Origin of the sequence: uncultured Martelella sp. (genome assembly GCF_963677965.2) — a bacterium.
Taxonomy (GTDB): Bacteria; Pseudomonadota; Alphaproteobacteria; order Rhizobiales; family Rhizobiaceae; genus Martelella; species Martelella mangrovi.
Genome location: NZ_CAXXFM010000001.1, coordinates 3,562,734 through 3,676,531, shown reverse-complemented (window position 1 = coordinate 3,676,531; position 113,798 = coordinate 3,562,734). Strand labels below are relative to the sequence as shown.

General features: G+C 59.5%; 113 protein-coding genes and 2 tRNA genes (2 of these 115 cut by a window edge). 69 read left to right on the top strand and 46 right to left on the bottom strand.

The genetic code is table 11. The annotated features are described in order from the left end of the window. The 3 genes from ilvC to ACHZCU_RS17125 form a co-directional block, all read right to left on the bottom strand. On the bottom strand, window positions 1-128 hold the 5' end (the start) of the coding sequence (gene ilvC, locus ACHZCU_RS17135; protein ID WP_106301040.1) for a ketol-acid reductoisomerase. The gene continues 892 nt to the left of window position 1, outside the view; 128 of the gene's 1,020 nt are visible here — the first part of the coding sequence; its start codon is at window positions 126-128; the stop codon falls past the left edge of the window. Window positions 129-182: 54 nt separating this feature from the next. Next, on the bottom strand, window positions 183-806 hold the full coding sequence (locus ACHZCU_RS17130; protein ID WP_394706085.1) for a TetR/AcrR family transcriptional regulator: 624 nt from the start codon (window positions 804-806) through the stop codon (window positions 183-185). Window positions 807-1,518: 712 nt separating this feature from the next. After that, the gene (locus ACHZCU_RS17125) at window positions 1,519-1,920 is read right to left on the bottom strand and encodes a helix-turn-helix domain-containing protein (protein WP_106301045.1); all 402 of its coding nucleotides are present in this window, start codon (window positions 1,918-1,920) and stop codon (window positions 1,519-1,521) included. 131 nt (window positions 1,921-2,051) lie between these two features. On the opposite strand from ACHZCU_RS17125, the gene ACHZCU_RS17120 reads away from it, so the two are divergent. Further along, window positions 2,052-2,933: an SDR family oxidoreductase gene (locus ACHZCU_RS17120; protein WP_319519705.1), complete on the top strand. Its 882-nt coding sequence runs from the start codon at window positions 2,052-2,054 to the stop codon at window positions 2,931-2,933. A gap of 57 nt (window positions 2,934-2,990) precedes the next feature. Here the strand turns inward: ACHZCU_RS17120 and ACHZCU_RS17115 are convergent, their stop codons facing one another. After that, window positions 2,991-3,743 (bottom strand): pyridoxine 5'-phosphate synthase, encoded by a 753-nt coding sequence (locus tag ACHZCU_RS17115; RefSeq protein ID WP_319519704.1) that lies wholly within the window; start codon window positions 3,741-3,743, stop codon window positions 2,991-2,993. 350 nt (window positions 3,744-4,093) lie between these two features. After that, a complete protein-coding gene (locus ACHZCU_RS17110; protein WP_319519703.1) occupies window positions 4,094-5,053 on the bottom strand; it encodes an AraC family transcriptional regulator in 960 nt (319 codons plus the stop codon). Between the two features lie 194 nt (window positions 5,054-5,247). Between ACHZCU_RS17110 and ACHZCU_RS17105 the strand changes: the two genes are divergently transcribed. The 6 genes from ACHZCU_RS17105 to ACHZCU_RS17080 all read left to right on the top strand — a co-directional run bounded on the left by ACHZCU_RS17105 (window position 5,248) and on the right by ACHZCU_RS17080 (window position 14,345). Next, window positions 5,248-6,720, top strand: coding sequence for an alpha-glucosidase/alpha-galactosidase (locus tag ACHZCU_RS17105; RefSeq protein WP_319519702.1), 1,473 nt, complete (start codon window positions 5,248-5,250; stop codon window positions 6,718-6,720). A 143-nt stretch (window positions 6,721-6,863) separates the two neighbouring features. After that, a complete protein-coding gene (locus tag ACHZCU_RS17100; protein WP_319519701.1) occupies window positions 6,864-8,960 on the top strand; it encodes an ABC transporter substrate-binding protein in 2,097 nt (698 codons plus the stop codon). A gap of 190 nt (window positions 8,961-9,150) precedes the next feature. Next, window positions 9,151-10,164, top strand: a complete 1,014-nt coding sequence (locus ACHZCU_RS17095; protein ID WP_106301062.1) for an ABC transporter permease — start codon at window positions 9,151-9,153, stop codon at window positions 10,162-10,164. Further along, entirely contained in the window at window positions 10,161-11,285 is a 1,125-nt protein-coding gene (locus ACHZCU_RS17090; RefSeq protein ID WP_319519700.1) for an ABC transporter permease, read from the top strand. Before ACHZCU_RS17095 ends, ACHZCU_RS17090 begins: the two co-directional genes overlap by 4 nt. 16 nt (window positions 11,286-11,301) lie before the next feature. Beyond that, entirely contained in the window at window positions 11,302-12,972 is a 1,671-nt protein-coding gene (locus tag ACHZCU_RS17085; protein WP_319519699.1) for an ABC transporter ATP-binding protein, read from the top strand. 17 nt (window positions 12,973-12,989) lie between these two features. Further along, on the top strand, window positions 12,990-14,345 hold the full coding sequence (locus tag ACHZCU_RS17080; RefSeq protein WP_319519698.1) for an alpha-glucosidase/alpha-galactosidase: 1,356 nt from the start codon (window positions 12,990-12,992) through the stop codon (window positions 14,343-14,345). A 301-nt stretch (window positions 14,346-14,646) separates the two neighbouring features. On the opposite strand, the gene ACHZCU_RS17075 is transcribed toward ACHZCU_RS17080, so the two are convergent. Next, window positions 14,647-15,861, bottom strand: coding sequence for an acetate/propionate family kinase (locus tag ACHZCU_RS17075; RefSeq protein WP_106301074.1), 1,215 nt, complete (start codon window positions 15,859-15,861; stop codon window positions 14,647-14,649). 69 nt (window positions 15,862-15,930) lie between these two features. Continuing rightward, complete coding sequence (locus ACHZCU_RS17070; RefSeq protein ID WP_319519697.1) at window positions 15,931-18,330, bottom strand: phosphoketolase family protein; 2,400 nt, start codon at window positions 18,328-18,330, stop codon at window positions 15,931-15,933. A 440-nt stretch (window positions 18,331-18,770) separates the two neighbouring features. Here ACHZCU_RS17070 and trmFO point away from each other — a divergent pair, with 440 nt between their 5' ends. Beyond that, the gene (gene trmFO / locus ACHZCU_RS17065; protein ID WP_319519696.1) at window positions 18,771-20,183 is read left to right on the top strand and encodes a methylenetetrahydrofolate--tRNA-(uracil(54)-C(5))-methyltransferase (FADH(2)-oxidizing) TrmFO; all 1,413 of its coding nucleotides are present in this window, start codon (window positions 18,771-18,773) and stop codon (window positions 20,181-20,183) included. Window positions 20,184-20,200: 17 nt separating this feature from the next. Here the strand turns inward: trmFO and ACHZCU_RS17060 are convergent, their stop codons facing one another. The 5 genes from ACHZCU_RS17060 to yajC form a co-directional block, all read right to left on the bottom strand. After that, window positions 20,201-20,623 (bottom strand): hypothetical protein, encoded by a 423-nt coding sequence (locus ACHZCU_RS17060; RefSeq protein WP_106301084.1) that lies wholly within the window; start codon window positions 20,621-20,623, stop codon window positions 20,201-20,203. 128 nt (window positions 20,624-20,751) lie between these two features. Further along, window positions 20,752-21,603: a phytoene/squalene synthase family protein gene (locus ACHZCU_RS17055; protein ID WP_319519695.1), complete on the bottom strand. Its 852-nt coding sequence runs from the start codon at window positions 21,601-21,603 to the stop codon at window positions 20,752-20,754. A 51-nt stretch (window positions 21,604-21,654) separates the two neighbouring features. Next, on the bottom strand, window positions 21,655-22,041 hold the full coding sequence (locus tag ACHZCU_RS17050; protein WP_106301090.1) for an Mth938-like domain-containing protein: 387 nt from the start codon (window positions 22,039-22,041) through the stop codon (window positions 21,655-21,657). Between the two features lie 4 nt (window positions 22,042-22,045). Continuing rightward, complete coding sequence (gene secDF / locus ACHZCU_RS17045; RefSeq protein WP_319519694.1) at window positions 22,046-24,610, bottom strand: protein translocase subunit SecDF; 2,565 nt, start codon at window positions 24,608-24,610, stop codon at window positions 22,046-22,048. Window positions 24,611-24,780: 170 nt separating this feature from the next. After that, a complete protein-coding gene (yajC, locus tag ACHZCU_RS17040) occupies window positions 24,781-25,131 on the bottom strand; it encodes a preprotein translocase subunit YajC (RefSeq protein ID WP_106302072.1) in 351 nt (116 codons plus the stop codon). Between the two features lie 219 nt (window positions 25,132-25,350). On the opposite strand from yajC, the gene ACHZCU_RS17035 reads away from it, so the two are divergent. Beyond that, a complete protein-coding gene (locus ACHZCU_RS17035) occupies window positions 25,351-26,220 on the top strand; it encodes an ATP-binding protein (protein WP_319519693.1) in 870 nt (289 codons plus the stop codon). A gap of 343 nt (window positions 26,221-26,563) precedes the next feature. Here the strand turns inward: ACHZCU_RS17035 and ACHZCU_RS17030 are convergent, their stop codons facing one another. The 14 genes from ACHZCU_RS17030 to ACHZCU_RS16965 form a co-directional block, all read right to left on the bottom strand. Continuing rightward, window positions 26,564-28,069 (bottom strand): peptidoglycan DD-metalloendopeptidase family protein, encoded by a 1,506-nt coding sequence (locus ACHZCU_RS17030; protein ID WP_319519692.1) that lies wholly within the window; start codon window positions 28,067-28,069, stop codon window positions 26,564-26,566. Window positions 28,070-28,235: 166 nt separating this feature from the next. Further along, on the bottom strand, window positions 28,236-28,889 hold the full coding sequence (locus ACHZCU_RS17025) for a protein-L-isoaspartate(D-aspartate) O-methyltransferase (RefSeq protein WP_106301099.1): 654 nt from the start codon (window positions 28,887-28,889) through the stop codon (window positions 28,236-28,238). A 16-nt stretch (window positions 28,890-28,905) separates the two neighbouring features. Beyond that, window positions 28,906-29,661: a 5'/3'-nucleotidase SurE gene (surE, locus tag ACHZCU_RS17020; RefSeq protein ID WP_319519691.1), complete on the bottom strand. Its 756-nt coding sequence runs from the start codon at window positions 29,659-29,661 to the stop codon at window positions 28,906-28,908. 9 nt (window positions 29,662-29,670) lie between these two features. After that, window positions 29,671-30,954: a serine--tRNA ligase gene (gene serS, locus ACHZCU_RS17015; RefSeq protein ID WP_319519690.1), complete on the bottom strand. Its 1,284-nt coding sequence runs from the start codon at window positions 30,952-30,954 to the stop codon at window positions 29,671-29,673. 107 nt (window positions 30,955-31,061) lie between these two features. Further along, window positions 31,062-31,886, bottom strand: a complete 825-nt coding sequence (gene tatC, locus ACHZCU_RS17010; RefSeq protein ID WP_319519689.1) for a twin-arginine translocase subunit TatC — start codon at window positions 31,884-31,886, stop codon at window positions 31,062-31,064. After that, entirely contained in the window at window positions 31,883-32,443 is a 561-nt protein-coding gene (gene tatB / locus ACHZCU_RS17005; RefSeq protein ID WP_106301111.1) for a Sec-independent protein translocase protein TatB, read from the bottom strand. The genes tatC and tatB overlap by 4 nt, the downstream gene beginning before the upstream one ends. A 44-nt stretch (window positions 32,444-32,487) precedes the next feature. Beyond that, a complete protein-coding gene (locus tag ACHZCU_RS17000; RefSeq protein ID WP_106301114.1) occupies window positions 32,488-32,697 on the bottom strand; it encodes a twin-arginine translocase TatA/TatE family subunit in 210 nt (69 codons plus the stop codon). A 43-nt stretch (window positions 32,698-32,740) separates the two neighbouring features. Next, window positions 32,741-33,826 (bottom strand): ABC transporter ATP-binding protein, encoded by a 1,086-nt coding sequence (locus ACHZCU_RS16995; RefSeq protein ID WP_106301117.1) that lies wholly within the window; start codon window positions 33,824-33,826, stop codon window positions 32,741-32,743. 52 nt (window positions 33,827-33,878) lie between these two features. Then, window positions 33,879-34,586 carry an SMC-Scp complex subunit ScpB gene (gene scpB / locus ACHZCU_RS16990; protein WP_319519688.1) on the bottom strand — a complete coding sequence of 236 codons (708 nt, stop codon included), beginning with the start codon at window positions 34,584-34,586 and terminating at the stop codon, window positions 33,879-33,881. Beyond that, entirely contained in the window at window positions 34,583-35,413 is an 831-nt protein-coding gene (locus ACHZCU_RS16985) for a ScpA family protein (protein WP_106301123.1), read from the bottom strand. The genes scpB and ACHZCU_RS16985 overlap by 4 nt, the downstream gene beginning before the upstream one ends. Before the next feature lie 3 nt (window positions 35,414-35,416). Continuing rightward, the gene (gene nagZ, locus ACHZCU_RS16980; protein WP_319519687.1) at window positions 35,417-36,436 is read right to left on the bottom strand and encodes a beta-N-acetylhexosaminidase; all 1,020 of its coding nucleotides are present in this window, start codon (window positions 36,434-36,436) and stop codon (window positions 35,417-35,419) included. A 105-nt stretch (window positions 36,437-36,541) separates the two neighbouring features. Then, window positions 36,542-38,830 (bottom strand): SPOR domain-containing protein, encoded by a 2,289-nt coding sequence (locus ACHZCU_RS16975; RefSeq protein WP_319519686.1) that lies wholly within the window; start codon window positions 38,828-38,830, stop codon window positions 36,542-36,544. Between the two features lie 64 nt (window positions 38,831-38,894). Then, entirely contained in the window at window positions 38,895-40,655 is a 1,761-nt protein-coding gene (gene argS / locus ACHZCU_RS16970; protein WP_319519685.1) for an arginine--tRNA ligase, read from the bottom strand. Window positions 40,656-40,709: 54 nt separating this feature from the next. Then, on the bottom strand, window positions 40,710-41,927 hold the full coding sequence (locus ACHZCU_RS16965; RefSeq protein WP_319519684.1) for a deoxyguanosinetriphosphate triphosphohydrolase: 1,218 nt from the start codon (window positions 41,925-41,927) through the stop codon (window positions 40,710-40,712). 215 nt (window positions 41,928-42,142) lie between these two features. Between ACHZCU_RS16965 and erpA the strand changes: the two genes are divergently transcribed. Then, window positions 42,143-42,475, top strand: coding sequence for an iron-sulfur cluster insertion protein ErpA (erpA, locus tag ACHZCU_RS16960; protein WP_106301134.1), 333 nt, complete (start codon window positions 42,143-42,145; stop codon window positions 42,473-42,475). Between the two features lie 75 nt (window positions 42,476-42,550). Here erpA and ACHZCU_RS16955 read toward each other — a convergent pair whose 3' ends face one another. Then, window positions 42,551-43,918: a uracil-xanthine permease family protein gene (locus ACHZCU_RS16955; protein ID WP_106302081.1), complete on the bottom strand. Its 1,368-nt coding sequence runs from the start codon at window positions 43,916-43,918 to the stop codon at window positions 42,551-42,553. A gap of 206 nt (window positions 43,919-44,124) precedes the next feature. Here ACHZCU_RS16955 and xth point away from each other — a divergent pair, with 206 nt between their 5' ends. Further along, entirely contained in the window at window positions 44,125-44,916 is a 792-nt protein-coding gene (gene xth, locus ACHZCU_RS16950; protein ID WP_319519683.1) for an exodeoxyribonuclease III, read from the top strand. A 138-nt stretch (window positions 44,917-45,054) separates the two neighbouring features. Here xth and ACHZCU_RS16945 read toward each other — a convergent pair whose 3' ends face one another. Continuing rightward, the gene (locus ACHZCU_RS16945; RefSeq protein ID WP_181190656.1) at window positions 45,055-45,813 is read right to left on the bottom strand and encodes an SEL1-like repeat protein; all 759 of its coding nucleotides are present in this window, start codon (window positions 45,811-45,813) and stop codon (window positions 45,055-45,057) included. Window positions 45,814-46,252: 439 nt separating this feature from the next. Here ACHZCU_RS16945 and ACHZCU_RS16940 point away from each other — a divergent pair. Beyond that, window positions 46,253-46,340: transfer RNA gene (locus ACHZCU_RS16940), tRNA-Leu, on the top strand. 142 nt (window positions 46,341-46,482) lie between these two features. On the opposite strand, the gene ACHZCU_RS16935 is transcribed toward ACHZCU_RS16940, so the two are convergent. Next, window positions 46,483-47,604, bottom strand: a complete 1,122-nt coding sequence (locus ACHZCU_RS16935; RefSeq protein ID WP_319519682.1) for a porin — start codon at window positions 47,602-47,604, stop codon at window positions 46,483-46,485. A 129-nt stretch (window positions 47,605-47,733) separates the two neighbouring features. Between ACHZCU_RS16935 and ACHZCU_RS16930 the strand changes: the two genes are divergently transcribed. Continuing rightward, a complete protein-coding gene (locus tag ACHZCU_RS16930) occupies window positions 47,734-48,015 on the top strand; it encodes a hypothetical protein (protein ID WP_319519681.1) in 282 nt (93 codons plus the stop codon). Between the two features lie 31 nt (window positions 48,016-48,046). On the opposite strand, the gene dnaE is transcribed toward ACHZCU_RS16930, so the two are convergent. Together dnaE and ACHZCU_RS16920 are read right to left on the bottom strand one after the other, a co-directional pair. Continuing rightward, the gene (gene dnaE / locus ACHZCU_RS16925) at window positions 48,047-51,538 is read right to left on the bottom strand and encodes a DNA polymerase III subunit alpha (protein WP_319519817.1); all 3,492 of its coding nucleotides are present in this window, start codon (window positions 51,536-51,538) and stop codon (window positions 48,047-48,049) included. 672 nt (window positions 51,539-52,210) lie between these two features. After that, window positions 52,211-52,987, bottom strand: a complete 777-nt coding sequence (locus ACHZCU_RS16920) for an IclR family transcriptional regulator (protein ID WP_319519680.1) — start codon at window positions 52,985-52,987, stop codon at window positions 52,211-52,213. 111 nt (window positions 52,988-53,098) lie between these two features. Between ACHZCU_RS16920 and ACHZCU_RS16915 the strand changes: the two genes are divergently transcribed. The 9 genes from ACHZCU_RS16915 to ACHZCU_RS16875 all read left to right on the top strand — a co-directional run bounded on the left by ACHZCU_RS16915 (window position 53,099) and on the right by ACHZCU_RS16875 (window position 62,235). After that, a complete protein-coding gene (locus tag ACHZCU_RS16915; RefSeq protein WP_319519679.1) occupies window positions 53,099-54,070 on the top strand; it encodes a mannonate dehydratase in 972 nt (323 codons plus the stop codon). 5 nt (window positions 54,071-54,075) lie between these two features. Beyond that, entirely contained in the window at window positions 54,076-55,008 is a 933-nt protein-coding gene (locus ACHZCU_RS16910; RefSeq protein ID WP_319519678.1) for a sugar ABC transporter permease, read from the top strand. Between the two features lie 12 nt (window positions 55,009-55,020). After that, window positions 55,021-55,863, top strand: coding sequence for a carbohydrate ABC transporter permease (locus ACHZCU_RS16905; protein ID WP_319519677.1), 843 nt, complete (start codon window positions 55,021-55,023; stop codon window positions 55,861-55,863). A 35-nt stretch (window positions 55,864-55,898) separates the two neighbouring features. Next, window positions 55,899-57,173, top strand: a complete 1,275-nt coding sequence (locus ACHZCU_RS16900) for a sugar ABC transporter substrate-binding protein (protein ID WP_319519676.1) — start codon at window positions 55,899-55,901, stop codon at window positions 57,171-57,173. A gap of 123 nt (window positions 57,174-57,296) precedes the next feature. Next, window positions 57,297-58,049 carry a ribonuclease activity regulator RraA gene (locus ACHZCU_RS16895; protein ID WP_106301155.1) on the top strand — a complete coding sequence of 251 codons (753 nt, stop codon included), beginning with the start codon at window positions 57,297-57,299 and terminating at the stop codon, window positions 58,047-58,049. Window positions 58,050-58,088: 39 nt separating this feature from the next. After that, on the top strand, window positions 58,089-59,201 hold the full coding sequence (locus ACHZCU_RS16890; protein ID WP_319519675.1) for an ABC transporter ATP-binding protein: 1,113 nt from the start codon (window positions 58,089-58,091) through the stop codon (window positions 59,199-59,201). A gap of 49 nt (window positions 59,202-59,250) precedes the next feature. Then, window positions 59,251-60,237, top strand: coding sequence for a Gfo/Idh/MocA family oxidoreductase (locus tag ACHZCU_RS16885; RefSeq protein ID WP_319519674.1), 987 nt, complete (start codon window positions 59,251-59,253; stop codon window positions 60,235-60,237). A gap of 242 nt (window positions 60,238-60,479) precedes the next feature. Beyond that, window positions 60,480-61,283, top strand: a complete 804-nt coding sequence (locus ACHZCU_RS16880; protein ID WP_319519673.1) for a DNA adenine methylase — start codon at window positions 60,480-60,482, stop codon at window positions 61,281-61,283. A 73-nt stretch (window positions 61,284-61,356) separates the two neighbouring features. Continuing rightward, window positions 61,357-62,235, top strand: a complete 879-nt coding sequence (locus ACHZCU_RS16875; RefSeq protein ID WP_319519672.1) for an alpha/beta hydrolase — start codon at window positions 61,357-61,359, stop codon at window positions 62,233-62,235. 571 nt (window positions 62,236-62,806) lie between these two features. Here ACHZCU_RS16875 and ACHZCU_RS16870 read toward each other — a convergent pair. The 4 genes from ACHZCU_RS16870 to ACHZCU_RS16855 form a co-directional block, all read right to left on the bottom strand. Beyond that, on the bottom strand, window positions 62,807-63,256 hold the full coding sequence (locus ACHZCU_RS16870) for an ASCH domain-containing protein (RefSeq protein ID WP_319519671.1): 450 nt from the start codon (window positions 63,254-63,256) through the stop codon (window positions 62,807-62,809). Continuing rightward, window positions 63,240-65,387 (bottom strand): GNAT family N-acetyltransferase, encoded by a 2,148-nt coding sequence (locus ACHZCU_RS16865; protein WP_319519670.1) that lies wholly within the window; start codon window positions 65,385-65,387, stop codon window positions 63,240-63,242. Before ACHZCU_RS16865 ends, ACHZCU_RS16870 begins: the two co-directional genes overlap by 17 nt. Window positions 65,388-65,597: 210 nt before the next feature. Continuing rightward, window positions 65,598-67,334 carry an ATP-binding protein gene (locus ACHZCU_RS16860; protein WP_319519669.1) on the bottom strand — a complete coding sequence of 579 codons (1,737 nt, stop codon included), beginning with the start codon at window positions 67,332-67,334 and terminating at the stop codon, window positions 65,598-65,600. A gap of 69 nt (window positions 67,335-67,403) precedes the next feature. Continuing rightward, window positions 67,404-68,087 carry a S24 family peptidase gene (locus ACHZCU_RS16855; protein WP_319519668.1) on the bottom strand — a complete coding sequence of 228 codons (684 nt, stop codon included), beginning with the start codon at window positions 68,085-68,087 and terminating at the stop codon, window positions 67,404-67,406. Between the two features lie 143 nt (window positions 68,088-68,230). Here ACHZCU_RS16855 and ACHZCU_RS16850 point away from each other — a divergent pair, with 143 nt between their 5' ends. From ACHZCU_RS16850 to ACHZCU_RS16810, 9 genes are all read left to right on the top strand, one after another. Next, the gene (locus ACHZCU_RS16850; protein ID WP_319519667.1) at window positions 68,231-68,518 is read left to right on the top strand and encodes a helix-turn-helix transcriptional regulator; all 288 of its coding nucleotides are present in this window, start codon (window positions 68,231-68,233) and stop codon (window positions 68,516-68,518) included. Between the two features lie 213 nt (window positions 68,519-68,731). Then, a complete protein-coding gene (locus ACHZCU_RS16845; protein ID WP_319519666.1) occupies window positions 68,732-69,085 on the top strand; it encodes a hypothetical protein in 354 nt (117 codons plus the stop codon). After that, entirely contained in the window at window positions 69,085-69,894 is an 810-nt protein-coding gene (locus ACHZCU_RS16840) for a ParB/RepB/Spo0J family partition protein (RefSeq protein ID WP_319519665.1), read from the top strand. Before ACHZCU_RS16845 ends, ACHZCU_RS16840 begins: the two co-directional genes overlap by 1 nt. Next, on the top strand, window positions 69,891-70,349 hold the full coding sequence (locus tag ACHZCU_RS16835) for a hypothetical protein (protein ID WP_319519664.1): 459 nt from the start codon (window positions 69,891-69,893) through the stop codon (window positions 70,347-70,349). Before ACHZCU_RS16840 ends, ACHZCU_RS16835 begins: the two co-directional genes overlap by 4 nt. After that, window positions 70,346-72,304: a transposase domain-containing protein gene (locus tag ACHZCU_RS16830; RefSeq protein WP_319519663.1), complete on the top strand. Its 1,959-nt coding sequence runs from the start codon at window positions 70,346-70,348 to the stop codon at window positions 72,302-72,304. Before ACHZCU_RS16835 ends, ACHZCU_RS16830 begins: the two co-directional genes overlap by 4 nt. Window positions 72,305-72,398: 94 nt before the next feature. Then, the gene (locus ACHZCU_RS16825; protein ID WP_319519662.1) at window positions 72,399-73,430 is read left to right on the top strand and encodes an AAA family ATPase; all 1,032 of its coding nucleotides are present in this window, start codon (window positions 72,399-72,401) and stop codon (window positions 73,428-73,430) included. Then, window positions 73,427-73,729, top strand: coding sequence for a hypothetical protein (locus ACHZCU_RS16820; RefSeq protein ID WP_319519661.1), 303 nt, complete (start codon window positions 73,427-73,429; stop codon window positions 73,727-73,729). Before ACHZCU_RS16825 ends, ACHZCU_RS16820 begins: the two co-directional genes overlap by 4 nt. Beyond that, window positions 73,726-73,965 (top strand): hypothetical protein, encoded by a 240-nt coding sequence (locus ACHZCU_RS16815; RefSeq protein ID WP_319519660.1) that lies wholly within the window; start codon window positions 73,726-73,728, stop codon window positions 73,963-73,965. The genes ACHZCU_RS16820 and ACHZCU_RS16815 overlap by 4 nt, the downstream gene beginning before the upstream one ends. Window positions 73,966-74,138: 173 nt before the next feature. Continuing rightward, on the top strand, window positions 74,139-74,732 hold the full coding sequence (locus ACHZCU_RS16810) for a DUF3164 family protein (RefSeq protein ID WP_319519816.1): 594 nt from the start codon (window positions 74,139-74,141) through the stop codon (window positions 74,730-74,732). A gap of 2 nt (window positions 74,733-74,734) precedes the next feature. Here the strand turns inward: ACHZCU_RS16810 and ACHZCU_RS16805 are convergent, their stop codons facing one another. Continuing rightward, complete coding sequence (locus ACHZCU_RS16805) at window positions 74,735-75,208, bottom strand: hypothetical protein (protein WP_319519659.1); 474 nt, start codon at window positions 75,206-75,208, stop codon at window positions 74,735-74,737. A gap of 89 nt (window positions 75,209-75,297) precedes the next feature. Here ACHZCU_RS16805 and ACHZCU_RS16800 point away from each other — a divergent pair, with 89 nt between their 5' ends. The 36 genes from ACHZCU_RS16800 to ACHZCU_RS16625 all read left to right on the top strand — a co-directional run bounded on the left by ACHZCU_RS16800 (window position 75,298) and on the right by ACHZCU_RS16625 (window position 101,204). Then, window positions 75,298-75,921: a regulatory protein GemA gene (locus ACHZCU_RS16800; protein ID WP_319519658.1), complete on the top strand. Its 624-nt coding sequence runs from the start codon at window positions 75,298-75,300 to the stop codon at window positions 75,919-75,921. Continuing rightward, the gene (locus ACHZCU_RS16795) at window positions 75,918-76,193 is read left to right on the top strand and encodes a hypothetical protein (protein ID WP_319519657.1); all 276 of its coding nucleotides are present in this window, start codon (window positions 75,918-75,920) and stop codon (window positions 76,191-76,193) included. Before ACHZCU_RS16800 ends, ACHZCU_RS16795 begins: the two co-directional genes overlap by 4 nt. Continuing rightward, window positions 76,190-76,402 (top strand): hypothetical protein, encoded by a 213-nt coding sequence (locus ACHZCU_RS16790; RefSeq protein ID WP_319519656.1) that lies wholly within the window; start codon window positions 76,190-76,192, stop codon window positions 76,400-76,402. The genes ACHZCU_RS16795 and ACHZCU_RS16790 overlap by 4 nt, the downstream gene beginning before the upstream one ends. Then, the gene (locus ACHZCU_RS16785) at window positions 76,395-76,766 is read left to right on the top strand and encodes a sigma factor-like helix-turn-helix DNA-binding protein (protein ID WP_319519655.1); all 372 of its coding nucleotides are present in this window, start codon (window positions 76,395-76,397) and stop codon (window positions 76,764-76,766) included. The genes ACHZCU_RS16790 and ACHZCU_RS16785 overlap by 8 nt, the downstream gene beginning before the upstream one ends. Window positions 76,767-76,837: 71 nt before the next feature. Then, window positions 76,838-77,539: an N-acetylmuramoyl-L-alanine amidase gene (locus ACHZCU_RS16780; protein WP_319519654.1), complete on the top strand. Its 702-nt coding sequence runs from the start codon at window positions 76,838-76,840 to the stop codon at window positions 77,537-77,539. An 8-nt stretch (window positions 77,540-77,547) separates the two neighbouring features. After that, complete coding sequence (locus ACHZCU_RS16775) at window positions 77,548-77,799, top strand: NAD(P)+ transhydrogenase beta chain (protein ID WP_319519653.1); 252 nt, start codon at window positions 77,548-77,550, stop codon at window positions 77,797-77,799. Next, the gene (locus ACHZCU_RS16770) at window positions 77,799-78,161 is read left to right on the top strand and encodes a hypothetical protein (RefSeq protein ID WP_319519652.1); all 363 of its coding nucleotides are present in this window, start codon (window positions 77,799-77,801) and stop codon (window positions 78,159-78,161) included. The genes ACHZCU_RS16775 and ACHZCU_RS16770 overlap by 1 nt, the downstream gene beginning before the upstream one ends. After that, window positions 78,094-78,390, top strand: coding sequence for a hypothetical protein (locus tag ACHZCU_RS16765; protein ID WP_319519651.1), 297 nt, complete (start codon window positions 78,094-78,096; stop codon window positions 78,388-78,390). Before ACHZCU_RS16770 ends, ACHZCU_RS16765 begins: the two co-directional genes overlap by 68 nt. Further along, the gene (locus ACHZCU_RS16760; RefSeq protein WP_319519650.1) at window positions 78,380-78,718 is read left to right on the top strand and encodes a DUF2730 family protein; all 339 of its coding nucleotides are present in this window, start codon (window positions 78,380-78,382) and stop codon (window positions 78,716-78,718) included. Before ACHZCU_RS16765 ends, ACHZCU_RS16760 begins: the two co-directional genes overlap by 11 nt. Continuing rightward, complete coding sequence (locus ACHZCU_RS16755; protein ID WP_319519649.1) at window positions 78,715-79,014, top strand: hypothetical protein; 300 nt, start codon at window positions 78,715-78,717, stop codon at window positions 79,012-79,014. Before ACHZCU_RS16760 ends, ACHZCU_RS16755 begins: the two co-directional genes overlap by 4 nt. 2 nt (window positions 79,015-79,016) lie before the next feature. Continuing rightward, entirely contained in the window at window positions 79,017-79,613 is a 597-nt protein-coding gene (locus ACHZCU_RS16750; RefSeq protein ID WP_319519648.1) for a DUF3486 family protein, read from the top strand. Beyond that, complete coding sequence (locus ACHZCU_RS16745; protein ID WP_319519647.1) at window positions 79,610-80,965, top strand: terminase large subunit domain-containing protein; 1,356 nt, start codon at window positions 79,610-79,612, stop codon at window positions 80,963-80,965. Before ACHZCU_RS16750 ends, ACHZCU_RS16745 begins: the two co-directional genes overlap by 4 nt. Window positions 80,966-80,967: 2 nt before the next feature. After that, complete coding sequence (locus tag ACHZCU_RS16740) at window positions 80,968-82,533, top strand: DUF935 domain-containing protein (RefSeq protein ID WP_319519646.1); 1,566 nt, start codon at window positions 80,968-80,970, stop codon at window positions 82,531-82,533. Further along, window positions 82,517-83,725: a phage minor head protein gene (locus ACHZCU_RS16735; RefSeq protein WP_319519645.1), complete on the top strand. Its 1,209-nt coding sequence runs from the start codon at window positions 82,517-82,519 to the stop codon at window positions 83,723-83,725. Before ACHZCU_RS16740 ends, ACHZCU_RS16735 begins: the two co-directional genes overlap by 17 nt. A 114-nt stretch (window positions 83,726-83,839) precedes the next feature. Beyond that, window positions 83,840-84,346, top strand: a complete 507-nt coding sequence (locus ACHZCU_RS16730) for a phage virion morphogenesis protein (RefSeq protein ID WP_319519644.1) — start codon at window positions 83,840-83,842, stop codon at window positions 84,344-84,346. Between the two features lie 61 nt (window positions 84,347-84,407). Continuing rightward, on the top strand, window positions 84,408-85,439 hold the full coding sequence (locus ACHZCU_RS16725; protein WP_319519643.1) for a phage protease: 1,032 nt from the start codon (window positions 84,408-84,410) through the stop codon (window positions 85,437-85,439). Next, a complete protein-coding gene (locus ACHZCU_RS16720; RefSeq protein WP_319519642.1) occupies window positions 85,440-85,832 on the top strand; it encodes a hypothetical protein in 393 nt (130 codons plus the stop codon). It begins immediately after the preceding gene. A 23-nt stretch (window positions 85,833-85,855) separates the two neighbouring features. Further along, complete coding sequence (locus ACHZCU_RS16715) at window positions 85,856-86,749, top strand: Mu-like prophage major head subunit gpT family protein (RefSeq protein WP_319519641.1); 894 nt, start codon at window positions 85,856-85,858, stop codon at window positions 86,747-86,749. A gap of 12 nt (window positions 86,750-86,761) precedes the next feature. Then, entirely contained in the window at window positions 86,762-87,211 is a 450-nt protein-coding gene (locus ACHZCU_RS16710) for a hypothetical protein (protein ID WP_319519640.1), read from the top strand. Window positions 87,212-87,277: 66 nt separating this feature from the next. Further along, window positions 87,278-87,715 carry a DUF1320 domain-containing protein gene (locus ACHZCU_RS16705; protein WP_319519639.1) on the top strand — a complete coding sequence of 146 codons (438 nt, stop codon included), beginning with the start codon at window positions 87,278-87,280 and terminating at the stop codon, window positions 87,713-87,715. Next, entirely contained in the window at window positions 87,715-88,290 is a 576-nt protein-coding gene (locus ACHZCU_RS16700) for a hypothetical protein (protein WP_319519638.1), read from the top strand. The genes ACHZCU_RS16705 and ACHZCU_RS16700 overlap by 1 nt, the downstream gene beginning before the upstream one ends. Before the next feature lie 3 nt (window positions 88,291-88,293). Continuing rightward, window positions 88,294-88,485 carry a DUF2635 domain-containing protein gene (locus tag ACHZCU_RS16695; protein WP_319519637.1) on the top strand — a complete coding sequence of 64 codons (192 nt, stop codon included), beginning with the start codon at window positions 88,294-88,296 and terminating at the stop codon, window positions 88,483-88,485. Window positions 88,486-88,488: 3 nt separating this feature from the next. Further along, on the top strand, window positions 88,489-89,973 hold the full coding sequence (locus ACHZCU_RS16690; protein ID WP_319519636.1) for a phage tail sheath subtilisin-like domain-containing protein: 1,485 nt from the start codon (window positions 88,489-88,491) through the stop codon (window positions 89,971-89,973). Between the two features lie 15 nt (window positions 89,974-89,988). Beyond that, entirely contained in the window at window positions 89,989-90,351 is a 363-nt protein-coding gene (locus ACHZCU_RS16685; protein WP_319519635.1) for a phage tail tube protein, read from the top strand. After that, window positions 90,348-90,839 (top strand): hypothetical protein, encoded by a 492-nt coding sequence (locus ACHZCU_RS16680; RefSeq protein ID WP_319519634.1) that lies wholly within the window; start codon window positions 90,348-90,350, stop codon window positions 90,837-90,839. The genes ACHZCU_RS16685 and ACHZCU_RS16680 overlap by 4 nt, the downstream gene beginning before the upstream one ends. A 123-nt stretch (window positions 90,840-90,962) precedes the next feature. Then, entirely contained in the window at window positions 90,963-93,287 is a 2,325-nt protein-coding gene (locus tag ACHZCU_RS16675) for a phage tail tape measure protein (protein ID WP_319519633.1), read from the top strand. Further along, window positions 93,287-94,519, top strand: coding sequence for a DNA circularization N-terminal domain-containing protein (locus ACHZCU_RS16670; protein ID WP_319519632.1), 1,233 nt, complete (start codon window positions 93,287-93,289; stop codon window positions 94,517-94,519). Before ACHZCU_RS16675 ends, ACHZCU_RS16670 begins: the two co-directional genes overlap by 1 nt. Next, window positions 94,516-95,703, top strand: a complete 1,188-nt coding sequence (locus ACHZCU_RS16665; protein ID WP_319519631.1) for a phage baseplate assembly protein — start codon at window positions 94,516-94,518, stop codon at window positions 95,701-95,703. Before ACHZCU_RS16670 ends, ACHZCU_RS16665 begins: the two co-directional genes overlap by 4 nt. Before the next feature lie 57 nt (window positions 95,704-95,760). Then, a complete protein-coding gene (locus ACHZCU_RS16660; RefSeq protein ID WP_319519630.1) occupies window positions 95,761-96,282 on the top strand; it encodes a phage baseplate assembly protein V in 522 nt (173 codons plus the stop codon). 132 nt (window positions 96,283-96,414) lie between these two features. After that, a complete protein-coding gene (locus ACHZCU_RS16655) occupies window positions 96,415-96,804 on the top strand; it encodes a phage GP46 family protein (protein ID WP_319519629.1) in 390 nt (129 codons plus the stop codon). Beyond that, window positions 96,801-97,955 (top strand): baseplate J/gp47 family protein, encoded by a 1,155-nt coding sequence (locus tag ACHZCU_RS16650; protein WP_319519628.1) that lies wholly within the window; start codon window positions 96,801-96,803, stop codon window positions 97,953-97,955. Before ACHZCU_RS16655 ends, ACHZCU_RS16650 begins: the two co-directional genes overlap by 4 nt. Window positions 97,956-97,974: 19 nt before the next feature. Beyond that, window positions 97,975-98,568 (top strand): putative phage tail protein, encoded by a 594-nt coding sequence (locus tag ACHZCU_RS16645; protein ID WP_319519627.1) that lies wholly within the window; start codon window positions 97,975-97,977, stop codon window positions 98,566-98,568. Window positions 98,569-98,571: 3 nt separating this feature from the next. Next, window positions 98,572-99,306, top strand: coding sequence for a hypothetical protein (locus tag ACHZCU_RS16640; RefSeq protein ID WP_319519626.1), 735 nt, complete (start codon window positions 98,572-98,574; stop codon window positions 99,304-99,306). Beyond that, complete coding sequence (locus tag ACHZCU_RS16635; RefSeq protein ID WP_319519625.1) at window positions 99,306-99,869, top strand: hypothetical protein; 564 nt, start codon at window positions 99,306-99,308, stop codon at window positions 99,867-99,869. Before ACHZCU_RS16640 ends, ACHZCU_RS16635 begins: the two co-directional genes overlap by 1 nt. Window positions 99,870-100,055: 186 nt before the next feature. Beyond that, window positions 100,056-100,877, top strand: coding sequence for a DNA adenine methylase (locus ACHZCU_RS16630; protein WP_319519624.1), 822 nt, complete (start codon window positions 100,056-100,058; stop codon window positions 100,875-100,877). Between the two features lie 108 nt (window positions 100,878-100,985). Then, window positions 100,986-101,204, top strand: a complete 219-nt coding sequence (locus ACHZCU_RS16625) for a hypothetical protein (RefSeq protein WP_319519623.1) — start codon at window positions 100,986-100,988, stop codon at window positions 101,202-101,204. 42 nt (window positions 101,205-101,246) lie between these two features. Here the strand turns inward: ACHZCU_RS16625 and ACHZCU_RS16620 are convergent, their stop codons facing one another. The 6 genes from ACHZCU_RS16620 to proS form a co-directional block, all read right to left on the bottom strand. Continuing rightward, a complete protein-coding gene (locus ACHZCU_RS16620; protein ID WP_319519622.1) occupies window positions 101,247-103,115 on the bottom strand; it encodes a DUF4209 domain-containing protein in 1,869 nt (622 codons plus the stop codon). 219 nt (window positions 103,116-103,334) lie between these two features. After that, window positions 103,335-103,419: transfer RNA gene (locus ACHZCU_RS16615), tRNA-Leu, on the bottom strand. Between the two features lie 364 nt (window positions 103,420-103,783). Further along, on the bottom strand, window positions 103,784-104,092 hold the full coding sequence (locus ACHZCU_RS16610; RefSeq protein ID WP_319519621.1) for a hypothetical protein: 309 nt from the start codon (window positions 104,090-104,092) through the stop codon (window positions 103,784-103,786). 520 nt (window positions 104,093-104,612) lie between these two features. After that, complete coding sequence (locus tag ACHZCU_RS16605) at window positions 104,613-105,317, bottom strand: ABC transporter ATP-binding protein (protein ID WP_319519815.1); 705 nt, start codon at window positions 105,315-105,317, stop codon at window positions 104,613-104,615. A gap of 10 nt (window positions 105,318-105,327) precedes the next feature. Then, window positions 105,328-106,623 carry a lipoprotein-releasing ABC transporter permease subunit gene (locus tag ACHZCU_RS16600; RefSeq protein WP_106301177.1) on the bottom strand — a complete coding sequence of 432 codons (1,296 nt, stop codon included), beginning with the start codon at window positions 106,621-106,623 and terminating at the stop codon, window positions 105,328-105,330. A gap of 13 nt (window positions 106,624-106,636) precedes the next feature. Next, window positions 106,637-107,965, bottom strand: a complete 1,329-nt coding sequence (gene proS / locus ACHZCU_RS16595; RefSeq protein WP_319519620.1) for a proline--tRNA ligase — start codon at window positions 107,963-107,965, stop codon at window positions 106,637-106,639. A 568-nt stretch (window positions 107,966-108,533) separates the two neighbouring features. Here proS and ACHZCU_RS16590 point away from each other — a divergent pair. Beyond that, window positions 108,534-109,154, top strand: coding sequence for a hypothetical protein (locus ACHZCU_RS16590; protein WP_319519619.1), 621 nt, complete (start codon window positions 108,534-108,536; stop codon window positions 109,152-109,154). A gap of 32 nt (window positions 109,155-109,186) precedes the next feature. Here ACHZCU_RS16590 and ACHZCU_RS16585 read toward each other — a convergent pair whose 3' ends face one another. Beyond that, window positions 109,187-109,453 carry a DUF1467 family protein gene (locus ACHZCU_RS16585; protein ID WP_106301184.1) on the bottom strand — a complete coding sequence of 89 codons (267 nt, stop codon included), beginning with the start codon at window positions 109,451-109,453 and terminating at the stop codon, window positions 109,187-109,189. Window positions 109,454-109,611: 158 nt separating this feature from the next. On the opposite strand from ACHZCU_RS16585, the gene ACHZCU_RS16580 reads away from it, so the two are divergent. Then, a complete protein-coding gene (locus ACHZCU_RS16580) occupies window positions 109,612-110,271 on the top strand; it encodes a hypothetical protein (protein WP_319519618.1) in 660 nt (219 codons plus the stop codon). 271 nt (window positions 110,272-110,542) lie between these two features. Here the strand turns inward: ACHZCU_RS16580 and ACHZCU_RS16575 are convergent, their stop codons facing one another. The 3 genes from ACHZCU_RS16575 to ACHZCU_RS16565 all read right to left on the bottom strand — a co-directional run. Further along, window positions 110,543-111,688 carry an iron-containing alcohol dehydrogenase gene (locus ACHZCU_RS16575; protein ID WP_319519617.1) on the bottom strand — a complete coding sequence of 382 codons (1,146 nt, stop codon included), beginning with the start codon at window positions 111,686-111,688 and terminating at the stop codon, window positions 110,543-110,545. Beyond that, window positions 111,685-113,070, bottom strand: coding sequence for an aldehyde dehydrogenase family protein (locus ACHZCU_RS16570; RefSeq protein WP_319519616.1), 1,386 nt, complete (start codon window positions 113,068-113,070; stop codon window positions 111,685-111,687). The genes ACHZCU_RS16575 and ACHZCU_RS16570 overlap by 4 nt, the downstream gene beginning before the upstream one ends. Window positions 113,071-113,145: 75 nt before the next feature. Continuing rightward, a protein-coding gene (locus ACHZCU_RS16565; RefSeq protein WP_319519615.1) for a glutamine synthetase family protein crosses the window boundary here: on the bottom strand, window positions 113,146-113,798 show its end. 721 nt of this gene lie beyond the right edge of the window; only the last 653 of its 1,374 coding nucleotides appear in the window; the start codon falls outside the window, past its right edge; the stop codon is at window positions 113,146-113,148.

The following is a 113,798-nucleotide window of genomic DNA, read 5'->3' as shown; positions in this document are numbered from 1 at the left end:
ACATTCTTCGCACCGCTGTCCTTCAGGTTCAGCGCATGGGCGCGGCCCTGCGAGCCGTAGCCGATGATGGCCACATTCCGGCCGTTGACGAGATTGATATCCGCATCCTGATCGTAATAAACACGCATTGTCTTTCCTTCCCTTGACAAAAGCTTCACCTCACCGCGCTTGCGGCAGGCAATTCAGGTGGCCGCATAAAGCGTCCAGAATCTTTCCACAGCCCGTTCAGCACGCCGCTGGAACAGGCCGCGATCGGCGACCTCCCCGAGCAACAGGCGAACATGACTGTCACCGACGATGAGCCCGTACAACACCCGGTAGGCCTCGTCGCCATTGTCGAACACCAAAAGCCCCGAGCGCCGTCCGTCTTCCAGAAGCGCCCTCGCCCGCTGGTCGATCTGGCCGCGGCCACGCTCCAGAAGCATGCGGCCGAGCTTCTGCCCGTCCTTGGTAACACGCCCGATCGCAAGCCGGTTAAGCGCCAGCGACACGTCGCCGGCCAGCACCTCGAGAAGATCGTGGCCAAAAGCGCTGAGATGATGTTTCAGTTCATCGCCATCCAGCCGGTGCCCCGCACTTTCGAATGTGCGCACCTTGCTGGCCTGATAGGCGATCATGGCGGAAAGCAGGCCGTCACGGTCGCCGAACCATTTGTAGAGGCTTTCCTTCGAACAGCTTGCCGCGCGCGCAATGCCGGCCGTCGTGACAGACTTCTCGCCACCTTCGACCAGCAGCCGAAGCGCCTGTTCGAGAACCGCCTGCTGGCGGGGTGTAAAGTGAAGTTCGACCTCGACGTCTTCGATCAAGATGCAGCTCTCGCGTTCTGGTACTGTACGGTACGGTACCTTTTGCAGCAGTTTCCCGCCCCCGTCAAGCGTCTTGCAGCGGCGGACACAAATTTCCCGCCCACCGGCGCTCCATTGTTGACGACCGTCAGGACAGCGCAGTCGCGCGATTGTGAACGGCCTGAAACCGGCGGTCGTCCAGACGACCCGGAATGGCCCGATTTGTTCAATAGAAATGCAGATGAAACGCCTTAGTTGAGAGCGTAACGGCGCTGCAGCAGAAAATCTGCCAATATGATGTAATTTTTTTAATCAATCGATTGACTATCGGAAATCAAATCGCTAATTTCAACTCAACAACGCGGGTGATTTCTTTTTACCCGCCAGCCTTCATCGTGATGCGGCTCCTGTAAGGCACGTCTCTGCCCCATCAGATCAGCACGTTTACGATGACCTCCGGAAACACCCCGACAGAACCCTGCGTCGGGGTGTTTCTCGTTTATCCCTTATGATTTCTCGGAAAACCTGCTTTCGCGCTCGTGCTGCACCTGTCGGCACCGTCGCAATCGGATGCGTACCGGCGTGCCGCTGCTACGCGATGGTCCGATAAAAGCTTAGGGAAAAATTAACACTATCGCGGAACAGGAAGCCCGCTGTCGCCGTTATGGCGGTATATCTTCACAAGACCTCCAGCAGGCACCCCGGCATTTCCCCGCGCCGGGGTGTTTGTGTTTTAGCGGTCCTGACCTTCTTCGCTGTCGAAGCGCTGGCGAGCCTCGTGGACAAGGTGCCGATTATCCCTGGCCCAGACCACAACTCCATGCCAGGCTTCCAGGAATGAGTGCCCCGCTTCCGTCAGCGCATATTCAACCTGCGGCGGCTGTGTCGGGTAGACCGTGCGTGTGATGTAGCCGTCGCGCCTGAGGTCGGTCAGCGACTTGGTCAGCATGCGCTGCGAGATATCGGGCGCAAAGCGCTTCAATTCCGAAAACCGCCGCGGACCATCGCTGAGCGCCAGCAGAAGCAGCGTGCTCCATTTGCCCGACACCCGGCTCAGGACATCGCGGACCGGACATGATTCAATGTCGCGCGCACCCAGCAATGTTTCCATCCTGTCTTGAAAGAGCTTGTCCATGGTCATGCCTTCCCCGGTTACACGCGTGTAACCGCGCCACAAAAGAGTGCCTTCTTTACAATCGCTCCGGTATCCATACATGAAGGAAAGTCTCATTTCGAGACCATATCTCGGACGGGAAAGGATAGATCATGACAGACACGACAGTTCTGGTTACAGGCGCCTCCGGCAAGCTTGGCCGCAAAACACTCGATTTTCTGCTTGCTTCCGGCAAGCCGGCAGACCAGATTATCGCGACCACGCGCACCGTAGAAAAACTTGCCGACTATGCAGCAAAGGGCGTGACGGTCCGCAAGGCGGATTTCAACGCCCCCGACACGCTTGCCGAGGCCTTTGCCGGCGCCGAGCGGATAGCCATCATCTCGACGGATGCGATCGATCCCGGTTCCGACCGCACGGAGCAGCACGGCAACGCGGTCGCAGCCGCCGCGCGCGCAGGTGCGCGTCACCTCGTCTATACATCCCTGCCCGATCCCGAAAATTCGAAGATCAGCTTTGCCCCCGATCACCTGGGATCGGAGAAAGCCGTCATTGCCAGCGGCATTGCCTATACCATTCTGCGCAACAGCTGGTATCAGGAGAACCTGTTGATGAGCCTGCCGGACGCCTTTGCAAAAGGCGTGTGGTCAAGTGCCGCCGGGACCGGAAAACAGGCCTTCATCGGGCATGACGACTGCGCCCGCGCGGTGGCAGCGGCACTGCTTTCCGACAGTGACGAAAGCAGGATCCTGACGCTGACGGACGGCGAAAGCCGCACCGTGGACGAGATCGCAGCGCTTGCGAGCGAAGTGACCGGCAAACCGCTCAAGGTCGAACACATCGAGATCGAAACCCTGCGCACCGGCCTCGGTTCAGCCGGCCTGCCCTCCTTCGTGGTCGACCTCATGGTCAGCACCGACGCGAATGTCCGCGCCGGCGGCTTCGACATTGTCAATGACGATTTCGAGCAGTTGACCGGCCGCAAGCCCCGTTCGCTGCGGGCCTTCTTCGAGGAAAACAAGGCCGCATTCTAGGCGGCATGCTTGGCAAGGCCTGCTGCTGATCGCACCGGTTCCGGCCAAAGGGCCGGATCAGATGTGCTCGCCGCAGGCCCTGCGGAACCGGCGAACGCTTTCGGCCATGCCGTATTCCAGGGCATCGGCCGTCAGCCCGTGGCCGATGGAAACTTCGCAAAGATCGGGAATATGGCGGGTCAGAAGCGGCAGATTGCCAACCGTCAGGTCGTGCCCGGCATTGACGCCAAGCCCCAGTTCAGACGCGATCGCGGCCGTCTCGCCAAGCTGGGCGGCCATTGCCTTCTGCTGGTCCGGCGCATCATAGGCACCGCCATAGGGACCGGTGTAGAGCTCGATCCGGTCGGCCCCGACGGACTGCGCAGCCACGAGCTGCTCCCGGCTTGCATCGCCATCCGCAAACAGCGAAATGCGGACATTCTTCTTTTTCAGGCGTGAAATCGTGCGCTTCAAAAGGTCGAGATTTCCGATAAAATCCCAGCCGTGATCGGAGGTCGACTGGGCAGGATCGTCAGGCACCAGGGTCACCTGCTCCGGCTCGCTTTCGAGACACAGACCGATGAAGTGATCGCTCGGATATCCTTCGATATTGAATTCGGCCTCGGGAAATTCATCGTCGATCAGCGCCCGGATGACCGGCAGGTCGGAAAACCGGATATGGCGCTGGTCCGGCCGCGGATGAACCGTCAGGCCATAGGCGCCGGCCTCCAGCGCAATCCGGCCAAGACGGCGCACGCTCGGCCATGGCAGGTCGCGCCGATTGCGAAGCTGCGCGATTGCATTCAGATTAACGGAAAGTCTCGCGACCATTTTTCCCTCCGCAGGTCAGAGGTTCCGCGGATACATAATCGGCGTCCTCAACGAAATAGCATATTTCGAAACACTCGCTCATGCAATTTGCACATCGGCGAACGTTCCGAACCGAAAATCGATCCAACATTGAGCGTTTTAAACAGACATTTCAATAAGATAAATGTAAAAAACTGTGAACAAACTTGAAGCGCTCAATCACCCGCACAGCGGCACGCCTCGCCGTTTCAGCGGCCCCGCCACAAGCCGCGACGTGCAGGAATCGAACCGTCACATACGCGCGCTGAGAACTTCAGAAACAGCTAAAGCACGAATTAGCGCTGACAATGCAAGATGATACGCGGACGACTTCACGGATTTTCAGTGTCTTCACCCGAATAGGTCACCGGCTCTTTCTGCAGGCCGGGCGCGGGTGTTTCGGTGTTCATCGTCATGATGCTGGCGGCGAGACCAATCTTTCTGAACTCCGTCGGGCTGACCCGGAAATAGCGCCGGAACACTTTCGCGAAGTAATTCGGATCGGCAAAACCGGCCATGCCCGAGACCTCCTTGATCGTGTGGTCGCCGCTTGCCAGAAGCCGGGTCGCCTGCCTGAGACGGCGCAACAGCACATATTCGGCAGGCGGCATACCTTCCGACTGCGCGAACAGCCGCGAGAAATGCGCGCGGCTGAAGCCCGAGACTTCCGCCAGCCGGTCGACCGGCAGCGGCTTGTCCAGATTGGCGTCGATATAATGGGTAACGCGCTGCATTGCCCGGCTTTCCACCGGCGGCATCGCATGCGCACCGAAGACGTCGTCATAAAGCAGCATCGTCGCCTCATAGGCAACGGCAGAGGCGCGCGCCGGGGTGTCGGTTTCCGACGAGAGCAAACGGCCGAGGCAGTTGGCAAGCTCATCGACGGTTTTGTCTTTCAGCTTCAGCACCGGCCCGGACGTCGCCAGCACCGCCCTTTGGATGCGCATAGCTTCCTCGCCGTTCAGGGAAATCCAGAAGAACTCCCAATAGCCGCCCTCCTCCAGCCAGTAGCGGTGGTTGTGCGGGATCAGCGTGAGCATGGTTTCACCCGGCCGGATACGATAGGTCTGGTTTTCAAAACGCAGGTTTCCTTCACCGGCGATCGTGTACTGGATCACCGAAAACGGGCTTTGCCCGCGCCGCCTGCCATCCCACTGATAATCCGGCCGCGTTCTGACTTCATACCCGGCGCTCACCGGCATGGCATGCAGGTCCTGATGGCCGCGTGGTAGCGAAATCAGTCGCCCGATTGGCGCTTTTTTACGCAGTTCCTGCAGCACAAAATTACCCATGAAAGCACAATCCCTCTCTGTGATGTCCCCATGACTGCTGCATAATGGATATCGGGAGTTTGAAACACAAGCGCTACAGGCAGAACATATCCATCGGGACCGACCTTGACCTGTCGCCCCCCAGTGGATGAATTGATCGCGTCTGCAGCATTGGATTTTACCCTTTTGTTGGTTCTTGTTTCAGGGAGGCGGCTATGAGCGCTTTCAAAATAGCCATTATCGGCGCAGGCAGCGTCGGTTTCACCAAGACACTTTTCAAGGATATCCTGTGCGTTCCGGAGTTCGCGGATATCGAAGTGGCGCTGACGGATGTCAGTGAAAAAAATCTGACGATGGTCAAAACCATCCTCGACAAGATCGTGGAGGCAAACGGACTGCCGACCACCGTCACCGCAACCACCGACCGCCGCAAGGCAATCGAGGGTGCGCGCTATGTGATTTCCTGCGTGCGCGTCGGTGGACTTGAAGCCTATGCGGACGATATCCGCATTCCGCTGAAATACGGTGTCGACCAGTGCGTCGGCGATACGATCTGCGCCGGCGGCATTCTATACGGCCAGCGCAACATTCCGGTGATTCTGGATTTCTGCAAGGATATCCGCAAGCTTGCCGAGCCCGGCGCCCGGTTCCTCAATTATGCCAACCCGATGGCGATGAACACCTGGGCGGCGAATGAATACGGCAAGGTCGATACGATCGGTCTTTGCCACGGTGTCCAGCACGGCGCCGAGCAGATTACCGAGGTTCTCGGCGCGAAACCGGGTGAACTCGATTATGTCTGCTCGGGCATCAACCATCAGACCTGGTTCACCGATCTGCGCGTCAATGGCCGCAAAATCGAAAAGGATGAACTGATTGCCGCTTTCGAGGCGCATCCGGTCTTCTCGAAGCAGGAAAAGGTCCGCATCGATGTGCTGAAGCGCTTCGGCGTCTATTCGACCGAGAGCAACGGTCACCTTTCCGAATACCTGCCCTGGTACCGCAAGCGCCCGGAGGAAATCACCCGCTGGATCGACATGTCGGAATGGATCCACGGCGAAACCGGCGGTTATCTGCGTCACACCGCGGAAAACCGCAACTGGTTCGAAACCGAGTATGACGGTTTTCTCAAGGATGCGGCCAAGCCCATCGACCCGGCAAAACGCTCCAGCGAGCATGCAAGCTACATCCTCGAGGGACTGGAGACAGGCCGGGTCTATCGCGGCCACTTCAACCGCAAGAACAACGGCGTGATCACCAATCTGCCGGATGACTGCATCATCGAATCGCCCGGCTTTGTCGACCGCTTCGGCCTCAACATGGTCGCCGGCATCACGCTTCCGGAAGCCTGCGCGGCAACCTGCATGGCGTCCGTCAATGTTCAGCGCATGTCGGTTCATGCGGCCGTGACAGGCGATATCGAACTTCTGAAGCTCGCCGTCCTGCACGATCCGCTGGTCGGCGCCGTCTGCACGCCGGAGGAAGTGTGGCAGATGGTCGATGAGATGGTCGTTGCCCAGGCCGCATGGCTGCCGCAATATGCCCATGCCATCGAAGGCGCAAAGGAGCGGCTCGCCAAGGCAACGGTCAGGACGCGCGAATGGGAAGGCGCTGCCCGCCGGCACATCCGCTCGGTTGACGAAATGCGTGCGGAAAAGGAAGCCGAGCGCGCGGCGGCCAACGCCTGACTTTGTTCATCTTGACCGGTTCGGCGGCGCGCCGGGCCGGTCTTTCCTGTTCCGGCGGCCTGTGGGTAGGAGCCTTGCTGGCGGATCAACCGGCGAAAGGTCGAGCACCTTCGCTTTCAGTGTCAACGAGGGAGGACGACACGATGACATCTCACCTTGCTGCCCGGCATCTGACCAGCTTTCTGGCTGCCGGGATTTCAACGCTCGCACTTGTCTCCGGCGCAATGGCCTCGGAAATGACAATCGTGCCGCAGCAGCCGGATTTCCCGGCGCAATCGAAGATCACCTATGTACCGCGCGACGCAATCGAGGAATTCAGGTCGCTGCCGTCATATTCAGAGCCGGAATGGGTGACCGAAAAATTCGTCGACGCTGGTACATTGCCGCCGGTGGAAGAACGCCTTCCCGCCGAGCCGCTCGTCTTCAAGACCGGCAATATGCCCGATGGTATCGGCGTTTACGGCGGAACCCTGCGCCATGTGATCGGCGGCCGGCCCGAGGGCTGGAACTATCAGGCAGGCCAGAGCACCGGCTGGGGCGGCATCGACATCGGCATGTTCGAATGCCTGACGCGCACAGCACCGCTCTATCAGGTCGAAGCCAGTGACATGGAACCGCTGCCCAACCTTGCCAAGAGCTGGGACTGGTCGGAAGACGGCCACACGCTGACCATGCACCTGATCGAGGGCGCAAAGTGGTCCGACGGCGTGCCGTTTACCTCTGAAGACGTGATCTTCATGTGGGAAGACAATATCGTCGACCCGAATGTGACACCGCTCAACGGCGCATCGCGCGAGACCTTCGGCTCTGACACGACGCTGAAAGCCCTTGACGACTACACCGTTGAATGGACCTTCGCGGAGGCTTTCCCGCGCCAGTATCTGTTCAACATGGCCTATGGCAATTTCTGCCCCGGCCCGGCGCATATCATGAAAACCAAGCACCCCCGGTATGCCGATACGACCTATGACGAGTATCGCAACGGCTTTCCGCCGGAAATGCTGAACTGGCCGGTCATGGGCGCGTGGGCGCCGGTGGAGTACCGCCCGGACGATATCGTGGTGCTGCGCCGCAATCCCTATTACTGGAAGGTCGATGAGGAAGGCCATCAGCTGCCCTATATCGATGAATTGCAATACAAGCTCTCGACCTGGGCCGACCGCGACATTCAGACGATTGCCGGTTCCGCCGACCTTTCCAACCTCGAACAGCCGGAAAACTTTGTCGTTGCGCTGCGCCGCGCCGCTGAAGAGGAGGCCCCCGCACGCCTCGCCTTCGGCCCGCGCCTGATCGGCTACAACATGCGTCTGAACCTTTCCGGCAATGGCTGGGGCGAGCCGGATGAACGGGCGCAGGCGGTGCGCGAACTCAACCGCAATTCCGAATTCCGCAAGGCCGTGACCATGGCGATTGACCGCCAGGCGCTCGGCGATTCTCTCGTGCGCGGCCCCTTCACCGCGATTTATCCCGGCGGCCTTAATTCCGGCACCAGCTTTTATGATCGGGATTCGACCTATTATTACCCTTATGATCCCGAAGGCGCGCAGGAAATCCTTGCCTCGCTCGGCCTTGAGGACACCGATGGCAACGGCTTCGTCAACTGGCCGGCCGGCACACTGAATGGCGACGACGTCAATATCGTCCTGCTTGTGAGCTCGGCCTACAATACCGACGTCAACCTTGCCGAAGGCGTGATCGGGCAGTTGCAGCAGGTCGGCCTGCGCGTGGTTCAGAATGCGATCGAGAACAATCAGTATGAATCGATGCGCTATGGCGGCGATTTCGACTGGTTGATCCTGCGCAATTCCCCGGCGCTTGCATCGGTGGTTCAGGGCACGACATCTCTGGCGCCTGTCGGACCGCGCACCAGCCACAATCACCGTGCGGGGCCGGATGGCACGCTCGACCTGCTGCCCCATGAGGAACAGCTTGTCGATATCGTCAACCAGTTCATCGCCACCAGCGATGATGAAGAACGCACCGAGCTGATGAAACAGTATCAGAAAGTGGCGACGCAAAACGTCGATACGGTCGGCCTGACGGAATTCCCCGGTGCGCTGATCGTCAACAAGCGTCTCGACAATGTCGCCTCCGGTGCGCCGATCTTCATGTTCAACTGGGCTGAAGATGCGATCATCCGCGAGCGCATGTTCGTGCCGACCGACGAGCAGCAGGACTATCAGCTGTTCCCGCAAACCCTGCCCGGCAAACCGGGCGCCGACGGCCCGGTCAGCGGCTGACGGCGTGGCGGCCTTCGTGAAAGGTCGCCGCCAACGCCAAGGGACCGGGAGCCGATACTCTCCCCGGCTGCCGGTCCCGATCATAGAGCGCCGCGCGCATCATGAATGCGAAATGCGGCTCTATAAAACGGAATTCGCGTATCGAAAAACCGGATCAACCGGATGATGCGCCAAAGGGATGCAGGGACCAATGGCACGATTTCTTTTCAACCGGATCATGTCGGGGCTGATGCTGCTGTTCGTGCTCAGCATCGTGACCTTCGCCATCATCCAGGCACCGCCCGGCGATTACAGCGACTATATCCGCTCGCAGGCGATCAACCAGGGCGGCGCCTCCTTCGAACAGGCGGACCGGCAGGCGCAGGCCTATCGTGAATCACACGGCCTCGATGATCCGCTTCCCCTGCAATATGTGAACTGGATCACGGGCATCGTCTTCCACGGCGATTTCGGCCAGAGCCTTTACTACAACAAGCCGGTTTCCGATGTCGTCGCCGAGCGGCTGCCGCGCACGCTGGCGCTGGCGCTGACCTGCCACATACTGGCCTCGATATTCGGCATCGGCTTCGGCATTGTGGCGGCGACGCGACAATATAGCTGGATCGATACGGCGCTGTCGGGGGTCGCCTTTCTCGGCATGACGGTGCCGCGCTTCCTGATGGCGCTCATCATCGTCTATGTTCTCGTCTTCCATTTCGACGTCAACGAAGTGGGCAGTTTCTTCTCTCCCCAATATGGCGGCGCGCCCTGGTCATGGGGCAAGTTCACCAATCTTGTGCATCACATATGGCCGGTGGTCGCCATCGCGACATTCGGCGGGCTGGCCTATAATATGCGGGTCATGCGCGGCAATCTGCTCGATACGCTGAACATGCAATATGTCGAGACGGCGCGCGCCAAGGGACTTTCGGAGCGCAAGGTGATCATGCGCCATGCCGTGCCCAATGCGCTGCATCCCCTCGTCATGTATCAGGGCGTTGTCCTGCCCTACATGCTGACCGGCGAAATCGAAGTCGCCATCATCTTCGCGCTGCCGACCGTCGGCCCGGCAATTGTCGGCTCCATGCAGGTCGGTGATGTCTATGTCACGGCAACCTTCATGCTGCTGCTGTCGGCAATGTTGCTGATCGGCAATATCATCGCCGACCTTCTGCTTGTCGCCCTTGATCCGCGCGTCAGACAGACCGGGAGGGCTTCGGCATGACCGACAATATTCTTGAAACCGTCGACACCGTCAAAGAACCGGACGCCAACAAGAACGAAACCTATCTGGCGCTGGTCTGGCGCCGGCTGAAACGCTCGTTTTCCGGCATGATGGGGCTGATCCTGGTGGTCTTGCTGCTGTTCATCGCCATCTTCGCCGATTTCCTGTCGCCGGCCGATCCCCGCGTCACCGGTCAGGCCTACCAGCCGCCGCAGATGGTGACCGTCTTCGGCAAGGACGGCGAATTCGTATTTCCCCCGCGCGCCTATCCGCTGGGCGATACCGGCGAACTCGACCCGGTCACCTTCCAGCCGCTCGTCGGCAAGGATTACGACAACCCGCAGATCATCGGCCTGTTCGTGAAGGGCGCGCCCTACAAGCTGTTCGGCCTCATTCCCGCCAACCGGCATTTCATCGGCGCAACCGATGGTACGGTCATCCATTTCCTCGGCACCGACAAGCTCGGCCGTGATGTGCTGTCGCGCATTCTCTACGGTTCGCGCATTTCGCTGCTGATCGCGCTCACCGTGGTCACGGTCGTCACCATCGTCGGCACATCCGTCGGCATGACATCCGGCTATTTTGGCGGGCCGGTGGATTCCTGGATCCAGCGCTTCGTCGAACTGGTGCTCGCCTTTCCGCAACTGCCCTTCTATCTGGCGCTGGCATCGCTCATTCCCGTCACCGCCCCGACCAAGGTGTTTCTCGGCTTCGTCATCGCCGTGATGTCGGCGCTTGGCTGGGCGCAGATGTCGCGTGAGGTGCGCGGCAAGACCATGGGTCTGGTGCGCATGGACTATGTGCGGGCGGCGATTGCCGTCGGCGCCACCGACAAGCGCATCATCTTCCGCCATATCCTGCCGAACGTGATGAGCCATGTGATCGTTGCGGTCACGCTTGCCATCCCGACGGTCGTGCTGCTCGAAGCCTTCCTCGGTTTCCTCGGCTTTGCGGTCAAACCGCCGATGATCTCCTGGGGGCTGATGCTGCGCGATACCTCCAACTATTCGGTGATCGGCGCCTATCCCTGGCTGCTGTCGCCCGTTGCCTTCGTGCTTCTGACCGTTTTCGCCTTCAATGCCTTCGGCGACGGCCTGCGCGATGCCATCGACCCCTATTGAGAAGGAGACGCTTTCAATGACTGACGAACTCAGACATGACACCGCGCCCTCCGAACGGCGCGACGATCACGAAAAACAGGGCGAGCCGATTATCGATGCCCGCAATGTCGCCGTCGATATCACCGTCGAGGATGGCACGGTCAACGCCGTACGCGATGTCTCCTTTCAGCTTTACCGCGGTGAAACCATCGCCATCGTCGGCGAGAGCGGCTCCGGCAAGTCGGTCACCGCCAGAACGGTGATGGGGCTGCTGCCGAAGCGGGCAAGCGTCGGCAAGGGCGCAACGATCACCTATGACGGCGACGACGTTCTCAAATTCTCCGAAAAGAAGCGCCGGCAGATGCGCGGCGCGCGCATTTCGATGATCTTTCAGGAGCCGATGAGTTCGCTCAATCCGATCTACACGATCGGTTCGCAGATCGTCGAAGCCATCCAGACCCATCGCCGCATCAGCCGCAAAAAGGCGGAGGAAGAGACACTGGAGCTTTTACGGCAGGTGCAGATCCCCGAACCGGAGGCGCGGCTCAAACAGTATCCGCACCAGCTCTCCGGCGGCCAGCGCCAGCGCGTGATGATCGCTATGGCGCTCGCCAACAAGCCGGACGTGCTGATCGCCGACGAACCCACCACCGCGCTTGACGTCACGGTTCAGGCGCAGATCCTCGGCCTGATCCGGGACCTGCAGCTCGAACTCGGCATGGCCGTCATCCTGATCACCCACGACCTGACCGTGGTTCAGCATTTCTCGGACTATGTCTATGTGATGAGCGAGGGCGTGGTGCGCGAGCACAACACGACCAGGGCACTCTTCACCACCCCGCAGCACCCCTACACGAAAAAGCTGCTCGGCTCGGAACCCTCGGGCGAAGCCAATCCGCTGCCGGAAGGATCACAGACCATTCTGGAGGGCAAGGATGTCCGCGTCGCCTTCACGCTGAAGACCGGGACCTTCTTCAAGTCCAGCTACAGCCAGCTTGTCGCGGTCAATGATCTGTCGATCACGCTCAGGAAGCACGAAACGCTGGGGCTTGTCGGTGAAAGCGGATCGGGGAAGACCACCTTCGGACAGGCGCTGATGCGGCTGATCCATTCAGATGGCGGCACGGTGCTTTTCGACGACAAACACATCGAGGGGCTTTCCCGCGAACAGCTCAGGCCGCTGCGTTCGCGCATGCAGGTCGTGTTTCAGGACCCGTTTTCCTCGCTTAATCCGCGCATGACGGTCGGGCAGATCATCGAGGAAGGGCTGATCGTCAACGGCATCGGCTCATCCGGCAAGGACCGCAACGAGCGGGTGCGCGATGCGCTGGTCGATGCCGGTCTGCCGGGCTCCATCACCCATCGGTTTCCGCATGAATTTTCCGGCGGCCAGCGCCAGCGCATTGCCATCGCCCGCGCCGTGGCGCTGGAGCCGGAGTTCATTCTGCTCGATGAGCCGACCTCGGCGCTCGATCTTTCCGTGCAGGCGCAGATCATCGAACTTCTGCGCAAGCTGCAGAGCGAACGGGGCCTCAGCTATCTTTTCATCTCGCATGATCTGAAGGTCGTGCGGGCGCTCTGCCACCGTGTCTGCGTCATGCAGCACGGCAGAATCGTCGAACAGGGACCGGTGCGCGATGTGCTGGAAAACCCGCAGACAGAATACACGAAACGGCTGGTCAAGGCCGCGTTCGAAGTTGCCGCCTGAATTTGAGGAATTACCACATGGCAAGACAACCCAAGATCACCTTCATCGGCGCCGGCTCCACGGTTTTCATGAAAAATATCATCGGCGACGCCTTGCAGCGCCCTGCCCTGAAAGATGCAAGAATCGCGCTGATGGACATCAACTCGGAGCGTCTTGCCGAAAGCGAGATCGTCGCCGGCAAACTTGCCAAAACGCTCGGTTCGAAAGCCGTGATCACAACGCACACCAATCAGCGCGAAGCGCTGGACGGTGCGGATTTCGTCGTCGTCGCCTTCCAGATCGGCGGCTATGAACCGGCCACCGTCACCGATTTCGAAGTACCGAAGAAATACGGCCTGCGCCAGACGATTGCCGATACGCTTGGCATTGGCGGCATCATGCGGGGCTTGCGCACCGTGCCGCATCTCTGGTCGATCTGCGAAGACATGATGCAGGTCTGCCCCGAAGCCATCATGCTGCAATATGTAAACCCGATGGCGATCAATACCTGGGCGATTGCCGAGAAATATCCGAAGATCAAACAGGTCGGACTTTGCCATTCGGTGCAGGGCACAGCCGGCGAACTGGCCCGCGACCTCGACATTCCATACGAGGAAATCCGTTACCGCTCGGCCGGCATCAACCACATGGCATTCTTCCTGAAATTCGAGCATCGCCAGAAGGACGGCAGCTACCGCGATCTCTATCCCGATCTCGTGCGCGGCTATCGCGAGGGCCGGTTCCCCAAACCATCGGGCTGGAACCCGCGCTGCCCCAACAAGGTGCGCTATGAAATGCTGACACGGCTCGGCTACTTCGTCACCGAAAGCTCGGAGCATTTTGCCGAATACACCCCCTATTTCATCAAGGAAGGCCGCGAAGATCTGATCGAGAAATTCGGCATTCCGCTGGACGAATATCCGATCCGCTGCGTCGAGCAGATTGCCAAATGGAAGGATCAGGCGGAGGAATACAAGAAGGCCGATGAGATCAAGGTCGAGCAGAGCAAGGAATATGCCTCGTCAATCATGAATTCGGTATGGACCGGTGAGCCGTCCGTCATCTACGGCAATGTCCGCAACAATGGCTGCATCACATCGCTACCGGAAAACTGCGCAGCCGAAGTGCCCTGCCTTGTCGATGCCTCCGGTATTCAGCCGACCTATGTCGGCGATCTCCCGCCGCAGTTGACAGCGTTGATCCGCACCAACGTCAATGTGCAGGAACTGACGGTGGCAGCACTGGTCAACGAAAACCGCGAACATCTCTATCATGCCGCGATGATGGACCCGCACACGGCCGCCGAACTCGACCTCGACCAGATCTGGTCACTCGTCGACGACCTGCTGACCGCCCATCACGACTGGATCCCGGAATGGGCGCGGACTGCCTGACGGAAGCAGTCCGCCTGAATGAAAATGCCCGCGCTTTCGCATGGGCATCCCTGACTGCTGAAAAAGCTCGTCCCTCGTTCTTCCGTCATACCGGCCTTGAGCCGGTATCCAGGGCCACTTGCTGTGCGCTTCCAGAAAGAGTCTTTGCGCGCAAGGACTTGCGCTTACTAGATTCCGGCTCAAGGCCGGAATGACGGCGGGGGAGATAGGCAAAGCTGTGCTTGCTTACAAGGCTTGTCAACAAACCGAAATGCCCGCGCTTTCGCACGGGCATTCCCATTTTCAGAACTGATGCAAAGGCTCAGGCGAAGGCGGCGACAGTGCGGCCTTCCTGCACGGCTTCGGCGACGACGCGGGCGGTCTGGCGGGCCAGAACGATTTCCTCGTCGGTCGGGATGACGCGGACTTCAACGCGGCTTTCCGGGCAGGAAATGATTTCCGCACTGGCATTGTTGGCTTCATCGTCGAGCTGGACGCCAAGCCATGCGAGGCGTTCGCAGATCATCTTGCGGATCACCGGCGAGTTTTCGCCGATCCCGGCACTGAAGACCAGCGATTCCATGCCTTCCATGGTAGCGACCATGATCGACAGCTCACGGCAGGCGCGGAACACGAACAGGTCGATTGCCTTCTTGGCGTTTGGGTCATCGCTTTCCATCAGCACGCGCAGATCGCCGGAGATACCCGAAACGCCCAGTAGACCCGACTTGTAGTAGAGCATGTTCTTGATTTCGGCGGGCGAAAGGTTTTCCGCCTCCATCAGCGTCAAAACCAGGCCCGGGTCGACGGTGCCCGAGCGTGTGCCCATCATCAGGCCGCCGAGCGGCGTCAGGCCCATGGTCGTGTCGATCGCCTTGCCGTTGCGCATGGCGCACATCGACGAACCGCTGCCGAGATGGGCAACGACCGTGCGCTTCTTGACCAGATAATCCGAGATCTCGCGCAGCCGGTCGGCAATGTATGTATAGGACAGGCCGTGGAAACCGAACCGGCGATAGCCCTTGGCCTCGTATTCCAGCGGAATCGGATAGCGCGCGGCGCGCTCGTCGATATTGACGTGGAAGGCCGTGTCGAAACATGCGACCTGCGGGAGGTCGGGACGGATGCGACGGAACAGCTTGATCGAGGCAAGGTTGGCCGGCTGGTGCAGCGGGCCCATGGGGATGAGTGTCTCGAGATAGGAGACGATTTCATCGTCCAGAAGAACCGGATCGGCGAATCGACCGCCGCCGTGGAGCACCCTGTGCCCGACCGCCTGAAGCGGTTTGTTGACCGTGTAGGGCTTGATGACGCCGAAAATCCGCTCGAGCATGTCTTCCTGCATGTGTTCCCCGATCTCGAGGTCCATATTGCAGATTTCCTTGCCGCCGGCTTCCTTGACAACAAGGCGGGGATTTTCGTTTACGCCGTCAAACTGTCCGCGCAGGACAAGAGTGAAAATATCGCCATCAACTTCGTAAAGTCGGAATTTGAGGCTGGATGATCCGGCATTCAATGCCAGTACTGTGCCATTCATAATCGCTATCCAGAAATGGTGTGCGCACCGCCCTGGGAGGTGGCGGTGCGCAGGCTTCGTTAATTTGGATCAGCCCTTGGGATAAGGCCATTTCCAATCGAGAATCTCCGGCATGTCTTGACCATGCTCGCGGACATAATCGTGGTGTTTTGCGCGCATTTCCTTGAGATAGTTCAATGCGGCTGCACCTCTTTCACCAAATCCACCGGCACGTTCAATCGCATCCATGGCCAGATGGTAGCGGTCGAGACGGTTTTGGACAACCATGTCGAACGGCGTCGTCGTCGTTCCCTCTTCAACATACCCACGAACGTGGATGTTGTTGTGGTTGTGACGGCGGTAGGCCAGGCGGTGAATGAGCCAGGGATAACCGTGATAGGCGAAGATGACCGGCTTGTTGTCGGTGAACAGTGCATCGAAGTCGGCATCGCGCAGGCCGTGCGGATGTTCTTCCTTCGGCTGCAGAGCCATCAGGTCGACGACGTTGACAACCTTGACCTTCATTTCCGGCAGCTTCTGACGAAGAATGTCGACAGCGGCCATCATTTCCAGGGTCGGAACGTCACCGGCCGAAGCCATCACCACATCGGGCTCTTCGCCATCCGGCACATTGCTGGCCCACTTCCATTCGCCAAGGCCGGTATCGCAATGCACGATCGCTTCTTCGATCGACAGCCATTGCGGCTGCGGCTGCTTGCCGGCAACGATGACGTTGACGCGGTTATAGGTCTTCAGAATGTGGTCACCGACAACCAGAAGCGTGTTGGCATCCGGCGGGAAGTAGGTGCGGACGACGTCGGCCTTCTTGTTGACGACGTGGTCGATGAAGCCCGGATCCTGGTGGCTGAAGCCATTGTGGTCCTGACGCCATACATGCGAGGTCAGAAGGTAGTTCAGCGACGAGATCGGCTTGCGCCACGCCATATCCTGCGTGGTTTTCAACCATTTTGCGTGCTGGTTGAACATCGAGTCGATGATGTGGATGAAGGCCTCGTAGCACGAGAACAGACCGTGGCGGCCCGTCAGCAGGTAGCCTTCCAGCCAACCCTGGCACAGATGTTCACTCAGAACTTCCATGACACGGCCGTCGCGGGCAACACCTTCGTCATAGTCGAGAATGTCGGCCATCCAGACGCGATCGGTCACGTCGAACACATCCTGCAGGCGGTTCGAAGCGGTTTCGTCCGGGCCCATCAGGCGGAAGTTGCGTTCGTCGGCATTCAGACGCATGACCTCACGCAGCAGCATGCCAAGATGCTTGGTGGCCGAGGTCATTACGGCGCCCGGCTGGCTTACGTCGACCGCCAGCTGGCGGAAGTCGGGCATGACCAGTTCCTTGCGCAGCAGCCCGCCATTGGTATGCGGGTTTGCGCTCATGCGCAGATTGCCTTCCGGCGCAAGCGCCTTCAGCTCGGGAACCAGCTTGCCGTTTTCATCGAACAGCTTTTCCGGGGCGTAGCTCTTCATCCAGTCTTCGAGCTGGCTTCTGTGATCGGCGTTCTGGCGGGCTGCCGAGATCGGAACCTGGTGCGAACGCCAGAAGTCTTCAACCTTCTTGTTGTCCACGAATTTCGGACCGGTCCAGCCCTTCGGGCTCCTGAGGATGATCATCGGCCAGCGCGGCATTTCGTAGACCGTGCCTTCGGCGCGGGCAGCCTCCTGAATTTCGCGGATGCGCGTGTAGCAATCCTCCATGACCTCGGCCATGCGCTGATGCATGTATTCCGGCTCATCGCCTTCCACGTAGAAGGGCTCGTAGCCATAGCCCTGGAACAGGTCGGTCAGGTCCTTCTTGCTCATGCGCGAAAGAACCGTCGGATTGGCAATCTTGTAGCCGTTCAGGTGCAGGATCGGCAGAACCGCGCCGTCATTGATCGGGTTCAGGAACTTGTTCGAATGCCACGAAGCGGCAAGCGGACCGGTTTCGGCTTCACCGTCACCGACAACGCAGGCAACGATCAGGTCGGGATTGTCGTAGGCTGCACCGAAGGCATGAACGAGCGCATAACCCAGTTCGCCGCCTTCATGGATCGATCCGGGCGTTTCCGGTGCGACGTGGCTCGGGATGCCACCGGGGAACGAGAACTGCTTGAACAGCTTCTGCATGCCCTCTTCGTCTTCGGTGATTTCCGGATAGATTTCGGTATAGGTGCCGTCGAGATAGGCATTGGCAACGAGACCGGGACCACCATGACCGGGGCCGCAAATATAGATCGTGCTGGCCTCGTATTTCTTGATGATGCGGTTCAGGTGGACATAGATGAAGTTCAGTCCGGGGGTCGTGCCCCAGTGGCCGAGCAGGCGCGGCTTGACGTCTTCTTCCTCGAGCGGTTCCTTCAGCAGGGGGTTGTTCATCAGATAGATCTGACCAACCGACAGGTAATTGGCCGCCTGCCAGTATCTATTCGTCAGATCCAGTTCTTCCGGCCCCAGAATATTCTGGGTGCTATCAGGCGTGATCTGTTCCATGTCGATTCCCCTTTTCGAAATCAAATTGGCGTTTAAATCGATTTGCTATATCCCTCGTACCGGTTTGAGATCACATGACCTAAATCAACCGGAGCGCCACGGATCGCTTTTTACGGCCATCTGATCCGAAGGATTTCGCCAGCTCAGCGGGACGGTAAATGTAAGCGCCCACTATGACATAACTTTTGTTTCAGCACTTTCAAAGGCTTGACGTTTGTAAATTTTCTCTGCCCAATTTTATAGCGTCAACCGTGACAAACGTTTGGCATGGCGAAAAAATTTCGACGAAAGCACGAAAAGCCGTAAATCTGCGATCCACTCTCGACGGCACGCCGCCGATCTGGCATTTGCAAAGCAGGCTCCGGCGGCTTTACGCTGCCGCGCAATCGTATGAAACACGCCGTGATCAGCATCCGGCCAACCTTCCGGTTTGAACGACAATGTCCGATACCAGCACCTCTCCCAAACCCGTTCACGTCATCGGCGGCGGCCTTGCCGGCTCCGAAGCGGCATGGCAGATCGCCAATCGCGGCGTTCCGGTGATCTTACACGAAATGCGCGGCGTCCGCGAAACGGCGGCACACAAGACCGATGGGCTTGCCGAACTGGTCTGCTCCAACTCGTTCCGCTCCGATGATGCCACCAGCAATGCCGTCGGCGTCATCCATGCCGAAATGCGCATGGCAAATTCGCTGATCATGGCCTCAGCCGATGCCCATCAGGTGCCCGCCGGCGGCGCGCTGGCCGTCGACCGCGTCGGGTTTTCCGACGCTGTGAGCGAAAAGCTTGCCGCTCATCCGCTGGTCACCATCGTGCGCGAGGAAGTCACGGCGCTGCCGCCGGAAGACTGGGACCAGGCCATCATCGCCACCGGACCGCTGACGGCCCCTGCCCTTGCCGAAGCGATCAGCGCGAACACCGGCAAGGAAGCACTTGCCTTTTTCGATGCCATCGCACCCATCGTCTACCGTGACACGGTCGACATGGATATCTGCTGGTACCAGTCGCGCTACGACAAGGTCGGCCCCGGCGGCACGGGCAAGGACTATATCAACTGCCCGATGAACGAGGCAGAATACAACGCCTTCATCGATGCGCTGATTGCCGGCGACAAGACCGATTTCAAGGAATGGGAAGGCACGCCCTATTTCGATGGCTGCCTGCCAATCGAGGTGATGGCCGAACGCGGCCGCGAAACACTGCGCCACGGCCCGATGAAGCCCATGGGCCTGACCAATGCCCACAAGCCGGACGAAAAGCCCTATGCGGTGGTGCAGCTTCGTCAGGATAACGCACTCGGCACGCTCTACAACATGGTCGGGTTTCAGACCAAGCTGCGCTACGGCGCCCAGAAGGACGTGCTGAAGATGATTCCCGGCCTTCAGGAAGCGGAGTTCGCCCGCCTCGGCGGCCTGCACCGCAATACCTATCTGAACTCGCCGACGCTGCTCGACGCTACGCTGACGCTCAAGGGGCGGCCGGGTCTCAGGTTTGCCGGACAGATCACCGGCTGCGAGGGCTATGTGGAAAGCGCCAGCATCGGCCTTCTCGCCGGGCGATTCGCCGCAGCGGAACGGCTTGGGCAGGCCCCGGTGGCACCGCCGCCGGAAACCGCGCTCGGCGCCCTGCTCGGCCACGTCACCGGCGGGCACATTGCCCATGAAGAAGAAGGCGGAAAGCGCTCGTTTCAGCCGATGAACGTCAATTTCGGCCTGTTCCCCGAGCTGGAACCCGGCGCGCTGATCGATCCCGAGACCGGCAAGCGGCCGCGCGGGAAAGCCAAATCATCGGTAAAGAAGCAGCTTGTGGCCAAACGCGCGCTGGAGGCCTGCAAAACCTGGGTCGACGGCTGACGCCGGCCCTCCCCTTGTCAGCGGGCGTTCAGCATCCAGGTTGAAACGTCCGCGGCATCCTGCTCGCTGCGGAAATGATAATTTCCGCTGAAGAAATCGTTTTCGGGGTAATCCACCTGCAGGCCATTGGCCTCCGGCAGCGCGCGCAGACGATAATCGCTCTGACTGACGATGATGGCCTGGCCCTTGCCGCGCCGGGAGCGATAAATCCCGACCTTGCCGTCCGACAGTCTGAGAAAGAAGGTCTCGATCTCGGTATCGCCAATGACCGCGGCGACATTCGAATCGGGATAACTGCGGCTGAATTCGCGGCTGGCCCATCCATTGGCCTCGTCTACCGAGAATTCATCATCCGGTTTTTGCGCCTTCGCGCGTCCGAAAATGTAGTAAGCAGCAATGGCGACGGCCACAGCGATCAGAAGCCAGACCCAAGTTTCCATTCACGCCCTTCCTCTCCTGATGCGGCACGCAAATAATCGCGACTGCATAAACGAATCCAAAGGGTGAATTCCGCGAAACTGGCCGGGAAACAGGCCTTAGATCCGATATTTCAGCGTGAGCATGCTCATCAAATTTTGCGAAACAGTAAAGAGCGCATCATCAGGAGCTGCCTCTTCCACTGGGCCGGCCGTATCTCTTCTTCGAGGATAGCTTCACCCAGTTTTTCAGCCTTTACAAGAATGTTCTCACAGACTGACATAGGCAGATATGCCGGTGCAAGTGTTTTTGCAATACGGCCGGTTTCCCTGAATTTCGCCAGATGCGACCGGCCGAAGGACGCAAAAGCGCGGATCGCATTGCCGACTCGCGCACGGTCGCTGGCAATCAGAAAGCTTTCCCGATCCAGCCCCGTGGCCGCCAGAATTTCGGTCGGCACGAATACCTGTCCGGCAGTCCTGTGGCGCGGCAACAGCAGCAGCGATCCGGCAACAGCCTGCGCAACACCGGCATGACCGGCGGCGTCTGCATGGGTTGCCGCAGCCTTCGGGTCCAGCACGAGGCTCGCAAGCTGGATCAGGGCCGAGGCGGTTTCACCGGCATAGCCTTCGAATTCCGAAGTCGTGCCCATCGGATCGTCATAAAGATCGAAAATCCGCGCTTCGGTCATGCGGATCAGCGGCTCGCGCGGCAGATGGAAGTTGTCGATGGCCGCAAGCAACGCCGAGGCCGTCGGGTTCGCCTCGGTCGAACCGTGACCGGCGCCTTCGAGAAGATCGCGCCAGTATTGCAGCCTCACCTCGCCCGGCAGCGGCTCGCTGACCCGTTCGCGCACACGCGCAAGCTCGGCATTGAACACATAAAGTGCTGCAAGCGCACCGCGCCGGTCGGCCGGCGAAAGCAACGCTGCCAGATAACGGTCACGATCCGCTTCACGCAGTTCGGACAGCAGCAATCCTTCAGTTTCGGCGTGATCCGCCACGACACATGCTCCAGTGTTCTGCAAGTCCGTGAAACAAAACGGCCCGCTTTTTCACACGGCAATCAGCGCCGCGGCAACGGCACGCGATTCTCCAAGCAGGATATTATAGGTCCTGACCGCAGCGCCGGTATTCATCGGATCAGCAACGATCTTCTTCGCGCGCAGAGCCTCACGCAGGGGCTTGGGCAGGATCACCATGTCGAGACCGGTTCCAACCAGCAGAACCTCGATCTCGTCAGCCTGATCCAGCACCCGCTCGAACGCGGATATCGTCATCTCCTCCGGCGTGGTCACATCCCAGCCGTGAATGCCGGACGGCACGCACAGCAGCGATCCGCGATGTGACATGTCGGCAAAGCGGAACCCGCCATTGCCGTAGGTGTCAATCGGCGCGGTCCCGGGAAAATGCGCCTCGCGGATTTCGATGCCACGCGCCATTGGATCAGATTCCCGTCACGGTTCCGCGTTCTTCCGGCGCGTCTTTCTCCGCATCCCTCTTCTGGAATGTATCGGGCCGCAGCTTGAAGGCGATCAGGATCGGCGCTGCGATATAGATCGACGAATAGGTGCCGATCGCCACGCCGAACAGCATCGCGAAGGTGAAGGACCGGATCACCTCACCGCCGAACAGATAAAGTGCGGCCAGTGCAAGCAATGTCGTCAACGCGGTCAGGATGGTTCGCGACAGGGTATGGTTGATCGAGATGTCGAGCAACTCCGGCAGCGGCATCTTCTGATACCGCCTCAGATTCTCGCGTACGCGGTCATAGACCACCACCGTATCGTTCAGCGAATAACCGACGATCGTCAGCACCGCGGCAATACTGGTGAGATTGAACTCGACCCCCGTCAGCACGAAGATACCGATGGTCAACAGCACGTCATGCGCGGTCGCGATGATCGCGCCGACGGCAAACTGCCATTCGAAGCGGAACCAGATATAGATCAGGATCGCGATCAGCGAGGCCAGAACGCCAATGGTCGCAGAGCGTGACAGCTCGCCGGAAACAACCGGGCCGACAACTTCGACGCGGACGAAATCATAGCTGTTTTCCAGTGTACTGCGGATTTTGGAAATCGCACTCTGTTCGGCATTGGCGCCGCCATCCTGCGCCTGAATCCGGATCAGTACATCCTTGTCGGACCCGAACCCCTGCGCCTGCACAGCGCCGATATTCAGGCCGTTCAGGTCTGTACGGATCTGGCTGATGTCTGCCGGGCCCGATTTCGATTCCACCTGCACGACCGAGCCGCCGGTGAAATCGATGCCGAGATTCATGCCATGGGTTCCGAAACCGATGACGGAGGCAACAACGAGAACCGCCGACGTGATGAACGAAATCCTGCGGAAATTCATGAAGGAGAAATTGATGCCGTCGAACATGCCCGTGCGAATGCCCTTCGGCAGTTCTTTCGGACGGCGGCGACGGACCCATTCGGAAATCATGAAGCGGGTCAGATAGAAGGCGCTGAAGATCGTGGTCAGGATACCGATGGCCAGCGTGATCGCAAAACCGCGCACCGGACCGGAACCGAGGAAAAACAGGATCACGGCCGCAATCAGCGTGGTCAGGTTGGCGTCGATAATGGTTGCGAATGCCCGACGGAAACCGGAATCAACGGCCTGAACGACACTGCGGCCATTGCGCCGCCGCTCTTCGCGGATGCGCTCATAGATCAGAACGTTCGAGTCGACCGCCATACCGATGGTCAGCACGATACCGGCAATACCGGGAAGCGTCAGTGTCGCGCCGATAATGCTCAGGAGCGCGATCAGCAGCACGATGTTGAAGAACAGCGCGATATTCGCGACCACGCCGAACATGCCATAAAACGCGACCATGAAGATGACGACAAGGGCCGCACCGATCACCGAAGCGAGAACACCGGCACGGATCGAGTCGGCACCAAGGCTCGGCCCGACGGTGCGTTCCTCGACCACCGTCAGCGTGGCCGGCAGCGCACCGGCGCGCAGCAGCACGGCAAGGTCGTTAGCGCCCTGGACCGAGAAATTACCGGAAATCTGGCCCGAACCACCAAGGATCGGCTCGTTGATCACCGGCGCCGAGACGATCTGATCGTCGAGCACGATGGCAAAAGGCCGGCCGACATTCTGCTGGGTTGCCTGGGCAAACCGCTGGGCCCCGCGCGAATCGAAACGGAAGTTGACGACCGGTTCATTGGTACGCTGGTCGAAGGCCGCCTTGGCGTCGACCAGATCCTCACCGGAAATCAGCGCCCGCTTTTCGATCACATAGGGAACCGGCGGATCATCCATCGAATAGAGCACTTCGTCGCCTGCCGGCGGCCGGCCTTCGATGGCGTCCTGCGCGTTAACCGTGGTATCGACCATATGGAAGGTCAGCTTGGCGGTCTTGTTCAAAAGCGCCTTCAAACGCTGCGGATCATCGAGACCGGGCACCTGAACGATGATGCGGTCATCGCCCTGTCGCTGGATCAGCGGCTCGGTGGTGCCGAGCTCGTCGACACGCCGGCGGATAACCTCGATCGACTGCTGCACGGCCGAGCGCATGCGATAGTCGATACCGGCTTCCGTGAGCGAAAGCTGGATCAGACCGTTTTCGTCGTCGGAAATACTGACTTCCTGAAACGTGCCGCCGTTGAGCGTCCCGGCATTCACGGTTTCGGCCAGAGGCATAAGCGCCTCTTCGGCGGCGGCATACTGATCGGGATCGGTGATGCGCACCTGTGCCGTCTCGCCCGAACCGGAAAGACCGGTGTAGCGCACCTGCGCCTCGCGCAGATCGGCGCGAACATCGTCAACCAGCGTATTCAGGCGATCGGTGACAATGTCGGAACGATCGACCTGAAGCATGATGTAGGAACCGCCCTGCAGGTCGAGACCGAGGGTGACCTTGCTGTCCGGCATCCATCCGGGAAGTTTTGCCAGCTGCTGGTCGCTGAACAGGTTCGGAACGGCAATCACCACCCCCAGCACCACAACAAGCCAGATGAATAAGGTCTTCCAACGGGAAAAATACAGCATGAAGGTCTCGGTTCGTCGGTTTTCACGAAGCAGGCGACACCCTTCAGGCATCGCCCCGTCTGTTTGTCAGCCCATCAACCGGCACGGTCAGTCCCGGCAGTGCATGCACCAATGCAAATCCGGCCCAATCCCGCCTTTTTCAGGGCGACACCGGACCGTTTGCAGTCTCATCAGCTTTTTGACTTGGCGTCTTCAGTCTTGACCGGCTCGCCCTTGACGCGAACATCGGACACATAGCTGCGCATGATCCGGGTGCGGACACCTTCGGCGATCTCGACTTCCAGCTCGCTGTCATCGACAACCTTGGTCACCTTGCCGACGATACCGCCGCCTGTGACCACCTGATCGCCGCGGCGAATGGCAGCCAGCGTTTCCTGGCGCTTCTTGGCCTGGCGGCGCTGCGGGCGGATCAACAGGAAGTACCAGATCGCCATCAGAGGCACGAACAGGAAGATCATTTCGAGACCCGATCCCATCGCGCCTGCGCCGCCCGCTGCCTGGGCATAAGCCGTGCTAAACATGTCGTTCAAAACTCCTCAAACCATAAACGGGGCTCACGCCCCTCGGATGTGTCGCCGGTATATAGTCGGAGGCCAGTTCAATGCAACAATAGCGGCAAAAACAAGCGTGCTTTTTGGGGTGAAGCGACCTTTTTACCAGCATTTCGACCTTGCAAGGGCGGCAAAAACCGAAAAGCTGTGTGCCCAAAAGACTGCTTTTCGAAATCAAGGGAGTAGAAATTGGGAAAAAAATCCACCGATGCGCTGATCGCGGAAGTCAGAAGACTCGCCGATGCGCTGGAACGCATGGGGCCAACCCCGGCACGCGAAAGCGACCTCGATGCTGCCGACTGTTTTGTCTGGAAACCGGAGGCCCGCTACCTCGCGCCGGTCGGCAAGCCGAGCCGCGTCACCCTGTCTCTGATCCACGGCGTCGATCACGTGCGCGACATTCTCTATGACAACACCCTGCGTTTTGCCGAAGGCTTTCCCGCCAACAATGCGCTGCTGTGGGGCGCGCGCGGCATGGGCAAATCATCGCTGGTCAAGGCGATCCATGCCGAAATCGTGACGAATCCGGCGATCAAGCTGAAGCTGGTGGAACTCTACCGAGAAGATATCGGTTCGCTTGGCGACCTTCTCGACATCCTCAAGGCTTCGCCATACCGGTTCCTGCTGTTTACCGACGACCTTTCCTTCGATCACGACGACGCTGCCTATAAATCGCTGAAGGCGGCGCTGGATGGCGGCGTCGAGGGCCGGCCGGACAATGTCCTGCTTTACGCCACCTCAAACCGCCGGCATCTGATGCCGCGCGACATGATCGAAAACGAGCGCTCTACCGCCATCAATCCGTCGGAGGCGACCGAGGAAAAGGTCTCGCTGTCCGACCGTTTCGGCCTGTGGCTCGGCTTCCACAAATGCAGCCAGGACGACTACCTCGCCATGATCGACGGCTATGCCGCCCATTTCAAACTGGATGGGGATGCCGACGAACTGCACGCCGAAGCCCTCACCTGGGCAACCACCCGCGGCGGCCGTTCAGGCCGGGTTGCATGGCAGTTCGTGCAGGATATCGCCGGCCGCCAGAGGAAGCATCTGTCGCTTTGAGTGGCCGGGAGGAAGCCATTGGCGCTTGTTCTAGAATGAGAGCACGGGCTGGAGACAATGCAGACGCAAAGGCAGGCCGGAAAGGCCTGCCCCAGACTGCTGACAAAGCTCGCCCCGCTCTCCTTCGTCACCCTCGGGCTTGACCCGAGGGTCTAAGCACGCATGAACGCGACAAGCGTATCGGGTAAAAAGTCAATTTCAAACAAATCATTACGGACCACCAACGCCGCTCGTGCTGAGCGGTGGTTAGATCCTCGGGTCAAGCCCGAGGATGACGTCCGTAAAAAGGATAGGCTTGTCAACAAACCGAGGCAGGCCTTTCCGGCCTGCCCGTTTTTCAATTTCAGCCGTTGAGGTAAGGCATCGGGTCGACGGCCTTGGTGTTGTCGCGAACCTCAAAATGCACCATCGGGCGTGTTGCCTTGCCGGTCATGCCGGAGGTGGCGATCGTCTGACCGCGCTGAACGCTGTCGCCGCGCTTGACCGTCAGTTCCTCGGCATAGCCGTAGACTGTCACGCGGCCATCGTCATGGCGGATAAGGATCGCATTGCCGTAATCGGAAAGCCCGTCATCGGCATAGACCACAACACCGTTTTCAGCCGCCTTGATCGGCGTGCCCTGCGGCACGGAAATATCGATACCCTCGCTCAGATCGTCGCCATAGGGCTGGCCGAAGCCGACCACGACAGCGCCCTTGACCGGCCAGCGATAGGTGGCAATGCCGGTCCCTTGGGGAACATCTTCACCGGCATCGCTGCGCACGGCGACATCCTCGACGACAACCTCGTTTTCAGCCGCCGGCGGCTGGTAGGGTTTCGGTTTTTCCGTTTCCGCTGCCGCCGTCTGCTTGGGCGCAGTCTGCTGTTGCTGCGGCTCGGCCGTTGCGGTCTGAACCGGCGTGACCGGCTGGGCGGGTGCTGCACCGCCGGTCGGGATCTGCAGTTTCTGGCCGATCCGGATATTCGCGGAGGTCAGCCCGTTGGCAGCCTTGAGCGAATCAACCGTCACACCGTTTTCCTTGGCGATGACATAAAGGCTGTCGCCGCTCTTTACGGTATAGACATTGCCGCTTTCAGGCGTACGGCCATCGCCGCTCTGCCCGGCCGCAGTGGGAGCAGTCGCGCCGCCGGAAGAGGTGCTCTGGCGTTCGCGTGTACTGGTCGTGCTCGGCAGCACGGCAACGCGCTGATCGGGCTTGTCGGTCGGAGCCGGCGTCGGCGAGGCGGGCGGCAGGCCTTGGGTCTGCGCGGTCGCCTTGGCAGCCGAGGTCTGCGGAGAGACCAGCGGCACAAGCAGCACCTGACCGGGACGGACCTGCGAGGCGCTCGTCAGGCCGTTCAGCCGCAGAATATCCTGCTCGGAAGAGCCGTTGCGCGCCGCAAAGGCGGAAAGCGATTCATCCGAGCGGATCATCACCCGCTTGGTGGCGACATCCTGCGTGCGCGACGGCAGATTGCTCGGCGCGCCGACATTTGCCTGCTGCTGATTGTAGGTCGTCGACGGATTGGCGGGCTGTGCCAGAGCCGCAGTCTGGACGGGGGCCGGCGTCGTCGCCATCCGGGCACCGGAGCCTGCCGTTGTCGCGGTATTGATAGGCTGTCGGTTGACCACGGCGGAACCGGCGTTCTGCGACTGCTGCGCCTGATAGCCTCCGTTTCCGACATTCGCCGGCGGCACCATATACTGGTACTGCGGAATTCCGGAAACCGATCCTGTTGTCATCGTATCGGGTCCGCGGCCAAGCCTTGCGCTCTCCGAGCTACAGCTTGCGACCATGATCGCCAACGCCGAAACGAACAGAATACGTTGTGTTGCCTTGCCGCCTTCCGGCACACCTGAAATACGCATGAACCGACCCTGTACGCTTGAACTAAGTACTGCACCGGTTTTAACCACAACAGAGTTACCGTGCGGTTAAAGCCCGAACGACAATGCAGAAAATCAATTCACCAGGCATGACGGGATGCGGTCGGCGCAGGTATCAAAAGAGCGCACACGCCCTGCGGCAAAGCGCCTAGAGCGCCTTGGAAAGGCCGCGCTCGACGGCAAGATAAGGAACCTCAAAAAGATCCTCGCGCTCGAAACGGCTGCCGATCCGCGTCATCCGCACCATCAGCGGCGGCGCGCCCTCACGGATCAGCGGCGCCATGATGACGCCGTTGGAAACCAGTTGCTCGACGCGTGCGCGCGGTATTTCGGGCAGCGCCACGGTGTACAGGATGCGGTCGAAGGTCCCCTCGCCGCTCAGGCCCTCACGGCCGTCGGCCTGGCGCACCACCACGCTTTTCAGACCCAGATCAGCCATGCGCTTGCGGGCAAGGTCGGCAAGCGTGCGGTAGCGCTCCACCGTCAGCACCCGCTCGGCAATCCGCCCCATGATCGCGGCGGTGTAGCCGGAGCCGGTGCCCACTTCCAGAACGCGCTGGCCGGGCTTGACCTTGAGGATATCGACAAGCCGGATCGCCAGATCCGCGCCTTCCATGAAAGCGCCGCATTCGATCGGGATCGACCGGCCGGTATAGGCATAGGGCGTCATGTGGGACGGTGTGAAGGCGGTGCGCGGCGTCGTTTCCACGGCCGACAGAAGATCGAGATTGGTGACGCCGCTGGATCTCAGCCGCATCACCAGGGCGGCAAACCCCTCACGTTCCTGAAGCTTCGTCGCCACCGTTCGACCTCGTCATTTATGCCAGCGCTGCAGCGATCCTGTCGCGAACCGCGTGATCGGTCAAGTCGAGCTTCAGCGGTGTCACCGAAACATGGTTTTCGCCGACCGCATTCAGGTCGCAGTCCTCGGCAAACGCACTCAGGCGTTCGCGGAAGGTCAGCCAGTAATAGGGCAATCCACGGCCATCGGTGCGTTTTTCGACCGAAAGGCCGGATTCAAGCTTGCCCTGTGCCGTAACCCGGACACCTTCAACCGCATCTGGCGCGCAATAGGGAAAGTTGACGTTGAAAAACGTGCCTTCCGGCAGTTCCAGCGGCAACAGCTTGCGAATCAGCGGCAGCGCGTATTGCTCGGCAACCTCCCACGGAAAATGCCGGCCATTGTCATAGCGGCCCGCCTGGCTGAGCGCGATCGAGCGCACGCCCTGCAGCGTGCCCTCGATGGCCGCGGCGATGGTGCCGGAATAGGTGACGTCATCGGCCATGTTGGCGCCGGAATTGATGCCGGAGAGGATCAGGTCCGGCGCCTCCGGCAGCACTTCGCGCACGGCCATGATCACGCAATCCGTCGGCGTGCCACGCAGCGCGAACTGTTTTTCACCCATCTGGCGCAGCCGAAGCGGCTCCGACAGGGTCAGCGAATGAGCAAGGCCGCTCTGGTCGGTTTCCGGCGCAACGGTCCAGACATCGTCGGAGAGTTCCGCAGCGATTTTCTGAAGCACGGCAAGGCCCGGCCCGTGAATGCCGTCGTCATTGGTCAGCAGAATACGCATTGTCGCCGTTCACCCTTCCGCTTCGATCCTGGTCTTGCCGCCCATATAGGGAACAAGAACCTCAGGAACCGTGACCGAGCCGTCTTCATTCAGATAGTTCTCGACAACGGCGATCAACGCGCGGCCGACGGCAACGCCCGAGCCGTTCAGCGTATGAACGAAACGCGTGGCCTTCTCGTCCTTCGGCCGGTAGCGCGCATTCATGCGGCGCGCCTGAAAATCGCCGCAGACCGAACAGGACGAAATCTCGCGATAGGTGTCCTGACCGGGAAGCCAGACCTCGATGTCGTAGGTCTTGCGGGCGGAAAAGCCCATATCCCCGGTGGAAAGCGTCACGACCCGGTAATGCAGGCCAAGCGCCTGCAGCACATCCTCGGCGGCAGACGTCATCCGTTCCAATTCGGCAAGCGAACTGTCGGCATCGGTGATCGACACCATTTCGCATTTCAAAAACTGATGCTGACGCAGCATGCCGCGCGTGTCACGGCCGGCAGACCCTGCTTCCGAGCGGAAGCAATAGGTGAGCGCGGTATAGCGCAGCGGCAGCGTTTCGGCCGGCAGGATGTCGCCGGCGACAAGATTGGTCAGCGGCACTTCCGCCGTCGGGATCATCCAGCGGTCCTCGGATGCCTTGAACAGGTCCTCGGCAAATTTCGGCAGTTGCCCGGTGCCATAAAGGGCGGTATCGCGCACCAGAAGCGGCGGGCTGACCTCGCGGTAGCCGTGCTTTTCGGTGTGCATGTCGATCATGAACTGGCCGAGCGCCCGCTCAAGCCGCGCAAATGCGCCGCTCAATACGGTAAAGCGCGAGCCGGAAAGCTTGGCCGCACGCTCGAAATCCATGCCGCCGAGCGCCTCGCCGATCTCGAAATGCTCCTTCGCCGGATGGCTCCATGTCGGCTTGCTACCCCATTTGCGGATCTCGACATTGTCATCCTCATCCGCGCCGACGGGGACATCTTCAAAGGGAACATTGGGAATGCCGGACAGCAGATCGTCGAGTGCGGCCGTTGCCGCCCGCTCCTCTTCCTCAAGCGTCGGCATCGCCGTCTTGATGTCGGCGACCTCGGCCTTCAGCTTTTCGGCAAGCGCGGTATCCTTCTTGCCCATCGCCGCGCCGATTTCCTTCGAGGCGCTGTTACGGCGGGACTGCATTTCCTGCAAACGCTGCAAAACGGACCGGCGCTTCTCGTCAAGGTCAACGATCTGAGCCGCAAGCGGTGCGGCGCCGCGCGTTGCCAGCGCCTTGTCCAGCGCTTCCGGGTTTTCGCGAATCCATTTGATATCGAGCATCGTTCCTGCTTTCCCATGAAGAAAAAAGGCCGCCGGCGCGTCTGCACCAGCGGCCCTCTTGTGCCCAACTCATCCTCAAAGCGCAAGACACGCTTTGACGATATCGCCTAAACTTCGTCTTCCGGGGACGCCGTTTCCTCCGCGTCGCCGTCTTGCTCCTTGCGCCGGCGCTCGACCAGCTTGGCGGCGTAGATCGCGACCTCGTAGAGAATCACGGTCGGCAGCGCCAGACCGAGCTGCGACAGCGGATCGGGCGGCGTCAGAACGGCGGCGATGATGAAGGCGATGACGATGGCGAACTTGCGCTGCTTGGCAAGCCATGCCGCACTGACAAGCCCTGCCCGCGACAACAGCGTGGTGACCACCGGCAACTGGAACACCAGTCCGAACGCCAGCACCAGCGACATGATCAGGCTCAGATATTCCGAAACCTTCGGCAGAAGCGAAATCGCAACCTCGCCGCCCTCCGGCGCCTGCTGCATGCCGAGGAAAAACATCATCACCACGGGGATGAGGAAGAAGTAGACGATTGCGCCACCGGCGATGAACAGGATCGGAGACGCCACCAGGAACGGCAGGAAAGCCGAGCGCTCGTTCCTGTAAAGCCCCGGTGCGACAAAACTGTAGACCTGGAAGGCAATGATCGGAAACGCCAGCAACAGGCCGCCAAACAGCGAAATCTTGATCTGCGTGAAGAAGAATTCCTGCGGCGCCGTGTAGATCAGCTGCATCTTGTCCGGATCGAGACCCGACCAGACAACCGCCCATTTATAGGGAAGGACCAGAACATTGAACAGGTCCCGGGCAAAGGCGAAACAGAGCAGAAAACCGGCGAAGAACGCCGCCAGCGACCAGACCAGCCGTTTCCGAAGTTCGATCAGGTGCTCGACAAGCGGCTGCGGCTTGTCTTCGATATCGTTTTCGACGCTCATCGGTCGTTCCTCCGTCCGCCTGAGCGTCCCTTGGCAGTTTTTGTCGGCCGCGCCGTTCCCCGGTAACCGGGACGGCGACTGACAAGCCCGTCATCCTGTCGCTTCGAGACAAGATCGCCTGCCTGTTCATCGTCCTTGCGGGCCGCCTTCTGGAAGACGTTGTCCGGCGTGAAGGCCGGTTTCTCGCCGGGCGCCGGATAGGAGGCCTTGGGCAGATCCGGCTTGTCGGTCGTCGTCTTCGGCTTGTTTTCCAGCGAGGTCGAGGTCTTCAGGTCGGACTGAAGATCGCGCGCCGTTTGACGCAAAGGATTGACCGCATCGCGCAACTGATTGGCGGGATTAAGTTTTCTAACATCCCGTATAGCGGAGGAAACATCTTCCATATCCGCTTCTTTCAGCGCATCATCCATCTGCGAACGGAAATCGGAAGCCATGCGCCGCATCTTGGTCATGGTCTTGCCGAAGGTTCTCAGGACATGCGGAAGCTCCCTCGGGCCGACAACGACGACCAGAACAATCGCCACGACCAGAAGCTCCGTCCAGCCAATATCAAGCATTCACATTCTCCTGCAGACAGCCCCTGAGGCTGTCCGGCACCGTGTCAGCCTTGCTTGGTCTTTTCGTCTGCCCTGTGCTCGACGGTCTTGTCGTCCGTTTCAGCCGGCTTTTCGTCCTCGTCTGAAATACCCTTCTTGAAGCTCTTGATGCCCTTGGCGACATCACCCATCAATTCGGGAATCTTGCCGCGGCCGAACAGCAAGACGACAATTGCCAGAATGATCAGCAACTGCCAGATTCCGAGATTACCCATGGCCTATTTCTCCTGTTACCACTTTGTCTCCGGTGTAAGATGTTTATGGTTGTTTTTCAAACATCAAAATTGAGTCATCGGCAACAATCAGGAAAACCCGGCTTATACCGTCGGCAAGCACGCCTGCGCCGACACTGGCTTCAACGACATCGCCACCCTGTTCCAGGCGCATCGTCAGATGCTCCGAAGTCCCGAGATACCGGCGGTTTAGCACGGTTGCGGGTGTGGCACCGGGGTGTTCCGCAGTGGTGATGCGGATGTCACTCAAGCGCACGGCAAGGTCCAGTTCGGCATTCATCAAATTTTCCGGCGCAGGGCGTGTGCCGAACGGCGTTTCGACAATTCCGTTGCGGGCAAGGGCATCGAACCTGTTGATTTCGGAAAAGAACGACGCCGCAAACACGCTGTTCGGCCGGGTGAAAAGCTCCCGCGCGCTGCCCGTCTGCACCAGTTCGCCATCCTTCAGCAGCGCAATCTGGTCGGCCATGCCCATCGCCTCTTCCGGATCATGGGTCACCACCACCACCGTGGCGCCGGTTTCGCGCAGCACGGCCAGCGTATCCGCCCTAACCTGATCCTTGAGACGCGAGTCAAGGCCGGAAAACGGCTCGTCCATCAAAAGCACCGAAGGCCGGGGCGCCACCGCGCGGGCCAGCGCGACCCGTTGCTGCTCACCGCCCGACAGCATGTGCGGATATTTGGCCTCGTAGCCGGCAAGGCCGACACGGGCCAGCGCTTCCGCAGCAATGGCCTGGCGCGCCGGCTTTTGCACATGCGTCAGCCCGAAGGCCACATTGGCAGCCACCGTCATATGCGGAAAGAGGGCAAAATCCTGAAACATCAGGCCGACGCCGCGCCGCTCCGGCGGCAGAAAACCGGCCGGCCCGCTCGCCTCGACATCATTGATCAGCAATCGCCCGGCATGCGGTATTTCCAGCCCGGCGGCAATGCGCAAAAGCGTGCTCTTGCCGGACCCGGAGGGACCGAGAAGACAGAGCACCTTGCCGGGAAAAGCCGTCAGCGAAACACCGCGGACGATCTCGCGACCGCCATATCCATGGCGGATATTTTCGAACTGCAACCGGGCGGCCGTGCCGCTTGAGCCGAAATTGCGCGCCGCAAGGTTCATCGTCGCTCCAGAAATCCTGCTGTGGCCGGTCGATCCGAGCCCTTTCTAGAGCTTATTCATCATGTTTACCGCCCGGAGTCAAAAGACCGAGATCCTCAAGGTCCGCGGCATCCAGCGGGTCCTCGTCATCGGCAAGGTCCTCGTCATCGTTGAGCGGCAGCGGTATCTGAAAACCGGGGGGAATGCGCCCGGAGAGAAGCCCCGCACCTCTGAGTTCCTCCAGACCGGGCAGATCGCGGATTTCCTCGAGGCCGAAATGGTCGAGGAAGGCCCGCGTCGTGCCCATGGTGACCGGCCGGCCGGGCGTACGGCGGCGCCCGCGAAACCGCACCCAGCCCGCCTCCATCAGCACGTCGAGCGTGCCCTTGGAGGTCTGAACACCGCGAATTTCCTCGATTTCGGCCCGCGTCACCGGCTGGTGATAGGCAATGATCGACAGCACTTCCAGCGCCGCGCGCGTCAGTTTGCGGGCCTCCCGCTCTCCGCGATGGATCACGAAGGAAAGGTCCGGCGCCGTCCGGAAGGCCCAGTAATCCTCGACCCGCACCAGATTGACGCCACGATTGGCATAGTGTTCCTTCAGATTGGCCATCACCACCGCGACATCGACACCCTCGGGCATCCGTTCGCGGATATAGGCTTCACCGACCGGCTCCGCGGACGCGAAGACCAGCGCTTCGGCAATGCGTTCGGCCTCCAGCAGCAGTTCCGGATTTTCCGCTGCGACCCCTTCGGTGTCTTCGGCCTCGTCGTCACTCATTCGGCCGCCTCTCCGGGAACCGGCGTCCGGGGGTGTCCGCGACCGCGGCCGCGTCGCATCAGCAGCGGCGAAAACGCCTCTTCCTGCCGCAAATCCAGCCGCCCCTCGCGCACCAGCTCCAGCGATGCGGCAAATGTGCTGGCAATCGCGGTGCGCATCTCACCCGGGCGGGAAAGATAACGCAGCAGATAGCGGTCAAGCGCGGTCCACTCGCCGATCTCGCCGATGAGATCCTGCAGCAGCTCACGGGCGTCGGTCAGCGACCAGACGAGGCGTTTTTCGATCGTCACCTCACTGACGGCCTGACGCTGCCTGAGATTGGCATAGGCATCGAGAAGCTCGTAAAGCGTGGCCTTGAAGGCTGAACCGGTCTCGTCTGGAATATGCTCCGGAGCGCCGCGCTGGAACACGTCACGGCCGAGCCGGTTGCGGTTGATGATCTTGGATGCGGCATCGCGCATCGCTTCCAGCCGCTTCAGCCGGTGGGCCAGCGTTGCCGCCATATCCTCGCCCGAGGGTTCCTCGTCGCTGGCGCGACGCGGGATCAGAAGCCGCGACTTGAGGTAGGCGAGCCAGGCCGCCATGACCAGATAGTCGGCAGCAAGCTCGATGCGGATGCGCCGCGCGCTTTCGATGAATTCCAGATACTGCTCGGCCAGCGCCAGCACGGAAATCCGCGCCAGATCGACTTTCTGCGTGCGGGCCAGATGCAGCAGAAGGTCAAGCGGGCCCTCAAACCCGCCGACATCGATGACCAGCACCGCCTCGCCGGCGGCGCGGACCTCGACCGTGCCGCCCGGATCTTCGGAAAAGAAGGTCTCCTGCATGCCCTACCCCTTTTCATCCATCAGCGCATCAAAACGACGGGACAGCGCCTTCAGGTCACTGTCATCGGCATCGGGCGCGCTCATAAGCGCAGCCGTCGCCCTTGTCAGCGCATCGCCGGCAAGCTGCGGCGCCTGGCCTGCAACCGCGCGCATCTCCGACATATCGCCATTGCAATGCAAGATGATGTCGAGGCCGGCGTCTGCCACCGCACGCGCGCGGGTCGCGATATCACCGGAAAGCGCATTCATCGAAATATCATCGGAGATGATCAGCCCGTCAAAGCCGATTTCGCCGCGCATCACCTCTTCGACGAGTTTTTTGGACGCCGACGCCGGGTTGTCCGGGTCCACCGCCTCAAAAAGCACATGACAGGTCATGGCCATGGCAATGCCCGTAACCTCCCTGAAAGGCCGGAAATCACGGTCCCGCAGCGGTGCGAGCGGGGCATCGACGACCGGCAGGCGCTTGTGCGAATCGAGAAGTCCCCGGCCGTGGCCCGGCATGTGCTTGACCACCGGCAACACGCCGCCGGCCTTCAACCCGTCGGCCTGTGCCTGGGCCAGTGCGATCACCTGATCGGGGTCACAGCCGAAAGTCCGGTCTGCCAGAAAGCCGGCGCCGGGTGCCGGCGGAATATCAAGCACAGGCGCGCAATCGACATTGATGCCGAGGGGGAGAAGATCGCAGGCCATCAGCCGCCCGCTGATCCACGCCGCTTCGCTTGCCGCCTCCGGGGACACCGTATAGAGCGCGGCGATCCGGGCAGCCGAGGGATAGTCGCGCACCAGCGGCGGCCTGAGCCGGCGCACCGTGCCGCCCTCCTGATCCACCAGAACCGGTGCGTGCCAGCCAACGGCCTCACGCATTTCCCCGGTCAGCATCTTCACCTGTTCAAGGCTTTCGATGTTGCGCCCGAACAGGATGAAACCCCACGGCTGAACAGCGCGGAAGAATTGCTTCTCCTCCACGCTGAGCCGTGGACCGCCACAACCCAGAATCATGGCTCTGCTCGAACTGGTCATCGCCGAATCATAGTGGTTTCGCGCAAAAGCACGAACGATGCCTGCATGTCATGCACAGTTTTCTTCACACGGGGGTTGCAACCGTAACGGCGCAAACCATCGCCTTCATCGCGGAACGTAGCAGCTGCCGCCTGCGGCCTTGAAACTCTCGCACAGCGAAAGCGCAGCCGACAGGTTCTCAGCCGGAATGCGTACCCGGTAATAGGTTCCCCTGCCCGCAACATCGGCCCTGACAAATTCCACGGGCCTGCGCCCAAGGATGGCCGGATACTGAGCCGCCAGCCGCTGATAGGCCTGACGCGCTTCCGTTTCCGACGGCAGGGAGGCAATCTGCATCGCATAGCGCGACGACGGCGCCGAGGCACTGGCGGCCGGAGCTGCCGAAGCCGCCGGCTGTGCCGGAGCTGCAGGGGCCGGTTGCGCCGGCGCAGAAGCCGTTGAAACCGGAGCGCCACCTGTCGAAGAACGCGGTGTCGGGATCGGCACATTGGCGATGCCGAAATCCTCGACAGGCGCCTCGGCGGTCTCGGGTTCGGCATCGGCCGCAGGCTCGGCATTCGCCGTATCTTCGGTCTGCGTTGCGGCGGTTTCCGCTGCCGTACCGTTCAGGACATCCGCGACGGAGGGGTTTTGCGTTGCTTCGGGTGCGGCGCCGGGGGCTGCCTGCGGCGCGGCTCCGGCTTCCACACCGGCATCAGCGGCATTCGAGCCGTTTTCGCTGCCTGCGGGCACCAGACGGCCCGCATTGTCCGGCATTGCCGTAACGGTATCGAGGCCACGGACATTGTTCGTCGTGCCGCTATTGGCATCCTCTTCAGGGGCCGAGCGCTCGACAAGCGTGCCATCGGGGCGGACAATGATGGTGCGCACCCTGCGCGGCTCGACAACACCGCTACCGGCCTGACCTGCCGTGTCGTTGGCCAGCGGATTGGGCGCGATATTGTCAACGTCGACCGGCTCCTGATCCGAAGCGATCAGACTGCCCTGACGCGGCGCGGCCTCCAGCGTGTCGGAGGCATCATTGAAAATCACGTTATCCTGGTTGGGAACCACCTCGCCGCCGGGGTCTTCCGGCGCTTCCTTGACGCTCGTATCATCGGCGGCAATGATCACCGGACCGCTGTCGCTCTCACCACCGAAATAGCGCATACCCGCAAACACCGACAGTACCGCCAGAACAACGACGGCCAGACCGACGAGCATGACCCGGCCATAGCCCATGAACGTGACCGCAAGCCAGCTCGGCCGCCGTTCACGCGCGTCACTGTCGTAGTAGCCGTCATCAGCGAGATCGGCATAGGCATTCTGCTCGCCCGATGCACCGGTCTCGGTAAACTGGAAACCGTCCTCGAGCGCGCGCTCGATATCCTCGTCATAGACCCGGTCGTCATGCGCGTGCCCGGCATTGTCCTGGGCAGGTGCTGCTTCTGCGGGCGGCGCCTCGGAAAGCGGATCGACAAGAGCCGCCTGGCTGGCCAGCGCATCGGCGAGTTCCTCATCGAGGTCAAACTCGTAGGGCGGCGGCGGCTCGTGCGCCGGTTCCGCCTCATCGCCCATGCGCGGCAGGTCGAGTTCATCAACAGGGGCGGGAATATCGTCGGTCGAAACGATGGCGGCCGGATCGAAGACATCGTCGCGGCCTGCTTCGCCCGCGCCAGCTTCCTCCAGCGGTTCCGGCCCATTGTCTTCAGCCGCGGCGACATCGGACAGTTCGAGCGCAAGCTCATCGAGATCAAGCGCAAGCTCATTTTCCTGCCGTTCCACATCCGCATCGCTCACGGACGGATCGTCAGTTTGAGACGTCGGAGACCAGGTCTCTTCCCAGCCGGCTTCCTGCGCCTGCGTATCCGCTTCCGGCGGCTCGACCAGAAATGCAGGCCCGGGGACGGGTTCTTCGGCGCGCGTGTCCTCTTCGGCCGCGGGCAATGGCTCGTCCTGCCGGTCATCCGACAGGTCGAGCGAAGAAATCGACTGCCTCAGCTCTTCTTCCAGAAACGCTTCATCGAGGCTCGGCTCCGGGGGCTGTGAAGGCGCTGGAGCTTCGACATAGTCATCGCCCGGCGCCTGCGGTTCCTCGCGCGGCGCCCGCACAGGATAGTCAACCGGATGAAAGGATTCGAACACCAGGGGCTGGCCTTGCGGCACAGGCCCCGGTTCCGGCTGAGGCTCGGGCTCCATATAGGGCTCGGGCGCCACCGGTTGGTCTTCAGCTGCCGGATACTGACCGGGAAAGGCATCGAATTCGCGCAACAATTCGTCAGCCAGATCGTCCGCGGTCTCCGGCGCGCGCGGTTTTTCTTCCTCGCGTGGGGCGATCAGCCGCGCCAGTTCGGCGAAGGGATCGTCCTGTTCGACCTTTCCGGCGTCATGATCCGGTTTGTTCTTGTCTGCCATCTTCTACCACCGAGGCTGCCACGCGCCGCAAACGGCGCATGGTAAAGTGCGGGTGAGACAGTTTCTAGCGCATTTCCTGCGGGGCATCCGTGCCCGTCAATGTCAGGCCGGAGCGCAGGACAGCGGCCACGGAAGAAACCAGTCCCAGTTTTGCAAGCGTCGATTGTCCATTATCCTCATTAATAAAGCGTAATTCTTTCTTGTCCTTCCCCTTATTCCAGTGGGAATGAAAGTTTGACGCAAGATCATAGAGGTAAAATGCCAGTCGATGCGGCTCCCGCATCAGTGCTGCCGACTCCACGACTCGCGGATATTCGGCCAATTTTGCCACAACTTTAAGTTCTTCCGGTTCAAAATTCGCTTCGGCAACCGCCTTTTCCAGAGATTCCTGCGTGATTTCAAGGTCCGGGAAGGCTTCCTTCGCCTGACGGATCACCGACATGCAGCGCGCATGGGCATACTGCACGTAAAACACCGGATTGTCCTTGGACTGTTCGGTCACCTTGGCAAAATCGAAATCGAGCGGCTCGCTGCTCTTGCGATAGAGCATCATGAAACGGACGGAATCGCGGCCGACCTCGTCAACGACCTCGCGCAAGGTCACGAAATTGCCCGAGCGCTTCGACATCTTCACTTCCTGGCCGTTGCGCAGCAGCTTCACCAGCTGGCACAGCAACACCGTCAGCTTGGCCTCGTCACCGGCGACCGCCTTTGCGACGGCTTCCAGCCGCTTGACGTAGCCGCCGTGATCGGCGCCGAGAATATAGACCATCTCGTGAAAGCCGCGATCGAACTTGTCCTTGAAGTAAGCGACATCGGCGGCGAAATAAGTGTAGTTGCCGTCCGACTTGATCAGCGGCCGGTCGATATCATCGCCCACATCGGTGGACCGGAACAGCGTCTGCTCGCGGTCTTCCCAGTCTTCGGGAAGCTGCCCCTTCGGCGGCGGCAGCGTGCCCTTGTAGACATGCCCCTTGAAGGTGAGGTCGTTGATCGCGGTGCGAATGCGCTCGGCATCGTCGGCATGCAGCGTGCGTTCGGAGAAAAACACCTCGTGGCGCACATTGAGCGCTTCCAGGTCATCCCGGATCATCGCCAGCATCGCCTCGATCGCCTTGTCCTTGACGATTGGCATCCACTGTTCTTCCGGCAGATTGTGAAGCGATGGACCATATTCCGCTTTCAGCGCCTCGCCGACAGGAACAAGGTAGTCTCCGGGATAAAGACCTTCGGGAATATCGCCGATCGTCTCGCCCAGCGCTTCGCGATATCTGAGGAATACCGAACGGGCCAGCACATCGATCTGGGCGCCGGCATCGTTGATGTAATATTCCTTGGTCACGTCGAAACCGGCATAGGCGAGAATATTTGCCAGCGTGTCGCCGACGACCGCACCGCGGCAATGGCCGACATGCATCGGCCCGGTCGGGTTGGCCGAGACATATTCGACATTGATCTTCCGGTTCTGCCCGCTCGTGCTGCGGCCGAAATCCTCGGCCTCGCGAATGGCGGCGATCAGCATGCGCTTCCAGAAGGCATCGGAGAGCCGGATATTGATGAAACCGGGACCGGCAATCGACAGTTCGGCAATGTCTTCGTCGCTTTCCAGCGCCGCAACGATTTCGGCGGCCAGATCGCGCGGTTTCTTGCCGAGCGGTTTGGACAGGACCAGCGCCGCATTGATGGCGATATCGCCATGGCTCGGGTCGCGCGGGGGCTCCACCACCAGACGCGAAAAATCCAGGGAAGCGCTTTTTTCAGCAATGGCCGCAATCGTCAGCAGCCGTTCGTTCAGTCTTTGCTCAAAATCCGTGAAGAGGTTCATGTCATGTCCCATAGGGCCGCCGGAAGGCGGCAAAAGCGCTGTTTGCCGCGGCTCCTAGCGCAATTCCGGGGTATGGTCAAACAGCTGCCGGTGGGTCTTTTCGGCATAGGTGTCCGTCATTCCGGCAAGATAGTCGGCCACGAGGCGGGCCCGCTGCGCCGGGCGCAAGGCCTCGATCCCGTCCATCCACGGATGCGAACCCATCAGCTGAGGATCTGCGAAATAGGCATCGAACAGTTCGCTGACGATCTGCGCCGCGCCGGCGCGGATCTTCATGATATCAGGGTGACGGTAGATATGGCCGAACAGCAATGTCTTGATCTGCCTGTCGACCTCGGCCATTTCCGGCGAGAAGGTCGCCAGCGTGCGCCCGGCATGCCTTACCTCGTCGGCGCTTTGCGGTTTTTCGCTGCGCAGATTGGCCTGCGTCACGCCGATGACATCCTCGACCATCGCCGTGATCTGCCGCCGCATGACCTCGTTGGTAAAGCGCGCCTCTTCCAGATTCGGATAGCGATCATGGACTTCGCGCATCAGGCCATCCAGAAACGGGACCTCCTCAAGCATCTTGTGGGTCAGATAGCCCGAGCGCAGCCCGTCGTCGATATCGTGGGTATTATAGGCAATATCGTCGGCAATTGCGGCCATCTGCGCTTCGAGGCTGGCATGGGTGGCAAGCCAGAGATCATGACGGCGGCTGTAATCGACGATCGGCTGGGGAACGGGGCCGTCACGCCCCTCGCCTGCAGCCGTTTCAAGCGGTCCGTTGTGCTTGACCAGTCCTTCGAGAGCTTCCCAGGTCAGGTTGATGCCGTCGAAATCGGCATAGCGCCGTTCCAGACTGGTCACGATCCTGAGCGACTGGGCATTGTGATCGAACCCGCCATAGTCCGCCATTTTCTCGTGCAGGGCGTCCTCGCCGGTATGGCCGAATGGCGTGTGGCCGAAATCATGCACCAGCGCGACGCCTTCGGCGAGATCCTCGTCAAGCCTGAGCGCACGCGCAAGCGAGCGGGCGACCTGAGCCACCTCGATCGTATGCGTCAGCCGCGTGCGGTAATGATCGCCGTCCTGGGCGATGAAGACCTGGGTCTTGTGCTTCAGCCGCCGGAAGGCCGTTGTATGGATGATCCGGTCCCGGTCGCGCTGAAACGGCGAGCGCGTGAGGCTGTCATGTTCGGGAAAAAGCCGGCCGCGGCTGGTCCACGGATCGCAGGCATAGACTGCGAGCGCGACATCACCGAAGCCCAGAGCCGATCTGTCGATTGTCATTCAAAATCCTGTTGCACGAAATGCATGCTTTTGCGACACACGGAGAAGCCGGGTGCAAATTGACCGTTGACGGCCTTCCCTGTCGTTCTTAACTAAGATTGGACGTTATTGAAAGGCATCGCGGCATTCAGCGCCCGATGGACAAGCAAACGGCCTGGCTTTCGGCGCCGACACACCTGAAGGCACCATGAAGCCCTGTGGCCCGGAGAAGACAAATGGACACCCAGACTGTGACGCTTTCCGATGCGGCCGCCCGGCGGATCGCCTCGATTATTGAAAGTGAAGCCGACAAACATGCCCTCAGGGTTTCTGTGGAAGGCGGCGGCTGCTCCGGTTTTTCCTACAAGTTCGATCTTGTGGAAGGCCCGGAAGAAGACGATGCGGTGATCACCAAGGATGACGCGACGGTGCTGATCGACAGCATTTCGCTGGTTTACCTGGCAGGCTCCGAAATCGACTTCATCGACAATCTGCTCGGCCAGTCCTTCCAGATCCAGAACCCCAATGCGGTGGCAAGCTGCGGCTGTGGCACCAGTTTCGCGATCTGATCAACCGGATCGCTTTCACCTCATACATAAAAGGCCGCGCCTGCAGACGCGGCCTTTTTCGTTTCCGTCAGACGATCAGTCCTCGATTTCCTTGCCCGCCCCTTCGGGAATAAGCAGCGAAAGAACGATGGCCGACAGACCGGACAGGGTGATCGGCGTTGCGAACACCTTCTGGATGATGTCGGGCATCTGCTGCATGGACTGCGGGACGAGTGTGACACCGAGGCCAAGGCCGAAAGACACCGCCATGATATAGACCTTGCGATGGTCGATCGGCTCGGATGCCAGGATACGAATACCGGCAACGGCAATCGAGCCGAACAACACGACGGTGGCGCCACCAAGCACCGGTTTCGGCACAAGCAGAAATGCCCCGCCAATGACCGGGAAGAAGCCGAGAACCAGCAGAATGCCGGCAATATAGTAGCCGACATGGCGGCTGGCCACGCCGGTCATCTGGATCACGCCGTTGTTCTGGCTGAAGGTGGTGTTGGGGAAGGTGCAGAAAAGCGCGGCGATGCCCGAATTGAGACCGTCGGCGAGAACCCCGCCCTTCACACGATTGAGGTAAACATCGCCCTGCACCGGCTCACCGGAGATCACCGAGTTTGCCGTCAGGTCTCCGGTCGTTTCAATCGCCGTGATCAGATAGACGAAGGCAATCGGAAGAAACAGGCCGATATCGAAGTCCAGACCGTAGCGCAGCGGCTGGGGTATGGCGAACAGCGGCTGGGAGCCCAACTGCGAAAAGTCCACCATGCCGAAGAAGATCGAGACGATGAAGCCGACGACAAGCCCCATCATGATCGCTGCGATGCGCACCATCGGTGTCTTGGAAAACGAGAAGAAGATGATCACACCGACGACCAGAAGGCCCAGGAAGATGTTGACCGGCGCACCGAGATTTTCGCCCGCGCCGGCGCCGCCGGCAAAATCGGTAAAGCCCGATTTCACCAGGCTGAGGCCGATCACGGTGATGACGATGCCCGTGACGGTTGGCGTCACGATGCGCCCCATTTTGGTGATGAACTGGCTGAGGATGATTTCGACGATACAGCCGACGAGGCAAAGACCGAAGATCATCGCCAGGATATCGTCCGGCGTGCCGCCCCTACCCTTGACCGCGAAGCCCGCGGCAAGAATGACGCCGAGGAAGGCAAAGCTCGTTCCCTGTACGCTCAAAAGCCCGGACCCCACCGGACCGATGCGCCGGCACTGGATGAACGTCGCCACACCGGAGACGAACATCGCCATTGCCAGAAGATGCGGCATGCTGTCCCCCAGCCCCAGCGCACCGCCGATGATCAGCGTCGGCGTCACGATACCGATGATGCTGGCCAAAATGTGCTGAATCGCTGCCAGAAACGATGCGCCCGGCGAAGGCACATCATTCAGCTTGAATATGATGTGATGGTGTTCCGCAGTCGGATTTTGTTCACTCATTTCTTTTCTCTCAAAGGCGGCCAAGACCGCGCGTTGTCCCCTGCTGTTAGCGTTTTCATCGATGCAATTTCCATGCCATGGAATTGTCATATTTCCCGGAAGCCTTGTGGCGGTCAATCGGCACACGCCGCAAGCACTGTTGAAATTTGCAAATCGGCAGCGTCCTCTGCATAAAGAACAGATTGAAGCACCGAGAAAGCCAGCCCATGAAAATCGCGACCTGGAACATCAACGGCATCAAGGCCCGGCAGGACAATCTTCTGGCCTGGCTGGAAGCGGAACAGCCGGACATTGCCTGCCTGCAGGAGATCAAGTCACAGGACGAGACCTTTCCGCGGGCGCCGATCGAGGCGCTGGGCTATCACGTCGAAACCCACGGACAGAAAGGCTTCAACGGGGTGGCGCTGCTGTCGAAAAAGGCGCCCGACGAGGTGGAACGCGGTCTTCCCGGCGCCGACGACGATGTCCAGTCGCGCTATATCGAGGGCGTTTTCAGCGTTTCCGGCGGCGTCATCCGCGTTGCCTCGATTTATCTTCCGAACGGAAATCCCGTCGACAGCGACAAATACCCCTACAAGCTTGCCTGGATTGATCGGCTCAAGAGCCATGTTTCACAAAGACTTGCGCTGGAAGAGCCATTGATCCTGGCAGGCGATTACAATGTCATCCCCCGCCCCGGCGACTGCCACGATCCGGCGGCATGGGCCGAAGACGCATTGTTTCTGCCTGCAACCCGCGAAGCCTTCACGGCATTGCTCGGGCTTGGCCTCTACGATGCGGTCACGAGCGCCGACGACAAGGCCGGACAGTATACATTCTGGGACTATCAGGCCGGCGCGTGGCAGAAGAACAACGGTATTCGCATTGACCATATGCTCCTGTCATCACAGGCCGCAGACAGGCTGAAAACAATCGAAATCGACAAAAAAGTCCGCGGCTGGGAAAAGCCCTCGGACCATGTCCCGGTCGTCGCTGCATTCGAATTTGAATGGGTGTAAGGCTTGCCGAAAAGATAAAACATGCGCGCTTCCCGCGCTGCTGTCAGCAGCGCGCCGCCGCGATGAATTCGGAACACAACTTCTGAAGACGCATCTTAACGCGCGGAGAGCACGCCACCGTGCTCACGGAAGCAACAATCAAGGGTTGCTTGTGCTCATATTTTGCGCAAGTGCGATTGCGCCACGCCGGTCACTCTCGTCGACAACCGAGAAACATTTTTCCTGAAGCTCACGAATCCAGTGGCATTCGCTCGGCCCGCAACGGTCGGCCGCCATGGTGAGATAGGCCAGGCCGAGGACCGATTGCCCCTCGTTGAACACCAGATCACCGAAGACCGCCATGGCACCGACATTGCCGTTCTTTCTTGAAAGGTTCAGCCATTTCTTGGCAAGACGCACATTCTTGGCGCCGCCATCACCTTTCAGGATCATTTCGGCCAAACGGAACTGCGCCTCGGGATTTCCGAAAACCGAAGCGGCCTGAAAATAAAGCTGCCGGGCCTGCCCCAGATCTTTTGCGACAGGGGTATCGGGAATTCCGGTCTGGTAATAACCGGCCAGCGCCAGCAGGGCATTCACATAAAAGCCGGTATCGGGCGAGCCGGGCTCGACATCCTGATTGACGATTTCCGCATAGGCCTTGAAGGCTTCATAGTCGTTTTCCGGCACGCCGTCGCCATCGGCATACATGTTGGCCAGAGCCCAGCGCGACCCTGTGTGGCCTTTTTCGGCGGCATAACGGTAAGCCTCGACGGCTTTTTTCTTGTCACCGTTCTTGTAGGCCTTGAAACCGAAACGGAAGAGATCGAACCGACCCGAATCCTTGGGCACGTCCGTGGTGATATCGAACGCATGGACCGGACGCGTGAGCGAATAGCCGATCATCAGGCTCGCCATCACCAGGAAAACGCCGATCTGTCTGTGACCTGTCTTTTGAATCATCATCGAACGTTTCTTCACCATGACACTTGTCCGGACACTTGCGTGACGCGCATTGTACCGGAACCGGTACACCGGATACCAACCTGCCGTAACCTGGCTTCAACACCCGAACACGGCCATTCCGGGCATCATCCCGACATCCCACATGCTCTTTGTTTGTGGCGGGAAATAGACGTATGCCCGCCATCGTCTTTTACGTGAGATTAAACTGAATTACTGTGACGCAAGCGACACACTTGCCATGTTTCATATTGAAAACAATGTAAAAACTTCGTTGTCTTGGCTGAAAAACGTCAATAATGGCAGCGCTGACACTGAGAGAAAAAAGCAGATGTGTATCGAGCGAAGAAGTGTTGCCTATCACTCCCGGCCATAATAAACCTCGAAGCCGAATGCGGACGTGGCGAAACAGGTAGACGCAAGGGACTTAAAATCCCTCGACCGTTCAGGTCATGCGGGTTCGAGCCCCGCCGTCCGCACCAGCCATCCTTGCAAAAAAGGTCACAGCAAAAGCCTTAATCGAAATCGGCAAGAACTGTATAGGCCTTACCGAAAAGTGCCGTGAAGCACAAAAAACCCGGCCACAAGGACCGGGTTTCTTGTTTCAGGATAACTGAACGCAACTTAGAAGTCGCGCTGCAGACGGAACCAGCCGCCCCAGGTATCGCTGTTGAAGTAGGAGTCCGGAAGATCAGCATAGTCAAGGTTGATCTTGGCGGACAGACCATCAACGATTTCGTAGTCAAACAGAGCGCCGAAGGTGTAGAAGCTCTTGTTCGAAGCGGTCGGGATGTTGACCGAGGTCCACTGAACAGCAGGCGTGATCGTGAACTTGTCGGTTACGTCCAGAGCGTAGCCAGCAGCGACCTGCCATTCGGCATAGACCGAGTTTGCAGCCGGGGCATTGGCGAACGGATAGCTATCGAACCAGTTGTCAAAGGTGTTGGCGTAAGCGTTCCAACCGGAAGCCCAGCTTGCACCAACATCGAGCGAACCCGGGCCGAGTGCCAGCGAGGACATAGCGCGGATCGAGCCATCTTCGTTATGGGTATCGTAACCGCCATCAACCTTGAAACCAAGACCACCAGCCTGGAAACCGACACGGCCGGAAATACCAATTTTGGCCAGGTTCAACGCATTCGGGTCATCACTTTCCTTGACGTAGGTGCCAACCTGCTTAGCGGTCAGAGCGTCAACCGAAAGGCCAGCCACGAAACCGTCACCGGTGAAGACATAACGCATCGAGTTGAACTTGGTGTTACCCGACAGATCGTCGATTTCGCCTACGAGACCTTCATCCCAGTAGCTCTGGAAATAACCAGCCTGGAAGCCACCGAGAGCAAGGTAGGTCTGGTCGATACTGAAGGTGGCGTCACCGGCATCAAACCCAGAGCTGTGTGCTTCAGCATTCAGCTTGATAACACCGGACAAAACACCGAGCTCGGTTTCCGTCATACTGGAGATTTCGAGCTGAGCCTTGGTGAAGACGTCCCAAGTGCTGGGCGTATCAGCTGCCCAAGCCGGCTGCTGCTTGGAGAGAGCGCTGACCTGGAAACGGACGTAACCGCCGATGTCGAGGCAGGTTTCAGTGCCCGGGATATAGAAGTAACCGGCACCAAAGGTGTCGCAGACTTCAACATAGTTGGGAGTAACAGGCTCAATGACCACAACCGGGTCGGCAGCCTGAGCGCCGGAAGCTGCGGCAACAGCGGCAGCGGAGCCGAGAAGAAGGCTCTTCACGTTCATAATGACCTCCAAATAAGGTTTTAGCGGATATAGGATTTTCGCCGAAGCGTTCCCTGCCCCATATCCTGGTTTCAAGAAGACCGGGCCGTCTCGCCCTAACTTCCGAGATTGAACATACAAGACCGCGTGATGATCGCAATCAACAATCGTCGCCTTTGCCGCCTTCAGCGCCCCCTTACCCGCTTGCTGTTGCGAATTGGCAACAAGCACCCCTCCCAAAAGCCTCAAACCTTTACAAAAGGTAAAGAAAACAAGCGCGAAACCGCGTGGCAGAAGCGCCCCAACGCCATCGCAACAGACGCATATCAGCAAATCACGAAGAAAACAGAGCGGAGACAGCCCGCTTTTTACGCGCCGCCACCGCGCCTGCGACCGAGTTCGACGTTGCCACGAGAATCAAAAGTACAATGATTCGTGTAACGAACCGGCTTTCGTACGCGCCCTAAACCAGTTCGACGTCGACCACGCCGGAAACGGCGCGCATCGCGGATGCGACCTCGGGAGACAGGCGATATTTGCCCGGCAACTCGACCTCGACCTCGCGAAGGCCGTGATCCTGGATCACCACAAAGGACACCAAACCCTCGCCGTTGTCATTCAGATGACGGGCAAGCGAGGCTATCGGCGAGTCATCACGCAGGAATATCCGCATTGCACGCTGCTGGCGCACAGCCTCTTCTTCCAGAGACTGCACCGTCTGTATCCGCATGCCGATCCCCTCGGGCCGCATTTCGGCGGATACCGTGATCACGACCGAGGTCCCGGGTTCCAGCAATTCACGATACTGATAGAGCATCTCCGAAAACAGCACCGCCTCGAACTGTCCTGTCGCATCCGAAAACATGATGATGCCCATCCTGTTGCCGGTACGGGTCTTGCGCTCCTGCTTGGCGACCACCGTGCCGGCAAGGCGGCCACGATCGGAGCCGTTCTTGACCGAAAGCTGAAACTCCGAAAACGCCTGCACCCGCATCTTCGAGAGGATATCGGTATAGGCATCGAGCGGGTGCGCCGTCTGGTAATAGCCAAGCATCTGATATTCGCGCATCAGTCGCTCCGAATCCGAAAGCGGCGTATAGTCGGGCAGCACGATCTTCGCCACCTGGCCGGCATTTCCGAAAATGTCGGCCTGACCGCTGACGAGATCCTCCTGCGTGCGCTGCGCCAATCCGATGATCCGGTCGAGGCCGGCCAGAAGCGCTGCGCGGTCATGACCGAAACAATCGAAAGCGCCGGCACAGATCAGACTTTCAAGAACCCGGCGGTTGACCAGTTTGGGATCGATACGCTGACAGAAATCTTCCAGATCCGCAAAAGGCCGGTCGCCACGCATCTCGACAATATGGTCGACAGCCGCATCGCCGACGCCCTTGATCGCGGCAAGGGCATAATAGATGCGCCCCTCGCCCGGCTCGAAATGCCGATAGCTCGTCTGGATAGACGGTGCGACAACGTCGATACCCAGCCTGCGGGCGTCATGGCGAAAGTCATTCAGCTTTTCGGTATTGGCCATATCGAGCGTCATCGAAGCGGCCAGAAACTCGACCGGGTAATGCGCCTTCAGATAGGCGGTATGATAGGAAACGATTGCGTAGGCAGCGGCGTGCGACTTGTTGAAGCCGTAATTGGCGAATTTGGCGAGCAGGTCAAAAATCTCGTTGGCGCGCTGTTTCTTGACGCCTTTCTCAACCGCCCCCTCGACAAAACGGACACGCTGCTTGTCCATCTGTTCCTTGATCTTCTTGCCCATGGCGCGGCGCAGAAGGTCAGCTTCACCGAGCGAATAGCCGGAAAGCACCTGCGCCACCTGCATCACCTGCTCCTGATAGATGATGACGCCCTGGGTTTCCGCCAGCAGGTGGTCGATCATCGGATGAACCGACTCGATCTCCTCCTCGCCATGCTTGCGGGCGTTGTAGACCGGGATATTTTCCATCGGACCCGGACGATAGAGCGCCACAAGCGCGATCAGATCTTCGATGCGGTCGGGCTTCATACCGATCAGCGCCTTGCGCATGCCCGCACTTTCCACCTGAAAGACGCCGACCGTTTCACCGCGCGCCATCATCTCGTAGGATTCATGGTCATCCAGCGGCACCAGTGACAGGTCCACCTTGATGCCGCGCCGGGCAATGAAATCGACCGCCGTCTTCAACACCGTCAGCGTTTTCAGACCCAGAAAGTCGAACTTGACCAGACCGGCCTGTTCCACCCACTTCATATTGAACTGGGTGACCGGCATGTCCGATCGCGGATCGCGATACATCGGCACCAGCTGCGAAAGCGGCCGGTCACCGATCACGATGCCGGCGGCATGCGTCGAGGCGTGCCGGTACAGCCCTTCGATCTTCTGGGCGATCGCCAGAAGACGGCCGACAATCGGTTCTTCCTCTGCGGCCTCCTGAAATTTCGGCTCGTCCTCGATGGCTTTGGCAAGCGTCACCGGGTTGGCAGGATTGTTGGGCACCAGCTTGCTGATCCGGTCCACCTGCCCGTAAGGCATCTCCAGCACACGGCCCACATCGCGCAGCGCCGCACGCGCCTGCAGCGAACCGAAGGTGATGATCTGCGCCACCTGCGCCCGTCCGTATTTACGCTGAACGTAACGGATCACCTCTTCGCGCCGGTCCTGACAGAAGTCGATATCGAAGTCCGGCATCGAAACGCGTTCGGGGTTCAGAAAGCGTTCGAACAGCAGCGAAAACCGCAAGGGATCGACGTCGGTAATGGTCAGCGCATAAGCCACAAGCGAGCCCGCGCCCGAGCCGCGGCCCGGACCGACGGGAATATCCTGCTCCTTGGCCCATTTGATGAAGTCCGAAACGATCAGGAAGTATCCCGGAAACTTCATGCTCTCGATAATGCCGAGCTCATATTCAAGCCGCTCTTCATAATCCTCGCGGGTGTGCCCCTCGCTCAGACCAACGTGGTCGAGCCGCGCTTCAAGCCCTTCAACCGCCTGACGGCGCAGTTCGAGCGCCTCGGCCCGTTCCGCCTCTTCCGGGTCATCGGAGGCGCCGGTGAAGCGTGGCAATATCGGATCGCGCGTGTGCAGGATGAAGCTGCAGCGCCGTGCAATCTCGATGGTGTTGTCGAGCGCTTCAGGCAGATCGGCAAACAGCTCTGCCATCTCCTCCTGTGTCTTCATATAATGGTCCGGCGTCAGCCTGAAGCGCCGGTCGTCGGAGACGATGGCATTGTGGGCGACGGCCATGAGCGCATCATGCGCCTCAAAATCCTCGCGCGCGGGAAAGAAAGGTTCATTAGTCGCCACCAACGGCAGCTCGAGCTCATAGGCCAGATTAATCACATGGCGTTCGCGCTGGACATCGAACGCACCCTGACGCTGAAGCTCGACATAAAGGCGGTCGCCAAACAGCGTCTTCAATGCTGAAAGACGGTCCCGGGCCTTGGCCTCGAAGCCTGCGGTCAGCGCCTGATCGATCGGACCGCCCGGCCCGCCACTCAGCACAATCAGGCCATCTGTCCTGGATTCAAGCCATGACTTGCGGATATAGACGCTCTCATGGGCCTCGCCGCCAAGATAGGCCTCACTGACAAGATGCATGAGATTGGCGTAGCCCGCCGGACTGGCCACCAGAAACACGAGCGACGGCAGCTTGACCGGCAGATGCGAACCGCCGCGCCGCTCGCCATCGCCATCGTCTTCCATATCGATCGACACCTGGCACCCGATGATCGGCTGCAACCCGTCGTCGATTGCCTTCTGTGAAAATTCAAGCGCGCCGAAAAGATTGTTGGTGTCGGTAACCGCAACAGCCGGCTGGCGGTCTTCCACGGCCAGTTTCAGCACCTTCTTGAGCGGCAGCGCCCCTTCAAGCAGCGAATAAGCCGAATGGGTGCGCAGATGCACAAACCTGACCGGCGCTTCGCCCGACTCGTTTTGCTCATTCTTCGCGCTATCGCCCGCCATTGCCAGCTCCATCATGCTCTGTCTTCGAATGTGATTTTCGCAGGCCCGCACGACCGGCGCAACGCAAACAACACATATGCACAGAAAGCTTGTCCGGCCACCACAGAGCGGGAAGCGTCGCCGGCCACGCCGGCAGACAATAATGGCTTGTTACAGCGAGCTTATGATCAGGGCCATACTCGTCAGGAACAGGGTGATCGAGAAAAATGCAGCCACATCACGCAGAAGTTCGGTCATTTTCGCCTCCGTTTCACTTTATGTTTTTATTATGTTCCTTATTTGTTCTTTTTACAAGCGCCATGAGACACTTTTAATGCGCTCATCGCCTCACAGGCTTGCGATGCAAATGCCGAGAGACACGCGGAACAGCACATAACAAGTTGTAATTTATGATTCTTATCGTGCACGTGTCGTGGAAGCCGTGCAGCCTCCGAAGACGGCAAAAAGAATCGCCTCAGCTCTTTCCGGGCGCGGAAACGTGGCCGGAGAGACCGCACACGATAGCCACAAGCCAAAAAAGAGCGCAAAAAACTACGTTCCGTGCCGGCGCCTGATGCCGCCCCCCCTTGGCGCGGGTAGCATGCCTTACACCGGCACAGACGGTGCAGGCTGTATGCTCTTCCGTACCGCCAGGACCGTCTGGCTTTCAATGCTGCGCGGTGTGCCGGACACCTAGCCGGCGTAGTGCTCGATGAGGCGGCTCAGCTTATCGGCACCGCTGATGGTTTCTGCGCGCAGCCGGTCGCGCAGCGCCTCGTCGGCGGTGGTGAGGAATGGAACCGAAAGCGCGGCAATCACGGCGCCGGTATGATCGCAGATCGGGGCGGCGAAAGCACTAACGCTGAGGCTGTATTCGCCCCTGTCTTCGGCCCATCCCTGCGCGCGCACCTCCGCCAGTTCTTTCCGCAGCTGGTTCCGGTCGGTGATCGTCCGCTCCGTCAGCGCCACGGGGTTCTTGCGCAACAGCCGCTCACGCTCGTCATCGGGCAGATAGGCCATCAGCACCTTGCTGGCACCACCGGCATGAACCGGCAGATATTCTCCGATCTCGTAGTTCAGGGCGTGCGGGCGTTTTGCCGTTGCCCCTGCAACCACCATGATCGCGCCGTTCTCATAAACGGAAATCTTGCAGGACTGGCCGATATTTGCCGCCAGCGCCTCAAGGTCCGACTGAAGATACCGCGCCAGCGAGAAAAAATGCGAGGTCGGCGTGACCCGCGCGGCAAGCTCCAGAAACCGGTTTCCGAACACATAGGTTCCCGGCGCGGTTTCCCGCAACAGCCGCGAATCCGCGAGGGAATTGAGGATCCGGTAGACCGTCGATCTGGCAAGCCCGGTCTGCTGGACAAGATCCGACTGACTGAGGCCGGACGGTGCCCGCTCCAGCGCATTCAGGATCATCACCATCCGCTCGATCGTCGGGTTTCCGTTCGTGCTTGTGCCGCTCATTTGCTTGACGCCCTCTTTTTTCGAGCCTATTGTTCTAATAAGAACTTTATAAGTTCATATATGAACTTTTCTTGTTTGTCCATAGATTGATCGCGCCGGGAGGAATCAAAAGTGAAAATTGCAATGTGTCTTGAGCCCGCAATGTCGCCAAAGTGGCATTATGGCCGCGAGATGTGCGTCGAGGATGCCGTGGCCCTGCGCGACCAGACACCCGACGTGCCGATCTGGGACCTGCCGACGCTGGCCCGGTCGATGAAGGCTTTCGAGGATTTTGGCTACAAGGTGCGCGTGCTCGAAGGCTGGGTGCCGATGGAGAATTTCAAGCTCGGCAAGCCCGAAGGCGAGCAGGAAATGCAGCAGATGCTGGCGACCATCGAAAACATGGGTGCGCTCGGCATCGAAACGCTCTGCTACAGCTGGATGGTGATCCACGGCTGGATGCGCACCTCGGTGACCGAGCGCCTTCCCGGCGGCGCGCTGACCACGAGCTACGATCATTCGATCATCGAAAAGGACCCGCGCTCCCATCAGGGCATCATCGTCAGCGAGGATCAGCTCTGGACCACGCTTGAAGCCTTTCTGAAACGTGCCGTTCCGGTGGCCGAAAAGGCCGGGGTCAAGCTTGCCATGCACCCCGACGATCCGCCGCTTTCACCGATCATGGGGGTCAGCCGGATCATGAGCAGCGTCAGCTCCTTCGAGCGGCTCCTGAAGCTCAATGACAGCCCGGCCAACGGCATCACCTTCTGCCAGGCCAATTTTGCGGCGATGGGTGCCGACGTGCCGGCTGCAATCCGCAATCTCGGCAAGGACGGACGCATTCACTTCGTGCATTTCCGCGATGTCGAGGGCGATGCCCGCAACCTGCGGGAAACCTTCCATGGCATGGGCAAGACCGACATGTATGAAACCATCAAGGCCTATATGGATATCGGCTTTGACGGTGTCATGCGGCCGGATCATGCGCCGGTGATGTATGGCGAACCCAATGCCAATCCGGGTTATGAAGGCCTCGGGCGGATTTACGCCATCGGTTACATGCGCGGACTTATCGAGGCGGCGGCCAAAGAACGGGCACGGTGAACACCATGGCCTCGAAACCGCTTCCCGAGGGCTTTTCCGCGCCTCCGGCGCCGGTGCGGCCGCGCCGTCACCGTCCGGACTGGCTGATGGCCTATATCTTTCTGGCGCCGGCGGCCGCAATCTTTGCCGCCTTTATCGCCTATCCGCTGGTCGACGGCATTTCCACCGCCTTTACAGACCGCATGATTGCCCAGGGCGGCACGTTCAACGGCATCTCCAACTTCGCGACGCTGTTTTCAGACGCAACCTTCGGCCGGGCATCGCTCAATTCGCTGTTTCTGACGCTCGGCACCGTGGCCGTAAAGCTGGTGCTCGGGCTGACCTTCGCCGTGCTCCTGTCACAGCGCATGCCGGCGCGCGGGCTGATCCGGGCTCTGGCCTTTCTGCCCTGGGCGGTTCCCGGCATGATCGCCAGCCTGTCGTGGAAATGGATTTTCGATGAGCAAAGCGGCGTCCTTCAATATCTGGTGTTGCAGCTCGGCCTTTCGGACCGTCCGATCTACTGGCTTTCCGATCCCTCTGTCGCACTGTTCTCGATTGCAATCGCCATGGTCTGGCAGGGCCTTCCCTTCTTCACGATGATGTTTGTCGCAGCACTTGCCTCGGTGCCGTCGGACCTGAACGAGGCCGCCGCGATCGACGGCGCCGGCATTGTTCGCCGGTTCTTCTCGGTCACGCTGCCGCAGCTGCGGGGCGTCATCGCCGTCACCGTCATGCTGTCGACCATCTGGACCTTCAACTCCTTCGAGATGGTTTACGTGCTGACCGGCGGCGGACCGGCGGGGCGAACCCACATCCTGCCGACGCTTGCCTATGAATACGCCATCACCCAGAGCCATCTCGGCCTCGGCTCGGCGGTGATCGTCTCGGTCATTCCGGTGTTTGTCATTCTCATCTTCCTGCTGACCCAGCGCATGCTGAAGCAGGACGAGGCCTGAGGAGAACCTGTCATGGTCGAACGTCAACGCACCAAGATCACCCGCAACATCCTCACGGCCATCGGCGTTCTCGTCGCACTGTTCTGGTCGATGGCCCCGGTCTACTGGGTTACCGTCACATCGTTCAAGAAGTCCCGTGAGATCTACGCGATCCCGCCAACCCTCTGGCCGAAACAGTTCACCCTCGCCAACTATAAGGCGGCGCTGTTTGACTCGCCCTTTCTGCACTATGTGATCAACTCGTTCCTGGTCGCCATCGGCGTCACCGTCATTTCCGCCGTGGTCGGCGCGATGACGGCCTATCCAATCGCCCGCATGCGTTTCAGGGGGCGGACGATTACCGCACGGCTTATCGTGACGGCCTATCTCCTGCCGCCGTCGCTTCTGTTCATTCCGCTGTTTCTCGTGCTCCAGCATCTCGGCCTGATCGACACCAAGACCGGCCTGATCGTTGCCTATCTGACCTTCACGGTGCCGTTCTGCACCTGGATGATGATCAGCTATTTCGCCACGATCCCGAAAGAGCTTGATGAAGCGGCACTGATGGACGGCGCCAGCCGCGCCCAGATCCTCAGACGCGTCGTTCTGCCGATTGCCCGCCCGGGCATCGCAGTGGTCGCGCTGTTTGCCTTCACCCATGCCTGGAACGAATTTCTCTATGCGCTCGTCTACGCCTACTCGGACGATGCCAAGACGTTCACCGCAGGCCTCTCCGGCCTCGTCATGGGGGACACATTTATATGGGGCCAACTGATGGCCAGTTCGGTCATCGCCATCATCCCCATCCTGATCATCTACATCGTCGCCCAGCGCTACATCGTCGAAGGCCTCGCCGCCGGCAGCGTGAAGGGATGATGGAGCTGACTTCTCAACCAAGTGGAGGACTAACCATGAAATGCATGAAACAAACGCTTCTCGCCTCGGCAGTCGTTTTCGCTGCGGCCGGCGTGCAGGCGCAGGAACTCAACATCTGGGGGCTCCAGGCCTTCAACCAGCAGGCCGACAAGCTGATCGGACAGATGGCCGAGGAATTCGGCGAGGAGAAGGGCATCGACGTCAACTACGTCATCGTCCCGGCCAATGTCCTGACCCAGCGCCTTGCATCGGCTTTCGAGGGGCAGTCCTCGCCGGATGCCTTCATGCAGCTCGGCCAGAACACCCAGTATTATGCCGCAGCCGGCATGACGCAGCCGATCGACGACGTACTCGAAACCATGCGTGCACATGAAGGCGGTATCTACGAGAGCATGGTGCCGCAAGCGGTTTATGAGGGCGAGGCCCATTCGGTTCCGATCGAAATCGATCTCGTGCCGATGTTTGCCCGCAAGGACCTGATCGAGGAAGCCGGCATGGAGATGCCGACGACCTGGCAGGAACTGCGCGAAGTCTCGCAGGCGATTGTCGAACAGAACCCGCAATATACCGGTCTCGGCCTGCCGCTCTCCAACGCCAATGATGCCGAATCCGACCTGCGCATCCTGATCTGGTCGTTCGGCGGCGCCATGTTTGCCGACGACAACACGACGGTGACATGGAATTCGCCGGAAACGATTGCCGCCTACCAGTATATCAAGGACATGTTCGATGAAGGCACCATTCCGCGTTCGGTGCTGACCTGGGACGACGGCGGCAACAACACGGCCTACCAGACAGGCCGCGCCGCCTTCATCATGAACCCGCCCAGCGTCTATTCCTGGATGGTCGAAAACGATCCTGAACTTCTGGACAACACGGCCCTCATCGGCATTCCCGCAGGCGTTGAAGGTGAGGACGCCGGTTCGACCATGCTTGGCTCGTTCTCCTGGATGGTCTCCAGCCAGACCGAGCAGGCCGATATCGCAAAGGAATGGATCGAATTCTTCTTCCAGCCCGAGCATTACCAGGAACTGATCGAGGTCACCGGCGGCCGCTGGTTCCCGATCTTCCCGGGTATGGCCACCAGTATGCCGCTGTTTACCGAAAACCCGGCCTTTGCGGATTTTGACAATCTGGCCCGCAACGGCCTGACCATCGGCTACAAGGGTGCGCCGACGCCGCTTGCCTCCGAGGTCTATACCTCGAAGATCATTTCGAACTCGGTCCAGCGCATGCTTGTCGATGGCCTGAGCCCGGAAGAAGCCGTTCAGTGGGCCTCCGACGAGATCGAGGCACTGGCCGAAAACTGATCTCCTCTCCCACCACGAAAATGCCGGGGGCGGAGAAATCCGGCCTCGGCCCGGAAAACCAAAAACACGACAGATCCGAGCGCGCAAGAGACGCGACCCGCGATTTCCAGACAGGACTAATCAATGCAGATTCCAACAATCGAACGCCCCCCGAAGGAACTCGTGAAAGCCCTTGCCGATATCGGCACCGCGACCATCAGCGGCGAAATGCACAAGCTCGGCATCCGCGACCCCTATATTTGCGGACCGGTTCCCTTTTGCGGCAACCGCGAAATCCCGACCATTGCCGGCCCTGCCCTGACGCTGCAGTTTCTCCCCAAGCGGGAAGATGTTTACGACATCGATGAATATGAAAACCCCGAAGCGCAGATGCACCGCCAGGTGCTCTATCAGGTTGAGGAAGGCGATATCGTCGTTGTCGATGCCCGCGGCGACATGCGCAGCGGCATTTTCGGCGAGATGATGGTCACCTATATGGCCGGTCGCGGCGGCGCCGGTATCGTCGTCGACGGCTGCATCCGCGACAGCCGCAAGGCGCTGGCAACGGGTCTTCCGATGTGGGTGCGCGGCACCACGCCGAACTACCACACACAGACCAGCCTGTTCCCCCACGCCGTCAACGTGCCGATTGCCTGCGGCGGCGTTCTGGTCATGCCCGGCGACATCATCGTTGCCGATGCCGACGGCGCGGTCACGGTGCCCGTCTCTCTGGCCGAAAAGGTCCTTGCCGTGGCCAGCGAACACGCAGAATGGGAGGACTTTTCCCGGTTGCGCCTGTCGGAGGGCGGAGACCTGAGAAAATATTATCCGCTGCACCCCTCGGCACGTGACGAATACGAATCCTGGCGCGCAAAAGAGGCGCCACAGCGCAGCTGAAGCGCATCCGGCCGGAACGGCCAACAGGAGGAATAGACCATGGCGAGTGTTTCGCTTTCGAAAATCACCAAATCCTTCGGTTCCGTGGAAGTGCTTCACGGCATCGATCTGGACATCGAAAAGGGCGAGTTTGTTGTTTTCGTCGGCCCGTCCGGCTGCGGCAAATCGACAATGCTGCGCATCATTGCAGGGCTTGAGGAAATCACCAGCGGAACGCTGAAAATCGATGGCGCGGTTTCGAACGGCATCCCGCCCGGCGAGCGCGGCATTGCCATGGTGTTCCAGTCCTATGCTCTCTACCCGCATATGACGGTTTACGAAAACATGGCCTTCGGGCTCAAGGTCTCCGGCATGGCCAAAGCGGAAATCGATAAGCGGGTGCGCCGGGCGTCCGAGATGCTACAACTGACAAGCTATCTCGACCGCCACCCGCGCAACCTCTCCGGCGGCCAGCGCCAGCGCGTTGCCATCGGCCGGGCGGTGACGCGCGACCCCAAGGTGTTCCTGTTCGACGAGCCGCTTTCCAACCTCGATGCCGCGCTTCGCGTCGCAACCCGTATCGAGATCGCGGATCTGAAGGACAAGATGCCCGATTCGACCATGATCTATGTAACTCACGACCAGGTGGAGGCGATGACGCTGGCCGACCGGATCGTGGTGTTCCGCGATGGCCGGATCGAGCAGATCGGCACGCCGCTCGAACTCTACGACACACCGCAAAATCTGTTCGTCGCCCGTTTTATCGGCTCGCCGGAAATGAACATCCTCAAGGGAACGCTTGACCTTTCGGGCGCTACCGCGCGGCTGAAACTGGCCGAGACCAGTGTTCTGCTCGGCGACAGCGCCGCTTTTCCGGCCAGTGATGATGGCCGAATCATTCAGGCCGGCATCCGGCCGGAACATCTCTACCGGGTGGATGCGGCCGCGGCGAACCTGACCGGCAAGACGCAGTTTGCGGAAAAACTCGGCGAACTGACCGTGCTCCATATGGATGTCGATCCCGCCATGGAGCACGCCCTCATCGCAAAGGTTCCGGGACATTTCGATGCCCGGCGTGGTGACAGCCTGCCTCTCGGCTTCAAAAGCGAAAACCTTCACTTTTTCGACGAGAATGGTATTCGACTGCAACACGCTGAGGCCATGACCGGCTGACAGGCGTTCCGATACAATCATTCATGACACAACAGGAGGAAACATCGCCATGCAGGATACACTTCGCTGGGGTATTCTCGCCACCGGCCTGATCGCCGAGCTTTTCACCAAGGATCTGCAGGCCTCGGGCCTGACGGTGACGGCAGCCGGCTCGCGGTCGCAGGAAAAGGCCAAGGCCTTTGCCGACCGTTTCGGCATTGCAAAGGCGCACGGCTCTTATGAAGCGCTCGTTTCCGATCCGGATGTCGACATCATCTATGTCGCCACCCCGCACCCCTATCACGCCGACTGCGCAAAGCTGGCGCTGGAAGCGGGAAAGCATGTGCTGATCGAAAAGCCGTTCACGCTGAATGCCGGTGAGGCCGAAGAACTGGTTTCACTTGCACGCGCGAAAAATCTCGTACTGCTCGAAGCGATGTGGACCCGTTTCCTGCCGCACATGAAGCGCATTCACGAGATCATCGATGCCGGTACGCTGGGAACGCTTCTCTCGGTTCATGCCGAACATCGCCAGTTCTTGCCGAAGGACCCCGCCCACCGGCTGAACGCGCCGGAGCTCGGCGGCGGCGCGCTGCTCGATCTCGGCATTTATCCAACCTCCTTCATGTTTGATATTCTGGGTGCACCCAGTGAGGTCAAGGCGACGGCGCGGTTTACCGAAACCGGTGTCGATGCCGAAATTGCAGTGACCATGAAACATGCGGGCGACGCGATTTCGACCAGCGTTTCGGCACTCGATTGCGCCGGCCCCAACAAGGCGATGATCTACGGTTCGGACGCGCGCATCGAGATCGACACGATCTGGTACACGCCGACCTCCTTCAAGGTCATCGACCACAAGCGCAACGTGATCGACGAATATGCCGAAACGGTCGAAAACCGCGGCATGCAGTTTCAGGCCTTCGAAATGGAAGAACTGGTGCGCTCCGGCAAACCGAATTCGACCTATATGCCGCTCGACCAGACGGTCGCCATCATGCACACGCTCGACGACATCCGCAAACAGATTGGCCTCGTCTACCCGAACGAAAAATAAGATCACGCGCCCCCTCGCATCGCAGCGGCAGAGGCCCACGAACCAAAAACAGAAAGCGCGTCGACAACCGGCGCGCTTTTTTTGTGAGTGCCGCCGCATCATGGCTTGGGCGCTTTTCATACGGGCTTGATGAAGCCCCGCAAACACATCACCGCAGCAGGACTGTCTTTTCAGATTGCAGCGCCCCCCTTACCCGCCGAAAGCGGGCCTCGGCCTTGTGACTGAGCCGTGAGATATTTGAAATGGTAAATCAGCGGCCGGTTGCCCCGGTCACGCCAGCAGCCGGTTATATCGGCGGCAAACGCATCCTGTCGAAAACCGTCATCCGCAAGATCAATGCGATCGACCATGATGGCTATGCCGAGCCCTTCGTCGGCATGGGCGGCGTGTTCCTGCGCCGCGATCGCCAGCCGAAGACGGAGGTGATCAACGATATCAGCGGCGATGTCGCCAACTTCTTCCGCATCCTGCAGCGGCACTTTCCGCAGTTCATGGATACGCTCCGCTTCCAGATCGCCGGCCGCCGTGAATTCGAAAGACTTATGAAGACCGACCCCACCACGCTGACCGATCTCGAACGCGCCGCCCGCTTCCTCTACCTCCAGCGCCTCGCCTTCGGCGGCAAGGTGTCGGGGCGCAATTTCGGCGTCAGCAAGACCACCGGCGCCCGCTTCAACCTGGTCAAGCTCGCCTCGACGCTGGAGGACATCCACGAACGCCTCGCCGGCGTCGTCATCGAATGCCTGTCCTGGCAAGACTTCATCCGCCGCTATGACCGGCCGGGCATGCTGTTCTATCTCGATCCGCCTTATTGGGGGAACGAGGCAGACTATGGCGCCGGCGTCTTCGGCCGAGAGGATTTCGAGGCGATGGCGGAGGCCTTAGCCACCCTTCAAGGCACCTTCATACTGTCCTTGAATGCCGTTCAAGGCGTCTATGAGACCTTCTCACGGTTCCATATCGAGGAGGTCGACTGCACCTATTCGATCTCGGAAGGCAATGGAAAGAGCGTGAAGGAGGTGATTATTTTGCAACCTTCACGTTGACGCCCTGATTTTTTCTCGCCTACTAATAAGCCTATTGCAATTAAGGGGGCAGAAATTGCGACACGGTAGACTGTTGGTTTCATTCATTATTGTTTTTGTCGTCGGCTTTTCATTTGCGTCTATGGGTCGTGTTCATGAGAAGGTGAACGAGGCACGAAGTCATCTGCGTGAGCTGGGCGTAAAAAGACCCGATGAGATCGTCGTCTTCAAGAAGCCGCCGGAGGGCGAACCTCTATATCTTAGCCTTTTTCGTCCAGAAGGAGGGGCCAAAGGCGCGACAATCATATTTTTTCATGGGGGCGGATGGCTGGGCGGAAATCCCAAACAGTTTTTCCCCCATTGCAATTGGCTAGCTTCAAATGGTTACGGATGCATCTCGGCGTCATATCGCACTGCTCATGAGTATGGGACTTCTCCCCTTCATGCTGTCGAAGATGCGAATGACGCATTCCGTTACGTTCAAAGCCATCAGGAAAGCCTCGGATTTGATAGTTCTTACCTGTTCGCTGGGGGAGGATCAGCCGGTGGGCATCTCGCCACATCTCTCGTAACCTATTCCGGTCATAACATCAGCCCAGTCAGCCCCGCAGGCTTGGTGCTATTCAACCCAGTCATTGACAACAGTTCAGATGGCTACGGCTATGAACGCGTCAAGTTTCTTGGAGATGAATTCTCTCCGATAAAATCCATCGTATCCGACTTTCCTCCGACACTGATACTGAGTGGCAGTGATGACGTTATCGTGCCGGCCGAAACGATATATCGCTTCTCTGAAAAACTCTCAGATAAAAATGTCGCGACGTCAGTGAAAATATATAGCGGGGCAAAGCACGGCTTTTTCAACAAAGATCCTTTTTTTGTCGACGCCATGCACGAAATCTCAGACTTCCTAGAGCGTGTCATTGGGGGGACTGAAACGAGAATGGCCACGGGCCAGCCCCGGGCAATATAATGAATTAAAACCGGCAATCATTTAGCTGCCATCCGATTTTGCGCACGCGGCCAATCGATTTTGCGCGCTACACAGGGGCGGTGTTGTTTGTCAGATGAGGTTGCAATATCCGGGAATTGGCGAAAACAGGCGGGAACCAGTGCCAATGCCTTATATCTTAAGCGATATGCTAATATGCTGGGCAGCGGCGCTAGGAATTGCCTTTGACAGTTGAGGCCTTCAAAGTTCCATCTCCAGCGTAAGCGCAGCACAGTCGCAATCAACCTCTTCAAAAGGCGTGAAAACAGAAGCATCCGACGCTGATGCGCCATAAGGGGCCTTATGGAACTGAGCCGTCCCCTCCCCGCCAAGCGCCCGTGATATAAGGCTTCACAGGTTTTGAGGACATTTTCACGGACCGGCTTCAAATGCCCTTGAAAGGAGCTTCAAACGACCCTTGAAGTTAGCTTCAGAAGTCCGAAAAAACGCTAAATCGCAATCCAAACATGGCATCTGCTACCACCATCCGCTAGACCCCTTAGTACTCAACGAAACTCGCAGGATCACGTCCTGATCCAACATGGCAGTTGAGCTACACCAGACTGCCGCTTCCATCGGTAAGTTGCCGCAGGTTCTGAGCCTCTGTACCGCTGATCCACATTAAGACTTGTGGTGGATGAAAACCCTCTCGGATGGTTCTGAGTTTCTCGATTTCCACGAACTCTTCGCTTCGCTCAACATCCGCAAGGATGATCCCGATAGCCTCGTCGGCTCCGCTGAAATATGCTTCGTAACTTACGCGATCAATTGCTGCGGCATGACCGAAATCCAGCCATATCTGTTCAGGATCACCACGAACGATCCGCTGGACTCTGGCAAGTCCGATAACCGCCCCCACTGGCTTTGTCGCATAAATCCAGAGTGTCGTGCCGACTGATAGCGATGGAATCCTCCGTCGCAATTCGATTGTTTTGGCACCGTCCAAAATGGCTTCGGCGTAAGGGGGGCGAATTGAGATAATCGCGTCACGCCGTTCGTCCATCTGTCCATCCTGCGGTTAAAATCTTTTCCGTGACTTCATAGGGTAACACGGTGGCAGAAACTAGATTCGTCGATCCCGTTGCATCAATTTTTTCCAGCTCGGTATACGGCACAGGGTTGGGAAAAGGGATCAAATTTTCAAAAGTCGTAAGCAGAACATCGCCAGTGTTTGAAAACCTACTGAAGTCAGTCACCACAAATCGGCGAGCTTTATCGTGCTCTGGTGTGTGATTCTTGTCCATGAGTACCGTGTTGACGATCTTTGCCACAGCCACAACCGCCTTTCGCCCTCCGCGTGGCGCCGATTCATAAAAGAAGATCGGCTTACCTGGAAGCATTACATTTCGAGCGCGCGCTGTGTTCACATACGAGCGCTGAGAGAGGAAAGAAGCGTCAAAATTTTCAATGAATTGAAAACGATGTTGGGCTGTTGAGCCCAGAAGCTCCTCCGAGAATTCTTTTCGGATCGGTACGATTACGCCTTCTCGACCGGGCCACAAACAAATTGCAGGAGCGAACAAGCGTTCGAGATCGTCCCCCGAATAATGAAATGAAGCACCGGATGCGTTCGTTAAAGCCAAGTCGGCTTCGCTCTCGAATGATTGAGGAAGGGTAATATTTATCTTACGGCGAAGTACATCCCGCATGTGGCTCCAATTAGCTACGGTTAAAGGTTGCCCTACCACTATCTTCAGCAAATCTTTGCTGTCTGTGGCTGGCATGAAGCCCTTCTGTTTTGCGAATGACAAAACTGCTGATTGGCCCGGTATGTGCTTCAACCGGATGATAACCGGCGAATTTGAACAAGAAATCCGCACGGCTTCATGAAGCAGATACTCTGTATATATCTCTCGATCGAGATGCCCCGGTTCAACATAAACCGTAAGCTCACTTTGGTCCTCAAAGTGAGCAGGCGGTTTCAAGCAAGCAAAAGCTACCAGTCTTGCACCTTCCGTTATCCCAACGCGCCACACTGACCGTCCCCATCCGGTTTGATCTACAAACAGGTGGCTGAGACTTTTGAACGTGGAGGGTTCATTGATCAGCGTTTCGACCTGAGAGGGAGTCGGAGAAACAAAACTAAACCCCATGCCCGTTTTGTGGCGTTCAATAGCGCTTTCTTCCGGCCAATCCGTCAGCAGCTCGATGAACTCTTCCAGACTGATGACATCGATCCCATACAAAGTCAGCAACTCATTTCGTGCTGCCAGTATCGCTCTATCGCTTGTTATGAACGCTGTAGCACCCGCCCGGGATGATAACGCCAGATGCTTTGCGTCACTATGTGCCTGCTTGGAGCTGGCCCCAGATGCACCAGGCTCGACAAAAACAAGATGATGGATCTCGGTGGCGAGATTATCGAGCTGAATAGTGTTTGATGGCCGCGGCAAGCGGGGCAGATTGATTGCCATCTGAAGAACAGGATCATATTTATCAGCAACTTCAGAGCGTTTCAGTTCTGATATGAATTCAGGAGCGATCCCTAGGCGCAATCTATGTTGCAGTGCGGCTCCAAAGAGCTTGCAGGCAGATTCATGTCGCGCCCGGTTTTTGACGAGGTCAAAGAAAACGTTCAGATCAAAGGTATAAAATGGCACATCGGATGAACGTGGAGACAGCAGTGCCGGTGCAGTTTCGTGTCTCGAAGCGATTGAGAATAAGTTTTCCGTCTCAATACCTCGGTGGTGCACCAATATCGAGCGTGCTCGAGTATCCCCTCCGGCCCGTTCTCTGACGATCTCAAAACCATTTTTGGCGTAAAAAGCTCTGGCCTGAGTGAGGTCGGAAGCAACATGCGCGGTGACGCTGATGTAGGAAGCCTGCTCTAGTTGAGAGATAAGGGCGTCAAGCAGGGCCGAAGCCACCCCTTCCCTGCGTTTTTCCGGCAGCACACCGACCTGGAAAATCCGTGCGTGAGGATATACGCCTCCGAAGAGCAAGTACCCGGTGACATACCTCTTACCATCTTTGCTTTCGGCCAAGGAAGCTATCAGCCGCTTTGCCGCTATCGCATCTTCATATGCCGCGTGGGGCAGAAAACCCAATGCGTTTTTCTCCGCTTTGGATATTGAAACGATATCCGAAAGCTTTTCCCTAAGTACATTCGGACGTTTTTCAATAAGGTGCTTCACTTTCCCCCAACACCGCTCAACCAAAAGGTACGAACCTTCTAATAAAGGTAATTAATCGGAATATATATTTTTTTAAAATTATGAAACATCCATTAATAGTCACTTTTCGACCACCTCAACCTCACATTGAGGAGCAACTATTTGGAAAAACCGATTCACCAAGCATAGACCATGGCCACCTTCAATGAATACAAAACGGCTGCTTTTCTATCACTGCAGAACAGCTTCTAAAGCCTGTTTCAAGTCTTGTGCCAAAGAGTCCGCTAAACCTGTTGGCACGGCTTTTCCAAATCCCGTTGAACCGGGAAGTTCCAAGTTCTGTGCCGCTTCGCGAATTTTGCTACAGAGCGTCTTACCTAAAATCACATGCTGCGGACCGGGTTGCGAGTACTCAGCAACGACTTGTTCGTCTGAGAATGTCGCGAGTTCCCCCTTCTCCGCTATTTTCTTCAACGGTGGCTGATTTCGGATAGTGTGTCTCTTTGAATTTCGGTTTTGCTCGTCTGCGGCATTCGCTTTTCCTTGAATGACAGCTGTGGCCAACAATTCTTCAGCCGCCCCCGCATCAATACCGAAATGCTCTTGCAGCACCGCCACTTCAGCCCAAAATGCCTCCAAGTCGGATGAACGGGTTAGCCAAACTTCGATGCCTCTCTGCTTATACGGCTCTGTGAAAGCAGTTGCTTCGGCGGGCATCATGAAATCTCGGTCGCGGTGCAGTACAATTTTCATACCATCTCCGAACAATTGCTGCAGTGAGGCGCAGCCATCGGGGTCTAGTAGTTTACCTGAACCGTGGAGTGGCCACAGTGCTACGACCCGCTCGAGATCCGGCCACTGGGACAGAAGCGCCTGTATCAAATGCGTCTTTGTATCTTCAGTCAGCAGAAGTATACGCTTGTCGAGGAGTCCCCATCCCATCATTTGACGACCAGCGGTGTCGCCATTTTCTTGCACCTCACCATCCTTCATCCAAACAACCTTGGCCTCCGGCGGAAGCGCCCGAACGACGGAAGGGCTATGCGTCGACAATATCACTTGCGTGCCGAACTCCCTTGCCGCCGTAGCCAAAACACGAACTAACCGTTCCTGAGTGGCCGGGTGAAGATGCGAATCGGGTTCGTCGACTAAAAGAAGCACAGGTCGAAAATAAACCAAGTATGTGAAAATCTGGATAACCTGAAGAAAACCTATGCCGGCCAATTCAAGTGGCTTTCGGCGTCTTTGATCAGACTCTTTCATCTTCAAAGTTTGAAACTGCGCATGGATGGTTGAATGCCGCTCCTCGTCAAATTCGACAAAGAGCTCCAACTCACCCATCACTTGCGAAACAAATGTTGTAACGTAATCAAGGCCGCTGAGACCTTCAATCTCTGTTTCTTTCAGCAAGAGAAGAATATTGCGCAAGACAGTATTTGCATCACCGGCCGCCGCCTGCCGATGAACAATCACCTTTGTCCGTTTAACTTCATCAAGAGGAATCCCAGCTAACCCAGGTATGTATGAACTGAACTCCTGACTTCGGTCGCGGAGTTTTCGAACGAATTCGTTATTGGCAGGAACATGAACGCTGAGGCCTTCGTTTCTTGCAGATTTAATCCACATATTGGCCTCAATCTTGTTTTCATTTTCATCGGTCGCCTTGACAGATAGATCAAGTTGCGGCGTGCCGGCCTTATTCCCGTACTCAGGTCCGTTTCCCGAGTTACGATAGTCTGGTGACGGCATATAGGTGGCTTCTTTTTCCGAAAGCGTTGAACCTTTTTTGACGTCTTTATTTGTGTCGATAGAAAGGCTGCGGCCCGATTGCAGCATCCAGTGTAGCGACTGCAGAACTGAGCTTTTTCCAGATCCATTTGCCCCGACAATCACTGTAAATGGCGCCAGCTCGATATCGGTAGCTTCGATCGCTTTGAAGTTTTTGATGGAAACCTTATTCAGAAGCATGTCATTCTCATTTGCTTTGCAATCCGGGCAATGCCGCAGTCTTTATTACTCGCTTGGTCCCGAATGCATCTAGGGCACTCGGCAAAAATACACCACCCGACCCAGCACGCTCAGCGTGTCGGCGTGCGTCTGGTCTAGGAACTCCGGCTTATAGGCCGCGTTGTCCGAACTGAGTTCCAGTTTGCCGTCCATGTGCCACCTCGCCCGCTTTACCAAGAGAACCTCCCCTACTCTGAAGACGTAGATGCAGCCGTGTTCGATTTTTTCGGTTTGGCTTTGGTCTACGATCAGGAGGGAGTTGTCGGGGATGGTGGGCTGCATGCTGTCGCCGTGGGACTTCATGATGAAGCATTTGTCTGGCGATGCGCCTAGGTCTCGCAGGAAGGCGCGTTCGAAGGCAACAGACCCGGCTGGCAATTCGTCCAGGGCTATGCGGCCAAAACCAGCCGCAGCCTCGGCTTCGAAAAACGGCAAAGTGATAAGGGCCTTTTCGGACTTTAAACGCGGGGATCGTTCTTCGAACATCTCCCCTTCCCCGGTCAAAATCCAATCGACATTGACCCCGAGCTTCTGCCGATAAGCCAAAAGCACGTCGCTATTTGGCTGATTATCGCCTCGCTCATAATTGGCGACGCTACGGCTATGAATTCCTAAAATATTAGCAAAATCATCCCGTTGTTGATCCCCAAGAGCTGTGCGGACCTCTCTCAGACGTCGCCCGAGCTCGGTTTTGAATATCTCTTGGCGTGCCACAAAACCCTTAAAACATAAATTCCGGGTTTACAAAGTCCGGATTATGTCTTATCCCTACATCTGTAGCGCACTCGCTGACGGCAAATGCGCGTTGTTTGACCAAAAATAAGGGCTGCGCCAACAGCCCCAGACCGGAGAGACAGATGCCGGATAAGCCCAAAACGTGGGATCAGTTCGCGATCAAGGCGGAGCTTCATCGTCGCGGCATGACGCTGACGAAGCTCGCTGAGATCAACAAACTCAACCCCGGAACCTTCCGCGCCGTATGGAAACGGCCAAATCAGAAAGTGGAGCGCGCTATCGCCCGCTTTCTCAAGGTTCCCGTCGAACTGCTTTTCCCCGGCCGCTATCCCAAACGGTCGAACACCATTCTGTCGCGCGAATACGCGGCAGAGTCCACAGGCGAGAAGACCAAAAAGGACGCCGCCTGATGGGTGTGGAGCGGATGGATCAGACGGTTCTGGCCAGTTTCTCCGGCTTTTTGGAGAGGCTCATCTCGGTTGAGACACTCGAGCCCCCGGCCGACGCGCGCTGTCCTTCCGTTCCACGACTCACATTTTTTCCATTTTCCGCCGCAACCACAAGTCTAATCGTCACGGCGAATTAGACATGGCGCTTGCGACTTCGACATGCCGGAGAGACGCATGACCATCAATCTCCACAGCGCCCAGGAACGCGAAAGCGCGCTCTATCATGCCTGCGTCATGGCGGTGCAGGAGGGATTTCCCTATCTGACGATCGGCGAGATCATCGACCCGCCGCATGAGATGTTCGACGCAGCGCTGGCGCGGCAGATCGCGCTGCACATTCTGATCCGCCGGTTCAACGTGCCGAAGCGGCGCGTGGCGCGGATGCAGGGACGATCCCGCGAGTCCGTGAACCGGGCCGTACGCATCATCGACGACCGCTGCGAAAGGCCGGTGTTTCTGGCCTACTACTCCTCCATGGCGGAGCGGGCCGACGCGGCGCTGCTTTCGATCTTCGAGGAGGCGGCGTGATGGCTGTTTCCAAAACCATTCCCATCGCCAAAATCCATGTGCCGGAGCGGCTTCGCGCGGTTGAGGAAGACCATGCGCTGGCGATCTCGGCCTCCGTTGTGGAACACGGACTTTTGAACCCGGTGACGGTGCGCGCCACGCCTGCCGCCAAGGGCGGGGCCTATACGCTGGTCGCGGGTGCGCACCGGCTGCGGGCTGTGGAATTGCTGGACGAGACCGAGATTGACGCCGTTGTCGTCGACGCGGATCAGCAGGAGGCGGTGCTGCTTGAGATCACCGAGAACCTGTTTCGCAATGAGCTTTCGGTGATTGATCGCGCGGTTTTCGTTCAGACCTATCGTGATGTCTGGGAGAGCAAGTACGGCAAGGTTGAACCGGGTCGCCCCGGAAATTGTGCCAACTTGGCACAATTAATCGAAGACGAGGGCACTCAAGGGTTTTCTGGCCACGTGGCGGACAGAATGGGACTTTCAAAGCGCTCGTACTTCCGCCTCAACCGCATCGCTCAACGCCTTCATTCCGATCTCCGGGCCGCCGTGCGCGGCACGCCGGTGGCCGATAACCAGGCGGCACTTCTGAAGCTTGCCAAGATGGAGCCGCAGGAGCAGCGGCGCGCGGCGATTGCGCTTCGCGCCGAGGGCGGCGATCTGAAGAAGGCGCTCGGCCATGTGAAAGCCGTCCGGCCCACGGAGAAGCCCGAAGCGAAGCGCGATGCCATGCTGAAGGCGCTTCTGGATATCTGGCGTCAGGCCGATGATGCGACGCGCAAGGCGTTTCTGGCGGAAATCGACCGGGAGGATGCGGCATGAAACCCGATCCCGACCAGCTCGATTTCTTCGCCGAGCCGCTGTTCCCCGTGCGCGAGGCCGCGCAATCCATCGACCTTGAGCGCTTCCGGGCGCGGGTGAAGCGGGCGATGGCGCGGGCGATCCGCGAATGCCCTTACGACCGGCCCACGATTGCCGCGCGGATGGCGCTTTATCTCGGGCTTGCCAGCATCTCCAAGGCGACGCTCGATGCCTATACGGCGGAAAGCAAGAACGGCCACGATATCAGCCTCGCGCGGTTCAAGGCGTTTGTGCGGGCGACCGGCGCGATGTGGCTTTGGGACGAGGTCGTTTCCGATGACGGGCTGCTGTTGCTGGAAGGCGACGAGGCGCGGCTTGCCGAGATCGCCCGGCTTGAGCAGGAACGGCGCAAGCTGACCGCCGAGCTGAAGGCACTGACTGCGCGGCCCGTGAACATTCGGCGGGGGCGGTCATGAAGGAGTGGTTTACCTCCTCCGAGCTCGCCGAGGCGAAGCTGCCGGACATGCCGGGCACGCGGCGTGGCATAGAGCAATTCGGCGAACGCCAGGGCTGGCGCGCCAGCGCCCATGTTCGCAAGCGCGCGGGTCGCGGCGGCGGGTTTGAGTATCATATCTCGCTTCTGCCGAACGCGGCCCAGGCGCGGCTGAAGGTCGGGCATCTGGAAGACGAGAACAGACGGGACCGGGAAGCCGCAACAGCTCGCAAGCAGCTTTGGGCAAAATATGAAGCCCTTTCAACGCCCCATAAAAAGGCCTGTGAAAAGCGTTTGAAGGCTCTTTTAAAGGTCCGTGAAATGATCGACGCGGGCGTGACGGCGCGGACTGCTTTCGAAGTCGTCTCGAAGATGGAGGGCGTCAGCCAACGCGTGCTCTATTACTGGCAGTCGCTTGCCGACAAAGCGCCACGCGCCGATTGGCTAGCCGCGCTCGCGCCCTCGTTTTCCTCCGCGACGCGCGCGGCTGAATGCCATGAAGATGCATGGCGGTTTCTGATTTCCGATTATCTGCGCCCCGAGCGCCCGGCGTTTTCGGCCTGCTACCGACGCATGATCAAGGTTGCCGAGCATCACGCTTGGTCGCCGATCCCAGGTGAGCGCGCCCTGCGCCGTCGCCTTGAGGCGGAAGTGCCGCACGCCGAGCAGGTGATTGCCCGCGAGGGCGGCGACAAGGCGAAGGCGCTTTACCCAGCCCAGCGCCGCAGCAAGGTCAGCCTGCACGCCATGCAGGCGGTCAACATGGACGGGCACAAGATCGACGTGTTCGTCCGCGTGCCCTGGTCCGAAAAACCGACGCGCATGTATCTGCTCGGCATTCAGGATGTCTATTCCGGCAAGATCGTCGCTTGGCGTCTCTCCGAGGCGGAGACATGGGAAACGGTGCGGCTAGTCATCGGCGATATGGTCGAGGCATTCGGCATTCCCGACGACATGGTGCTCGACAACGGACGGGCCTTTGCCAGCAAATGGATTTCCGGTCAGAGCCGCACCCGCTTCCGCTTCAAGATACGCGATGAGGACCCGCGCGGGCTGGTGACGACGCTCGGTATCAACCTGCATTTTTCGCAGCCCTATTCCGGTCAGTCTAAGCCGATTGAGCGCGCGTGGCGCGACCTTGCCGAAGCGATCGCCAAGCATCCGTTCTGCTCCGGGGCTTATACAGGGCGCAACCCCGAGGAAAAGCCGGAGAACTATGCCGCGCGGGCGATCCCGCTTGAGGAGTTCAGAATGCATGTGGCGGCACAGGTTGCCGAGCACAATGCCCAGCCGGGACGGCGTTCCGAGACCTGCAATGGCCGCAGCTTCGACGAAACATTCGAGGAGAGCCTAGCCAAGCCGACCAGCATTGTCCGCTGGCCGACGGCGGCACAACGCTCGCTCTGGCTGCTTGCCTCCGAGGCGATCAAGGCCGCCAAGGGCAATGGCATGATCCATTTCCAGAAGAACCGCTACTGGTCGCCGGAGCTCACGCAATATGCCGGCAAAAAGGTCACGGTCCGTTTTGATCCGGACAATCTGCACCAGCCGGTCAAGGTCTACGACCTGAATGACAGCCTGATCTGCGAGGCAGAATGCCTTGATGACACCGGCTTCGGCGATATCGCCAAGGCCCGCGAGCACGGCAAGAACCGCAGCGCTTATCTGAAGGCTCAGAAGGCGGCGCTTGCTGCCAAGCGCAAGCTCACCGCACGCGAGCTCGGCGAGATCATCTATCGCGGCGAAAAGCCTGAAGCCCCCACGCCTGTCGAACCTCAGCGCCCGGTCGTCACGCGCATCGCAACTGTGCCGCAGATGAAGCCGCAGCAACAGGAAGACGCGAGCGACTTCGAAGATAGTTTCTCCCGCGCCATGTCCATGATCCGGGGCGATGGCGGGGTGATCAAGTTCCCGAAAGGGAAGGCGTCGGACGAGTAGTCATGTCCGGCGGACAACCGAAATGTAGTGCGTACGGTTCCAAAAAAAGAGGGCGGGGTCACCCCCGCCCAACAGTTAAGCAAAGGAACCATAAATGAACATTTATGCTGGCACAAGCCAAACCAAGACACTCTGGGAACGCCCCGTTGCGGGACCAGTGCTTTCCGCAAACCGAAACCAGGACGACATCGATCAGTGGTGGTCGCTGATCGACCGGGTGATCGAAGTTGCCAACGACAACGGCTGGACGAAAGCCGAGGTGGCGCGACGCTGCGGCATGGCCGACGGCACATTCTCGCAATGGGTCTCGGGCAAATACAATGGCCGTCTGGACAAGCAGAACCAGACGGTGCGCCAGTGGCTTGATGATGTCGAGGACCAGGCGGCCTTCGCCGCGAAAGTCCCGCAATCTCCGACCTTTCTCAAAACCCGCACGGCGCATGAAGTTCTGGAGACCTTGAGCTGGGCACAGGTCACGTCCGACTTCGTTATCATCACGCTGGCAGCCGGCATGGGCAAGACCATGGCCTGCAGACATTATTGCGCCACCCGCCCGCATGCCTATCTCGCAACCGTCAGCCCGCACACCAAGAATGTGCATGCAATGCTGATCGAGCTTGCCGCCGAACTAAACGTGCAGGAGCACAATCCCGCCAAGCTCACGCGCGCGATCGGCAAGAAGCTGGAGCGCATCGGCGGCGGCACGCTGCTGATCATCGACGAGGCGCAGAACCTCGTCGACGACGCGATCAACCAGCTCCGACACTTCGTCGATATCTATGGCTGCGGTGTGGCGCTCGTCGGCAATGACGAGGTGTATGGCCGGTTTGCCAGCAAGAGCGAGGGCCGGTCCTATGCCCAGCTTCGCCGGCGCATCGGCAAGCGGCTCAACCGCCGCCAGCCGCTTCGGCAGGATCTCGAAGCCTTTATCGATGCCTGGGGCGTCACCGATCCGGTCGCGATCAAAACGCTGATCGGCATGGGGCTGAAGGGCGGCGCGCTCGGCCAGATCGACAAGACGCTGAAGCTTGCGGCCATGCTGGCGATGGCCGACGACGAGCCGATCAACGCACACCACGTCGAGACCGCCTGGAAAAATCGTGACGTTGAGGACATCGCCTCATGAGCTACCTCGACACCACGCTCAGCGACACGATCGCCCACTACGCCCTGCAATTCGGGGATTGCTCCCATACCGGTTGCTCGCTGTCGGCCGAGGAGACCTCCCGCTTCGTCAAGCAGCTCAAGGCGATGCGCAGGCTTGCCCGATCGATGGAAGAGGAAGTCGCAATCCATCGGGTCACGGAGCAGCGCAACGCGCAAAAAGGCATGCTTGATCAGGAAGCCGGCCGCAAGCTCGGCCAGCTCGTCACGGACCCGGAAGGCAAGATTGTCCGGCCGGATTTCACGGGAGGACGGCGATGAACCTGCAGGCATCCGACTATCTCGGCGGCGTGCGCGACGAGATGCGGCTTTTCATCCGCGCCCAGAAGCGCCCGACGGTCAACGAGCTTGAGGGCATCCTCACGCGGCTCAACACCGGCATAGCGCTGACCGAGGAACTGGAGGCGGAACACCGCCTCCTCGCCGAAACGCGGGAGCCCCTGCCCCCGCTGAAACTGACCTTGACCAACGACACCAACGGAGGCGACGCGGCATGAACGCGATGGAAGCATGCATTCTTGAGAATGAGGAGCGGCAGGTCCGCGTCGCCGAGATTGACGGCGAACGCTATGTCGAGGACGTGCGCGGCCGGTTCGTGCCGGAGGCGCTTTACCAGGCACAGGTGCGCGAGATCGGCACCGGCGTAACCCTGGTGAACGGCCGGGATTTCATGACCGATGCCAGCGCCCGATTGGTGCCGCTCGATATGGTGAAGCCGCAGCACAAGCTGGAGGATGAGGTGGTGCGTAAGGTGATCGCCTTTGCCTTCGACCTTTCCGCCCAGATCGGCCGGTTCCTCGAACACACGATGATCGACCTCGACGGCTTCGATGCGCTGCTGGCGCAGGAATACGAGGTCACCAAGGGCGGCAAGAAGGGCAACCGGACCTATCAGTCCTATGACGGGCTCTTAAAGATTCAGGTGCAGGTCGCCGAGCGGATCGATTTCGGCCCGGAGCTGCAGATCGCCAAGGGTTTGATCGACGAATGCCTGAATGAATGGTCAGCCGAAAGCCGCCCGGAAATCCAGGCAATAGTCACCCGCGCCTTCAACACCGACAAGGAAGGCCAGATCAATCGCGCCGAAATCTTCGGCCTGCTCCGCCACAACATCGAGGACGAACGCTGGCAGCGTGCCATGGGCGCGATCCGCGACGCTATGCGGGTGACGGGATCGAAGCAGTATGTCCGGTTCTATCACCGGCGCACGGTCGAGGACCGCTGGCAGGCGATCACGATCGATCTGGCGAGGGCGGGTGCGTGATGTCAGCGAACTGCTTTTTCCGTCACAATTATGACGGTGTCCCCCAACAGAGTTGCAGAGAAATCGGCATTGACGCCATCGATTATATTGCTCTCGCTTTTGCCAGCAGCAGCATCGAGGATAGCCGCAATGACATTCCCGCGGTCATCTTGCTCCATATCTGGTTCAGCTACAGAAACCAGCAGACCGACATTCAGCACGAACGCTTTCATGTCATCCTCGTTTTCGGAGACGGTCCAATAAAGAGATATGTTGGATGGCGGGCTGTCGATAGTGTCGGAGATACCGTGAATTTCCAGGGGACCGTACCCTTGGAAGGTGCAGGACGCGGGTGGCCCGTCCGAGCAGGATGGCGCATATATCGTGGTCATGGTGTCGAGCGCAGCAGCGGCTCTCTCGAAAGCTGTATCGAGGTTTTGAAGCTTAATTGCAGGGTTTATGGGCTGGTCATTGGCCTGTGCCGTACCGGCGATCAACAGTGCTCCAGCTATACCTCTCATCAATCTCATAATTGTTCCCTTTTCGCGAATACAACCTCTCATAAGCCACCGCGCGGGAGCAGACAATGACCGCTCACCGAACCATTCATGCCATCGCGAATAAGCTTGGCCTTGATGAGACAGCCCGCCGCACTGTTTACGAGCGCGTGACAGCCAAACCGAAACTCGCCCTGATGAGCGACATGGAGAAAGACGCTGTTGCCGCCGAATTTCGACGGCTCGGCGGAGACAGTCGACCTGACGGCCGTAAGAAGCTAACAGGCCCGTTCGCCCCAAAACTGCAGGCGTTGTGGATCGGCGCTTGGAACCTTGGCATCGTCGAAAACCGCGACGACAAGGCGTTGCTCGCCTTCGTCAAGCGCCAGACCGGGATCGACCACACGCGTTTTCTCTATTACGCCGATGATGCCGCCAAGGCGATCGAGGCGCTGAAGGCGTGGATGACGCGCGAGGCGGACGTCGACTGGCGCGTTCACGCCAAGATGCCGCTCTGGCGTCAGGCCGAAGGCTACAAGATTGCCCTCGCGCAGTGGGCGCTTCTCGACATGCCACCCGAGACTTTCTGGGATGAAGCCTGGTCGCTTTCCGGGTATCGCTTTAGCGACCGGGATTTGAGCCGCGCTGAGTGGATCGCGGTGATGAACGCACTCGGCCGGCGGGTCCGGGCGAAGAAGGCGAGCGCATCATGACCCGCAAGCAGCCCCGCAACCCCATGCCCCAGACAGGCAGAACCGTGCCTGTTGTCACCGATCACGCCGTGCTCCGTTTCATCGAGCGCGTCCACGGACTCGATACCGAGGCGATCCGCGCGATCATTGCGAACCGGTGCGAGGCAGGCGTTCGTCTCGGCGCGTCGGCCGTGATCGCTGAAAACGCGAAATTCATCCTGCGCGGTGAGACGGTCGTGACCTGCTATCCGCGCCACTGGATCGGGCCCCGGCCGGAAAGGGAGAAGCCATGACGGCCGCTCCCCTTCCGCTGTTTCAGACGTTCGAGGATCGCGGCTCCTTGAGGAGGCTTCAAAAGCGCCGTGAAGCGCTCTTGAAGCGTCTTCATGGCCTGCCGCCGCAAAGCCGCAAGCGCGCAGGGCTTGCCTATGAGCTTTCGATCGTCACCACCGAGCTGATCCGGTTCGAGACCCAGCGCGATCCGGGAGGCCGTCATGTATGATGACGATCGCCGCGACATGGAAGCCGAGCTTCGCGGCGCGCTTGGCGATGACGCATTCATGCATCTGATCGAAAGGGTCGGCGGCATTCGCTTCTATGTGCCGCATGATCCGCAAAAATCAGCCGACAAGGAAGCGCTTGGGACAGATATCCTCTACCGGCTATCGGATCTTTATCCAGGCGAGCATATCAAGGTGCCGCTGGCGCGCCGTTTCCGCGCAGATCGATACCGGCTGCAGGGTCTTTCCCATGCCGACATTGCCCGGCGTCTTGGCATGAGCGAAAGCGGCGTGTACAAGCTTTTGAGAGCTTCGCCGAAGCCGCCAAAGCCCAAGAAGCCGAGCCGCCAGATGGACCTTTTCTAGGGTTGCCTGCCGTGGCGGTCATGACCGCGAATGCAGGCTTGAAATACCTTGCCTCCAAATCGGAGGCAGTCATGCGACCCATCAACGAAATCGTCATTCATTGCACCGCGACGCCGGCCGGACGCGAGGTCAGCGTCGCCGAGATCGATGCCTGGCACAAGGCGCGCGGCTGGTCCGGGATCGGTTATCATCGCGTCATCTATCTCGATGGCAGCCGCATGGCCGGGCGGCCGATTGAACGCATCGGCGCACATGTGAAGGGCCACAACACCGGCACGATCGGTGTGGTTTATGTCGGCGGCATGAACCGCGAATTCACCGCCGCTGCCGACACCCGCACGCCCGCTCAGAAAGATGCGCTTCTTGCGGAAATCATCGATCTGCGCGATCGGCTTAATATCGAAAAAATCAGCGGCCATCACGACTATGATGCGGGCAAGGCCTGCCCCTCATTCGATGCCCGTCCTGAATACGCCCACCTGTTCCCGGCAATGGATGCCACAGCCAGCGTTGAAGACGACATTCTGCGGCGCGGCGATCACGGTCCCGCCGTTGCTGCTTGGGTCGATGACCTTGCGCGCTACCGCAAGAAGATCGGCCACAAATGGCCCATACAACCGACTGACGCCTTCGATCACACGGTCGAGCTGGTCACGATCTGGTTCCAGCAATTGCGCGGCATTGTCGATGACGGCGTGGTCGGCCCTCAGACGCGCGACGAGATGGACCGCGCGCTGAAAGGCATGCCGCCCTTCCAGGCGCTGGCCGCATGAGGCGCGGCATGGAAAAGCCGAGCTACCGCAGCTCCAAGCGCTTTATGGCGATCTCCCATGCGCTCGCCTGGGCGGTGATTTTCATCATTGTCGCCGCCGCATCCTGTGGTTCTGACGGCGCTCTGGCGCTGGCGCCAACCGTCATTCCGCTGATGGCGGGCATGATCCTGGCGCTGCTCGGCATTCATCGCGGCCTTGGCTCCGTCGACATGCGCACCATCGCCCGCTTCGGTGGCAGTCAGCCGGAAAAGGGAAGCTGATGCCCGCTTTCCTGGCGAAATACCTGTCTCAACTTGTCGTCGCCGGCCTGCTGTTTGCTGCCGGCGGACTGCTTGCCTTTGCCGCCATCCACGAGGTCAACGGTATGGTGAAGGACGCACGAAAAACAGCGATCTCCGAGCGAGATGCCCTCTGGAAGGGCAAGATCGCCGAAGCCAATGCGGCGAAAGAAGCGGCAGTCTCTGCCCAGCTCCGCGCGGTCATGCTGGCCGGTGAACAGATCCGCGCGGCCGAGACCGAGGCCCAAACCAAACTGAAGGAAATGGAGAGAGCGAATGCGGCTTTGCCTGGCGGCGCTGCTTGCGGCCTTGGGCCTGAGCGCGTGCGCATCCTCCCCCGATGACCCCGTCGTCATCACCGAATTGGTCAAACCGGTACTGCCGTCAGAAGCGCGCCGCCCCTGCCCGTCGCCCTCGGCGCTGCCTGATAAAGGCGGCTTGAGCGAAGCGCAGGTCGTGTCGCTCTGGGGCGCGGATCGCGTGAACCTGAAAACCTGCGAGACCCGCCGCGCCGCCGCGGTCAACGCTGTGGATGCCGCGCCGGAAAGCATGGAGCCCATCCATGGTGATTGAGGTTGAAACCATGCTGCCGGTGCTGTCGGCACTCGCCCTGCTGATCTCGATCGGCTCTTTCGTGCATTCGGTCATGACCGCGCGGGCAAAAGGCAACAGTGCGAAACTGGAAACGCTGGAAGACCAGGTCGCCGAGCTCGACCGGCGCACACTGCGGGTGGAAAGCGAAATCAAGCAACTGCCGGGCAAGGACGAGCTGAACAAGCTCGAACTTTCTCTGACGAAAATGGAAGGCACGGTGCTTGCGACCAGTCAGGCCGTCGGGCGCGTGTCCATGACTGTCGACCGCATCGACAATTATCTGAGAAAACGAGGTGAAGGCGCATGAGCAGCTTCGAAGAATTTTCCGCCCGTGACGCACGGCTGATCATGCTGAAAGGCCTTGCGCGAGAGGTCGATGGGGCGCTGAACGAGACGCTGTTGACTGCGCTTTTGCGCACCTTCGGCCATAACCGCAGCCGCGATTATGTGCGCACGCAGATCCGCAAGCTGGAAGAGCTCGGCGCGGTGACAACGACCGAGGCCGGCACCGTGCTGATTGCCGCGATTACCCGTGCCGGGATCGATCATGTCGAGCGCCGTTCGGTGATTGAGGGCATCGACCGCCCTTCCCCGGGAGCGTGACCATGACAAAGCGCGGACGCGGCAGGCTTTCCAAAATCGATCTTCTGCCGGAAGAGTGCGACGATGTTGTTGCCTGGGCTGCCCAGGAATTGGCGAACCGCGACCGGACGCAGACCGATATTTATCCGGAGTTCCGCGACAAGCTGCTCGCGATCCAGGGCGAATATGGCGTCGCCTTCGATATTCCTTCTTTCACGGCGTTCAATCGATATTCGGTCAAGCTCGCGCAGATGACGCGGCGGCTCGAGCAGACGCGCGAAATCGCCAGAACCATTTCCGAGCGCATGGACGCGGAGGCCTCCGACGAGCTGACGCTGATCGCCGCGGAAGCGATCAAGACGCTGGTCTTCGAATTGCTGACGGCTGGCGGCGAAAGCGGCGTCGATCCGAAGGGCGCCATGCAGCTTGCCAATGCGCTGAGAGCCGCAACGCAGGCACAGGGCGTGTCGACATCACGCCGCCACAAGGTCGAGGCCGAGTTTAAAGCCAAGGTCGGCCAGGCCATGGATGCAATCGAGGGCCAGGAAGACAAGCTCACGCCGGATGGCAAGGAGGCGCTCCGCCGCATCCGCGAAGACATTTACGGGATCTTCAAATGAGCGCGCCCGCCGTCCCCCTTTTCGGTTATCAGCGGCGCTGGTTCCTCGACCGATCGCGTTTCAAGCTCGGCAAGTTTGCCCGCCAGACCGGCAAGACCTTCACCACAACGCTGGAAGTGGTCGACGATTGTTTCGAGCATGCCGTGGATCAGAGGCGCGCCCGCTGGGTGATCCTGTCGCGCGGCGAACGCCAGGCGCGCGAGGCGATGAACGAGGGCGTCAAGCTGCACGCCCAGGCCTACAAGCTCGGCTTCGAGATCAACGAATATGACTGGCATGGCGCGGAAGGTTCTTATCGCGCCCTTGAGGTCGAGCTGCCGCATGGTTCTAAAATCACGGCGCTGCCCGCCAATCCGGATACCGCGCGTGGCTTTTCCGCCAATGTCTTTCTGGATGAATTCGCGTTTCACAAGGACTCGAACGCGATCTGGAAGGCGCTCTTTCCCGTCATCTCGGCGGGCTGGAAACTGCGCGTCACCTCGACGCCGAACGGCAAAAGCGGCAAGTTCTATGAGCTGGATACGGCAGAAGACAGCGCATGGTCGCGCCATGTCGTCGATATTTACCAGGCCGTCGCCGATGGCCTGCCGCGCGACATAGAGGAACTGCGTGCCGGTATTGCCGACGACGATGCCTGGGAGCAGGAATACGAGCTCAAATATCTGGACGAGGCGAGCGCCTGGCTTTCCTATGACCTGATCTCGTCCGTTGAGGATGAAGCCGCCGGCGATCCATCGCTCTATCAGGGCGGCCCCTGCTATGTCGGCCGCGATATCGGCCGGCGCAACGACCTGCATGTCATCTGGGTCTGGGAAGAAATCGGCGACGTGCTCTGGTGCCGCGAGATCATCGAGCAGAAGCGCGCGACCTTCGCCGATATGGACATGGCGTTTGACGAGGTGATGACGCGCTACCGTGTGGCGCGCGCCTGCATCGACCAGACCGGCATGGGCGAGAAGGTCACGGAGGATGCCCAACGCCGCTATGGCAGCCGCGTCGAGGGCGTGCTGTTTACCACCTCCAACAAGCTGATCATGGCGACGGCCGGCAAGGAGCGGTTCGAAGATCGCAAGGTTCGCATTCCGGAAGGCAATGTGCCGCTGCGTTCCGATCTTCACAAACTGCGGAAGGTCGCCTCAGCCACCGGCGCGCCGCGCTTTGTCGCCGAGCGCGACGACGACCACGCCGACCGCACCTGGGCAGCCTTCCTCGGCATCAACGCCGCCGGCGGCGCGCGCATGGCCTATGGCTATCAATCGGCGGCATCGCATGCGGAGCGCACCGCCTTCCCCGCCGCCACAGACGACGATGACGACGGCGCGACCGGGTTCGGCCTGCGCGGGAGACTTTGACCATGGCCTTGAGAGATTTTCTGAACCGCCTCATTCCAGCAAGCCGGCTGACCGGCGACGTTGCCGCGCCGAAGGTCGGGACCGTCCGCGATCCCTTCACCACCGACCAGGCCGACGGCATGACGCCAGTCAGGATGGCACGCATTCTGCGTTCGGCCGCCAATGGCGACCCCCTCTCCTATTTTGAGCTTGCCGAAAACATGGAGGAGCGCGACCCTCATTATCTGGCGGTGCTCGCCACCCGCAAACGCTCGGTCGGCCAGCTTCCGATCACCGTGAAAGCGGCTTCCGACGCGGCCGACCACAAGAAGCACGCCCAATATCTGCAGAGTTGGGTCGATGACGGCGTGCTGCGCGCCTGCCTCTTCGACATGCTCGACGCCATCGGCAAGGGCCTTTCGGTCATGGAGATCGACTGGAAGACCACGACGAATGCCTGGACGCCGCGCGAGCTGATCTGGCGATCACCGACCCATTTCGACTTCGATCGTGAGGATGGCGAGACGGTGATGCTGCGCGAGGCGGCAAGCCTGCTCGACCTCGATCCCGTCAACTTCGTGGTCCACCGCTCCAAGGCGAAGTCCGGCCTCACGGTTCGCTCCGGCATTGCCCGCGTCGCGGCCTGGGGCTGGATGTTCAAGAGCTTCACGGTCAAGGACTGGGCGATCTTCTGCCAGAACTTCGGGCAGCCGATCCGCCTCGGTCGCTATGAGAACGACGCCACCGAAGAGCAGAAGAGCGTTCTTTGGAAAGCCGTGAGCCAGATCGCCGGCGATTGCGCCGCGATCATTCCCACCACGATGGAGATCGAGTTTCAGGAAGTCGGCTCGAAATCCGCCTCGACCGATATGTTCGAGCGCCGGGCCGACTGGTACGACCGCCAGATCTCCAAGCTCGTGCTGGGCCAGACGACGACGACCGACGCGATCTCGGGCGGTCACGCGGTCTCCAAGGAACATCGCGAGGTGCAGGAGGATATCGAGCGCTCCGACGCGCTCGACCTGACAACCACGATCAATCTTCAGCTCGTCCGCAATATCATCGCCTTCAAGTTCGGCCCGCAGGAACATTATCCAATGCTCTCGATCGGACGACCCGACGAGGTGCCGCTGGGCGAGTTCGCAAACGCCTTCGACGTGTTCGCCCGTCACGGCCTGAAGGTTCCGGCATCTTATGTCTATAGCCGGATTGGCGCCCCGGCGCCCGAGGGCGAGGAAGAGACGATCGGCGGTAAAACGGAGACGCCGCCGGGCGAAGACCTCACAGCGCGCCAGGCGGTCGACCGGCTGTTCGACAAGGCCGCGCATGCAAAAGCGCCAAGGCGGGATGATGTCGACCACCTGACGGATCGGCTTGAGACCGAGGCGGCTGGCATTCTTGACGCCCAGATCGAAACCATCAGGGAAGCATTGAACGCGGCGGACAGTCTGGAGGATGCGGCGGCGCGCCTGGCGAAACTCGACCTGGAGGAAGATGACCTGGCGAAGGCGATGGCATCAGCGATGATGGTGTCACATCTGGCTGGCCAGGCGGCACTCCTGGACGGCCTTGATGACGATCGCAAATAACGGCTCACAGACGCGCGCGGCACCGCCGGAATGGATAATCGGACGTCTTCGACCAGAAAACGCGCCCAGCGGCTTTGAAACGGCTTCGAAATCGATCCTGTCCCGCATTCAATCAGCGCTTATGGCGGCAGCCGCGGATCCGCTGGAATTACCGTTCGATGAAGCCATTGCATTCTTTCGTCAGAAGGTGGCGATCGCGACCAAGAGCTGGCGCGATATTTTCGACGCAGCGCATTCGAAAATGTTCATGGTCGCAGGCGCGCAGACCGAAGCGCTGGTAAAGGATTTTCAAGGCGCAATCGAGCGAGCTTTGAAAGACGGCACCACGCTGGAAGACTTCCGCAAGGATTTCGACCAGATCGTCAAGACGCATGGTTGGTCGTATAATGGCGATCGCGGCTGGCGCACGCGGGTGATCTTCGAGACCAATCTGCGCACCGCCTATGCAGCTGGCCGCTTTGCCCAGCTCAACAGCCCGGAGATCCGCGCAGCCTATCCCGGCTGGCGTTATAATCACTCAGGCTCGAAACATCCGCGCCATGATCATCTTGCCTGGGACGGCAAGGTCTGGGCCGCCGATGATCCGATCTGGCAGTCGATCTATCCGCCGAACGGCTTTGGCTGCGGCTGCTTCGTCACGCCTGTTCGTTATGAAGCGGTCGAAACGACAGGCTATGACGCTACGCCGAACCTCGACCAGATCGGAACCGATCAGCCGCGCGGGGTCGATCAAAGCTTTGATTACAATCCGGGCGCGGCCTGGCTTGCCCGAACCGCGCCGGGTCCGAAGGCGGTCACGGCAGATGAAACGCAGGTGGCAAAGTTCGTGCGCACCGTCCAGCGCGGCAAGTGGCCGGACGGCACATGGCAGCCCGTGGCCAAAGCCGGTCGGGCGGATGCGGAAAAGCTCGGCGTCAAGGCTGGCACGGAGGTCCGGCTTTCAGCTGACACGATCAGAAGCCATGCCCATCACGACAGGATTACATCGGATGCTTACGCCGTTCTGCCGAACTGGCTGAAGAAGAATGGCCGGCTTGCGCAGGACAAAAACGGCCGCTGGGCTTTTGTCGGAGAGCATGAAGGCGCGAACTATCACGCCGCCCTGAAGGTCGTGAAGAAAGGCGACCGCGAAGAAATCTATCTCACCTCATTGAGACGGACCACAGCGCGCAAGATGAAGAAGCTGAAGTGAAAAGGACGCGCCGGGGGGCCAGAAGTCGCCTTATCCCAATCCCGCTAAAGCGGGCGCTTCCTGCTCAGCGCGTCCTTCAATAAATATAGGCCTCCGGGGCCGGAAAGGCAAATCATGGCTGGCGTATCGATCACGGCTGATATCCGCGACAAGGGGCTTATGAAGGGCCTTGGCGGGCTGATGCTGCTGACCCGCAACACACAGCCAATGATGAATGTCATCGGCGTGGGCCTGGTCGCCTCCACCGTGCAGCGCTTCATTACCCAGACAAGCCCGGAAGGCGAAGCTTGGCAGGCGGTTGGTGCTGAATATGGCGCGGACAAGCGCAATACCCGCATTCTCACCGAAAGCGGCAGGCTTCGCGACAGCATCACCCATTTTGCCGGTCCCGACTACGCACAGGTCGGCACCAATGTCATCTATGCCAGGCCGCACCAGGAGGGCGCGGAGATCGTGCCGCGCAATGCCTCGCATCTTTATTTCAGGATCGGCGGCCGGCTGATTGTTGCCGATCGTGTCGTCTTGCCCGCGCGGCCGTTCCTTGGTATCTCGGACGAGGACGAAACGATGATCCGCCACACGATCGAAAGCTTTATCGTCCGCTTCTCCCGATCCCGCTGAACATCAAGCCTCCCTTTGCGGGCATGATCGCGCCCTATGCGCCGATGTTAGCAATCGGTTCATGGGAAACAAACGCGCCACATATTCGATTGCTCTCAATGCCGCCGGCGGCGTGCCGGAATGGCTGCAGCTTCTGCCGGCAACGGAATTTTCCGGTGTCGATGGACGCGGTCCCTATGCCGCGCCGGACCTGCACGCCCTCGTCGCCACCTTCAATGCGGCGGGCCGCAAACTTGCCATTGACGAGAACCATTCCACCGATCTTGCCGGCAAGGCCGGTCACCCCGCGCCTGCACGCGGCTGGATTGTCGAGCTGCAGGCGCGTGACGACGGGCTTTACGGCCGCGTCGAATGGACGGCCTCCGGCCGGGCGCTGATGGAAGACAAGGCCTATGGCTTTATCTCGCCCGTCTTCCTGCACACCCGGACAAAACCCTACCGGATCGGCTCGGTCGAGCGCGTGGCGCTGACCAACGACCCCAACCTCACCTTTCTGAAATCCCTCAACGCGAAAGAGGATAGCGAGATGCTTGAAGAGCTTCGAAAGGCGCTCGGCCTTTCCGAAACCGCCACCGAGACGGATGCGCTTGAAGCCGTCAAGGCAGCCCATACGGCCAGCGGCAAATACGAGGCGCTGGTCAAGCGTGTCGGAAAGATCGCCGAAGCGGAAGGCGATGAGGAGACGGTGGTCACCGCTCTGCAGAGCCGTCTCGAAGCCACCGGAGATGAAGACGATCTGCGCAAACAGGTTTCGAGCCTGAGCGCGACGGTCACCGATCTGAACGGCCAGCTCACCACCCTGAAATCCGGGCACGCGAAAGAACGGGCCGAAACCGTGATCGATACGGCGATCACCGAGGGCAAGCTGATCCCGGCTCTGCGCGACCACTATATCGCCCGCCACCAGAAGGACGCCGAAAGCGTCGAGACCGAGCTGAAGCTGATGCCCTCGATCCACGCGGGCGGGCTCGGCAAGCGCAAGCCGCCCGAGGCCGGCAGCACCGAGATCACCGCCGAGGACGATCAGGTCATGGCGCTGATGGGCGTGGACAAGGAAGCGTTTACGAAACAGCGCGAACAGGAGGCAAAGTAAATGGCTGCGAGCAGCGATATCGAACGCGTCACGCGGCGCGGCGACCGGTCAGCTTTTCCGGTCAAGGCGGGCACGCTGATCTATGGCGGCACGCAGGTCGCCCTCACGGCTGCCGGTCTGGCGGTCAAGCCCGATCACGCCGACGCGGTTGCGGTGGCCGGCTGGGCGCGCGAGCGCGCTGACAATTCCGCTGGCGGCGATGGCGCGATCCGCGTCGACGTTTCCAAGGAGATGTTGCGCATCTCCCTTGCCGGCGCTGACGCCTCGAACATCAACGACCCCGTCTATGTCGCCGATGACAACACCTATCAGCTGACCAATGGCTCCGGCGAGCTTCAGGCCGGCACGGTCGGTTTCGTCGACGAGGACGGGGTCTGGCTGAAGGCGCTTTGAGAGCCCCCTGAAAGGACTTTGAAATGGACATCAATGCTTCCACGCTGCGCAGCATCTACACCGGCCTTTCCACGGCCTTCAATGCGCGCTTTTCCTCGACGCCGACGCGCTACGGTCTCGTCGCCATGGAGGTCAATTCAACCACGGCGCAGAACGAGTACCCCCGCCTCGATGAGCTGCCGGGCATTCGCGAATGGATCGGCGAGCGTCATGTCGTTCGTCTTGGCGCGCAGACCTACACGATCAAGAACCGGAAGTTCGAAGAAACGGTCGGCATTCTGCGTGACCAGATCGAGGATGATCAGATCGGCGTCTTCGTGCCGGTTGCCGGTCAGATCGGCCAACATGCGGCCGAGTTCCCCGATCAGCTTTGCTGGCCGATGTTCGCATCCGGCGAAACCGCGCTTTGCTATGACGGCCAGTATTTCTTCGACACCGATCACCCCGGCTGGAATGAACAGGGCAACGAGATTTCGGTTTCGAACTTCACCAATGGCGCGGGACCGGCCTGGTATCTGGTCGACGACACCCAGGTGGTAAAGCCGCTCGTCTATCAGAAGCGCAAATCCTTCAATCTGGTTTCGTTCCAGGACGAGAAAGACCCGAACGTCTTCATGAACGACGAGTTCATCTGGGGCACGGCCGGCCGCTGCAACGCCGGTTTCGGCATGTGGCAGACGGCGCACAAGTCCAAGGCGGCGCTGACGCCGGAGAACTTTTCGGCCGCGCGGGTCGCCATGCAGACGATCCGCAAGCGGAACGGCAGCGTCATCAGCCTGCGTCCCGCCAAGCTGATCGTGCCGCCGGCGCTTGAAGGCACCGCCCGCGCCATTCTCGAAGCCGAACGCAACGACGCCGGCGCGACCAATATCTGGCGCAACACGGCACAAGTCGAAGTCGTTCCCTACCTCGCCTGACGGAGACACGAAATGGCTGACAAGATCACCATCATCTGCCGCAATCCCGGCATGCGCCGCGCTGGCATCAAGCACCCGGCGTCCGCGACTTATCCCGCGACGAAGTTCAGCAAGACCGAGCTCGACGCGTTTCGTGACGATCCCGCCTTCGAGGTGATCGACGGCGAAGCGCCGGATGCGACGACCACGGCTGCACTGGCGGCTGCGCAGGCCGAAATCAGGGAAAAGAGCACTGCGCTCGACAAGGCTCTTGATGAGCTGAGAGACAAAAGCGCCACCCTTGAGGCCGTACGCGACGAATTGAAGGACGCGCTCGCCGGGAACGATGCCCTGCAGTCTGATGTCGCGAAGCGGGATGCAGAGATTGAGGGCCTGAGAAAGCAGGTCGCGGATCTCGAAACCGAAAACAAGGCCCTGAAAGATGCGGCGGAGAAGTCCGCCAAAACCACGGCCAGGAAATAACCTCCCGCGCCCGGCCGGGGCGGCGCGAATGCCGCCCCGGAAGAAAGGCTCAACGGAAACCGAACCATGTATGCCACCGTCACCGATATGATTGCCCGCTTCGGCGAGACGCACCTCATCCGGCTCTCTAACCCGGAGGACCGCACGGCCGAGGCCGTCAATGCGGCAAAGGTCGAGCAGGCGCTCACCGACGCGACGGCCGAGATCGACGGCTATCTGCGCGGCTATTACGCCGTGCCCGTTGCCGCGCCGCCTGCCGATCTTGTGCGCGCAACCTGCATTCTGGCCCGCTATGAGCTGGCCCAGGGCGAACATGTCACGCCGTCCGACGAAATGACCAAGGGCCGCGACGATGTGCTGAAATGGCTGCGCGAGGTTGCCTCCCGCCGCGTTCATCTCGACGCCGCGCTGGCAGAAGGCGCGACCGGTTCGAAGGTCGGCTCCGGCCCGCGCTATTCCGATCGCCCGCGCGACTTCACCTATGACACATTGCGGGGCGCGTGATGGCCATCAATCCTGCCCTTTCCATCATAGCCCGCCAGTCGCCGCTGATCATCGAGCGCCTGCGCATTGCCTTTCCGGAAAAGACATTCGGGATCGAGCGCGTGCCGACGGCGATGTCGATCAAGGAATTCAACCGGATTGCCCGGCATGCGCCGTTTCTCGGCCTCGCCTGGCAGGGCATGAAAACCGGCAATGACGCACGGCTTCTGTCCGGCACGATGCAATGGCGGCTTTATCTGGTCTGTGCGGCCTCCTCCGGGCTTGAAGCCCGCTTCAAGGGCGATGCGCGCGGCATCGGTCTCGATGCCATGGCGGATGTCGCCGCGCTGGTTTTGAACGGCGTGAGCTTTCCGGATGCCGGTGTGATCAGCGTGACCGGCGCGAACGCGATCGTCGCCGATGGTTTTGCCGACGACAATATCGCGATTGCCCAGATGGACTTCACCTTTTCCTTCGTCGCCTCGACGACCGAACTGGAGCTGGAAACGGCTGGCGATTTTAAAGCCCTCGGCGTCACCTGGGCGCTGGCGGAAAGCGACGGCATCACCCCTCAAAACGAAATCACGGGAGCCTGACAGATGGCCGATCTTAAATTCGTGAAACCCGGCGCGGGTCTGACGTCTGTGCCTCTGCCGAATGGCGATACCGTCACGGCCGATGGCCTTGCCGTCGCCAACACGCTGTTCGTGCGCCGCCGCCTGAAGGATGGCGACCTGGTCGAGGCCAAACGCCCGGCCGCGACCAAGACCACCACCGCTGAAAAGGACTGATCGATGACCTTCGATGAAATCCCGATGACCTGGTACGACCCCGCGGTCTTTATCGAGGTCAAGCCGAACTACAGCCAGAAAGGCATTTATGCCTGGCCGGAAAAGGTTTTGTTGGCCGGTCACAAGCTTGCTGCCGGCACGCTGGAACCCGGTCAGACCCGCCAGATCACGCGCGGTGATGAGGCGGTTACTTATTTCGGCCGGGGCTCGATCGGGGCTGAACAGGTTGCAGCCTTCCGCAAGGTCAACAAGACCACGCCCTTGTTTGTCACCACGCTTGAAGATGACCCGGCATCGCTCAAGGCTGAAGGCACAATCACATTCACCGGCGCTCCGGCGCAGTCGACCGTCTTGCGGTTCAAGATTGCAGGCCGGCAGGTCCGCTTTACAGCCCTTGCCACCGACGCTGTTGCCGACCTTGCTGCCAAGCTTACCGCCGCCATCAACGGCGAGGATGATATCGTCGTGACCGCTGAGGCTGCCGCCGGTGTTGTTACGGTGACGGCCAAAAATGGCGGCGAGGTCGGCAATGATATCGATCTGAGCGCCGACACGGAAGCACAGCCGGTTCCTGAAGGTTTGACCATCGCCATTGCCGATATGGCAGGCGGTGCGGGCAACCCCGATCTGCAGGACGTACTTGATCTGATCGAGAACAGCTGGTTCACCAAGATCGTGCATCCGTGGTCGGACGTGACCAATGTGCAGCTCTTCGCCGACTGGCTGAAGACGCGTTATGTCGCGACCGCCAAGCTTGACTGCCACGGCTTTACCGGCAAACGGACAAGCTTTGGCGAAGCCGTCGCGCTTGGCGATCTGACCAACTGCGCTTTCCTGACGCTCTCCTGCCTTTCCCGCTCGCCGACATCGAGCTGGGCGCATGCGGCCGCCGATTGCGCACTTGCCGCCTTCCATCTTTCCAACGACCCGGCGCGGCAACTCAAAAGCCTTGTCGTGACCGGCGTGGAAGCGCCGGATGCCGAGGACCAGTTTACCCAGGAGGAGCGCAATCTCCTGCTGCAGCATGGCATCTCGACCTATCTGCACCTTGATGATGGTTCGACCGTGATCAACCGCATGGTGACCACCTACAAGCAGACGTCGCTTGGCGTCACCGACGATGCCTGGATGGACATCATGGTCCCGGCCACCATGTCGCGCATCCGCTATGACTGGTCGGCCTATTTTAACACGCTTTATCCACGCGCCAAGCTGATCGACGACAACAAGCAGTTCCAGACGCGCCGTGGCGAGGGTGATACGGCGGCCGGTTCGGCCGTGGTTTCACCGGGCCGGATCAAGGGCACATGGGCGGCGCGCTGCCAGCGCTATGGCGGCCTCGTCTGGATCGAAAACGTCGAAGACACGGTCAAGGCCTCGACCTTCGAGCGCGATCCGGATGACAAGAACCGCACCAATGCGCGCCAGATCGTTCAAATCGTCGGCAACCAGATGGTGTTCGCCTCGTCCCTCGAATTTCTGGCCTAAGGAGGGCCGTGACACATGCAGACACTTGGCATTGTCGACATCGTCTGGAGGGGCCGGACGATCCCTGTTGAAACCGGTGCAAAGCTTCGCCTTGGCGGCATCAAGAACAATGCCGTCACCTATGGTCGCGGCGTTGCCCGTGCCCAGGAGTTTCAGGGCTCCGAGGTGACGGCAACCACCAATCTCGAAAAGGGCCAGTCGCTGATCGCCCTTCTGGATCACGAGGAAGGCGAGCTGCAGGTCGTGTGCGACACCGGCCAGACATACGTCTTCGAAGACGCATTTCTTTCCGATGACCGGCCGGAAGCCACCGGCGGCGAAGGCGGCAAGATCGAACTCAAATGGACGGCCGGCGAGCCGCAGGAGATCATCGGATGACGAACAAAACCACGGGCAAGGCCAAGGGCGAATTTGCGATCGACCTCGATGAAGACGACGCCGTTGTTGACGATACGGAGGTTGTCGAAACTGACGCCCAGACCGAGGCGTTTGCCGATGACGATATCGTCGACGAGGATGCGACCGACCCCTTGGACAAGCTGCCGCCACATGCCATCCGCAATGACGATGGCACGATCACGCTACCGCTCTATGAGACCGTGCGCATCAAGGTCCGGGCGTCGGGCAAGGTCAGGGAAAAGGTTTATGAAAGCCTGACCTTCCACCGGTTGACCGGCCTCGACACCCGCGTGATCGGCGAAGCGCCGGAGAACATGCAGAACATCGTCACTTTCGCGCGCTCATGCCGCCTTAACCAGGCGGTGATGAATGCAGTCTGGGACAAGCTTGACGCCTCCGACATTGCCAATGGCGGCCGGGTTTTGAACCATTTTTTGAGCAGTGGCCGGAAAACGCGGACGTCCTGATCGGCTTTCTGGCCGAGCACTCCGGGTTTGGCGCGGCCGAAATCATGGGACTGGACAGCCGCGACCTGGTCTTCTGGTGGAACGCGATCATGCATGCCCGCAAGGAAATGAAGGAGAGCTGACATGGCCCAGGGACAGATGGCCCTCGATGTTCTCGTTCGCTTGCGTGACTTGATGAGCGGCCCGCTGCGCCGGCTTTCCGGCACGGTGCGCGGCTTCACCCGTCTTGCCAGCGGCATCGGCGTTGTCGGTGCGGCCATTGCCGGCATTTCCTTCATGGCGCCGATCGCGGGTGCGGCGGATTTTCAGCAGACACTCCTCGATATGGCGGGCACGGCCGAGCTGACAGGGGCTGCGGCCTTCAAGTTCACCGATGACCAGAAAACCCGGTTTGAGGATCTGGCGCTTGCCACCGGGCAGGCCTCGGACGAGATCGCATCCGCCGTCGCCAATATGTATGCGGCCGGCCTCGATGGCGCGCTGATCGACGGCGCGATCGACGATATCGCCAAGGTCTCCACGGCGGCCAATGCGGCAACCGACGATATTGCCGCCGTCGCGACTTCGTCGATGATGACGCTGGGCGTTCCAGCTGACCAGATCGAGAAGGTGCTGGCCATGCTTGTCACCTCCGGCAAGCTGGGCGCATTCGAGCTCAAGGACATGGCGCGCTATTTTCCGTCACTTACAAGCCAGGTGGCAAAGTTCGGCGTGAAGGGACAGGAAGCCGTTGGCTTTCTGGGCGCGGCCTTGCAGATCGCCCGCAAGGGAACGTCCGACCCCGCCGAAGCGGCGAACAACCTCAAGAATTTTCTGTCGAAGATCCTCGCACCGGCAACGGTCAAGAACTTCAAGGATATGGGCGTCGACATCGAAGCGGTGATGCAGGACGCCGCGACGAAAGGCATCAACCCAATCGAAGCGGTCCTGCAGAAGGTCATGAAACTGACCGGCGTTTCCGAAAACCAGATCGCGGAGATGATGGCAAAGGCTAAGGCAAACGGCCTTCAGGGAGCCGAAGCGCTTGATGCCGTACGTGAGCAGCTTGTCCAGATCGCAGGCGCTGGCGGGCTTGGAGAACTGTTCCAGGATCAACAGGTCATGGATTTCCTGATCCCGTTCATGGCCAATGTCGATGAATACAAGGCGATCCGCGACAAGATGGATCAGGCCGACAGCTCGGTCATCGATGCCGACTTCGAAACGCAGATGAAGGGGCTGAACCGCCAGCTCAAAACCTTCCGGGAAATCGGTACGCAAGGCATTCGCGAAGTCGGTCTGGCTTTCGGCGAATGGCTGCCGCAGATCAATGGATACCTGAAAGCCGGGCTTGATCAGTTGCGCGCCTGGAATAAGGAGACGGACGGCGGCGTGCACAAGGCGCTGAGCTTTGCCGGAGCCGGCGTATTGCTTGGCGGTGCGCTTGGCGTCATCGGTTTCGTGTTGCCGCCCGTGATTGCCGGCTTGCGCCTCGTCCTTTCGCCGCTCTGGCTTGCCGGAAAGGGGGCGTTACGGCTTGCGGCTTATTTTTATCGCGCGGCAGCCGGATCGATTGCCCTGCAATCATCACTCGCTGCCATGAATGGCGTGAAGCTCTCATGGCTTGGTCGTCTTGCAACAGGGTTTCGGGGCATGCTGTTCGCCATCCCCGGTCTATCCTTCCTGTTTGAGGGACTGATGGCTGTCATGAGTGCGATCGGCGCAGCACTTGCTGGCATCACCGCGCCCATATGGGGGCTGATTGCCGCCATCGTGGCGGCGATTGCCGCCATCGGTGTGGCTGTCTGGCACTATTGGGAACCGATCTCCAATTTCATAGCCGGTTTCTCGTCGGTGATGTGGGATGCCGTGGCCGACATCATGGGGGCGCTTTCGGATTTTGCCGGTTGGGTCGGCGGTCAGGTGGTCGACCTTGCGTCCTTCTTCGGTATCGACACGGCGGCGGTCTCTGCCAATCTGGCGGAGGCGCGGGCCGTGGTGGAGGGCTGGTGGAACGGTCTCACTGGCTGGTTTTCCGGTCTCGATCTCTGGGGCAGCATCAAGTCCATATTCACGATGAAAGACTATTCGGACGAGATGGAGGCCGGTTTCCGCGATGCCGGTGCAAAGGCCGCGCAGGCGATGGTCGATGCCGTCAAGAACAGGATCGATGCGCTGGTCTCGTGGTTTTCGAATATCGGCGGTCGCATTCTGGATGCGATCGGCAGCATTGATATTTCCTCGCTGATCAGCTGGCCGAGCTGGGAAAACCGTCCGAAATGGATGGGCGGTAGTGGCGGTCAGCAGGCCCAGCCGATGCCGCAGCAAGCAGCAAACAGCAACGTGGACATGTCGGGCGAAGTCTGGGTGCGGGGCGAACCCGGAACAACAGTCACGCGCACGACAGGCCGTGTTCGCGGCGGCGGCCATGACAGTCTGCCAACCGGCAAAGCCGTGGGGATGCCCTGATGGCGACGCTTCCAGGACTGCTCCAGGGCGTTTATCGCGGCATCGCCTTTGATGTTCCCGACACATCCACGAAGGCCGGCCGACGGCTGGTCGAATATCTGTTTCCAGGCGTCGAAGACGCGGCCTATGACGACTTCGGCCGCCATCCGGCCGAAATCACGCTGAACGGCGTGATCGCCGGAGACTTCTATCAGGCGCAGGCACTCGCGCTCGAAACGGCCTTCAACCAGCCAGGGCCGGCCATGCTGATCCACCCGTGGCAAGGCCCGATGCGGGTCATTCTGGTCGAACCCGCCACGATCACTCTGGCATCCCGAGAGCTGCGCATTGTCCGGTTTTCGGCAAAATTCAAAAAGGTTCAAACCGGCTTCACGGGCATTTTGAACGGGTTTGGAGGCATCCTTTCAGCGGTGTCCTTGATCGGCACTGCCGCCGTCCTGCTTTTCTCGGCCGTATCGTCGCGGTCGATTTCGGCTGCGCGCACCCGCGCGGTCAATCGCTCGACCGGCATTGTCCGCGATGCCATTGGCGACCTGCAGCCGGTCGCAGGATCGGCGCGGTTTCTGCCGCGCGTGTCGGCAGCGGCATCCGGCCTGGCGCCGACAACGCCGGACGCATTCGAAACGGAAATCGCCGATCTTACATCCCGCTTTGGCGAGGTTTCGGATACGCCATTCATTGCGGCAGCGGCCGAAGCAGCCCCGGAAACCCCGGCAGCGCCGGCCGCACTTACCACGCTCGGCCTGACGCTCGGCAAAGCGTTGTCCGACACGATCAGCGATGCGCCGTCCGATCCCGACCGGGCCTTGCTTGCGATCGCCTCCGGGCATGCGATTGCGCAGGCTGCCGCGCAAATCCCCTACACTGCCTTCGACAGCGCCGAACAGGCCCTTGCCGTCAGGGCGCAGGTTCTATCCTCGGCCGACGGCCTGATTGCCGCGCTTTGCGGGTTTTCTTCCGGACGGTTTGCCGGTGAGATCGATGGCCTGATATCCGCCCTTGAAACACTGAAGGTCGAAGTCACGGCCGCGCTCAATGAAATCATCGGGCAGTTGCCGGAAACGCTGACGCTGCAGCTCACCGGCCCCACCGACGCCTGGTTGGTTGCCGCACATATTTCCGGCGACGATCCGGCAGACCTCGAGGCGGTCTGGCGCGACATCGTTTCGCGCAACAGCCCACGCCATCCTACCCGCCTTCCGACCGGCGAAGTCCGGGTCTTGAAGCCATGATCGAAGTGATGATCAACAGTACATTGTTTGAAGGCTGGACCGGCGCGGAGGTCTCGCTTGACATGAAAGAGTTCGCCGCGAAGTTCATGCTTTATTGCCATGATCAGGACGCCTCGGCCGCAACGCTTGCCCATGTCCACAGCGCGAAAAACAAACGCCTGAAGCGTGGCGCGACGGTTTCGATCAAGATCGACGGCACGGCCGTCTTGAATGGCCATGTCGAAAAGCGTTCGTCCAACATCGAAAGCCAGTTTGCCGATATCACCGTGGAAGGTCGCTGCAAGCTTGGCGACCTGATCGATTGCACGGCGCTGGTCGATGACACGCCGGCCGAGATGCACAATGTGAAACTGGAGGATGCCGTCAGGCGCATAGTCAAGCCTTATGGCATCGGCGTCCGCTCGGAAGTCGATACCGGCGCGCCTTTCGCCCGCTACTCCATCGACCTCGATGAAAGCCCGTTCACGGCCATCGAGAAAGGTGCACGCCAGCGACAGGTGCGCGTGCTTTCCGATGGGGTCGGCAATGTGGTGATCACGCGCACCGGCGAGGACAAGGCCGCCGGCGCAATATCCCTCCCGGGCAATGTTCTGAAAGCGTCGATCGACGAAAGCGACGAAGGCCGATATTCAAAGACCGTGGTTCGCGGCACCAGCGAACGCGCCGGCAAGAAGCGCGGCAAGGCGAAACTCGACGCCACGGCCGAGCCGCTTTTGCCGTCAGAGCGGACCGGCAGTGACGGGTCCGCGACCAATGCCGAACGCGCCGGCACAGCTGCTACCGGCCTCGCTGAGGATGACGAGATCGATCGTTACCGTCCGAAAGTCTATCTGGCGCGCACCAAGGCCGATCACGACGCCGCGAAGGACGAGGCCGAATGGCGGCGCAATACGGCGCGCGGTGCCTCGGAAGAGATCACCTATATCATGCGCGGTCATTCGGTGGACGGCTCATTGTGGCGGCCGAACACGACCGTACCTGTTGCCGACGCCTTCAACGATATCAACCGCGACATGCTGATTTCGAAGGTCACCTTCATCCAGAACAATGATGACGGTGCGATCACCTCTCTTGCCGTGACCTCGCCGGACGCCTTCCAGAAGGGCGACCCGAAAAAGAAGCAACGCAAGAACAAGCCCGCGAAAAAGAAAAAGGCGCTGGATACGACAGCGGAGCCGCTATGAGCGCGGGCAGGAAAAGTTGCAGACTTTTCCGTTCGCAACGCGCGGAAAGGAACTGACATGACCGACACCAATCGCGGCATGATCCGCCGCGCAACACTGAAAAATGTGAAAGATAACGGCGCGCTGCAGACGGCTTCGGTCGAGGTCGCCGACGGTGTCTGGCGGCACAATGTCGAGGTCATGCAGCCTTATGGTTTTGCCGCGCATGTTCCGGCCGACGGCGCGCTGGCGATCGTGCTGGCTGTTGGCGGCGATGAAGGCGACCTGGTCGTGCTTCCCGTCGCCAATCCGTCTGCGCGCATGGGCGGGCTGAAAGAAAACGAGGTCGGGCTTTACAATGCCGGCGGCGATCGTATGGTGCTGATGGCCGACGGCACGCTGGATATCAAGACCGGCGCCCAGATCACGATCCGGACAGATGCCGGCGTCTTCATCACCGCGCAGATCCTGAAGGTCGAAGGCGATATCGAAGCCACTGGCAATGTGACCGACAGGAACGGCTCGATGCAGGAAATGCGTGACAAATATAACGGGCACGGTCATCCTGGCGGCCCGCCTCCAAGCCCCCGAATGGACTGACAAACCTCCCGCCGCAGGCATGACATTGACACGCGCGCGCGTGTCATTCTCGCGGCCATGTTTTGCGATGCCGCCCTCATCCTCGATACGGAAGCCCGGTCCTGCGATCTTGCGATTGCAGAAGACGGCGACTTGGCAGTCGACACCACGCCGGTTACACCGATGCTGTTGTCGATCGGCCTTGATGCGCGCGCGCTGGATGGTGATGTCCTGCCGGACGGCCGCACGCAATGGAGCGCAAACCCGTCATCGTTTCAGGAACGGCGCGGCAGCCCCGGCGATGCGCTTGACGGCGATGGCAGGTTTGCCGGTTCAAGGCTCTGGCTGTTGTCGCGCTCGAAGCAGAGCGAAGAAACCCGGCTTCTGACCGAATACTATGCCCGCGACAGCCTGTTCTGGGCCGAGGATATGACCGGCGATGTGGCCGAGATCGAGGCATGGTGGCACGCCCGCAATATGCTCGGGCTTAGATGTTCGGTCGCCGGTGAAGCCATCACCGTTTCGAAAAGGATTGACCGATGAGCTGGCCGATCCCGGATGCCAAGACGATCGCCGCACGCATGGCCGCCACGCTTGAGACCGGCATGTCCAAAGTGCTTGATGCCAAAGGCGTTCGCCACACGCCCAAGGCTATTTCCTTTGCTCTCCGGTCGTCGCGGGGCCTGCTTGCCTGGCTCTTGCGGGCGATCTCGCTTGAGCTGCGTTCGGTGCACAGCCACGTCGCGTGGTGGGGCCGGCAATATTTTGTCGACACGGCCGAGGAAGAATTCGTGGCCCGTCATGCTTCGATCTTCGGCGTCAGACAGCGCCCGGCCACCTATGCGGTCGGAACCGTTACCATCACCGGCGATCCCGAAACGCCATTGCCTTCGGGCTTTGAAATGTCATCGTCCGAGGGGCTGATCTTCACAACGACCGAGGAAGCCATGATCGATGCCGGCGGATCGGTGAGCGTGAGCGCAAAGGCCGCTCTGGCCGGGACTGCAGGCAATTACGAAACCGGCATCCAGTTTACCGCCGTCGACCCCTGGCCCGAGATCGACACGATCACGGTCGAAACCGCCTTTGCCGGCGGCGCTGACGAGATGTCATGGCAGGAGCTGCAGGCCGCCACCATTGCCCATATCCGCAAGCCGCCGCAGGGTGGCGCTGGCTATGATTACCGTGACTGGCTGGATGATGCCTTTGCCGTCAAAGCCGTGCGCGTGATCCCGGATGTGATCGGTCGAGGTTCTGTCGGCGTTGTCGTGGCAATGCGAAACGAGGATGGCAGCGGCCGCGCGCCGAGCGATGAAGAGCGCGAGGCCATGCTCGACTATCTTGGCAAGCCGCTGACGCCGGAAGGCGTTCGGCCGGTCACCGCCTATGTCAGCATTCACGCTGCTGAAATCATCGAAGTGCCGATCACGGTGTGCATCCGCCCGGATACGCCACTGGTCCGCGCGGCCATTCAGGAGGCTTTCGAACGCTTCATCAATACGCTTGGAAGCGATGACGATGACGGCAATGAAACGCCGATCGGCGCCACGATCGAGCGTTCCAGACTGTCGGAGGAAATCTCGGCGGCGGGCGGCGAATATGCCCATGACATGATCGTGCCGGCGGAAAGCTATACGCTGGGCGACTATCAGTTTCCGGTTCCCGGACCCATCACCTGGGCGGTCGAGGCATGAGCGCGGGCGGGAAAAAGACATGAGGCGGCTTGCTGACATTGTGCGTTCTATCCGCGCGCATTGGCCGTTGGGCTTTGCCCGCCCGGCCGAGGGCGGCGTGATGGACGCCATCCATGAGACCGTTGCAGGCGAAGTTCTGACGGCCGAACAGGCGGCAGCGACAATGATGGACGAGATCGATCCGCGCACGGCCGACCATTGCCTTGCCGATTTCGAAAGGGTGTTGGGGCCAGATCCGGCAAAGCGTGATCTGGCGCTTTCCGGCATTGACGATCGCCGCAAGCTTGCCCATCAGCGATGGACCGCCAAGGGCGGTCAGTCCATTCCGTATTTCTTGCGGATCGGCGAAATGCTCGGCCTCGACATCGCAATCACCGAGTTCTGGCCGTCGCGCGCCGGCGTACTTCGCGCTGGAACGCCGCTGATTGCCGATGGCGAGCAGTTCACCTGGCTGATCTCCATGCCGGCCGTTGAGGTTGTGCCTTTCCGTGTCGGCCGGAACCGCGCCGGTCACTCGCTTGCGGCGTTTCAGGTGAACGGCTCGGCCGAGGCGTATTTCCAGCTTATCAAACCGGCGCATACGCGCCTCATTTTCCAATATTCGGGAGCGTGAGACATGGACCGGATTACTGGTACGGCGGTCGCTGATCTAGGCGGCGGCAAACGAGGGTTTCAGGATGAAATACTGTCGACTGGCGGCGGCAGCCAGGAAGGCACGGTCGTCACCGCGCAATGGCTGACAAGCGTCCAGGAAGAAATCATGGCGGTAATCGAAGCCGCGGGGCTGGAGCCTGATGTCGGAAGCTGGACACAGTTACGGAAGGCAATATCGACGCTGATCGCCACGGCCGTCGGTGCGGTCGATCTGAGCGGATATACCACCGACGAGGCGCTGGCGGCGGCACTTGCAAGCTATGTCACCAATCCGACGCTGACAGCGGCCCTTGCGAATTACCTGTCGCGTGCCGGCGGCACGATGACCGGGCCGCTTACGCTGGATAGCGATCCAGCAGGAGACCTCCACGCCGCGACAAAGCGATATGTCGACGATGCATTGGCATTGGCAACAACCAACGCTGTCTCGGCGGGTCTCGGTGTTGGCCAGACATGGCAGGATATGAAATCCATGAGAACCAGCGGGACGGCATATCAGAATACGCTCGGCAAGCCGATCATGGTCTACATATTCGCGAATAATACCGGATATGCATCTATATCTTCGGACGGTGTTACCTATGAGCCAATAGGCGGAGGACTTTCTTCTGAAAACGGTAAGCGCGCTTATTTCATCGTTCCGGTCGGTCACTACTATCGCGCAGGCGCTGCAAATTCATGGCTGGAGCTTCGATAATGGAAAAAGGTTATTATCATCCATCGCGCGGCTACTGGCAGACGACAAGCGCGCCATCTGAACGCATCAAATTCAATTATCCAGATGGCACGGTCGAAGTGCCGGTCAAGCCGGGTGAGGATTTCGCGTTGATCGATGGCGCGTGGGTTGCCGCATCACCGGCTTTGCATGTTTTGCAGGCGCGCAAGACTGCGGCAATCAACAACCGCCTCAATGCACGGCTAGCGGACGGTTACAGGTACGCCGCTGACCAGCATGTCGCGCTCGATCAGTCCAGTCGCGCGGATATGTCGGCCATGGCCGCGACCGCGCTTGCTGTCACATCCGGCTCAGCCAATTGGCCCGACAGCTATAAGACCGGCTGGATCACGGTCGAAAACAGCCGCATCCAGTTAGAGACACCGGACGACGGACTGGCGCTGGCAGCCGCCGTTGGCGATCACTATGCGGCGCTGCGCCAGCATGCCCGCGACCTGAAAGACGCGGTGTTGGCCGCAGGCGATGAGACCGCACTTGAGGCAATCGACACAGAAGCCGGCTGGCCGGGTGGAGACGCGCTGTGACGACCTTCGCAACCGATAAACTCGAGGTCTGACGGCCAGCTTGGAAGACAGGTGGCCAGGGCAAGCCCTGGCGGCGGGCCACAGATTGGCGTCCAGACCCGCCCGACAGCAACAAACGATAACCGTCGCACCCGTACCCGCATTAAGCGGGCCTCGGGCTTGTGACTGAGTCGTGAGATATTTGAAATGGTAAATCAGCGGCCGGTTGCCCCGGTCACGCCTGCAGCCGGTTATATCGGCGGCAAGCGCATCCTCTCGAAAACCGTCATCCGCAAGATCAACGCGATCGACCATGACGGCTACGCCGAACCCTTTGTCGGCATGGGCGGCGTGTTCCTGCGCCGCGATCGCCAGCCGAAGACGGAGGTGATCAACGATATCAGCGGCGACGTCGCCAACTTCTTCCGCATCCTGCAGCGGCACTTTCCGCAGTTCATGGATACGCTCCGCTTCCAGATTGCCGGCAGGCGAGAGTTCGAACGGCTGATGAAGACCGACCCCACCACGCTGACCGATCTCGAACGCGCCGCCCGCTTCCTCTATCTCCAGCGCCTCGCCTTCGGCGGCAAGGTGTCGGGCCGGAACTTCGGCGTCAGCAAGACCACCGGCGCCCGCTTCAACCTGGTCAAACTCGCCTCGACGCTGGAGGACATTCACGAACGCCTTTCCGGCGTCGTCATCGAATGCCTGCCCTGGCAAGACCTCATCCGCCGCTATGACCGCCCCGGCATGCTGTTCTACCTTGACCCGCCTTATTGGGGAAACGAGGCTGACTATGGCACGGGCGTCTTCGGCCGGGAGGATTTCGAGGCGATGGCGGAGGCCTTAGCCGGCCTTCAAGGCACCTTCATCCTGTCCTTAAACGCCGTTCAAGGCGTCTTCGAAACCTTCTCACGGTTCGACATCGAGGAGGTGGACTGCACCTATTCGATTTCGGAGGGGAATGGAAAGGGCGTGAAGGAGGTCATCATCACGCCAGCAAAGCCTTTGCTCGCGGCGGCCGAATGAGGCCGGTGACAGCAAAACTGATTCACATCCGGCCGACGGAAGCACTCCGATTGCTCGTCTTCGGCCGCCACGAGAGCGATGGTCCGGTCATCAACGAAGGAGACCGACATGAGTGACAACAAGATCGCCCTCACCCAGATCATCAAGGCCATGCAGCGCGACGCCGAGGACATCATGAACCAGATCGACCTCGCGGCCGAAGATATCGGCCAGGGTCGCCGCAACAGCGCCATCGGCGCCCTCGCCCCGGTCGACGCCACCATTGAGCGGCTGGCCTCGCTACTGGCTGCAGCAAGGGCTATTCACCGGGTCGGGACGATGGATTGACATGACAAAGCCCGCTTCCTTGGACCAGGAGTTTGCTTTGGCCTATATCCCAAAGATTTCATCGATTGAGGGAGCAACTTCGTTCCACCCGTATTTGATGAGCGGGAGACAGGTAAGGTGATAAACTAGCCAGCAGGCAAAGATTGCCGTGTAGTGGTAATATTCGCCTTCCGTTAGCTTGCCGTGCGCGATTTCATGCCGGAGTGATGGACCCGGCTTATAGATGAACAGCATATCAATTTCGTGAGTGAGATCAGCACCAAACACTTCAATCAGCTGATCTCGCGACGATTCCAACATTCCCGATAATGAGCGGTCTTCCTGTAACAAATCGGGGAACATTTTGGATGTATCTCGGTTGGCATTCTGCAGCACATGTCGAACTGAATTCTCGAGCTGCGGAACCAGGATATTCGCTGCAGATACAAAGTCGCCCTGAAAGAAGCGCGATAGCCCAAGCGCGAAAATATATCCATGCGCTGGCGGGACGAAGGGACTTTGGCCTACGATAGGAGCAAGGTGACGCTCCTCAACGGGAAATCGTTCCATGGCGACCCTTCTAGCAGGCTCAATGAAACCGTTCACCCATTGAGCGCGAAGCATGTCCAGATATTGGATTGACTGTTGCCTCATCCAGTCTTCGTCCGGCTCGCCGTCAATAGGGGCTGCTGGGGTTTCAGCTACTGTTTTACCTTCTCGATCCGTATAGCTGGCGCCGAAGAGAGTGGAGGCAACGAACTCTTCCCGGTTCTTAAGTGCTTGCTCACGCAATTCGCTCACTTTCGGTAGTTTGATCATAAGGGCAAACTGCCGCAGGAACTCCGAAGGCACGAGGGGAGCAAAGTATTCTGTGGTCGTTTTCCGTTCTTCGGACAAGTCCATTGGAATGCTGAACTGACCAGTCTCATCAAGAGCTTCGTCTTGCAATGCCAATAGCTCGAAGCGCAACTGCTGAATACGCTCTTTAAATCCTCCTGCCTCGCGAAGTTCTCCTATCGCAACTCGCGTCCAATATGCTCGAACCATGGGAGAAGGTAATTGATCGCGCATAGCTAGCGTTTGATCGACGGCATGCTCATGGCAGCGCCTTTTGGCGTCATCGTCACCAAGCCTCTTGTATAGGTAGGCGGCAAGCTGCAGGACGCTCTTGACTGCAGGACGGTAAGTTTCCTTGTCGCAACGCGCCGCGAGCGCCTCGGCATCACTGGCTACTCGCTCGACTTCCAGTAACTTATGTCCAATGCCCAATTCCGCAACGTGTCTAAAAGCCACGTATTGATCGGTTTTAAAAGCTCGCTGGTACAGGTCTTCGAGAGCTGCTGCGGCCAAGTCAGGGATTTCTCCGCGCTTCCTTGACCCGGTAATGATCTGGAACGATCGTTTTAGGTAATCTACAAGCTCGATGATGCTTTCCGGCAGGCGCTCCGAACGTGGGGTAAACTCCCCGTCGAGCCTTTTCCTGATCAATGTGCAATAGGCCTCGATAGCAACGTCGGCGCATTCCCTTTTGCTTCTATCATTGTACCAAACCACATCGGCCATTCTCGCCCTCAACGCGGGGTGAGCAATGTCCGCAGCAATTGTCGCCATGACGTCGTTCTGTTCTCCACGCAAATCAGACGCGATGTAGCTGCGCGCAGAAGGCTCTTGCCATCGAGGACCCCACGCACTTGCTGGGTCATCAATCCGAAGGTGGAATGAGCACAAGATAAATAGAAGGCGACATGCTCGCTGCGCGCGCTCGTCTCCCGTCGCTTCAAATTCTTTTATCGCTGCTCCGAGAGCCTTCTCGAGCGAATGAACATCTGAACGACTAAGGCTCCCAAGCAAGACGTCAAGATCAACTGCTGCAAGATCATCAAATGAAGCAATGAGAAACGGAGGACCAGATTGGCTTTCGTCTGCCGCCATTTGCTTCATCCTTTCATGACAACAACGCTACAGCGTCTAGAAACATTGGCCCGTGTGGAGCTGCGTCTAGTCTAGCAGAAGTTTGCTTTCATGAGAGGATGAGGGAAAATAGATTGCTGCAAAACCAGCTGTCAAAATTGCAAAACCGCGCGTCACGCTACACACGCTACACTGTCAAAATTGCAAAACCGCGCGTCACGCTACAACCTGAAAATCAAATGGTGCGCGTGGAGGGACTCGAACCCCCACACCTTGCGGCGGCAGGACCTAAACCTGCTGCGTCTACCAATTCCGCCACACGCGCTTAGAACCGATCAGAAACTACTCGGCTCTCTTAGGCGAGCCGGCGGCTGGATGCAACACGCTTTCCCGTCGTTTTTTTTTCAATAGATATCTCACAGCACCGCGGCATGCTCCTTCACTATGGATGAGAACCTGCAGACCGGCGCAGACGATGAATACAGGCTGTCCTGAAGCGTTTCAGAAAGAACGCGTGGAACCGGGTCAGATGGCGGCAACATGTCAGACGTCCGCAGCATAAACGGAACGGGGCGAATACGAAATCGCCCCGCATAAACTACCTATGGTTGATTAAATCGACATTTCTTTGACATCAACGTCGATCGTTCACTGCCGGAGCCGATATCGATTGCAAGGTCAGCTCCACGTCAGTCCTCATTATCATTGTCGTCGTCGGATTCGAAGCGTTTCTTGACATCATCGATGATCATCATCAGCGCCTCCCTTTTCGATTGGCATGCGTTTTCACGTCCGAAACGCTCAATAAATTCAGAATGTTCAGTGGTAATCACCGTCGACAGGCTGGTCAGCCCGCGATCCTTGAAACTGCGCCGGAAGTTCCGCATGTAGCGGTTCCAGGCGGCACGCTCCTCCTCCGAACGTCCCGACGATTTCCGGCCATCATTGTCATTCCCGCTTTGCCCCATATCAAACCCTCTCTTGTCGAAAGACCTCACCAATCACAGCGAGCATTCCCAATATATACAATTATATATTCGACATCGTATAAGTAAACACAAATAATATTTTTTATTTACTTGTATAATTTGAATATTAAATTGGATAAATATTATTTATTTAAAAACAAAACTCAGAAATACAATTAAACAAAGTTAGAAAAAACATGCAAATTTCAATTACATGTTTTTAAATGGAACGATAAGCGTCACATAAACTTTACTTAACGATGAGGAGAACACTCTTTGGATTCTGCATGTCTATAAATTCCATCTCAGGTTGCATTTCTATATTAGGACTATTTTCCTATTTCGCAACCCGAAATTCAAAAAATAATGCAGAAGATCCCATGCAGTGACGTTCAGCAGCTTGCCGCTGTCGTCACCCCGGACGGGCTGGAGACTCTTGCCGGATATTCAGGCCTTGAGGCGCCTGTCGACGGGCCAAAGGCAAAGGAACGGCTTGCCCGGCAAGATGCAGGGCAAACCGTCACTTCAAGTCGTCAGGTGGGAATGCGGATCACCCGGAAACAGCCGGAACGTCGCGATCGACGACGAGGCCATCCTGCAGGGTTACGCGGCGGTCCATGCGCTCGGCGATTTCGAGGTTGTGTGTCGCGATCAGGGCCGAAAGGCCGGACTGGCGAACGAGCGCTTCCAGTGCCTCGAACACATAACCGGCCGTGCCGGGATCAAGATTGCCGGTCGGTTCATCGGCAAGCAGCAGGCTTGGCGCATTGGCGACGGCACGGCCGATGGCAACACGTTGCTGCTCGCCACCGGAAAGCTCCGCCGGACGGTGCTCTGCCCGGTGGCCGATCTTGAGATAATCGAGCATCTGGTCGGCGCGTTCGCCGGCCTCGCGGGGTGGGAGCCCGGCAATCAGCTGCGGCAGCATGATGTTTTCGCGTGCCGTGAATTCGGGCAGCAGATGATGAAACTGATAGACAAAGCCGACATCATTGCGCCGGAAGGTGGTGCGCGCATCATCATCCAGAGATGTCGCTTCACGGCCGTTGAGGAAGACCTCCCCCGACGTCGGCTTTTCGAGCAGGCCGGCAATCTGCAGCAATGTCGACTTGCCCGTGCCCGATGGCGCCACCAGCGCCACCATCTCACCCGGCATAAGCTTGAGCGATGCGCCCTTCAGGATCTGAAGGACAGAATCCCCCTGCCCGTATTCATGCACGATCGACTTCAATTCCAGAGACGGATTCACCAAGATAATCCTCCCGCTATTCGTAGCGCAGCGCCTGAACCGGATCGAGACGGGAGGCGCGCCACGCCGGAAAGATCGTCGCGATGAATGAAAGCGTCAGTGACATGATGACCACGGTCATTGTCTCGCCGAAACTCATTTCGGCCGGCAGCGTGGACAGGAAATAAAGCTGCGGATCGAACAGCACCGTTCCGGTCACCCAGGAGAAGAACTCGCGGATCGACTCGATGTTGAGACAAACCACCACCCCGAGGAAAACGCCCGCAAGCGTGCCGACAATGCCGATCGCCGCCCCCGTCATGAAGAAGATCCGCATGATTGCGCCGGACGTCGCGCCCATCGTCCTGAGGATCGCGATATCCGGTCCCTTGTCCTTCACCAGCATGATCAGCCCGGAGATGATGTTGAGCGCGGCAACGATCACGATCAGCGTCAGGATCATGAACATCACATTGCGCTCGACCTCCAGCGCTGAGAAGAAGGTGCGGTTGTTCTGCCGCCAGTCGGAGATCAGGATATCCTCATTGGCGGCTTCGCGAACCTTCGGGATCACGGCATCGACATCGTCCGGATGATCGACGAACACCTCGATGCTCTGCACCGTGTCCCCCGCATTGAAGTAGGCCTGGGCCTGGGCAAGCGGCATGAAGATGATCGAGGCATCATATTCCGACATGCCGATCTCGAATATGCCGGAAATCGTATAGGCCTTGACGCGCGGATTGACGCCAAAGGGGGTCACGTCCCCTTCCGGCGAAATCATGGTGATCTTGTCGCCGGCAAAAAGCCCGAGCGACTGCGCCATCCGTGAACCGATCAGCACGCCATCGCCACTGGTATAACCGACCATGTCGCCTTCGATGATATTGTCGGAGACGGTGCTGAGGTTCAGCATGTCATCGGGCCGCACGCCACGCACCAGCGCGCCGCTGCCTGCACCCTGCGCACCGGATACCAGCGCCTGGCCTTCCACCAGCGGAAAGGCAAGGCGCACACCGTCAACGCCCTCAAGGCGCTGGGTCAGGGCGGCATAATCGGGAAACGGCTCACCGGCCGGCAGCACGACGATATGGCCGTTGATGCCGAGGATACGGTTGACCAGTTCGCTGCGAAAACCGTTCATCACCGCCATGACGATGATCAGCGTGGCAACGCCGAGCATGATGCCGAGAAAGGAGAAACCGGCAATCACCGAGATGAAGGCTTCCTTGCGGCGAGACCTCAAATAGCGCCACGCCACCATGCGTTCGAAGACGGAAAAAGGCTTTGCCCTTGCGGCATCCATTGTCTGGTCGGGTTCGCCCGCGGCCATCTGTCGTTACTCCTCAGCGCCCGGCTGTCAGCCGGGCAATCGCGGCGTCCACCGACATCGTCTCGCGGGCGCCGGACTTGCGATCCTTGATTTCGACCTCGCCGGCCGCGACACCGCGCGGACCGACCACGATCTGGCTCGGCACACCGATCAGATCGGCAGTCGCGAATTTTGCGCCCGCGCGTTCGTCGGTATCGTCATAAAGGACATCGAGGCCGGCATTCGCCAGCGCCTCATAGAGCCGTTCGCTGACAGCGCTGCACCCCTCATCCGAAACCTTCATGTTGATGATCACCGCATCAAAGGGGGCGACCGAATCCGGCCATATGATGCCGTTTTCGTCATGAGAAGCTTCGATGATGGCGGGAACAAGGCGGGTCGGGCCGATGCCATAGGAACCCATGTGCACAGGATGTTCCTTGCCGTCGGGGCCCTGCACCACAGCATTCATCGGCTCGGAATATTTGGTGCCGAAATAGAAGATATGCCCGACCTCGATACCGCGGGCGGAAAGCCGTTCGCCTTCCGGCAGCGCTTCGAAAGTGCCCGCATCATGCATTTCGTCGGTAGCGGCATAAAGCGAGGTCCACTGATCGAAAATGCCCTTCAGCGTTTCGACATTGTCGAAGTCGAGATCCGCGGCGGGAATATCGAAATTGACGAAATCGCGATGGCAGAACACTTCGGATTCGCCGGTTTCGGCCAGAATGATGAATTCATGGCTGAGATTGCCGCCGATCGGGCCGGTATCGGCGCGCATCGGGATCGCGCGCAGGCCCAGCCGGTCAAAGGTGCGCAGGTAAGCCGCAAACATCTTGCGATAGGAATGTTCAGCCCCTTCCAGCGTCAGGTCGAAGGAATAGGCATCCTTCATCATGAATTCGCGCGAGCGCATGGTGCCGAAGCGCGGGCGGATCTCGTCGCGGAACTTCCACTGAATGTGGTAGAGATTGAGCGGCAGCTGCTTGTAGGATTTGACGGAGGAACGGAAGATCTCGGTAATCATTTCCTCGTTGGTGGGGCCGAACAGCATGGCGCGGTCCTGCCGGTCGGTGATCCGCAGCATTTCCTTGCCATAGGCCTCGTAGCGCCCGCTCTCGATCCACAGATCCGCCGACTGCATGGTCGGCATAAGCAGCTCCACCGCGCCGGAACGGTCCTGTTCCTCACGGATGATGCGGTTGACCTTGTCCAGAACGCGCTTGCCCAGCGGCAGCCAGGAATAGATGCCCTGCCCGTGCTGACGGATCATGCCGGCGCGCAGCATGAAACGGTGCGAGACAATCTCTGCTTCCTTGGGCGTTTCCTTCAGGATCGGCAGGAAATAACGGGAAAGACGCATCTGAGACTACTTCCTTGTCGCCATCCCGGCGGGCCGGGAATCGATTGCATACTGGTTTTATTCCGGCCCTTTTAGCGGCTTCCGCAACAGAATTAAAGCCGCGAAACAGGCCGGCGGCAGACTGCCCATCAGGGCCGCAGCAAAGGGAGATGACAAATGTCAAGCAATTGAAACGTTGCAGAACACAGTAAAGTGTTTGTCAAACTTAAAAAGTCTTCCGACTGTCGCAAAATTGCAAAATAAGGGATGACAAAGCCCAATCATTGGGCTAGGTTAAGCCCATAAAACAGGCAGGGAGCTTAAATTCTTGCCTTTTCTTCGCGGTCAAGTCTTGGGAGGATCGATCCTGGCGCGTTTGTCGCAGCCCCGGAAACGGAACGGATCACGCGATACTTGAAAACAAGGCCTCAGGCCTTGTTTTTTTTTTGCAGTTTTGGCAACGGCTTCATCTTCTCCGGATTAATACTTTCTTTGCCACGAAACGAGGCTTTGCCCACGCCGCGTTGACCCCTTCAACCATTTACCGGAAAACGGCCCGACGACTTCGCGTAAAAGGACAGGACCGGCCGTGCCCCGCAACCAGTTTACATCGATGGCCGCCACGGCAGTGCTGACCGGCTTCGCCACCCTGCCGGTATCCGCACATGCTGCCGATCTTTCCGATGCCTTCTTCCTCGATCTTTCCGGCGGGCCCGCGGCCTTCATGCTGCATATGAACGAGGATGCGCTGGATGACCTGATCGCCGACAGCTACTGGGGCATTGACGGCCGGCTGGGCGTCTGCAGCAAGGGACCGGTCAATCTTTGCGCCGGGGTGACCGGGTTTACATCGCTCGGCGGCACCACGCAGGAGATCGAGACCCGTACCGGCGGAGGCAAGACCGACACGCAGCTGAACTCCATCGGCGCCTATGTCGCGGCAAAGGGCAATCTCGGCCTGGTGACGCTTTCGCCCTATGCCGGCTACCGGCAGGTCTATGGCGATGTGACGGTCGAGAACAATTCCCGCCTCGCCCCGGAAGACATCGACAGCGGCGCCTATTACGGCGGGCTTGAGACCAGCATCAAGTTCCTGCTGACCGATCTCGAGCTCGGCGCGCGTTTCGAATATGGCCGCTCGACCGGCGACAGCGGCACCAAGGATTACGATTACGGCCTCGGCAGCGCCTTCCTGCGCATGCGGTTCTAGAACTCGTTCCGCTCATCTCAAAAGGTGCCGGATCAGGACGTCCAGAAAAGCGCCGACAGGTCCTCCAGCCCGTAGCCCGCAACGATCACGACCAGATACCAGGCGGCAAAGACGAGCGCTGCCACCAGCGAAGTCCAGAAGATCACCCGCCAGGGACGAAAGCGATGCGGCGCGCTTGCCGTGGTGCCGGGGACGACATCGCCCTCCTCATCCTGGGTGCGCAGCCCGAAGGGCAGAACCGCAAACAATGTCACCCACCAGATGACGAAATAGACCGCGAATGCGGAAAACAGCGACAAGGTTTCCTCCCGTCCAGACAATGCGACCTGACGACACCTAGAGCATTTCGAAGGTCGGACGCAACTCTCCCCCCGGAACATCCGGCTCTCGCAGGTGTTTGACGGAAAAGCGTGGAATTACCCCGCATCAGCCATCAATGACCGAAGGAGCGTAAACCATGACAGTGAAGGCGAGCGAGAAAGCGATCGTGAAGGCCGTTCTGGAACGCTACCCCGAAAGCTATGCGGAAATACTCCATATCGATGTGACGAAGAACACGCCGGCGCCTCTGTTTCAGTGGCTCGTCTGCGCACTTTTGATGAGTGCGCGGATCAGCGCCGACAAGGCGCAGGAGGCTGCGAAAGCGCTTTTCGACGCCGGCTGGACGACACCGGAGAAGATGGCGGCCACATCCTGGGCGGAACGCGTGAAGGTGCTGAATGAAAACGGCTATGCCCGCTATGACGAAAGCACGGCGCGTTATCTTGCCGACACGCTCGATCTGCTTAAAGACGAATACGGCGGCGACCTGCGCCGGCTGAGGGACAAGGCCGGTCGTGATCCGGCCGAACAACGCAAACGCCTGAAGGCCTTCAAGGGCATTGGCGAGACCGGCGCGGATATCTTCTTCCGCGAGGTTCAGATCGCCTGGGAGGAGCACTACCCCTTCTGCGATGCCCGCGCGGCCAAGGCTGCCGAAAGCCTCGGCCTGCCCGGGGACGGTAAAAACCTGGCCGCCCTTGCCGGCAGCAGGAAGGCTTTGCCGCGCCTTCTGACCGGTCTGGTGCGCGCCGACCGCGACAAGGCAAAGGACGAGATTCTGGAAGCAGCTACGTAAAACAGAAAGGCGTTACAGTCGCGGCGCGCTCAGGGCTGCGGACGCCATTCTCGGGCCGGTCCCGAGGAGCCAGCGACATTGATGCATAAATTGAACATCTACCGCATAACAGTTTGATTTATTTAATTTTCAAACTGAAATTCCGGTGACGATGGACTGCGACTGGATGCTCGGGGCAAGCCCGAGCATAAAGAAGGATGGCGAACCGTGCCCTATCAACAGCTGAAGGTTCCACGGTCGCAGCCCCTTTCAAAGACCGGACGAAACCGCCTTAAAAGCAGTCGGCCAGAAGCGCTCTGGTATTTTCGAGCGTCATCTCGACGGGATTGCCGCCCGTGCTCGGGTCCTCAAGCGCCATCGCCGCAAGTTCGTCGATGCGGTCCGGTGCAATGCCCATTGCCGTCAGGTTTTCCGGCACGCCGAGTGCTGACCTGAACTCGAGAATGAAATTGAAAAAGCCGTCATAACCACCGGAAATACCGATATAATCGGATGCCAGTTTCAACTTTCCTTCAATCTTCTCGCGATTGAAGCGCAGCACCGGTGGCATGACCACGGCGTTGGTCATGCCGTGATGGGTGTTGTAGACCGCGCCAAGCGGATGGGAGATCGCATGAATGGCGCCGAGCCCCTTCTGGAAGGCAACGGCGCCCATCGCCGCAGCACTCATCATTTCGGCACGCGCTTCCAGATCCTCCGGGTCATTGTAGGCGCGCGGCAGATTATCCTTCACCAGCCGCATGCCCTCCAGCGCAATACCGTGCGACATCGGGTGGTAATGCGGCGAGCAATAGGCCTCCAGGCAATGGGCCAGGGCATCAAGCCCCGTACCGGCGGTGATGATTTTAGGCATACCGACGGTCAGTTCCGGATCGCAGATCACCACGCCCGGCAGAAGCTTCGGGTGGAAGATGATCTTCTTCACATGGGTTTCGGAATTGGTGAGCACCCCGGCCCGGCCGACTTCCGAGCCCGTGCCGGCAGTCGTCGGCACCGCCACGATCGGGGCAATCGCATCGGCATCGGCCCGGGTCCACCAGTCGCCGATATCCTCGAAATCCCAGACCGGCAGGGTCTGACCGGCCATCATCGCCACCAGCTTGCCGAGGTCGAGACCGGACCCGCCGCCAAAGGCGATCACGCCGTCATGTCCGCCCGCCTTGTAGGCGGCGATACCGGCGGCAAGGTTCTTCTCGTTGGGGTTCGGATCGACGTCTGAAAACAGCGCGCAGTCCAGTCCGCTGCCGGAAAGGATATCGAGCGCATTTTGCGTGATCGGCAGGCCGGCCAGCCCCTTGTCTGTCACCAGCAGCGGATTGGCCATGCCGAGGCTCTTGCAGGCGTCAGTGAGTTCGGCGATGCGGCCCGCGCCGAACTTGATCGTGGTCGGATAACTCCAGTTGGCTGTGAAGCTCATTGTGTGACTTTCTTCAGATGGTACGACTTCGGACGGGTCAGGTTATGGTAGCCGATAATGGAGAGCGAACCGCCACGGCCGGTGTTCTTGCAACCCGTCCAGCACAGCGCCGGGTCGAGATAATCGGCGCGGTTCATGAACACGGTCCCGGTTTCAATGCGGGCGCCGAGTGCCGCCGCGCGCTCGTGATCGGCGGTCCACAGCGATGCGGTCAGGCCGTACTGGCTGTCATTCATCAGCGAAAGCGCCTCCTCGTCGGAGGAGACCTTCATGATGCCGACGACCGGGCCGAAACTTTCCTCGCGCATCACGCTCATGCTGTGATCGACATTCACCAGAACCTGCGGGGCAAGGTAAGTGCCGCCGTCATCCGTGGGAAACAGTTTCGGGTCGACCAGCGGCGTTGCGCCGGCGGCGACCGCCTCTCCGATCTGCTTGCGCACGACCGCGGCAAAGCGCCGGTTTGCCATCGGGCCCAGCGTCGTCGCCTCATCCAGCGGATTGCCAAGCGTGTAGGCGGAAGCGAAGGCAGCCGCCTTTTCGACAAAGGCATCATAGAGGCTTGCCGTCACATAGATCCGCTCGATGCCACAGCAGCACTGGCCGGCATTGTACATGGCGCCGTCCATCAGCGTCGCAACGGCCGCATCGAGATTGGCATCCTCCATGACATAGCCCGGATCCTTGCCGCCAAGCTCCAGCCCTAACGGCGTGAAGGTGCCGGCGGCTGCGCGCTCCATCTGACGTCCGCCTTCAACAGAGCCGGTGAAGTTTATGAAATCAAAGCTTTTTGCCGCAATCAGTTCGGATGTTGTCGCATGATCGAGAAACAGATTCTGGAACAAATATTCCGGGATCCCCGCCGACACGAAAGCCTTAACGATGCGCTCGCCGACCAGCAGCGTCTGGCTGGCGTGCTTGATGATCACGGCATTTCCGGCAATCAGCGCTGGAACAATGGTATTGATCGCCGTCATATACGGATAGTTCCACGGCGCGATGACGAAGACGACGCCATGCGGTTCGCGCGCGATGTAGCGCCGGAAATTGCCGCTGTCTTCCAGCGCGATCGGCGCCAGCCCTTCCGCCGCAACGCTGGCCATATACTCGGCGCGCTCGTTGACGCCGCCGAACTCACCGCCATAGCGCACCGGCCGGCCCATCATCCAGGCAAGCTCCTCAACCACTTCGTCGCTCATGGCATTGAGCGCCCTGATGCCCGCCTGCACCAGCGAGACCCGCTCGTCCAGCGGCCGTCGCGCCCAATCCTTCTGGGCCGCACGCGCCCTTGTGACGGCAGCGCTTGCGGCGGCAGCGGAAACCGCCTCCCGCTCGGCATAGACCGATCCATCGATCGGCGAAATACATTGGATCATCGTCATGACCACCATCCTGTCATTTTCACTTTTATATCAAGAGGTAATGCCGTTTTCTTGCACCGATACGGCATCGCCCCTTCAAGCCCGTTCAAATCCGCGCGCAATCTCCCAATCGGTGACGCGGCGGTCGTATTCTTCCTGTTCCCATTCGGCGGCGCGACAATAGTGGTCGATGACACCGTCACCGAAAGCCGTTCGCAGCAATTCCGAACCGTTCATGGCGGCGGCGGCCGCGCGCAGCGTCTTCGGAATTTCGCGGATATCGCCGCCCGCGCCATAGGCGTCGCCGACATAGGGTTCTTCGAGCGTCATCTGTTTTTCGATGCCATCGAGGCCCGCGGCAAGCTGGGCGGCAAAGGCGAGATAGGGATTGAGATCGGCCCCGCCGATGCGGCACTCGATGCGAATGCCCTTGGTCTTTTCCCCACAGAGCCGGAAACCCGCCGTGCGGTTGTCGCGCGACCAGATCGCCTTGGTCGGCGCGAAGGTGCCGGCCATGAAGCGCTTGTAGGAGTTGATATAGGGCGCCATGAAATAGGTGATTTCAGAGGAATGGGCGAGCAGGCCCGCCACATAGTGCTCCATCAGCTTCGACATGCCATAGGGCCCGTCGGGATCGAAGAACAGCGGGGTCGTGCCGTCAGCGCTCCACAACGACTGATGCACGTGGGAGGAATTGCCGGCGGCATCGTAATTCCACTTGGCCATGAAGGTCACGGCCTTGCCCTTCT

Bases quoted from the DNA above. Each gene is read 5' to 3' on its own strand.
- ACHZCU_RS16580 (WP_319519618.1), top strand. From the start codon at position 109,612: ATGACAGTGAAGGCGAGCGAGAAAGCGATCGTGAAGGCCGTTCTGGAA.
- trmFO (WP_319519696.1), top strand. From the start codon at position 18,771: ATGTCCGATACCAGCACCTCTCCCAAACCCGTTCACGTCATCGGCGGC.
- ACHZCU_RS16910 (WP_319519678.1), top strand. From the start codon at position 54,076: ATGGCCTCGAAACCGCTTCCCGAGGGCTTTTCCGCGCCTCCGGCGCCG.
- ACHZCU_RS17100 (WP_319519701.1), top strand. From the start codon at position 6,864: ATGACATCTCACCTTGCTGCCCGGCATCTGACCAGCTTTCTGGCTGCC.
- ACHZCU_RS17105 (WP_319519702.1), top strand. From the start codon at position 5,248: ATGAGCGCTTTCAAAATAGCCATTATCGGCGCAGGCAGCGTCGGTTTC.
- proS (WP_319519620.1), bottom strand. From the start codon at position 107,965: ATGCGTCTTTCCCGTTATTTCCTGCCGATCCTGAAGGAAACGCCCAAG.
- ACHZCU_RS17030 (WP_319519692.1), bottom strand. From the start codon at position 28,069: ATGCGTATTTCAGGTGTGCCGGAAGGCGGCAAGGCAACACAACGTATT.
- ACHZCU_RS16755 (WP_319519649.1), top strand. From the start codon at position 78,715: ATGAGCAGCTTCGAAGAATTTTCCGCCCGTGACGCACGGCTGATCATG.
- ACHZCU_RS16830 (WP_319519663.1), top strand. From the start codon at position 70,346: ATGAAGGAGTGGTTTACCTCCTCCGAGCTCGCCGAGGCGAAGCTGCCG.
- nagZ (WP_319519687.1), bottom strand. From the start codon at position 36,436: ATGACCAGTTCGAGCAGAGCCATGATTCTGGGTTGTGGCGGTCCACGG.
- ACHZCU_RS17080 (WP_319519698.1), top strand. From the start codon at position 12,990: ATGGCAAGACAACCCAAGATCACCTTCATCGGCGCCGGCTCCACGGTT.
- ACHZCU_RS16860 (WP_319519669.1), bottom strand. From the start codon at position 67,334: ATGCTTCTGAATAAGGTTTCCATCAAAAACTTCAAAGCGATCGAAGCT.
- ACHZCU_RS16640 (WP_319519626.1), top strand. From the start codon at position 98,572: ATGGACCGGATTACTGGTACGGCGGTCGCTGATCTAGGCGGCGGCAAA.
- ACHZCU_RS16700 (WP_319519638.1), top strand. From the start codon at position 87,715: ATGGCCATCAATCCTGCCCTTTCCATCATAGCCCGCCAGTCGCCGCTG.
- ACHZCU_RS16620 (WP_319519622.1), bottom strand. From the start codon at position 103,115: ATGGCGGCAGACGAAAGCCAATCTGGTCCTCCGTTTCTCATTGCTTCA.
- ACHZCU_RS16930 (WP_319519681.1), top strand. From the start codon at position 47,734: ATGATCGCAATCAACAATCGTCGCCTTTGCCGCCTTCAGCGCCCCCTT.
- ACHZCU_RS16670 (WP_319519632.1), top strand. From the start codon at position 93,287: ATGGCGACGCTTCCAGGACTGCTCCAGGGCGTTTATCGCGGCATCGCC.
- ACHZCU_RS16780 (WP_319519654.1), top strand. From the start codon at position 76,838: ATGCGACCCATCAACGAAATCGTCATTCATTGCACCGCGACGCCGGCC.
- ACHZCU_RS16675 (WP_319519633.1), top strand. From the start codon at position 90,963: ATGGCCCAGGGACAGATGGCCCTCGATGTTCTCGTTCGCTTGCGTGAC.
- argS (WP_319519685.1), bottom strand. From the start codon at position 40,655: ATGAACCTCTTCACGGATTTTGAGCAAAGACTGAACGAACGGCTGCTG.
- ACHZCU_RS16810 (WP_319519816.1), top strand. From the start codon at position 74,139: ATGACCGATGCCAGCGCCCGATTGGTGCCGCTCGATATGGTGAAGCCG.
- ACHZCU_RS16625 (WP_319519623.1), top strand. From the start codon at position 100,986: ATGAGTGACAACAAGATCGCCCTCACCCAGATCATCAAGGCCATGCAG.
- ACHZCU_RS16820 (WP_319519661.1), top strand. From the start codon at position 73,427: ATGAGCTACCTCGACACCACGCTCAGCGACACGATCGCCCACTACGCC.
- ACHZCU_RS16995 (WP_106301117.1), bottom strand. From the start codon at position 33,826: ATGAACCTTGCGGCGCGCAATTTCGGCTCAAGCGGCACGGCCGCCCGG.
- ACHZCU_RS16570 (WP_319519616.1), bottom strand. From the start codon at position 113,070: ATGACGATGATCCAATGTATTTCGCCGATCGATGGATCGGTCTATGCC.
- ACHZCU_RS16935 (WP_319519682.1), bottom strand. From the start codon at position 47,604: ATGAACGTGAAGAGCCTTCTTCTCGGCTCCGCTGCCGCTGTTGCCGCA.
- ACHZCU_RS16740 (WP_319519646.1), top strand. From the start codon at position 80,968: ATGGCCTTGAGAGATTTTCTGAACCGCCTCATTCCAGCAAGCCGGCTG.
- ACHZCU_RS16750 (WP_319519648.1), top strand. From the start codon at position 79,017: ATGACAAAGCGCGGACGCGGCAGGCTTTCCAAAATCGATCTTCTGCCG.
- secDF (WP_319519694.1), bottom strand. From the start codon at position 24,610: ATGCTGTATTTTTCCCGTTGGAAGACCTTATTCATCTGGCTTGTTGTG.
- ACHZCU_RS16975 (WP_319519686.1), bottom strand. From the start codon at position 38,830: ATGGCAGACAAGAACAAACCGGATCATGACGCCGGAAAGGTCGAACAG.
- ACHZCU_RS16685 (WP_319519635.1), top strand. From the start codon at position 89,989: ATGCAGACACTTGGCATTGTCGACATCGTCTGGAGGGGCCGGACGATC.
- ACHZCU_RS17075 (WP_106301074.1), bottom strand. From the start codon at position 15,861: ATGAATGGCACAGTACTGGCATTGAATGCCGGATCATCCAGCCTCAAA.
- tatB (WP_106301111.1), bottom strand. From the start codon at position 32,443: ATGCTTGATATTGGCTGGACGGAGCTTCTGGTCGTGGCGATTGTTCTG.
- ACHZCU_RS16895 (WP_106301155.1), top strand. From the start codon at position 57,297: ATGCAGATTCCAACAATCGAACGCCCCCCGAAGGAACTCGTGAAAGCC.
- yajC (WP_106302072.1), bottom strand. From the start codon at position 25,131: ATGTTTAGCACGGCTTATGCCCAGGCAGCGGGCGGCGCAGGCGCGATG.
- ACHZCU_RS17120 (WP_319519705.1), top strand. From the start codon at position 2,052: ATGACAGACACGACAGTTCTGGTTACAGGCGCCTCCGGCAAGCTTGGC.
- ACHZCU_RS16630 (WP_319519624.1), top strand. From the start codon at position 100,056: ATGGTAAATCAGCGGCCGGTTGCCCCGGTCACGCCTGCAGCCGGTTAT.
- dnaE (WP_319519817.1), bottom strand. From the start codon at position 51,538: ATGGCGGGCGATAGCGCGAAGAATGAGCAAAACGAGTCGGGCGAAGCG.
- ACHZCU_RS17125 (WP_106301045.1), bottom strand. From the start codon at position 1,920: ATGGACAAGCTCTTTCAAGACAGGATGGAAACATTGCTGGGTGCGCGC.
- ACHZCU_RS16900 (WP_319519676.1), top strand. From the start codon at position 55,899: ATGAAATGCATGAAACAAACGCTTCTCGCCTCGGCAGTCGTTTTCGCT.
- scpB (WP_319519688.1), bottom strand. From the start codon at position 34,586: ATGAGTGACGACGAGGCCGAAGACACCGAAGGGGTCGCAGCGGAAAAT.
- ACHZCU_RS16785 (WP_319519655.1), top strand. From the start codon at position 76,395: ATGTATGATGACGATCGCCGCGACATGGAAGCCGAGCTTCGCGGCGCG.
- ACHZCU_RS16840 (WP_319519665.1), top strand. From the start codon at position 69,085: ATGGCTGTTTCCAAAACCATTCCCATCGCCAAAATCCATGTGCCGGAG.
- ACHZCU_RS16985 (WP_106301123.1), bottom strand. From the start codon at position 35,413: ATGCAGGAGACCTTCTTTTCCGAAGATCCGGGCGGCACGGTCGAGGTC.
- ACHZCU_RS16705 (WP_319519639.1), top strand. From the start codon at position 87,278: ATGTATGCCACCGTCACCGATATGATTGCCCGCTTCGGCGAGACGCAC.
- ACHZCU_RS16650 (WP_319519628.1), top strand. From the start codon at position 96,801: ATGAGCTGGCCGATCCCGGATGCCAAGACGATCGCCGCACGCATGGCC.
- ACHZCU_RS16720 (WP_319519642.1), top strand. From the start codon at position 85,440: ATGGCTGCGAGCAGCGATATCGAACGCGTCACGCGGCGCGGCGACCGG.
- ACHZCU_RS16635 (WP_319519625.1), top strand. From the start codon at position 99,306: ATGGAAAAAGGTTATTATCATCCATCGCGCGGCTACTGGCAGACGACA.
- ACHZCU_RS16645 (WP_319519627.1), top strand. From the start codon at position 97,975: ATGAGGCGGCTTGCTGACATTGTGCGTTCTATCCGCGCGCATTGGCCG.
- ACHZCU_RS16885 (WP_319519674.1), top strand. From the start codon at position 59,251: ATGCAGGATACACTTCGCTGGGGTATTCTCGCCACCGGCCTGATCGCC.
- ACHZCU_RS16790 (WP_319519656.1), top strand. From the start codon at position 76,190: ATGACGGCCGCTCCCCTTCCGCTGTTTCAGACGTTCGAGGATCGCGGC.
- ACHZCU_RS16775 (WP_319519653.1), top strand. From the start codon at position 77,548: ATGGAAAAGCCGAGCTACCGCAGCTCCAAGCGCTTTATGGCGATCTCC.
- ACHZCU_RS16665 (WP_319519631.1), top strand. From the start codon at position 94,516: ATGATCGAAGTGATGATCAACAGTACATTGTTTGAAGGCTGGACCGGC.
- ACHZCU_RS16725 (WP_319519643.1), top strand. From the start codon at position 84,408: ATGGGAAACAAACGCGCCACATATTCGATTGCTCTCAATGCCGCCGGC.
- ACHZCU_RS17000 (WP_106301114.1), bottom strand. From the start codon at position 32,697: ATGGGTAATCTCGGAATCTGGCAGTTGCTGATCATTCTGGCAATTGTC.
- ACHZCU_RS16920 (WP_319519680.1), bottom strand. From the start codon at position 52,987: ATGAGCGGCACAAGCACGAACGGAAACCCGACGATCGAGCGGATGGTG.
- ACHZCU_RS17070 (WP_319519697.1), bottom strand. From the start codon at position 18,330: ATGGAACAGATCACGCCTGATAGCACCCAGAATATTCTGGGGCCGGAA.
- ACHZCU_RS16770 (WP_319519652.1), top strand. From the start codon at position 77,799: ATGCCCGCTTTCCTGGCGAAATACCTGTCTCAACTTGTCGTCGCCGGC.
- erpA (WP_106301134.1), top strand. From the start codon at position 42,143: ATGGACACCCAGACTGTGACGCTTTCCGATGCGGCCGCCCGGCGGATC.
- surE (WP_319519691.1), bottom strand. From the start codon at position 29,661: ATGCGTATTCTGCTGACCAATGACGACGGCATTCACGGGCCGGGCCTT.
- ACHZCU_RS16730 (WP_319519644.1), top strand. From the start codon at position 83,840: ATGGCTGGCGTATCGATCACGGCTGATATCCGCGACAAGGGGCTTATG.
- ACHZCU_RS17110 (WP_319519703.1), bottom strand. From the start codon at position 5,053: ATGGGTAATTTTGTGCTGCAGGAACTGCGTAAAAAAGCGCCAATCGGG.
- ACHZCU_RS16745 (WP_319519647.1), top strand. From the start codon at position 79,610: ATGAGCGCGCCCGCCGTCCCCCTTTTCGGTTATCAGCGGCGCTGGTTC.
- ACHZCU_RS17090 (WP_319519700.1), top strand. From the start codon at position 10,161: ATGACCGACAATATTCTTGAAACCGTCGACACCGTCAAAGAACCGGAC.
- ACHZCU_RS16765 (WP_319519651.1), top strand. From the start codon at position 78,094: ATGCGGCTTTGCCTGGCGGCGCTGCTTGCGGCCTTGGGCCTGAGCGCG.
- ACHZCU_RS16735 (WP_319519645.1), top strand. From the start codon at position 82,517: ATGACGATCGCAAATAACGGCTCACAGACGCGCGCGGCACCGCCGGAA.
- ACHZCU_RS16715 (WP_319519641.1), top strand. From the start codon at position 85,856: ATGGACATCAATGCTTCCACGCTGCGCAGCATCTACACCGGCCTTTCC.
- ACHZCU_RS16795 (WP_319519657.1), top strand. From the start codon at position 75,918: ATGACCCGCAAGCAGCCCCGCAACCCCATGCCCCAGACAGGCAGAACC.
- ACHZCU_RS16890 (WP_319519675.1), top strand. From the start codon at position 58,089: ATGGCGAGTGTTTCGCTTTCGAAAATCACCAAATCCTTCGGTTCCGTG.
- ACHZCU_RS16680 (WP_319519634.1), top strand. From the start codon at position 90,348: ATGACGAACAAAACCACGGGCAAGGCCAAGGGCGAATTTGCGATCGAC.
- ACHZCU_RS16945 (WP_181190656.1), bottom strand. From the start codon at position 45,813: ATGGCGAGCCTGATGATCGGCTATTCGCTCACGCGTCCGGTCCATGCG.
- ACHZCU_RS16710 (WP_319519640.1), top strand. From the start codon at position 86,762: ATGGCTGACAAGATCACCATCATCTGCCGCAATCCCGGCATGCGCCGC.
- ACHZCU_RS17115 (WP_319519704.1), bottom strand. From the start codon at position 3,743: ATGGTCGCGAGACTTTCCGTTAATCTGAATGCAATCGCGCAGCTTCGC.
- ACHZCU_RS17085 (WP_319519699.1), top strand. From the start codon at position 11,302: ATGACTGACGAACTCAGACATGACACCGCGCCCTCCGAACGGCGCGAC.
- ACHZCU_RS16760 (WP_319519650.1), top strand. From the start codon at position 78,380: ATGGTGATTGAGGTTGAAACCATGCTGCCGGTGCTGTCGGCACTCGCC.
- ACHZCU_RS16955 (WP_106302081.1), bottom strand. From the start codon at position 43,918: ATGAGTGAACAAAATCCGACTGCGGAACACCATCACATCATATTCAAG.
- ACHZCU_RS16835 (WP_319519664.1), top strand. From the start codon at position 69,891: ATGAAACCCGATCCCGACCAGCTCGATTTCTTCGCCGAGCCGCTGTTC.
- ACHZCU_RS16690 (WP_319519636.1), top strand. From the start codon at position 88,489: ATGACCTTCGATGAAATCCCGATGACCTGGTACGACCCCGCGGTCTTT.
- ACHZCU_RS16600 (WP_106301177.1), bottom strand. From the start codon at position 106,623: ATGGCCGCGGGCGAACCCGACCAGACAATGGATGCCGCAAGGGCAAAG.
- ACHZCU_RS16845 (WP_319519666.1), top strand. From the start codon at position 68,732: ATGACCATCAATCTCCACAGCGCCCAGGAACGCGAAAGCGCGCTCTAT.
- ACHZCU_RS16880 (WP_319519673.1), top strand. From the start codon at position 60,480: ATGGTAAATCAGCGGCCGGTTGCCCCGGTCACGCCAGCAGCCGGTTAT.
- tatC (WP_319519689.1), bottom strand. From the start codon at position 31,886: ATGAGCGTCGAAAACGATATCGAAGACAAGCCGCAGCCGCTTGTCGAG.
- ACHZCU_RS16660 (WP_319519630.1), top strand. From the start codon at position 95,761: ATGACCGACACCAATCGCGGCATGATCCGCCGCGCAACACTGAAAAAT.
- xth (WP_319519683.1), top strand. From the start codon at position 44,125: ATGAAAATCGCGACCTGGAACATCAACGGCATCAAGGCCCGGCAGGAC.
- ACHZCU_RS16850 (WP_319519667.1), top strand. From the start codon at position 68,231: ATGCCGGATAAGCCCAAAACGTGGGATCAGTTCGCGATCAAGGCGGAG.
- ACHZCU_RS17060 (WP_106301084.1), bottom strand. From the start codon at position 20,623: ATGGAAACTTGGGTCTGGCTTCTGATCGCTGTGGCCGTCGCCATTGCT.
- ACHZCU_RS17095 (WP_106301062.1), top strand. From the start codon at position 9,151: ATGGCACGATTTCTTTTCAACCGGATCATGTCGGGGCTGATGCTGCTG.
- ACHZCU_RS16905 (WP_319519677.1), top strand. From the start codon at position 55,021: ATGGTCGAACGTCAACGCACCAAGATCACCCGCAACATCCTCACGGCC.
- ACHZCU_RS17050 (WP_106301090.1), bottom strand. From the start codon at position 22,041: ATGGCGCGTGGCATCGAAATCCGCGAGGCGCATTTTCCCGGGACCGCG.
- ACHZCU_RS16800 (WP_319519658.1), top strand. From the start codon at position 75,298: ATGACCGCTCACCGAACCATTCATGCCATCGCGAATAAGCTTGGCCTT.
- ACHZCU_RS16965 (WP_319519684.1), bottom strand. From the start codon at position 41,927: ATGACAATCGACAGATCGGCTCTGGGCTTCGGTGATGTCGCGCTCGCA.
- ACHZCU_RS16695 (WP_319519637.1), top strand. From the start codon at position 88,294: ATGGCCGATCTTAAATTCGTGAAACCCGGCGCGGGTCTGACGTCTGTG.
- serS (WP_319519690.1), bottom strand. From the start codon at position 30,954: ATGCTCGATATCAAATGGATTCGCGAAAACCCGGAAGCGCTGGACAAG.
- ACHZCU_RS16870 (WP_319519671.1), bottom strand. From the start codon at position 63,256: ATGGACGAACGGCGTGACGCGATTATCTCAATTCGCCCCCCTTACGCC.
- ACHZCU_RS16815 (WP_319519660.1), top strand. From the start codon at position 73,726: ATGAACCTGCAGGCATCCGACTATCTCGGCGGCGTGCGCGACGAGATG.
- ACHZCU_RS16575 (WP_319519617.1), bottom strand. From the start codon at position 111,688: ATGAGCTTCACAGCCAACTGGAGTTATCCGACCACGATCAAGTTCGGC.
- ACHZCU_RS16825 (WP_319519662.1), top strand. From the start codon at position 72,399: ATGAACATTTATGCTGGCACAAGCCAAACCAAGACACTCTGGGAACGC.